Annotated in this window: 97 protein-coding genes and 1 tRNA gene (2 of these 98 cut by a window edge); 43 read left to right on the plus strand and 55 right to left on the minus strand. The window is 66.2% G+C overall.

The genetic code is table 11. From position 1 onward, the window contains the following. The 12 genes from SOM26_RS02060 to dapA form a co-directional block, all read right to left on the minus strand. Positions 1 to 655: the 5' portion of a class I SAM-dependent RNA methyltransferase gene (locus SOM26_RS02060; protein WP_320451059.1), read on the minus strand. It extends 542 nt beyond the left edge of the window; only the first 655 of its 1,197 coding nucleotides appear in the window; the start codon lies at positions 653 to 655; the stop codon falls past the left edge of the window. Between the two features lie 4 nt (positions 656 to 659). After that, positions 660 to 2,042, minus strand: a complete 1,383-nt coding sequence (locus tag SOM26_RS02065; protein WP_320451060.1) for an NAD(P)H-hydrate dehydratase — start codon at positions 2,040 to 2,042, stop codon at positions 660 to 662. Beyond that, complete coding sequence (locus SOM26_RS02070; RefSeq protein WP_320451061.1) at positions 2,039 to 2,425, minus strand: hypothetical protein; 387 nt, start codon at positions 2,423 to 2,425, stop codon at positions 2,039 to 2,041. The genes SOM26_RS02065 and SOM26_RS02070 overlap by 4 nt, the downstream gene beginning before the upstream one ends. Continuing rightward, positions 2,412 to 4,133 (minus strand): dihydroxy-acid dehydratase, encoded by a 1,722-nt coding sequence (ilvD, locus tag SOM26_RS02075; protein WP_320451062.1) that lies wholly within the window; start codon positions 4,131 to 4,133, stop codon positions 2,412 to 2,414. The genes SOM26_RS02070 and ilvD overlap by 14 nt, the downstream gene beginning before the upstream one ends. Positions 4,134 to 4,292: 159 nt before the next feature. Beyond that, positions 4,293 to 4,643, minus strand: coding sequence for a response regulator (locus SOM26_RS02080; RefSeq protein ID WP_320451275.1), 351 nt, complete (start codon positions 4,641 to 4,643; stop codon positions 4,293 to 4,295). A 43-nt stretch (positions 4,644 to 4,686) separates the two neighbouring features. Continuing rightward, positions 4,687 to 7,104, minus strand: a complete 2,418-nt coding sequence (locus SOM26_RS02085; protein ID WP_320451063.1) for a hybrid sensor histidine kinase/response regulator — start codon at positions 7,102 to 7,104, stop codon at positions 4,687 to 4,689. Positions 7,105 to 7,179: 75 nt separating this feature from the next. Then, complete coding sequence (locus tag SOM26_RS02090) at positions 7,180 to 9,207, minus strand: M13 family metallopeptidase (RefSeq protein WP_414712004.1); 2,028 nt, start codon at positions 9,205 to 9,207, stop codon at positions 7,180 to 7,182. A gap of 61 nt (positions 9,208 to 9,268) precedes the next feature. Continuing rightward, positions 9,269 to 11,326, minus strand: a complete 2,058-nt coding sequence (locus tag SOM26_RS02095) for a M13 family metallopeptidase (protein WP_320451065.1) — start codon at positions 11,324 to 11,326, stop codon at positions 9,269 to 9,271. Positions 11,327 to 11,421: 95 nt separating this feature from the next. Further along, the gene (locus SOM26_RS02100; protein WP_414712005.1) at positions 11,422 to 11,997 is read right to left on the minus strand and encodes a DUF2062 domain-containing protein; all 576 of its coding nucleotides are present in this window, start codon (positions 11,995 to 11,997) and stop codon (positions 11,422 to 11,424) included. Further along, positions 11,997 to 12,476, minus strand: a complete 480-nt coding sequence (gene smpB, locus SOM26_RS02105) for an SsrA-binding protein SmpB (protein WP_320451276.1) — start codon at positions 12,474 to 12,476, stop codon at positions 11,997 to 11,999. The genes SOM26_RS02100 and smpB overlap by 1 nt, the downstream gene beginning before the upstream one ends. A gap of 78 nt (positions 12,477 to 12,554) precedes the next feature. After that, positions 12,555 to 12,866, minus strand: a complete 312-nt coding sequence (locus SOM26_RS02110; RefSeq protein WP_320451067.1) for a 5'-nucleotidase — start codon at positions 12,864 to 12,866, stop codon at positions 12,555 to 12,557. An 80-nt stretch (positions 12,867 to 12,946) separates the two neighbouring features. Then, the gene (gene dapA / locus SOM26_RS02115) at positions 12,947 to 13,846 is read right to left on the minus strand and encodes a 4-hydroxy-tetrahydrodipicolinate synthase (RefSeq protein WP_320451068.1); all 900 of its coding nucleotides are present in this window, start codon (positions 13,844 to 13,846) and stop codon (positions 12,947 to 12,949) included. 80 nt (positions 13,847 to 13,926) lie between these two features. Between dapA and SOM26_RS02120 the strand changes: the two genes are divergently transcribed. From SOM26_RS02120 to SOM26_RS02135, 4 genes are all read left to right on the plus strand, one after another. Beyond that, complete coding sequence (locus tag SOM26_RS02120; protein ID WP_320451069.1) at positions 13,927 to 15,936, plus strand: lytic transglycosylase domain-containing protein; 2,010 nt, start codon at positions 13,927 to 13,929, stop codon at positions 15,934 to 15,936. A gap of 30 nt (positions 15,937 to 15,966) precedes the next feature. Continuing rightward, positions 15,967 to 16,449 carry a transcription elongation factor GreB gene (greB, locus tag SOM26_RS02125; protein ID WP_320451070.1) on the plus strand — a complete coding sequence of 161 codons (483 nt, stop codon included), beginning with the start codon at positions 15,967 to 15,969 and terminating at the stop codon, positions 16,447 to 16,449. A 112-nt stretch (positions 16,450 to 16,561) separates the two neighbouring features. Next, positions 16,562 to 16,942 (plus strand): DoxX family protein, encoded by a 381-nt coding sequence (locus SOM26_RS02130; RefSeq protein WP_320451071.1) that lies wholly within the window; start codon positions 16,562 to 16,564, stop codon positions 16,940 to 16,942. 26 nt (positions 16,943 to 16,968) lie between these two features. Further along, positions 16,969 to 17,745, plus strand: coding sequence for an NYN domain-containing protein (locus SOM26_RS02135; RefSeq protein WP_320451072.1), 777 nt, complete (start codon positions 16,969 to 16,971; stop codon positions 17,743 to 17,745). A 24-nt stretch (positions 17,746 to 17,769) separates the two neighbouring features. Here SOM26_RS02135 and SOM26_RS02140 read toward each other — a convergent pair whose 3' ends face one another. Both SOM26_RS02140 and ettA read right to left on the minus strand, forming a co-directional pair. After that, positions 17,770 to 18,954, minus strand: coding sequence for a sensor histidine kinase (locus SOM26_RS02140; protein ID WP_320451073.1), 1,185 nt, complete (start codon positions 18,952 to 18,954; stop codon positions 17,770 to 17,772). A gap of 147 nt (positions 18,955 to 19,101) precedes the next feature. Beyond that, positions 19,102 to 20,781 (minus strand): energy-dependent translational throttle protein EttA, encoded by a 1,680-nt coding sequence (gene ettA, locus SOM26_RS02145; RefSeq protein WP_320451074.1) that lies wholly within the window; start codon positions 20,779 to 20,781, stop codon positions 19,102 to 19,104. Positions 20,782 to 20,888: 107 nt separating this feature from the next. Between ettA and SOM26_RS02150 the strand changes: the two genes are divergently transcribed. The 4 genes from SOM26_RS02150 (at position 20,889) to bfr (ending at position 23,564) form a co-directional block, all read left to right on the plus strand. Next, on the plus strand, positions 20,889 to 22,286 hold the full coding sequence (locus tag SOM26_RS02150; RefSeq protein WP_320451075.1) for a M20/M25/M40 family metallo-hydrolase: 1,398 nt from the start codon (positions 20,889 to 20,891) through the stop codon (positions 22,284 to 22,286). 191 nt (positions 22,287 to 22,477) lie between these two features. After that, complete coding sequence (locus SOM26_RS02155; protein WP_320451076.1) at positions 22,478 to 22,744, plus strand: hypothetical protein; 267 nt, start codon at positions 22,478 to 22,480, stop codon at positions 22,742 to 22,744. 136 nt (positions 22,745 to 22,880) lie between these two features. Next, positions 22,881 to 22,956: transfer RNA gene (locus SOM26_RS02160), tRNA-Ile, on the plus strand. 86 nt (positions 22,957 to 23,042) lie between these two features. Next, a complete protein-coding gene (gene bfr, locus SOM26_RS02165; protein ID WP_320451077.1) occupies positions 23,043 to 23,564 on the plus strand; it encodes a bacterioferritin in 522 nt (173 codons plus the stop codon). A gap of 191 nt (positions 23,565 to 23,755) precedes the next feature. On the opposite strand, the gene der is transcribed toward bfr, so the two are convergent. From der to SOM26_RS02190, 5 genes are all read right to left on the minus strand, one after another. After that, positions 23,756 to 25,129: a ribosome biogenesis GTPase Der gene (gene der / locus SOM26_RS02170; protein ID WP_320451078.1), complete on the minus strand. Its 1,374-nt coding sequence runs from the start codon at positions 25,127 to 25,129 to the stop codon at positions 23,756 to 23,758. A gap of 97 nt (positions 25,130 to 25,226) precedes the next feature. Next, a complete protein-coding gene (locus SOM26_RS02175) occupies positions 25,227 to 26,549 on the minus strand; it encodes a BamB-related PQQ repeat family beta-propellar protein (protein ID WP_320451079.1) in 1,323 nt (440 codons plus the stop codon). Then, entirely contained in the window at positions 26,546 to 27,214 is a 669-nt protein-coding gene (locus tag SOM26_RS02180) for a tetratricopeptide repeat protein (protein ID WP_320451080.1), read from the minus strand. The genes SOM26_RS02175 and SOM26_RS02180 overlap by 4 nt, the downstream gene beginning before the upstream one ends. A gap of 117 nt (positions 27,215 to 27,331) precedes the next feature. Then, on the minus strand, positions 27,332 to 28,198 hold the full coding sequence (panB, locus tag SOM26_RS02185; RefSeq protein WP_320451081.1) for a 3-methyl-2-oxobutanoate hydroxymethyltransferase: 867 nt from the start codon (positions 28,196 to 28,198) through the stop codon (positions 27,332 to 27,334). A gap of 50 nt (positions 28,199 to 28,248) precedes the next feature. Then, positions 28,249 to 28,593, minus strand: a complete 345-nt coding sequence (locus tag SOM26_RS02190) for an ArsC family reductase (protein ID WP_320451082.1) — start codon at positions 28,591 to 28,593, stop codon at positions 28,249 to 28,251. Positions 28,594 to 28,832: 239 nt separating this feature from the next. Between SOM26_RS02190 and SOM26_RS02195 the strand changes: the two genes are divergently transcribed. Both SOM26_RS02195 and SOM26_RS02200 read left to right on the plus strand, forming a co-directional pair. Then, positions 28,833 to 30,887 (plus strand): NAD(+) synthase, encoded by a 2,055-nt coding sequence (locus SOM26_RS02195; protein ID WP_320451083.1) that lies wholly within the window; start codon positions 28,833 to 28,835, stop codon positions 30,885 to 30,887. Between the two features lie 108 nt (positions 30,888 to 30,995). Then, positions 30,996 to 31,640, plus strand: coding sequence for a GntR family transcriptional regulator (locus tag SOM26_RS02200; protein WP_320451084.1), 645 nt, complete (start codon positions 30,996 to 30,998; stop codon positions 31,638 to 31,640). A gap of 71 nt (positions 31,641 to 31,711) precedes the next feature. Here the strand turns inward: SOM26_RS02200 and SOM26_RS02205 are convergent, their stop codons facing one another. Both SOM26_RS02205 and SOM26_RS02210 read right to left on the minus strand, forming a co-directional pair. Continuing rightward, a complete protein-coding gene (locus SOM26_RS02205; RefSeq protein WP_320451085.1) occupies positions 31,712 to 32,716 on the minus strand; it encodes a zinc-dependent alcohol dehydrogenase family protein in 1,005 nt (334 codons plus the stop codon). A gap of 64 nt (positions 32,717 to 32,780) precedes the next feature. Then, the gene (locus SOM26_RS02210) at positions 32,781 to 34,031 is read right to left on the minus strand and encodes a chymotrypsin family serine protease (RefSeq protein ID WP_320451086.1); all 1,251 of its coding nucleotides are present in this window, start codon (positions 34,029 to 34,031) and stop codon (positions 32,781 to 32,783) included. Between the two features lie 68 nt (positions 34,032 to 34,099). Between SOM26_RS02210 and SOM26_RS02215 the strand changes: the two genes are divergently transcribed. Next, positions 34,100 to 34,330: a hypothetical protein gene (locus SOM26_RS02215; RefSeq protein WP_320451087.1), complete on the plus strand. Its 231-nt coding sequence runs from the start codon at positions 34,100 to 34,102 to the stop codon at positions 34,328 to 34,330. Positions 34,331 to 34,441: 111 nt separating this feature from the next. Here SOM26_RS02215 and SOM26_RS02220 read toward each other — a convergent pair whose 3' ends face one another. The 9 genes from SOM26_RS02220 to SOM26_RS02260 all read right to left on the minus strand — a co-directional run bounded on the left by SOM26_RS02220 (position 34,442) and on the right by SOM26_RS02260 (position 44,751). Beyond that, positions 34,442 to 35,038 (minus strand): alpha/beta hydrolase, encoded by a 597-nt coding sequence (locus tag SOM26_RS02220; RefSeq protein WP_320451088.1) that lies wholly within the window; start codon positions 35,036 to 35,038, stop codon positions 34,442 to 34,444. Between the two features lie 79 nt (positions 35,039 to 35,117). Beyond that, the gene (locus SOM26_RS02225; protein ID WP_320451089.1) at positions 35,118 to 35,537 is read right to left on the minus strand and encodes a hypothetical protein; all 420 of its coding nucleotides are present in this window, start codon (positions 35,535 to 35,537) and stop codon (positions 35,118 to 35,120) included. A gap of 198 nt (positions 35,538 to 35,735) precedes the next feature. Next, a complete protein-coding gene (locus tag SOM26_RS02230; protein ID WP_320451090.1) occupies positions 35,736 to 36,344 on the minus strand; it encodes a TetR/AcrR family transcriptional regulator in 609 nt (202 codons plus the stop codon). Between the two features lie 77 nt (positions 36,345 to 36,421). Continuing rightward, positions 36,422 to 37,825 (minus strand): amino acid permease, encoded by a 1,404-nt coding sequence (locus SOM26_RS02235; protein ID WP_320451091.1) that lies wholly within the window; start codon positions 37,823 to 37,825, stop codon positions 36,422 to 36,424. Between the two features lie 39 nt (positions 37,826 to 37,864). After that, a complete protein-coding gene (locus tag SOM26_RS02240; RefSeq protein ID WP_320451092.1) occupies positions 37,865 to 38,575 on the minus strand; it encodes a GntR family transcriptional regulator in 711 nt (236 codons plus the stop codon). Then, complete coding sequence (locus tag SOM26_RS02245) at positions 38,575 to 39,489, minus strand: dihydrodipicolinate synthase family protein (protein WP_320451093.1); 915 nt, start codon at positions 39,487 to 39,489, stop codon at positions 38,575 to 38,577. Before SOM26_RS02245 ends, SOM26_RS02240 begins: the two co-directional genes overlap by 1 nt. 71 nt (positions 39,490 to 39,560) lie before the next feature. Then, positions 39,561 to 41,354, minus strand: a complete 1,794-nt coding sequence (locus SOM26_RS02250; RefSeq protein ID WP_320451094.1) for a DUF885 domain-containing protein — start codon at positions 41,352 to 41,354, stop codon at positions 39,561 to 39,563. Between the two features lie 14 nt (positions 41,355 to 41,368). Further along, complete coding sequence (locus SOM26_RS02255) at positions 41,369 to 42,379, minus strand: Ldh family oxidoreductase (RefSeq protein ID WP_320451095.1); 1,011 nt, start codon at positions 42,377 to 42,379, stop codon at positions 41,369 to 41,371. Next, entirely contained in the window at positions 42,376 to 44,751 is a 2,376-nt protein-coding gene (locus tag SOM26_RS02260) for a beta-L-arabinofuranosidase domain-containing protein (protein WP_320451096.1), read from the minus strand. Before SOM26_RS02260 ends, SOM26_RS02255 begins: the two co-directional genes overlap by 4 nt. Positions 44,752 to 44,853: 102 nt before the next feature. On the opposite strand from SOM26_RS02260, the gene SOM26_RS02265 reads away from it, so the two are divergent. Next, complete coding sequence (locus SOM26_RS02265) at positions 44,854 to 47,601, plus strand: DUF5695 domain-containing protein (RefSeq protein ID WP_320451097.1); 2,748 nt, start codon at positions 44,854 to 44,856, stop codon at positions 47,599 to 47,601. On the opposite strand, the gene SOM26_RS02270 is transcribed toward SOM26_RS02265, so the two are convergent. Beyond that, on the minus strand, positions 47,547 to 48,017 hold the full coding sequence (locus SOM26_RS02270; RefSeq protein WP_320451098.1) for a (deoxy)nucleoside triphosphate pyrophosphohydrolase: 471 nt from the start codon (positions 48,015 to 48,017) through the stop codon (positions 47,547 to 47,549). The genes SOM26_RS02265 and SOM26_RS02270 overlap by 55 nt on opposite strands. Positions 48,018 to 48,057: 40 nt before the next feature. On the opposite strand from SOM26_RS02270, the gene SOM26_RS02275 reads away from it, so the two are divergent. From SOM26_RS02275 to SOM26_RS02285, 3 genes are all read left to right on the plus strand, one after another. Beyond that, positions 48,058 to 48,243, plus strand: coding sequence for a Flp family type IVb pilin (locus tag SOM26_RS02275; RefSeq protein ID WP_320451099.1), 186 nt, complete (start codon positions 48,058 to 48,060; stop codon positions 48,241 to 48,243). Positions 48,244 to 48,372: 129 nt separating this feature from the next. Then, a complete protein-coding gene (locus SOM26_RS02280; RefSeq protein ID WP_320451100.1) occupies positions 48,373 to 48,546 on the plus strand; it encodes a Flp family type IVb pilin in 174 nt (57 codons plus the stop codon). 179 nt (positions 48,547 to 48,725) lie between these two features. Then, entirely contained in the window at positions 48,726 to 48,899 is a 174-nt protein-coding gene (locus SOM26_RS02285; protein WP_320451101.1) for a Flp family type IVb pilin, read from the plus strand. 66 nt (positions 48,900 to 48,965) lie between these two features. Here the strand turns inward: SOM26_RS02285 and SOM26_RS02290 are convergent, their stop codons facing one another. The 4 genes from SOM26_RS02290 to SOM26_RS02305 are packed head-to-tail and all read right to left on the minus strand — an operon-like array spanning position 48,966 to position 52,780. Then, entirely contained in the window at positions 48,966 to 49,916 is a 951-nt protein-coding gene (locus tag SOM26_RS02290) for an acetyl-CoA carboxylase carboxyltransferase subunit alpha (protein ID WP_320451102.1), read from the minus strand. A gap of 11 nt (positions 49,917 to 49,927) precedes the next feature. Beyond that, positions 49,928 to 50,827: a tyrosine-type recombinase/integrase gene (locus SOM26_RS02295; RefSeq protein WP_320451103.1), complete on the minus strand. Its 900-nt coding sequence runs from the start codon at positions 50,825 to 50,827 to the stop codon at positions 49,928 to 49,930. Further along, a complete protein-coding gene (locus tag SOM26_RS02300) occupies positions 50,824 to 52,662 on the minus strand; it encodes a hypothetical protein (protein WP_320451104.1) in 1,839 nt (612 codons plus the stop codon). The genes SOM26_RS02295 and SOM26_RS02300 overlap by 4 nt, the downstream gene beginning before the upstream one ends. Beyond that, the gene (locus tag SOM26_RS02305) at positions 52,646 to 52,780 is read right to left on the minus strand and encodes a hypothetical protein (protein ID WP_320451105.1); all 135 of its coding nucleotides are present in this window, start codon (positions 52,778 to 52,780) and stop codon (positions 52,646 to 52,648) included. Before SOM26_RS02305 ends, SOM26_RS02300 begins: the two co-directional genes overlap by 17 nt. A gap of 81 nt (positions 52,781 to 52,861) precedes the next feature. On the opposite strand from SOM26_RS02305, the gene SOM26_RS02310 reads away from it, so the two are divergent. The 3 genes from SOM26_RS02310 to SOM26_RS02320 are packed head-to-tail and all read left to right on the plus strand — an operon-like array spanning position 52,862 to position 54,641. Further along, the gene (locus tag SOM26_RS02310) at positions 52,862 to 53,404 is read left to right on the plus strand and encodes a shikimate kinase (protein ID WP_320451106.1); all 543 of its coding nucleotides are present in this window, start codon (positions 52,862 to 52,864) and stop codon (positions 53,402 to 53,404) included. Continuing rightward, positions 53,401 to 54,501, plus strand: a complete 1,101-nt coding sequence (gene aroB / locus SOM26_RS02315; RefSeq protein WP_320451107.1) for a 3-dehydroquinate synthase — start codon at positions 53,401 to 53,403, stop codon at positions 54,499 to 54,501. The genes SOM26_RS02310 and aroB overlap by 4 nt, the downstream gene beginning before the upstream one ends. Next, complete coding sequence (locus tag SOM26_RS02320; RefSeq protein ID WP_320451108.1) at positions 54,501 to 54,641, plus strand: DUF2256 domain-containing protein; 141 nt, start codon at positions 54,501 to 54,503, stop codon at positions 54,639 to 54,641. The genes aroB and SOM26_RS02320 overlap by 1 nt, the downstream gene beginning before the upstream one ends. Positions 54,642 to 54,701: 60 nt before the next feature. On the opposite strand, the gene SOM26_RS02325 is transcribed toward SOM26_RS02320, so the two are convergent. Continuing rightward, positions 54,702 to 56,072 (minus strand): cryptochrome/photolyase family protein, encoded by a 1,371-nt coding sequence (locus tag SOM26_RS02325; RefSeq protein WP_320451109.1) that lies wholly within the window; start codon positions 56,070 to 56,072, stop codon positions 54,702 to 54,704. A 7-nt stretch (positions 56,073 to 56,079) separates the two neighbouring features. Further along, positions 56,080 to 57,003, minus strand: a complete 924-nt coding sequence (locus SOM26_RS02330; RefSeq protein ID WP_320451110.1) for a histone deacetylase family protein — start codon at positions 57,001 to 57,003, stop codon at positions 56,080 to 56,082. A 19-nt stretch (positions 57,004 to 57,022) separates the two neighbouring features. On the opposite strand from SOM26_RS02330, the gene SOM26_RS02335 reads away from it, so the two are divergent. The 11 genes from SOM26_RS02335 to SOM26_RS02385 are packed head-to-tail and all read left to right on the plus strand — an operon-like array spanning position 57,023 to position 67,583. Beyond that, positions 57,023 to 57,997: an alpha/beta hydrolase gene (locus SOM26_RS02335; RefSeq protein WP_320451111.1), complete on the plus strand. Its 975-nt coding sequence runs from the start codon at positions 57,023 to 57,025 to the stop codon at positions 57,995 to 57,997. A gap of 2 nt (positions 57,998 to 57,999) precedes the next feature. Continuing rightward, on the plus strand, positions 58,000 to 58,515 hold the full coding sequence (locus SOM26_RS02340; RefSeq protein ID WP_320451277.1) for an RNA pyrophosphohydrolase: 516 nt from the start codon (positions 58,000 to 58,002) through the stop codon (positions 58,513 to 58,515). Between the two features lie 11 nt (positions 58,516 to 58,526). Further along, entirely contained in the window at positions 58,527 to 59,438 is a 912-nt protein-coding gene (locus SOM26_RS02345) for a DUF481 domain-containing protein (protein ID WP_320451112.1), read from the plus strand. A gap of 50 nt (positions 59,439 to 59,488) precedes the next feature. Continuing rightward, the gene (locus tag SOM26_RS02350; protein WP_320451113.1) at positions 59,489 to 60,691 is read left to right on the plus strand and encodes a hydrolase; all 1,203 of its coding nucleotides are present in this window, start codon (positions 59,489 to 59,491) and stop codon (positions 60,689 to 60,691) included. Continuing rightward, a complete protein-coding gene (gene astA, locus SOM26_RS02355) occupies positions 60,688 to 61,707 on the plus strand; it encodes an arginine N-succinyltransferase (RefSeq protein ID WP_320451114.1) in 1,020 nt (339 codons plus the stop codon). The genes SOM26_RS02350 and astA overlap by 4 nt, the downstream gene beginning before the upstream one ends. Before the next feature lie 5 nt (positions 61,708 to 61,712). Further along, positions 61,713 to 62,966, plus strand: a complete 1,254-nt coding sequence (locus SOM26_RS02360) for an N-succinylarginine dihydrolase (protein WP_320451115.1) — start codon at positions 61,713 to 61,715, stop codon at positions 62,964 to 62,966. 38 nt (positions 62,967 to 63,004) lie between these two features. Then, on the plus strand, positions 63,005 to 63,223 hold the full coding sequence (locus SOM26_RS02365; RefSeq protein WP_320451116.1) for a hypothetical protein: 219 nt from the start codon (positions 63,005 to 63,007) through the stop codon (positions 63,221 to 63,223). Between the two features lie 49 nt (positions 63,224 to 63,272). Further along, positions 63,273 to 64,172 carry a sulfate adenylyltransferase subunit CysD gene (gene cysD, locus SOM26_RS02370; protein WP_320451117.1) on the plus strand — a complete coding sequence of 300 codons (900 nt, stop codon included), beginning with the start codon at positions 63,273 to 63,275 and terminating at the stop codon, positions 64,170 to 64,172. A 1-nt stretch (position 64,173) separates the two neighbouring features. Beyond that, complete coding sequence (gene cysN / locus SOM26_RS02375; protein WP_320451118.1) at positions 64,174 to 66,087, plus strand: sulfate adenylyltransferase subunit CysN; 1,914 nt, start codon at positions 64,174 to 64,176, stop codon at positions 66,085 to 66,087. After that, the gene (locus SOM26_RS02380) at positions 66,084 to 66,815 is read left to right on the plus strand and encodes a 3'(2'),5'-bisphosphate nucleotidase CysQ (protein WP_320451119.1); all 732 of its coding nucleotides are present in this window, start codon (positions 66,084 to 66,086) and stop codon (positions 66,813 to 66,815) included. The genes cysN and SOM26_RS02380 overlap by 4 nt, the downstream gene beginning before the upstream one ends. Before the next feature lie 57 nt (positions 66,816 to 66,872). Continuing rightward, on the plus strand, positions 66,873 to 67,583 hold the full coding sequence (locus SOM26_RS02385; protein WP_320451120.1) for a ZIP family metal transporter: 711 nt from the start codon (positions 66,873 to 66,875) through the stop codon (positions 67,581 to 67,583). A gap of 52 nt (positions 67,584 to 67,635) precedes the next feature. On the opposite strand, the gene SOM26_RS02390 is transcribed toward SOM26_RS02385, so the two are convergent. The 4 genes from SOM26_RS02390 to SOM26_RS02405 all read right to left on the minus strand — a co-directional run bounded on the left by SOM26_RS02390 (position 67,636) and on the right by SOM26_RS02405 (position 71,028). Next, entirely contained in the window at positions 67,636 to 68,418 is a 783-nt protein-coding gene (locus SOM26_RS02390) for an SDR family NAD(P)-dependent oxidoreductase (protein WP_320451121.1), read from the minus strand. Between the two features lie 11 nt (positions 68,419 to 68,429). Beyond that, positions 68,430 to 69,605, minus strand: a complete 1,176-nt coding sequence (locus SOM26_RS02395) for a zinc-dependent alcohol dehydrogenase (protein ID WP_320451122.1) — start codon at positions 69,603 to 69,605, stop codon at positions 68,430 to 68,432. Next, positions 69,602 to 70,192, minus strand: a complete 591-nt coding sequence (locus SOM26_RS02400) for an SRPBCC family protein (RefSeq protein ID WP_320451123.1) — start codon at positions 70,190 to 70,192, stop codon at positions 69,602 to 69,604. The genes SOM26_RS02395 and SOM26_RS02400 overlap by 4 nt, the downstream gene beginning before the upstream one ends. Before the next feature lie 116 nt (positions 70,193 to 70,308). Further along, positions 70,309 to 71,028, minus strand: coding sequence for a Crp/Fnr family transcriptional regulator (locus tag SOM26_RS02405; RefSeq protein WP_320451124.1), 720 nt, complete (start codon positions 71,026 to 71,028; stop codon positions 70,309 to 70,311). A 502-nt stretch (positions 71,029 to 71,530) separates the two neighbouring features. On the opposite strand from SOM26_RS02405, the gene SOM26_RS02410 reads away from it, so the two are divergent. Further along, positions 71,531 to 72,721 carry an amino acid aminotransferase gene (locus SOM26_RS02410; RefSeq protein WP_320451125.1) on the plus strand — a complete coding sequence of 397 codons (1,191 nt, stop codon included), beginning with the start codon at positions 71,531 to 71,533 and terminating at the stop codon, positions 72,719 to 72,721. 133 nt (positions 72,722 to 72,854) lie between these two features. On the opposite strand, the gene xylA is transcribed toward SOM26_RS02410, so the two are convergent. From xylA to SOM26_RS02425, 3 genes are read right to left on the minus strand one after another with little or no spacing between them, the layout of a single operon-like run. Then, complete coding sequence (xylA, locus tag SOM26_RS02415; protein WP_320451126.1) at positions 72,855 to 74,177, minus strand: xylose isomerase; 1,323 nt, start codon at positions 74,175 to 74,177, stop codon at positions 72,855 to 72,857. Next, positions 74,178 to 75,626 (minus strand): xylulokinase, encoded by a 1,449-nt coding sequence (xylB, locus tag SOM26_RS02420; protein WP_320451127.1) that lies wholly within the window; start codon positions 75,624 to 75,626, stop codon positions 74,178 to 74,180. 8 nt (positions 75,627 to 75,634) lie between these two features. Next, positions 75,635 to 76,777, minus strand: a complete 1,143-nt coding sequence (locus SOM26_RS02425) for a glycoside hydrolase family 43 protein (protein ID WP_320451128.1) — start codon at positions 76,775 to 76,777, stop codon at positions 75,635 to 75,637. Between the two features lie 304 nt (positions 76,778 to 77,081). Between SOM26_RS02425 and SOM26_RS02430 the strand changes: the two genes are divergently transcribed. The 6 genes from SOM26_RS02430 to SOM26_RS02455 all read left to right on the plus strand — a co-directional run bounded on the left by SOM26_RS02430 (position 77,082) and on the right by SOM26_RS02455 (position 86,930). Next, the gene (locus SOM26_RS02430) at positions 77,082 to 78,152 is read left to right on the plus strand and encodes an alpha/beta hydrolase (RefSeq protein ID WP_320451129.1); all 1,071 of its coding nucleotides are present in this window, start codon (positions 77,082 to 77,084) and stop codon (positions 78,150 to 78,152) included. Beyond that, positions 78,152 to 80,488 (plus strand): glycoside hydrolase family 95 protein, encoded by a 2,337-nt coding sequence (locus SOM26_RS02435; protein ID WP_320451130.1) that lies wholly within the window; start codon positions 78,152 to 78,154, stop codon positions 80,486 to 80,488. The genes SOM26_RS02430 and SOM26_RS02435 overlap by 1 nt, the downstream gene beginning before the upstream one ends. Positions 80,489 to 80,584: 96 nt before the next feature. Continuing rightward, positions 80,585 to 82,495 carry an NPCBM/NEW2 domain-containing protein gene (locus tag SOM26_RS02440; RefSeq protein WP_320451131.1) on the plus strand — a complete coding sequence of 637 codons (1,911 nt, stop codon included), beginning with the start codon at positions 80,585 to 80,587 and terminating at the stop codon, positions 82,493 to 82,495. A gap of 81 nt (positions 82,496 to 82,576) precedes the next feature. Then, a complete protein-coding gene (locus SOM26_RS02445) occupies positions 82,577 to 83,713 on the plus strand; it encodes an endo-1,4-beta-xylanase (protein WP_320451132.1) in 1,137 nt (378 codons plus the stop codon). Beyond that, positions 83,710 to 85,377, plus strand: a complete 1,668-nt coding sequence (locus SOM26_RS02450; protein ID WP_320451133.1) for a glycoside hydrolase family 43 protein — start codon at positions 83,710 to 83,712, stop codon at positions 85,375 to 85,377. Before SOM26_RS02445 ends, SOM26_RS02450 begins: the two co-directional genes overlap by 4 nt. Then, entirely contained in the window at positions 85,374 to 86,930 is a 1,557-nt protein-coding gene (locus SOM26_RS02455) for a glycoside hydrolase family 43 protein (protein WP_320451134.1), read from the plus strand. The genes SOM26_RS02450 and SOM26_RS02455 overlap by 4 nt, the downstream gene beginning before the upstream one ends. Positions 86,931 to 86,941: 11 nt before the next feature. Here the strand turns inward: SOM26_RS02455 and SOM26_RS02460 are convergent, their stop codons facing one another. Both SOM26_RS02460 and SOM26_RS02465 read right to left on the minus strand, forming a co-directional pair. Beyond that, a complete protein-coding gene (locus SOM26_RS02460) occupies positions 86,942 to 88,486 on the minus strand; it encodes a tryptophan halogenase family protein (protein ID WP_320451135.1) in 1,545 nt (514 codons plus the stop codon). Between the two features lie 68 nt (positions 88,487 to 88,554). Further along, positions 88,555 to 91,578 carry a TonB-dependent receptor gene (locus SOM26_RS02465; protein ID WP_320451136.1) on the minus strand — a complete coding sequence of 1,008 codons (3,024 nt, stop codon included), beginning with the start codon at positions 91,576 to 91,578 and terminating at the stop codon, positions 88,555 to 88,557. A 234-nt stretch (positions 91,579 to 91,812) separates the two neighbouring features. On the opposite strand from SOM26_RS02465, the gene SOM26_RS02470 reads away from it, so the two are divergent. Both SOM26_RS02470 and SOM26_RS02475 read left to right on the plus strand, forming a co-directional pair. Continuing rightward, positions 91,813 to 92,502, plus strand: a complete 690-nt coding sequence (locus SOM26_RS02470) for a SapC family protein (RefSeq protein ID WP_320451137.1) — start codon at positions 91,813 to 91,815, stop codon at positions 92,500 to 92,502. Next, a complete protein-coding gene (locus tag SOM26_RS02475; RefSeq protein WP_320451138.1) occupies positions 92,499 to 93,503 on the plus strand; it encodes a cupin-like domain-containing protein in 1,005 nt (334 codons plus the stop codon). The genes SOM26_RS02470 and SOM26_RS02475 overlap by 4 nt, the downstream gene beginning before the upstream one ends. Here the strand turns inward: SOM26_RS02475 and SOM26_RS02480 are convergent. Then, positions 93,500 to 95,965 carry a glycosyl hydrolase 115 family protein gene (locus SOM26_RS02480; protein WP_320451139.1) on the minus strand — a complete coding sequence of 822 codons (2,466 nt, stop codon included), beginning with the start codon at positions 95,963 to 95,965 and terminating at the stop codon, positions 93,500 to 93,502. The two genes, SOM26_RS02475 and SOM26_RS02480, sit on opposite strands and share 4 nt — an antisense overlap. Before the next feature lie 116 nt (positions 95,966 to 96,081). Here SOM26_RS02480 and SOM26_RS02485 point away from each other — a divergent pair, with 116 nt between their 5' ends. After that, entirely contained in the window at positions 96,082 to 97,320 is a 1,239-nt protein-coding gene (locus tag SOM26_RS02485) for an SGNH/GDSL hydrolase family protein (protein ID WP_320451140.1), read from the plus strand. Position 97,321: 1 nt separating this feature from the next. Here SOM26_RS02485 and SOM26_RS02490 read toward each other — a convergent pair whose 3' ends face one another. The 4 genes from SOM26_RS02490 to SOM26_RS02505 all read right to left on the minus strand — a co-directional run bounded on the left by SOM26_RS02490 (position 97,322) and on the right by SOM26_RS02505 (position 104,437). Beyond that, complete coding sequence (locus SOM26_RS02490; protein ID WP_320451141.1) at positions 97,322 to 99,721, minus strand: TonB-dependent receptor; 2,400 nt, start codon at positions 99,719 to 99,721, stop codon at positions 97,322 to 97,324. Further along, positions 99,718 to 100,656, minus strand: coding sequence for a FecR family protein (locus SOM26_RS02495; protein ID WP_320451142.1), 939 nt, complete (start codon positions 100,654 to 100,656; stop codon positions 99,718 to 99,720). The genes SOM26_RS02490 and SOM26_RS02495 overlap by 4 nt, the downstream gene beginning before the upstream one ends. Beyond that, positions 100,653 to 101,147 carry an RNA polymerase sigma factor gene (locus SOM26_RS02500; protein WP_320451143.1) on the minus strand — a complete coding sequence of 165 codons (495 nt, stop codon included), beginning with the start codon at positions 101,145 to 101,147 and terminating at the stop codon, positions 100,653 to 100,655. The genes SOM26_RS02495 and SOM26_RS02500 overlap by 4 nt, the downstream gene beginning before the upstream one ends. 140 nt (positions 101,148 to 101,287) lie before the next feature. Then, positions 101,288 to 104,437: an autotransporter outer membrane beta-barrel domain-containing protein gene (locus tag SOM26_RS02505; protein WP_320451144.1), complete on the minus strand. Its 3,150-nt coding sequence runs from the start codon at positions 104,435 to 104,437 to the stop codon at positions 101,288 to 101,290. A gap of 276 nt (positions 104,438 to 104,713) precedes the next feature. Here SOM26_RS02505 and mgtE point away from each other — a divergent pair, with 276 nt between their 5' ends. Then, the gene (gene mgtE, locus SOM26_RS02510; RefSeq protein WP_320451145.1) at positions 104,714 to 106,072 is read left to right on the plus strand and encodes a magnesium transporter; all 1,359 of its coding nucleotides are present in this window, start codon (positions 104,714 to 104,716) and stop codon (positions 106,070 to 106,072) included. A gap of 6 nt (positions 106,073 to 106,078) precedes the next feature. Here mgtE and SOM26_RS02515 read toward each other — a convergent pair whose 3' ends face one another. Together SOM26_RS02515 and SOM26_RS02520 are read right to left on the minus strand one after the other, a co-directional pair. After that, on the minus strand, positions 106,079 to 106,936 hold the full coding sequence (locus SOM26_RS02515) for a glycoside hydrolase family 16 protein (protein ID WP_320451146.1): 858 nt from the start codon (positions 106,934 to 106,936) through the stop codon (positions 106,079 to 106,081). Between the two features lie 76 nt (positions 106,937 to 107,012). Continuing rightward, a complete protein-coding gene (locus tag SOM26_RS02520; RefSeq protein WP_320451147.1) occupies positions 107,013 to 107,816 on the minus strand; it encodes an SDR family NAD(P)-dependent oxidoreductase in 804 nt (267 codons plus the stop codon). Between the two features lie 152 nt (positions 107,817 to 107,968). Here SOM26_RS02520 and SOM26_RS02525 point away from each other — a divergent pair, with 152 nt between their 5' ends. The 3 genes from SOM26_RS02525 (at position 107,969) to SOM26_RS02535 (ending at position 113,521) form a co-directional block, all read left to right on the plus strand. After that, on the plus strand, positions 107,969 to 111,148 hold the full coding sequence (locus SOM26_RS02525; protein WP_320451148.1) for a TRCF domain-containing protein: 3,180 nt from the start codon (positions 107,969 to 107,971) through the stop codon (positions 111,146 to 111,148). A gap of 61 nt (positions 111,149 to 111,209) precedes the next feature. Then, positions 111,210 to 112,292 carry an L-glyceraldehyde 3-phosphate reductase gene (gene mgrA, locus SOM26_RS02530; RefSeq protein ID WP_320451149.1) on the plus strand — a complete coding sequence of 361 codons (1,083 nt, stop codon included), beginning with the start codon at positions 111,210 to 111,212 and terminating at the stop codon, positions 112,290 to 112,292. Between the two features lie 113 nt (positions 112,293 to 112,405). Next, the gene (locus SOM26_RS02535) at positions 112,406 to 113,521 is read left to right on the plus strand and encodes a glycoside hydrolase family 43 protein (protein ID WP_320451150.1); all 1,116 of its coding nucleotides are present in this window, start codon (positions 112,406 to 112,408) and stop codon (positions 113,519 to 113,521) included. Positions 113,522 to 113,583: 62 nt separating this feature from the next. Here SOM26_RS02535 and SOM26_RS02540 read toward each other — a convergent pair whose 3' ends face one another. Continuing rightward, complete coding sequence (locus SOM26_RS02540) at positions 113,584 to 114,447, minus strand: hypothetical protein (RefSeq protein WP_320451151.1); 864 nt, start codon at positions 114,445 to 114,447, stop codon at positions 113,584 to 113,586. Positions 114,448 to 114,510: 63 nt separating this feature from the next. Beyond that, positions 114,511 to 115,343, minus strand: partial view of a S8 family serine peptidase gene (locus SOM26_RS02545; protein WP_320451152.1) — the 3' portion only. The gene runs 445 nt beyond the window's last position; 833 of the gene's 1,278 nt are visible here — the last part of the coding sequence; the start codon falls outside the window, past its right edge — the gene reads right to left on this strand; its stop codon occupies positions 114,511 to 114,513.

Raw genomic sequence — 115,343 nt, forward strand, 5'->3', positions numbered from 1 at the left:
TGACGGTGACAGGCTCCGGCTCCCACCGGGTTTCGGCGCCCAGCCCGTCGTCGACCGAGAAACGGGCCACGCCATAACGCTGGCAAAAACCGATGATCGCCTCGGCCGCATCCAGCCCGTCGGGCGACAGGCCGGTGATGAGGATATCCGCGCCCTGATCCGCCAGCGTCAGATGGACGTCGCCGCGCCGCTTGAACCCCAGTCGCTGGAGAAGGATGCGCAGCGGTGCGACGAGAGCGAAGAGCGCGGGATCGAGGATATGGCATTCGGCCATGTCGACGATCGCATGGCTCTTTTCCTCGGAGAAGCCGATCAGGACCCGGCCACCCTTGAACTCGGCATGGAGCGTCGCCCGGCGGCGGCTGTGCGACGGTGAGACATGCGTCGGGCGTAGCGGCGCGGACAGCCCCTGCGCGTCGAGCGCGGACGCGACCCGGTCGGTCACGAACCCGGCATAGCTTTCATCGTCCAGATGCTGGAGCTGGCAACCGCCACAGCGTGGAAAATGGCCGCATGGAGGCGATTGGTGATGTGGGCCGGGCGTCAGAGTGCCGTCGGCCGACAGGGTGTCGCCGGGGGCGGCAAGGGCGGCGTGGCGGCCGTTCGCGGTCACGCCGTCGCCTCGGGCGGCAACGCGGATGATGGTATCGCTCATGCGGTCAGCCTCTGACGGCGGAAAGGGCATCTGCCAAGTCGTCCGCGATGAAAGCCTTGCCACACAGCCTTGCCGCCTGGCCATGAAGCCACACCCCTGCCTCGGCCGCCGCCATTGGATCGAGCCCCGCCGCCAGCATCGCTCCGATCGCGCCCGCCAATACGTCGCCCGTGCCGGCGGTAGATAGCCAAGGGCTGGCCGGCGGGCACAGGATCGCCCTGCCACCGGGCTCGGCGATCACGGTGTCTGCACCCTTATGGACGACGATCGCCCCGCTCCGGCGCGCGGCGTCGCGTGTAGCGGTCAGCTTGCCGGCGGTCATGTCGCCGAACAGATGGGAAAATTCGCCGCCATGGGGTGTAAGGATCTTCGGTCCGTCGTGATGGGCGAGTGCGTCGAGATTTACCAGGCGGAGCGCATCGCCGTCGATCACCAATGGCCGCCCGCTGTCCATTGCCGCGCGCAGCCGTTCCCCGGCATACTCGTCGCGTCCCAAACCGGGCCCGATTACGACCACGCCAATGCGCGCATCGTCCAGTGCCTCGGGTGTAAAGCTCCGGCGGACGATGGCATGAGGGTGGGCTGTGGCCACGCCGGTATCGGCGGCGAGATGCAGCACATAACCCGCCCCAGCCCGTGCGGCGGCGATCGCGGCGAGTTCGGATGCACCCGACATGCTGCCCGCGATGATCGCCACCATGCCCCGGCTATACTTGTGCGACCCGGCGCCCGGCTCCGGTAAGGCGGGTGAAGTCGTGACGCGTGCGGTGCCACCGACCGGTACGCCGATATCGAGCACGCGAACCGTGCCCATATGCGACGCGGCAGGCTGCAGGAGATGCGCAGGCTTCACCGCTCCCAGTGCGAGCGTGACGTTGAAGCACGGTATGTCGCTCAACACCTGCCCGCTATCGGTGGCGACACCGCTCGGCAGGTCGACCGCGATCCTGAGTTCGGCCTTGTCCGCCAGTCGCCGGAGATGGTGAGCCGTCATCTCCTCCAGCCCCCGCGACAGACCGGTCCCGAACAACGCATCGACCAGCACCTGCGCGCTTGGTACCCTTGCCAGCGACTCGATCGGCCCTTGCCACCGTGCGGCCGCCTGACGGCATCCATCGCTTTGGGGTTCGCTCGCCGCAGCGACCCGCACAGCCTTGCCCCGTTCGGCCAGGATCGCAGCGGCGATATAGCCATCGCCGCCATTATTGCCCGGTCCGCACAGGATCAGCACCTCACGAGTGGCAGCGAGCCGGAAGATGGCCTCCGCAATCGCCCGGCCCGCCCGATCCATCAGCGCTGCCTCGGTCGTACCGTCCGCCATCGCGGCCTGCTCGGCTGCGCGCATTTCGTCGGCTGTCAGGATGGGGCGGCCTTCGCTCGGGATCATGGCGTTTCGATGGTCGCGGGCAGGCGATACCGATGGTCACCGACCTGGATCTCGATCTGGCGATCGCCCGCGACGCTGACCTGTGCGGGCAATGCCCCGTCCGCCGTTGCAACGCCGCGCCCGTCCCGGGTCACCTGCAAGCGGCGGAACCCGCCATCGGGATGGCGCACCGTCAGAATCGTGCCGCTCGCCGAGGCCGACTGTTCGACGGTGCAGTCACGTGAGAAACTCTGAGCACCCGCCAGCGCGCATTCGATAGCGAGGCCGGGGGCCTGCGGTGCCGACGGCGTATTGGCCGCCGCCGTCTCCCGGTCGCCCTGCCCGCCCGAACAGCCAGCCAGCACCATGGCGCTGGCCAGCCAGCGGAAATCAGATGTCCGCATAGACATGGCGCTCGCTCTTGGCGCCGGGGTGCGTGACCGCGCCTTGATGCGCGGGGCCGACATTCTGGGCATAGCGCCACAACACGCCGGACTGATAATCGTTCATGCGCGGGGTCCAGCGGGCGCGACGCTCGTCCAGGACTGCGGGTTCGATCAGCAGGTCGACCGTTCCCGCCTCCGCGTCGATGCGGATGGTATCGCCATTCTCGACCAGCGCGATCGGACCGCCATCGGCCGCTTCGGGACCGACATGGCCGATGCAGAAGCCACGCGTGCCGCCCGAAAAGCGGCCATCGGTGATGAGGGCGACCTTCTCGCCCAGGCCCTGGCCGTATAGAGCCGCGGTGGTCGACAGCATTTCGCGCATGCCGGGGCCACCCTTTGGCCCTTCATAGCGGATGACGACGACGGTGCCCTCGGTGATCGCGCGCGCCTCGACCGCCGCGAAGGCCTCTTCCTCGCAGTCGAAGACCTGGGCGACACCCTCGAACTGAAGGCGCTTCATCCCCGCGACCTTCACGATCGCACCCTCGGGCGCCAGCGTGCCGCGCAGGCCCACGACGCCACCGGTCGGCGTGATCGGGGTCTTCACGTCATAGATGACCTTCTGGTCGGGGTTCCAGGTGACCTCGTCGATATTCTCGGCCAGCGTCTTGCCGGTGACGGTGATGCAGTCGCCATGCAAGAAGCCGCCCGCCAGCAGCGTCTTCATCAGCATATAGACGCCACCCGCTTCATACATGTCCTTGGCGACATAACGGCCGCCCGGCTTCAGGTCGGCGATGTACGGGGTGGTCTTGAAGATCTCGGCCACGTCGAACAGGTCGAAATCGATGCCCGCCTCATTCGCCATGGCAGGCAGGTGAAGCCCGGCATTGGTGGAACCGCCGGTTGCCGCCACGACGCGTGCCGCATTCTCAAAGGCTTCGCGGGTGCAGATGTCACGCGGACGCAGGTTGCGTGCGATCAGTTCCATCACCTGCTCGCCCGCCGCCTCGGCAATGCCGTGACGGTCGAGGGAGGGGGCGGGCATCATGTTGCTGTTCGGCAGCGACAGGCCGATCGCCTCTCCGACACAGGCCATGGTGTTGGCGGTGAACTGGCCACCGCACGCGCCGTGGCCGGGACATGCGACCTTTTCCAACGCGATCAGGTCGTGGAGCGGGCAGTTGCCTGCCGCATGCTGGCCCACCGCCTCGAACACGTCGACCACGGTCACGTCGCGGTCCTGATGACGGCCGGGCAGGATCGAGCCGCCATAGACGAAGATCGACGGCACGTTCAGTCGCAACATCGACATCATCATGCCGGGCAGCGACTTGTCGCACCCCGCAAAGCCGACAAGTGCGTCATAGCAGTGGCCGCGCACCGAGAGCTCGACCGAATCGGCGATGACCTCGCGGCTGACCAGCGAGGACTTCATGCCCTGATGGCCCATCGCGATACCGTCGGTCACGGTGATGGTGTTGAACCGGCGCGGCATGCCGCCGCCGCGAATGACGCCCGCCTGCGCGGCATCGGCCTGTGCATCCAGCGTGGTGTTGCAGGGTGCCGAATTGTTACCCGCACTCGCCAGCGCGACGAACGGCTTGGCGATATCCTCTTCCTGGATACCCATGGCATAATAATAGCTGCGATGGGGCGCGCGCTCCGGGCCGACGGAAACGTGGCGGGACGGCAGGCGAGACTTGTCGAATGGGCGTGTCATGGCGCAGCCCTATGTCGCCAGACCGACCTTTGACGCAAGCAAATTTCGCAGCCCGTGCATCAGAACGTGGAATCAGGCCCTTGGCATTCGCCCGACTGCCCGACAGTGCCTCCCCGCCGTTGCCTGGAAGACACCCCCTTGGCGATGGGGGTTGCCCGGTCAGAGCGAACCGAGAGCCTTGGCCACGCCGTCCATCGTGAAGGGCTTTTGCAGGCGTGGGCGATCGCGGAAACGTTCATCGACCGCGTCGTCGGCGCCGCCGGTGGCGAAGACGAACGGCACGCCGCGCTCCGCGAGCGCTTCGGCGATCGGCGTGCTCTTCTGCCCCCCGCGAAGGTTGACATCGAGGATCGCGGCGTCGATGCCGCCTTCGGCCACGCGGGCCAGCGCGTCATCGACGCTGTCCACGGTACCCGCGACCTGTTTGTCGAGGACATCCAGGAAATCCTCGAGCATCATGGCGATCAGGGGTTCGTCCTCGACGATGAGGATCTGCACGGGCTGTGTCATCGGCACTGCCATATCATGCTTTACGCCATCCGCCAGCCGCTTGTTACGTTCGGCGATCCGGCCCGGCATCCTGTGACAATGCGGCCAACGTCGCCTCGGCCAGCTGCTGCACCGAAAACGGCTTGGGCAGGAAACCGACATTGGGCAGAGTGATCGACTTGCGCAGCTGTTCCTCGGCATAGCCCGACATGAACAGGACCGCGAGGTCGGGATAGCGTTTGCGGACGTGGCCGACCATCGTGGGGCCATCCATGGTCGGCATCACCACGTCCGAGATCAGCAGGTCGGGCTTGCCATGTTTGTCGAGCATCTCGAGCGCCGCTTCGCCATTCTCGGCAGCCAATACGGTATAGCCCTGGCGCGACAGGGCCCGTTCGGCGACCGCGCGAACCATGTCCTCGTCCTCGACCAGCAGGATGGTGCCGGTCCCCCAATGGGTGGCGGCACGAGCGGCGGGCTTGACCTCGCTGGTCTTCGCGGCGGGCAGCACCGGCGCGGCGTGGACGGGCAGATAGATCGAGAATTTCGCCCCGCCGCCAGGCGGCGAATCGGCGAAGATATAGCCACCCGACTGTTTGATGATGCCATAGACGGTCGAAAGGCCAAGCCCCGTCCCCTTGCCCAGCTCCTTGGTGGTAAAGAACGGCTCGAAGATCTTGCCCAGTATCTCAGGCGGGATACCGGTGCCGTTGTCGCTCATGATCAGCGCGGTATAGTCGGCGGCGGGCAGGATGTCGTTGTTCAGCGCGCGGGCATCGGCCATGGATATGGCCCGCGTCTGGATGGTCAGGATGCCGCCGCCCGCCGGTTCGTTCTCCAGAATGGCGTCGCGCGCATTGACCGCGAGGTTGACGACGACCTGTTCCAGCTGCCCCGGATCGGCGCGGACGGGCCCCAGATTGCGGCCATGGCTGACGTCCAGCCTGACCCGTTCCCCCAGCAGGCGCTTGAGCAGGTTCGAAACCTCGGACACGACATCGGGCAGTTGCAGGATCTGCGGGCGCAGCGTCTGCTGGCGCGAGAAGGCGAGCAGCTGGCGGGTCAGGCTGGCCGCGCGGTTGGAGTTGGTGCGGATCTGCTGGATATCGTCATAGTCGCTGTCGCCGGGCGAGTGGCGCATCAGCATCAGGTCGCAATGGCCGATGATCGCGGTCAGGATGTTGTTGAAGTCGTGCGCGACGCCGCCCGCCAGCTGGCCGACCGCCTGCATCTTGGTCGCCTGCGCAACCTCGCGCTTCAGGCGGCTTTCCTCCGAATTGTCCTTCAGGCTGAGCAGCACCGCCGCCTCGCCCAGCCCCCGCGCTCCGGCGATGGTCAGGGCGACGGGTTCCTCGGGATGATCCTTCAGGCGCACCGCCATATCGGCCGAATGGGTCGCGCCCCCGGCGAAACGGCGAATCGCGTCGGCGACGGCGGCCTTGTCCTCGCGCACGACCAGATCGCCCGGATAAAGCGGCGGCGTTCCACCGGTGACGCCTGCGGCGCGCATGAAGGCGGAATTCATCTGGAGGAACCGCCCATCGCGATCGACCAGCGCGATGCCGAAAGGCATGAGCGACACCAGGCCGCGCACATGGCTGCCCGCATTGGCGCCAGCGGCCGCGACGAGCGGCTCGTCTTCGTCGAGAAGCACGACCAGCATCGGCGTGCCTTCCCCTTCGACAAAGGGGATCTGAAGGATGCGCAGCGGCCGGCCTTCGCCCTTGCCCAGTTCGGCAGCGAAACGGACCTGGCCGGAGGTATCGTGCGCCAGAAAGGTCGCGAAATCGCGCCCGACGATCGACAGCATCTCGCCGCCCATCGCGCGGGCGCACAGCACGCGATTGGCCGCCCGTACCCGGCCATCGGGAGCGATCAGCGCCGCCATGACCCCGGCGGTGCCCAGCCGGTCACCATGGATGCCGCCGATCAGCCGCTCCACCGTCTCGGCCAGATCCTGTTCATCGGCCACGGCGAAGCGCCAGACCAGCAGATCGGCCTCGTCCCCGGCGCGCGTGACCAGCACCGACAGCTCGGTCCCCATCACCGCGATCCGGTCGGCGCGGCCCAGCCCCTCACGCCAGGCCGTCCGGCCCGCCTGTGCCAGCGCTTCGACGCTGGGTGCATCGAGCGGCACACCGGGTGGTGTCGGCATCATGGGAAAGAGCGAGGCATAGGCGTCATTGGCACAGACCAGCCGCCCGGCCCGGTCGGTCACCGCGATCGCGTCGTGACTGGCATCCGCCACGACACGGGCAAAGTCCCAGTCGATACTGCGCCGCGCCTGTTCGACCTTCGGCGTCAATAGTCGCCAGGCCAGGATCATCCCGAACGCCAGCAGCGCCGCCGCCAGAAAGCCCGCCGCGACGATCCAACTGCGCACGGCCACGAACAGCAACGCCGCCGCCGCCAAGCCGCTTGCGACCGAGACCAGGGCCGCGACGCGGACAGGATGGAATTTTTCGAAAGCCGCGATCGCCATGATGAACTCTTCATCCGGCGACCCGTCATGGGTCAAGCGCGATCCTGCGCCGTACCCATGACGGGTTCATGGGTATCACCAGATACGGACGCGCTGCTCAGGCGTCAGATACAGCTTGTCGGTCGGCTTGGGATTGTAGGCCGCATACCAGGGATCGAGATTGCGCACGACCCAGGCGCGCTGCTGCGACGGCGAATGCGGATCGGTCAGCAGGCGGTTGCGCAGGTTCGCTTCGCGGTAATTGCGACGCCATACCTGCGCCCAGCCCAGATAGAAGCGCTGGTCGCCGCTGAAGCCGTCGATCACGGGGGCCGCCTTGCCGCCCAGCGACGTATGATAGGCATCATAGGCGACCGACAGGCCCGCCAGATCGGCGACATTCTCGCCCAGGGTCAGGCCGCCCTTCACATGAAGGCCGGGCAGCGGTTCATAGGCGTCATATTGCTTGACCAGGGCGCCGGTACGAGCCTTGAAAGCCGCCACATCCGCGTCCGTCCACCAGTTGGTCAACTGGCCCTTGGCATCGAACTTCGACCCCTGATCGTCGAAATGGTGGCTGAGTTCGTGGCCGATCACCGCGCCGATGCCGCCGTAGTTGACCGCCGGGTCCGCCTTCGGATCGAAGAAGGGCGGTTGCAGGATGGCCGCCGGGAACACGATCTCGACCATGCCGAAATTGGCATAGGCGTTCACCGTCATTGGGGTCATGCCCCATTCCCAGCGCTGGATCGGCTTGCCGAGATGGCCGATATTCTCCTGATGCCGCCACTGGGCCGCGCGCAGGGCATTACCGAACGCATCGCCGCTGACGATCTTCAGCCCCGAATAATCCTTCCAGCGGTCAGGATAACCGATCTTGGGCGTGAAGGCCGCCAGCTTGGCATGCGCCTTCACCTTGGTCTCGGGCGCCATCCAGTCGAGCTGGTCGATCCGCTTGCCCATGGCGGCCAGGACGTTCTTGACCAGCGCGTCCGCTGCCAGCTTCGTCGCGGGCGGGAAGTAGCGCGCGACATAGACCTTGCTGACCTCGTCCGACAGCGCGCCGCTGGTGAAGTCGACCGCACGCTTCCAGCGTTCCTGCTGCTGCGGCGTGCCCGACAGGACGGTGCCGTAAAAGGCGAACTGCTCACGATCGAACTGGGCGGGCAGGACATCGGCGAATTCGTCGAGCGAGCGGACCAGCAGCTGGTCCTTCAGCACCGCCACCGGGGTCGCCTGGATCAGCGCGGCGATGCCCGTGATCGCGCTCGGCTGCCCGACGATCAGTGTGTCGACCGGCGTGCCGACCCCCTTGAGGTACGTCGCAAAGTCGAAACCGGGCGCGGCCTTGGTCAGGTCGGCGACGGTCATCTTGTTATAGGTCTTTTCCCGGTCGCGGCTTTCGATCCGGGTCCAGTGGACCTTGGCGATCTCGGTCTCGAAAGCGACGATCGCCTGCGCCCGCGCGGCGGCATCCGGCTCGCCCGCCATCGTCAGCAGCTTGGCCAGATGCGCCTGATAGGCGGTCCGCGCCGCCACCAGCTTGGCATCATCGCTGAGATAATAATCGCGATCGGGCATGCCGAGGCCCGACTGGCGCAGGCTGACCGTATAGAGCTCGGGCTGGCGTGAGTCCTGACCGACGCCGGACCCGAAGGGAACACCGACGCCGTTCCGATCCGCCTCGGCCAGCAGGGCGGCATAGCCCGCCTTGTCGCCCAGGCCCTTGATCCGCTTCAGCCACGGCTGGATCGGTGCCAGCCCCTTGGCCTCGATCCCGGCGGTGTCGAGATAGGTCGCATAGGCGGTCCCGATCTTGCTCCCCTGCCCCTTGGCCTGCTCCAGGATCGTGTGCGTCCGCTCGCGCGACAGGTCGGCGAGCACATCGAACGCGCCATAGCTGGCCTTGTCGGCGGGGATCGCGGTCGACCGCGCCCATTCGCCATTGGCAAAGGCATAGAAATCGTCACCGGGGCGGACCGACTTGTCCATCCCCTTCTCGTCAAAGCCGAACCGTCCATAGGTCGGGCCGCTGGCGGCGGCCGGGCGGTCCTGGGCATTGAGCGCAACAGCACCGCCGATCGCGGTCGCGCCGAGCAGCGCGGCGAAGGCCAAGCTCTTCATCATCGTCTCCCAAAATAAAAAAAGGCTCCCCGGTCGTCGCCGGGGAGCCATGATCACGCGATTACCAGATGCGGACACGCTGTTGCGGCGTCAGCGCCATCTTGTCGGTCGGCTTCACGCCGAACGCGGCATACCAGGGATCGAGATTGCGAACGGTCAGCACGCGCTCATGCCCGGGCGAATGCGGATCGGACAGCAGCGTCTGGCGCAGCGCGGGTTCGCGCCACTTGGTCCGCCACACCTGCGCCCAGCCATAATAGAAACGCTGGTCGCCCGTCGTCCCGTCGATGATCGGCGCAGGCTTGCCACCCAGCGACTTGTGATAGGCGTCGAGCGCCACGGTGAGGCCCGCCAGATCGGCGATGTTCTCGCCCAGGGTCAGTTCGCCCTGCACATGCTGGCCGGGCAGCGGTTCATAGCCGTCATACTGCTTCACGAGCGCGTCGGTGAAGGTCTTGAAGCGCGCCACGTCCTGCGGCGTCCACCAGTCGGTCAGCTTGCCGGTCGCGTCGTACTTGCGGCCCTGATCGTCGAAATGGTGGCTGATCTCATGCCCGATGACCGCGCCGATGCCGCCGTAATTGACCGCCGGATCGGCCTTCGGATCGAAGAAGGGCGGCTGGAGGATCGCTGCCGGGAACACGATCTCGTTCATCGGCGGGTTGGCATAGGCGTTGATCGTCATCGGCGTCATGAACCATTCGCCACGATCGATCGGCTGGCCCAGCTTGTTGAGGTCGCGCTGGAATTCGAAGGCGTTGGCGCGCGCGACATTGCCGACAAGGTCACCGCGCTGGATCGCCAGCGCGGAATAATCCTTCCATTTGTCGGGATAGCCGATCTTGGGCGTGAAGGCGGCCAGCTTAGCCAGCGCCTTCTGCTTGGTCTCCGGCGCCATCCACTCCAGGTTGCGCAGGCGGTCGCCCATGGCCGAGATCAGGTTCTTGACCAGTGCGTCGGCGGCGGCCTTCGATTCCGGCGGGAAATATTTGGCGACGTACTGCTTGCCGACTTCCTCGCCCAGGCCGTTGGAGACGAGGCCAACGCCGCGCTTCCACCGCGCCTGCTGCTCGGGCGTGCCGGACAGGGTGGTGCCGTAGAAGGCGAAGTTGGTCTTGTCGAAATCGCTCGACAGGTACCCCGCATAGCTGCGCAGTACCTTCAGCATCGCATAGTCCTGAAGGACGTTCAGCGGCGTTTCGTTGTAGAGCTTGGCCTCGCCGGTGATCGCGCTGGGCTGCGCGACCAGATAGGCCGGACGGCCCGCGACGCCCAGCGTCTGCATATATTGCGCCCAGGGGAAACCGGGAGCCTCGGCAGTAAAGTCGGCCGCCATCCACTTGTTATAGGTCTTGTCCGCGTCGCGGCTTTCGATGCGGGTCCAGTGGACGTTCGCCAGCGCCTTTTCGAAGTTGAAGACCGCCGCGGCACGCGCTTCGGCATTCTGCTCGCCCGCCAGGGTCAGCATACGCGCCAGATACGCCTGATAGGCGGTGCGGATCGTCGCCAGCTTGGCGTCGTCCTTCAGATAATAGTCGCGGTCGGGCAGGCCCAGGCCACTCTGACCGAAGTTCGCGATATAGGTGTCGGGGGCCTTGTCGTCCTGGCCGATATAGACGCCGAACGGGGCGCCTACGCCCTGGCGCTGCAACTTGGCCATTTCGACCGCCAGCGCGGTGCGATCCTTCGTAGCGCGCAGCTGTTCGAGCCATGGCTTGACCGGGCCGACGCCCTTCGCGTTCACCGCGGCCTCGTCCATGAAGCTGGCGTAGAAGTCACCGGCCTTGTTGCCGGGCTGCTTCGTGGCAGCGTCCAGGATCGTGCAGGTCTGCTCCAGCGAGCGGTCCTGCAGGACGTGGAACATGCCATAGGACGAGCGATCCGCCGGGATCGTCGTCGCCTTGTACCAGGTGCCGTTCGAGTAATCGAAGAAGTCGTCACCCGGCTTCACCGCGGTATCGCGCCCGGCCATGTCGAAGCCGAAATCGCCGATCTCGGGTCCGTTCTTGGCATTGGGCTCGACCGGACCGACAGCGGCCTTGTCGACGGGGTTCTTGGTTTGAGCAGCGACGGGGGAAATGGCGGTCGAGAGTAGAGCAGCGAGCAGCAGACAGCGCATCTGAATTCCCAAAAAGGATTGTGATGGCACTGTTGTAGCGAGACGATACGCCTAGTCAAACCGTTAGAACCACGCGGTGAACAGCGATACCGCTATCAGATCGCTGGGCTTTTCCGTCGGTTGCGCCACTTTCGCGCGATCCACAGCCGCCACCCCAGCGCGGAGGCGGCATAGCCGATCACGGCGCATCCGCCGGTCAGGACGCACAGCCCCAGACCAAAGGCGGGCCCCTTTTCCCATAGCCAGTGAAACGCGCTGAATGCCCATTGCAGCCAGCCGGTCGCCGCCTCGGCCACCGGCTGGGTGTTGATCGGCGTCTCGCTGCGCAGCAGGAACGCGCCGATCCGATAGGCGATGACCCACAGGATCGGCGTGGTCAGCGGATTGGTGATGAAGGTCGTCAGCGCGGCGACAGGCACGTTGGCGCGGAACGGCAGAGCGAAAACCGCCGCGATCGCGATCTGCGCAACCGGAAAAAAGAACCCTGCCACCACCCCCAAGGCAACGCCGCGCGGCACCGACCGCCGGGTGAAGCGCCACAGCTCGGGCGCCAGGACACGGTGGGCGACCGGCCGGAGCAGCCGGTTGTTCTCCATCGAATCGCGGGTCGGCATGTTGCGGCGGACCCAGGCCATGGAACGGCCCCACATGGTCGGCACGGCCGTGGCCATCAACCGCGATCGCGCAGGATGCGGCCCTGCTCGCGCTTCCAGTCTCGCTCCTTGATCGTATCGCGCTTGTCGTGCGCCTTCTTGCCCTTCGCCAAAGCCAGCTCCACCTTCGCGCGGCCGCGCGAGTTGAAATAGATCATCAGCGGCACCAGGGTCATGCCCTCGCGCGCCACCGCACCGTGGAGCTTGTTTATTTCGCGCTCATGAAGGAGCAATTTACGGGGCCGCTTCGCCTCGTGGTTGAAGCGGTTGCCGTGGCTGAATTCGGGCACGTTCGAATTGACCAGCCACACCTCCTCGCCCCGCACCTCGGCATAGGATTCCGCGATCGATCCCTCGCCGAAACGAAGCGATTTCACCTCGGTCCCGGTCAGGGCGATACCGGCCTCATAGGTGGTTTCGATGGCATAGTCGAAGCGAGCGCGCCGGTTCTCGGCGACGATCTTCTTCTTGTCGAAGGTTTGGGGTTTCGGGCGCATGGACGGGTCGATGTAGGCGCTGAATGCCGCCATGAAAAGCCGCTGTTCGGCCTTTGTCTGGTTTCGGGAACGGGACGGTCATGGCTTGCGACGACCGCCCAGGGGAATTTTGAGCCGGATCATCGCGCGATTGCTGGGAAAGCCGCCGACGCCAGCCTGTTCGGTTTCGGCCGACAATGTGCCGACGCCGGGAATGTCGGTCCGTGCCCGCGGCAGGGTGAAGGGGCGCGAATAGTCCGGGACCGTGCCGATCCGGTCGGCATCGGCCGATCGTCCGCAGACGACCACGTCATCGCCGGTATCGTCCGCCGGGCAGCGGCGGGCCGTGGGGGGCCGTCTCGGCACCGGCAATACGGGCCCCGCCACCGCACCGGCCTGCAAAGCCAGCATCACCACCGTCCACATCCGCCGTTCTCCCTGCGTTGCCCGACATGGTCGATGCTGACGCAGGAATGCGGCCGAAACGCGGCCTAGATCAGCCCCGCATGCGCCAGCGCCGCGTCGACCTGCGCGCGGGCGGCCTCGGACGGCCAGGTCATGGGCAGGCGTACGCCCCGCGGGAAATGCGGCATGATCCGGCTGAGCGCATATTTCACCGGCCCCGGCGAGGCATCGGCGAACATCGCCTCATGCAGCGGGAACAGCCGGTCGTGCAGCTCCAGCGCCCGCACCTGGTCCCCGGCGGCGCAGGCCGCCTGGAAATCGGCGGACAGACGCGGCGCGACATTGGCCGTCACCGAGATGCAGCCGACCCCGCCCATCGCGTTGAAGGCAAGCGCCAGATCGTCATTGCCCGACAGCTGGCAGAAGTCCGGGCCCAGTCCCTTGCGATGGTGCGACACACGGGCCAGCACGCCGCTGGCATCCTTCACGCCCACGAATATCTCGGGCGCATTCTGGACCACACGAACCAGCGTAGCCGGCTGGATATCCGTCACCGTCCGGCCGGGCACATTATAGAGGACGATGGGCAGCGGCGCGTTCTTCGCCAGCTCAGCGAAGTGGAGCGCGATGCCCTCCTGGCTGGGCCGGTTATAATAAGGCGGCACCATCAGCGCGGCATCTGCGCCCGCTTCCTGCGCGGCCTTCAGGTTCTCGATGGCGACGATCGTATCGTTCGATCCGGCCCCCGCGATCACCGGCACGCGACCGCGCGCCTGGTCGACGCAGACGCGTACGACATGGAAATGCTCGTCCTTCGGCATGGTCGCGGCTTCGCCGGTGGTGCCGCAGGCGACCAGCGCCGTCGAACCCTCGGCAATCTGCCATTCCACGAAATCGCGGAATTTCGCCTCGTCGAACGCTCCGCCGACATGACCGCCCTGATCGTCGAACGGCGTCACAAGCGCCGGAATGGACCCTGAAAACATGAGAGGAAATGCGCTCCTGCTGCGCCGAGTGGGACAATTTGTTCAGGACATGTACGGGTAGAGTCCCTATTCTGTCCACCATGATGGCATTGACGAAGGCGGGGGCGCTCCTCGCAACATTGGCGGGATCGATGATCGCACCGGGCGGGCAGGACCAGCTCGAACGGTATCGCACGCAGATGGCGAATATGAGCCCGAACCAGGCGTCGCAGGCCATGCCCGCGCCCGCCGATGGGGCGATTGCGGCCGCGCTTGCCCAGTGGCGGGCATTGCAACAGACCGATGCGCTGCCCTTCGACAGCTATGCTGGGTTCCTGATGGCGCATCCCGGCTGGCCGGGCGAGGCGGGCAATCGTCGCGCCGCCGAGAAGCAGGCGGCGAACTTCACCGCCGCGCCGTCCAGCATCGTCGCCTATTTCCGTCGCTTCCCGCCCCAGTCGGCAGCGGGCGGTGTCGCCTATGCCCGTGCCCTGCTGGCAACGGGCGCCCCGGCGGAAGCGGCGCAGGCGGCGCGGACGGCATGGCGGCGCGGCACCCTGTCACCGACCGACGAGGCGTTGGTGATGACGACCTTCGCCTCCGCGCTCAGCCCGGAGGATCATGACGCACGCATGGACGCGCTGCTCTGGTCGGGGCAGACGAGCGCCGCCGCCCGCCAGCTGGGCTATACCAGCGCTGCACGGCGGCCGGTCTTCGCAGCCCGCCTCGCCTTTCGCACCAAGTCCGCCGATGCCGCCAGCCTGTCCGCCTCCACCGCCGAACTCTATGCGAATGATGCGGGTTACGTGGCGGACCGGGCCAGCTGGCTGCGCGATACCGGCGACAGCCTGACCGCACGATCCTGGCTGGCTCGCACCCGACAGCTCACGGTCCGTCCGGGCAATGTCGAGAAATTCTACGAGGCGCTGCTCGTCAACGCGCGCGCGGCGGCGGCGGATGGCCAGCTTCAAACCGCCTATGACATCGCGCGGCAGGTCGACGATGCCTATCCCGTCGGCACCGATGTCTCGACCAAGCCTTATGGCGAGCGGGACGATTATACGAGCCTGGTCTGGCTCGGTGGGCAGACCGCGATGAAGCTGGCGCGCCCCGCCGATGCGATGACGCTGTTCGACCGCTATGGCCGGGGCAGCCAGTCGCCGCAGACGCGGGCCAAGGGCTTTTACTGGGCCGGGCGCGCGGCGGAAGCGGCGGGACGATCGACCGATGCCGCCGCGTTCTACAACCGCGCGGCGCAATATCGCGATCAATTCTATGGCCAGCTCGCGCTCGAGCGGACCGGTCGCCCCCTGGTCGCGCCGCCCGCGATCGCCGCGACGAACGTACCGCCTGCCATCCGCGCCGCCTTCGACACGCGCGAGACGGTTCGCGCCGCCCGGTTCCTGGGCCAGATCGGGCAGTGGCAGGATCAAAGCGCCTTCGTCCGCCAGATCGCGACGGATGCGGAGACCGAAACCGATCATCTGCTCGCCGCCGACCTGTCCCGCGCCATCAACCGACCCGATCTGGCGGTGATGGTCGGGCGCAGCGCGATGCAGAACGGGCTGACCGACTATTCCGCCGCCGGTTTTCCGACGATCACGGTGCCGCCCGGCTATGAGCAAAGCTGGACGATCATCCACGCCATCGCCCGCCAGGAGAGCCAGTTCGACCGAGCCGCCGTCAGCCATGCGGGTGCGCGCGGCCTGATGCAGCTGATGCCCGCCACGGCCGCCGAACAATCGGGCAAGATCGGCCTGTCCTACTCGCCCGCCGCGCTGACCACCGACCCCAATCTGTCGATCCAGCTCGGTGCCAGCTATTTCGAACGGGTCCGCAGCAATTTCAGCAGCTATCCGCTGGCGATCGCGGCCTATAATGCAGGCGGCGGCAATGTGAACAAATGGCTGCGCGCCAATGGCGATCCCCGCACCGGCACGGTCGACATCGTCGACTGGATCGAGGCGATCCCCTATTCCGAAACCCGCAACTATGTGCAGCGTGTGCTGGAAAATGCCGTCGTCTACGACCTGATGAACCCGGCGCGTGCCACCAGCCGGGGCCCGACGCCGCTCAGCTGGTATCTGGGCAAGTCCTCCCGTCCCGGTTGAAGATTACTCGTCGTGCGATAGAGCGGGGTGATGGACCGTCCCAACCACATCACCCCCACCGGCTATGCGGCGCTTCGCCAGGAATATGAGGCGCTGTTCGCCGTGGAGCGCCCGAAGCTGGTTGACACCATCGCCTGGGCGGCGGGCAATGGCGACCGGTCGGAGAATGGCGACTATATCTATGGTCGCAAGCGGCTGCGCGAAATCGATCGTCGGCTGGGCTGGCTCTCCAAGCGGATGAAGGCGGCCAAGGTCATCGACCCCGCCCGGCAGGAAGACCGGAGCAAGGTCTGGTTCGGGGCGACCGTCACCATCGCCGACGAAGATGACAACCAGCGCGTCCTGACCCTGGTCGGCGATGACGAAGCCGATGCGGGCCAAGGCCGTGTCGGATGGAATGCGCCGCTGGCCCGCGCACTCCGCGGCGCGGCCATCGGGGATTTGCGACGCGTCGTCCTGCCCGCAGGTGAGCGGGAATATGAAGTCATGGCCATCATCTATCCCGACCAGTAACGGTACGGGCAACCAATCGTTTCGGAACCGATCCTTGTCAGAGATCAAGGATTGGCGATGATGGCCGCTAGAGGCCGCGATCGGCGTGGCCCGTTGCGAAAGCTGATCGACCATGCCCATTCCCGCTCGCTGGTCCGCCCCGCTCCTGTCACTGTTCCGCGCCGTCTTCGGCCTGCTATTCCTGTCACACGGCGTTTCGAAATTCTTCGCGCTGCCGCCCTTCCCCATGCCGCTCAATCCGTTGCTGACGGCAGCAGGCGTGATGGAATTGGTCGGAGGCGCGCTCCTGCTGGCGGGCCTGTTCACCCGGCCGGTCGCCTTCATCCTGTCGGGCCAGATGGCGGTTGCCTATTTCATGGCACACGCGCCGCAGGGTTTCCTGCCGCTTGCCAATGGCGGTGAAGCCGCGATCTTGTACTGTTTCGCCTTCCTGTATCTGGCCGCTGCGGGTGGCGGGTCGATCGGCGTCGATGCAATGCGACGTGGAAGCTGACCGCCCGCTTTGCTAGACGGGCAAGCATGAACGCCCTGACCCGCAACATCGCGCTGCTCATCGACGCCGACAACGCCCAGTCGGCCGCCATCGACCCCGTGCTCACGGTGCTGGCTGAACTCGGCACCGTCAATGTCCGTCGCGCCTATGGCAACTGGTCCAAACCCGGCCTGAAAGGCTGGCGCGACGTCATGGTCAAGCATGGCATCGAGCCGCAGCAGCAGTTCGACCTGACCAAGGGCAAGAACGCCACCGACATGAAGATGACCATCGACGCGATGGACCTTCTTTTCCGAGGACGGATCGACGGCTTCGGCATCATGTCGTCGGACAGCGACTTCATGCCGCTGGCGACGCGTATCCGCCAGGACGGCTCACCCGTCTATGGCTTCGGCAACAGCCGGACGCCCGAGGCCTTCAAGCAGGCGTGCAGCCGCTTCATCGACGTCGGCGCACTGATCGGCGAAGCGGCACGGCCAGCAAGCACGAAGCCGGCCGCGGCGGATGTGCCACTTGCCGAATCGCTGCCGCCGTCGATCGATCAGGGAAAGCGGACGGCGGGCACACCCCGGCCGATCGACGAGGAACTGCTCAAGCTGCTGGTCGACGCCTATAATTCGGTCAAGCGCGACGAACGCGGCTTTGCCAGCCTGTCGTCGATGGGCCAGCTGGCGGGCAACCGGTCGAGCTTCGACACGCGCAATTACGGGTTCAAGCGTCTGGCCGACCTGATCGAGGCGGTGCCCAATTTCCAGACCGAACGACGCGAGGACGGCCGGACCTTCGTGAAGCGGATGCGCTAATCCTTCCCGTAGCGGGAAGGATATTCAATCCCTCGGATCCGGCATGGTCAGGGTTGCGACCGTGCCCGGTTCGGCATTCTCGAACCGGATTTCACCCCGCACCTGTCGCGCCAGGCTGGTGATCATTCGCATACCCAGGCTGCGACGCGAAGCCGCCTTGATGTCGAAATCGACCGGCAGGCCCTGCCCCTTGTCGCGCACCGACAGGATGATTTGGCCGTCGCGGGCGTGAAGCGAGACGTCGATCACGCCGCCCTCCTCGCCATAGGCATATTTGATCGCGTTGGTCAGTAACTCGGTCAGCATCAAACCGATCGGGATGGCGATGTCGGCGTTCATCTCGATTGCCTCGATGTGGCAGCGGACCTCATGATCCTTGGCCTGCTGCGCCAGTTCCTCGGCGATGCCACAAGCCAGATCGTCGAGCGCGACCATGCCCACGCGCTCGCTACGCCACAGCCGATCATGGGTCTGCGCAATGGCGGCGATTCGCGCCTGTGCGTCGTTCAGCATCCGGAGGACGCGGGGGTCGTCATCCTCCTGCTTTTGCAAGTTGAGCATGGCGGACACCAAAGCAAGGCTGTTCTTGACGCGGTGGCTCGCCTCTCGGGTCAGGAGTTGCTGATGCTCCACCGCCTCGGCCAGACGACGTTCCGCCTCCTGCCGTTCGATCGCAACGCCGATCAGGTTTGCGAAGCCCTGCATGAAGGCGAGGTCGGCTTCCTCGAACCGCCCCTCGTCAGGGCTGTCGACCTCCAGCACGCCGTAACGCTGGCCGGACGCCTCGACCAGGACGTTGATCGCCCGGCGGATCTTGTGATCGGCCATGAATTGGGGCGTACGGAACCGTTCTTCCTGGTCGAGATGATTCGAGATGACGCCCTGACCCGTCTGGAGCGCAAAGCCCGCCGGTGAGCCCAGATCGGTCCGCATCTCGGTCGATCCGACGACCCCTTCGCCCCAACCGACCCCGGTACGGACCAGCAGCGTGTCGCGATCGGCTCTGTACTCCAGGAACTTGCAGAAAGAGGATCGCATGCCTTCCGCACACAACTCCGTCGCACGCTGCAGCATCGGGTCGAGATCGCGGGCACGCAGCGCTTCGATTCCGAAGGCGGCGAGGACCGATTGCTGGCGGAGCCGATAATGCAACTGCCCTGCGCTGGCGATTTCCCGATCGTCGCCCTGCGCCTGCTCCACTACCGCCATTCCCAACCGCGCCCTTTTTTCTCTATCGTTATAACGGTCCAGATGGGGATTGGCCGCATCGGTGTAAAGCGCCGCCGCGCCCGGATACGCAAACGCCCTCCCCGATCGCTCAGGAAGGGCGTCGCGCGAACCCGAAGGATCGTTCGATCAGCGGGTCAGCTTCTTATAGGCCAGGCGCGTCGGACGATCGGCGGCGTCGCCCATGCGGCGGCGCTTGTCTTCTTCATACGACTCGTAATTGCCCTCGAACCATTCGACATGGCTGTCGCCCTCGAACGCCAGGATGTGGGTGCAGAGGCGATCGAGGAAGAAGCGATCGTGGCTGATGACCACGGCGCAGCCCGCAAACGTCTCCAGCGCCTCTTCCAGCGCGCGCAGCGTTTCCACGTCGAGGTCGTTGGTCGGTTCGTCGAGCAGCAGGACGTTGCCGCCCTCCTTCAGCATCTTGGCCATATGGACGCGGTTACGCTCACCGCCCGACAGCTGGCCGACCTTCTTCTGCTGGTCGGGCCCGCGGAAGTTGAACGCACCGACATAGGCACGCGTGCCCAGTTCCTGCTTGCCGAAGCGGAAGACCTCGAGCTCGTCGGAGATTTCCTGCCAGACATTCTTGTTCGGATCGAGGTCGTCGCGGCTCTGGTCGACATAGCCGAGCTTGACGGTCGAACCGATCTCGATCGTGCCCGCATCGGGCTGTTCCTGGCCGGTGATCAGCTTGAACAGCGTCGACTTGCCCGCGCCGTTCGGCCCGATCACGCCGACGATGCCACCGGGCGGCAGCATGAAGTCGAGATTGTCGAACAGCAGCTTGTCGCCATAGGACTTGGTCAGGCCCTTGGCCTCGATCACCTTGCCGCCCAGGCGCTCGGGGATCTGGATCAGGATCTGCGCCTTGCCCGCGACGCGATTCTCCTGCTTGGCCATCAGCTCGTCGAACGCACGGATACGCGCCTTGGACTTGGTCTGGCGGGCCTTGGGCGTCTGGCGCATCCAGGCCAGCTCGTCGGCGATCGCCTTCTGCTTGCCCGCCTCGTCGCGTTCTTCCTGCTCCAGGCGCTTGGCCTTCTTTTCCAGATAGCCGGAATAGTTGGACTCGTACGTGTAATAGCGGCCGCGATCGAGCTCGAGCACCCAGTTCACGACATTGTCCAAGAAGTAACGATCGTGGGTGACGAGGATGACGTTACCCGCATATTCCTTCAGGTAATTTTCCAGCCACGACACGCTTTCGGCGTCGAGGTGGTTGGTCGGTTCGTCGAGCAGCAGCACGTCGGGCTTTTCGAGCAGCAGCTTGCACAGCGCCACGCGGCGCTTCTCACCACCGGACAGCTTCGACACATCGGCATCGCCCGGCGGGCAGCGCAGCGCTTCCATCGCCTGTTCCAGCTGGCTGTCGAGCGACCAGCCATCGACCGCGTCAATCTTGGCCTGGAGCTCGCCCATCTCTTCCATCAGGGCGTCGAAATCGGTGTCGTCCTTCGGATCGCCCATCTCCGCCGAGATGGCGTTGAAGCGATCGACCAGATCGGCGACCGGGCGCACGCCGTCCTTGACGTTGCCCATCACGTCCTTCGTCGGATCGAGCTGCGGCTCCTGCGCGAGGTAGCCGACGCGGACCCCCTCGGCGGCCCAGGCTTCGCCCGTGAAGTCGGTGTCCATACCCGCCATCACCTTCATCAGCGTGGACTTGCCCGCACCGTTCGGGCCGATGATCGCGATCTTGGCGGTCGGCAGGAATTGAAGATGGATGTTGTTCAGGACAGGCTTGTTGGCGCCGGGGAAGGTCTTGGTCAGACCCTTCATCACATAGGTATATTGGACGGCCATGGCGGCGCGAGGCTCCGTGCTTTGTGCGACTGTAGGATGTTTGCCCGTCCATGTAGTGGTTGCGCGGGCGGTTGGCAAACGAGACCGGCTGCGTAACACTCCGCGCCATGAAGCGCTTACTTTTCGCGGCCCTTGCCGCCTCCGCCCTGTCCTCCCCCGCCCTGGCACAACGCACCCCGCCGCCGCCCCCTGCATCGATAGCGCCCGAGGTCGAGCGCCTGCGCGACGCCGCGCTGAACGACGATGTCGCATGGAACATCGTCGAGGGGCTGACGACCGAGGTCGGCCAGCGACTGGCGGGCACCGAGGCCGAGGCTCGCGCCCGGCAATGGGCGGTCGCCAAGCTGACCGCGCTCGGTTTCAAGAACGTCCGGATCGAACCCTATCAAATGCCCGTATGGGAACGCGGGGCCGAGACGGCCGAGATCGTCGCGCCCTTTCCCCAGAAACTGACCCTGGCCGCCCTGGGCAACTCCGGCGCCACACCTGCCGCCGGGCTGACCGCCGAGGTGGCGGTCTTTCCGAGCATGGCCGCGTTCCAGGCGGCACCGGACGACGAGATTAAGGGCCGGATCGTCTATATCGGCAATGCGATGCCCCGGACGCAGGACGGCTCAGGCTACGGTGCCTATGGCACCGCGCGCTTCACCGGCCCGGCACTGGCGGCGAAGCGCGGCGCGGTCGCCATCGTCATCCGCTCGATCGGCACCGACCATCACCGCTTCCCGCATACCGGCACCACCAATTTTCCCGAAGGCGTGAAACCGATCCCGGCCGCGGCGCTATCAGTCCCCGATGCCGAGCAGCTGGAGCGAATCGCGGCACGTGGCCGCCCCGTCCGTATGAAGCTGGTCCTGACGCCGCGCATGGTCGGCACCCGCGAATCGGGCAATGTCATCGCCGAGGTGCCCGGCAGCGATCCTTCGGCGGGTATCGTCCTTGTCGGCGGTCATCTCGACAGCTGGGACCTGGGCACCGGCGCGATCGACGATGCCAGCGGGGTGGCGATCACGGCGGCGGCGGCCAAGCGGATCCTGGACGCGGGCACGCCGCGCCGGACCATTCGCGTCGTCTGGTTCGGGGCCGAGGAAGTCGGCGGCATGGGCGGCGCGGCCTATGCCAAGGCCCATGCAGGCGAACGCCATGCCACGGCATCCGAAAGCGATTTCGGCGCGGATCGCATCTGGCGTTTCGAAGTGAACCTGCCGACCGGTGCAAAGCCGGTCGCGGATCGTCTGCAGACCGCGCTGGCGCCCTTGGGCATCACGCGGGGCAGCGGCCTGGGCGGCGACGGCACAGACATCGGCCCGACGCTGAAGCTTGGCACGGCCGCGATCGACCTGAATCAGTCGGGCTGGGATTATTTCGATACCCATCACACGCCCGATGACGTACTCGACCGCGTGGACCCCGCCGCACTGCGTCAGAATGTCGCCGCCTGGACCGCGATGCTGGCGGTCGTCGCCAACGCGCCCGAGTCGATCGGCCCCGTGACGCCACGCTGAGCCGGGTCCGTCGGTAACGTTTTCGTAACGACAACGCCTTGAAAAAGCCCGATAGCCGCCATCGGTTCGTCGCGAACCTTGCCGCGAAGTGAATTTTGCGGATTGACCGCGATGAACCGCGCGTTATTTGAGCCGCTTCGCGACGGCAATCGGGTCGGCCGCGATGATTGCTTATGCTTGGGAGCATTCGAATGAAGAAGATTGCCTTTATTCTCGCTGCCGCCGGCCTGATGTCCGTGGCCGCCTGCACGAAGTCGCCGGAAGCGGCCGCTGTTGAGAACAACGCGGACATGATGGCTGACAACATGGAAATGCAGGCCGACAACCTCGACGCGGTTGCCGACAACACCTCGAACACCGCCGCTGCTGCCGTGCTCGAGAACGCCGCCGACAACATGAACGCTGCCGCCGACAACGTCCGTGACGCTGCCGACGCCAAGGCGGACAACATGCAGTAATGCCGCCCCGGACCCTCGGGTCCGGAGCGCCGACTGTTATGTCGGAAAAGGGCGCCTTCCTTTGCGGAGGCGCCCTTTTTCTTTGACTTTTCCCGTTGCGAACGGCGCGCGCGTCACGCTACGGACATCTTCGGTGGGGCCTGTAGCTCAACGGTTAGAGCTGGCCGCTCATAACGGCTAGGTTGCGGGTTCGAGTCCTGCCGGGCCCACCAATGCCCTTATTGTTCACGCATAAAAATCGGTTGCCGTCCGGTCCGTCGCCCAACTAGGGTGCGCCAAAATCACAAAGGACGGACACATGGCGGTTAAGGGCGATCCGAAGGTTATCGAATTTCTGAACGAGGCGCTCAAGAACGAGCTGACCGCGATCAACCAGTATTTCTTGCATTACCGGCTGCTCGACCATTGGGGCGTCTACAAGCTCGCCCAGTTCGAGTATAAGGAATCGATCGACGAGATGCGCCACGCCGACTGGCTGGCCGAGCGTATCCTTTTCCTGGACGGTCTGCCCAACTTTCAGCTGCTTGGCCGCCTGCGCATCGGCGAGACGGTCGAGGAGGTCCTGAAGGGCGACCTGGCGATCGAGGTCGAGGCCGTTGCCCAGCTCAAGGAAGCCATCGCCTATTGCGAAGAAGTTCGCGACTATGTCAGCCGCGACCTGTTCCAGCGTATCCTGGCGAGCGAGGAAGAGCATGTCGACACGCTCGAGCGCCAGTTCGAGATGATCGCGCGCATGGGCATCCAGAACTATGTCCAGCTGAACGCCATGGCGGAAGACGACACACCGAAGTCGGGTGCCGCGCCGCATCTGCACGGGTAATGGTGACGGGGCGGGTCCGACGACCCGCCCCGCTTTTTTTTCTGACCAAAGCCATCCCGGTTCGTCCCGCCTGAGCGAAGGCGATGGCCAAGCGAGCCCTTCCACCACTAGCGTGGCTGGAATGCCCCTTCGCCTTCCCTCAGACGGGATGAAGGATGCGCAAATAGCGGGCGGGGCTTTCGCCCCTGCCCTCAATCCTGTTTGGCGAACGGGTTCTTGGGCGCGCGCAGCGTAAGCCGTACCGGAACCGCACCGAAGCCCAGCTCGCGCCGCATCGAATTGACCAGATAGCGTTCATAGCTGGCCGGCAACTGATCCACCCGCGTGCCGAAGATCACGAAGCTCGGCGGGCGCGACTTGACCTGGGTGACGTAGCGCAACTTGATCCGCTTGCCGCCGGGGGCTGGCGGCGGATTGGCGTCGACGGCGCGCTCGAACCAGCGGTTGAGTTCACCGGTCGGCACACGCTTCGACCAGGCGGCGCGGGTTTCGAACGCCGCTTCGATCAGCGTATCGAGCCCCTTGCCGGTTGCGCCCGACACCGTGAGCAGCGGCACGCCCTTCACCTGGCTGAGCCCGTCCTCCAGCGCCTTGCGAACGCCGTTGAACAGCGACGAGGGGCTTTCGGCGACGTCCCACTTGTTCAGCGCGATCAGCAGTGCGCGACCTTCTTCGAGCACACGGTCGGCGATGCGCAGATCCTGCGACTCCAAACCCAGCGTCGCGTCGAGCAACAACACCACGACCTCGGCAAAGTCGACCGCGCGCAGCGCATCGGCGACGGACAGCTTTTCCAGCTTGTCCTGCACCTTGGCCCTCTTGCGCATACCCGCCGTGTCGATCAGGCGGACCTGGCGGACTTCGCCATCGCGGTCATGCCACTCCCAGTCGATCGCGATCGAATCGCGCGTGATCCCGGCCTCTGGCCCGGTGATCAGACGGTCCTGGCCAAGAAAGCGGTTGATCAGCGTCGACTTGCCCGCATTGGGGCGCCCCACGATCGCCAGCTTCAGTGGGGCATAGGGATTTTCAAGGTCGACATCTTCTTCCTCCTCCTCGACCTCACGGTCGATATAGGGAAGCAGCCCCTCGAACAGATCGCCAATGCCTTCGCCATGTTCGGCCGAAAGCTGGACCGGATCGCCGAAGCCCAAGGCCAAAGCCTCCAGGATGCCCTGTTCGGCCGCACGGCCCTCCGCCTTGTTGGCGGCGAGCACGATCGGAGTGTCCGAGCTGCGCAACCAGCGGGCGATTTCCTCGTCCAGCGGCATGATACCCGCGCGCGCGTCGACCAGGAACAGCGCGACATCGGCCTCACCGACCGCCGCCTCGGTCTGGCGGCGCATACGGCCGGGGAGCGTATCGGGGTCTTCGTCCTCGTAACCGGCCGTGTCGATCACGCGGAAGTCCAGGCCGAGAAGATGCGCGTCGCCTTCGCGCCGGTCGCGGGTCACGCCGGGGCGGTCATCGACCAGCGCCAGCTTCTTTCCAACAAGACGATTGAACAGCGTCGACTTGCCGACATTGGGACGTCCGACGATCGCGACGATAGGGAGATTAGCCATCGCATGCCGTTAGCGAAAGGCGAGCCTTTCGTCACGCGTATAGCGGTATGAAATACGCCGCCCCGTGGAACAAATGTCCCACGGGGCGGTCGCGAACTCACTTATAGGCGCTGATACGCCCCTTTTGATCCAGGACGTACAGCGTCCCGTTCGCCACGATCGGCGGCAGGGCGAAAGGCGTCTTGCCCTCGACCGTCGCCTGCACCGATCCGTCGCCCGGATTGGCATAGACGATCTGCCCCTCGGAATTGGTCAGGATCAGGCGGTTGCCTGCCAGGATCGGACCGAACCAGGTGATCGCGCCGTTCTTCTTCTTTTCGTTGTGGAAACGCTGAAGCTGCACGATCCAGCGCGCCTTGCCGCTCGATCGGGCCAGCGCCACCAGACGCGCATCGTCGGTGACCAGGAAAATCCACTCGCCTGCGATCCACGGGGTCGAGATGCCTGCGAAATTCTGTTCCCACAACCGCTGGCCGGTCGACAGTTCCAGGGCCACCATGCGACCACCCTGGCCCAGCGCATAGACGCGGCCCTGGTCGATCACCGGTGCGGCATCGATATCCGACAGGGTCGACACCGAGGTCGAGATGCTGGTCCGCGACAGGGCATCCTGCCACAGCATACGGCCATTCTCGTAGCGATAGGCGTTCAGCTCACCGCTCGAGAAACCGGCGACGACCGTGCCCTGGCTGGCGGCGGGTGCTGCAACGCCGAACACGCCCTGCGTCTCCAGCGTGCCCTGCCCGGCCCAGACGACCTTACCGTCGGCCTGGTTGATCGCGTAGAACTGGTTGTCCTGGGTCAGGACATAGACATTGCCGTTGGCAACCGTCGGCGAACCGCGCAGCGGGCCGCTCGGCTTGGCGCGCCACAGGATCTTGCCGTCGGCCGCACTGGCCGCGATCACATCGCCCAGGCCGTCGGTGGCATAGACGGTCCCGCTGTCATAGCTCGCCCCGCCGCCGAAGCGGGCCAGACGATTGTCGTCCCCCTCGGTGACCGGCGTCGACCACAGCTTCGCGCCGGTGTCGGCGTTCAACGCTACCAGGTCGCCCTCGGCATCGACGACGAACAGCTTGCCCTCGGCCACGACCGGTGCGGCGCCCAGCGGATCGCGCGCCGAACCGCCGTTGATCGTGGCATCCCAGACCCGGCGAGGCTGCTCGGCTAGGGCCAACTGGCCCATCGACTTGGCCGCATTGCCGCCTGGCTGCGCCCATTCAGGGTTCGTCTCGGGCGCGGGCAGCGTCACCTGCACGTCGGCGATGGTCTTGTCGGCCTCGACACCGGTTTCGGACACCAGGATCGGCACGCGGTTGCCCACGGTCGGCGTCTTCTTGGGGGCGGACTTGAACACCCCGCAGGCGCCCAGCGCCATCAGCGCGGCGAGCGCCGCGGAGGTGCGGAAATTCTTCGTCATTGGGTCTTGGTGTCCTCGCTCTGGCCGACCGCGTCGACCCCCAATACACCGGCCATCTGAACAGCACGTTGCCGCAGCGTATCGGGCACATCCTTGTCGCTGGCAATCTGCCCGAACAGGCGGCCCGCCTGGTCACGCTTGTTCATCCGCAGATAGGCGACGGCGACCATCTCGCCAGCGCTGCCGAAATAGGCGTTGCCGGGAACCGCCATGCCACCGAGGCGCGCCACGACCGCCTCGGGCTTCAGCGTGTCATATTCGGCCATGGTCTGGCGGACCAGCGCCAGGTCGCGGAACGGCTTGGCCAGCGAGGTGTCGTTGGCGATCGCCGCGAACCGCGCCGAGGCACCCTTCATGTCATCCTTTTGCAGCAGGATGTCGGCCTGAGTGAACTCGGCCAGCGCCCGGTACGCATCGACATTCGACCCGGCCAGCGTTTTCAGCTTTTCGCCCGCCGCCTTCGCGTCGTTCTGAGCCAGCGCGTCATAGGCGGCCTGCAACTGCTCGCCATCCGCGGCAGCCGCCTGATGCTGGCGATGCTGCCAGTACAGATAGCCACCGAATGCCGCGAGGACGACGACGAGGATGCCTCCGATAATCAAGCCCCAGCGGGTCCAGAAGGTCGTCAGCCTCTCGCGACGCAGTTCGTCGTCGACCTCGCTCATGAAGGCATGGCTGGATTGGGGCGTTAGGGCCAAGACGGGCTCCGCTATTCTGGATCAAGGCAACAATGAAGCCGCGACCTTTAGCGAGGAGCGGGCCCGGTGGGAAGCGGCCTTGATTTATCCCGCATCGCGCGGGGCATAGATCTGCTCGGGCCCCGGAAAACGGCGGGCGCGGACATCCTCGGCATAGGCGCGCGCGGCATCGCCGATGCGCTCGCCCATGGTTTCATAACGGCGAACGAAGCGCGCGGTGCGGTCGAACAGCCCCAGCATGTCCTCCCCGACCAGAACCTGGCCGTCGCATTCGGCGGAAGCGCCGATGCCGATCGTCGGACAGGCCAGCGTGCGGGTGATCTCGATCGCGATCGGCTCGACCACGCCTTCGATCACCACCGAAAACGCCCCCGCATCGGCCACGGCGACGGCATCGGCAACGATCTTGGCGGCTTCCTCCGGCGTTCGGCCGCGCGCGCCATAGCCGCCAAGCACGTTGACCGCCTGCGGCGTCAGGCCGACATGCCCCATGACGGGAATGCCACGCTCGACCAGGAAGCGAACCGTCGGCGCCATCGCAACGCCGCCCTCCAGCTTGACCGCGGCGGCGCCGGTTTCCTTGAGCAGCCCGGCCGCGTTTTCGAATGCCTTTTCCGGGCTCGCTTCATAACTGCCGAAGGGCAGGTCGATGACGACGACCGCATGATAGCTGCCCCGCACGACCGCCGCGCCGTGCGCCGCCATCATCTGGAGCGTGACCGGCACCGTCGACGGCAGGCCATAAATGACCTGGCCCAGGCTGTCGCCGACGAGCAGCATGTCGCAATGCGGGTCGAGCAGCTGCGCCGAACGCACCGTATAGGCGGTCAGCATGACGAGCGGTGTGCCGCCCTTGGCGCGACGGATCGCAGGCACGGTCAGCCGCTTCATCGGCGCGGGCGTGGGATTGGCGCGACTGGTCGCGGTGTCGAGCGTGTAGGTCGTTGACATGAGGCCGCCTTAACCCCGCCAACCGCCGCGCTCCACCCCCCTCAACCGGATCAGAGGATTTCGGCGTATCGCTCCGGCTTGAACCCCACGGTGAGCGCGCCGTCCCGGTCGAGCACCGGCCGCTTGATGAGCGAGGGCTGCGCCCGCATCAGGCGGATCGCCTTGTCGGCGTCGATGTCCTGCCGCTCGGCCTCTTCCAGCTTGCGAAAAGTGGTCCCGGCACGATTGAGCAGCACCTCCCAGCCGAGCTGATCGACCCAGCGGCGGAGCGTGGCCTCGTCGATGCCGTCGGTTTTGTAGTTATGGAAACGATAGGTGACGCCATGCTGGTCGAGCCAAATGCGGGCCTTCTTCATCGTGTCGCAATTGGGAATGCCGTGAAGGGTGATGGTCATAGAGCCTCAGCCAAAGGTGTATCGCTCGCGCTTATCTCAGCGAGGTTTGAATTGCAGCAGGATAGGTTGGGCATGGCCTTCGACTTCGCTCAGGCTGAACGGATGTTTGGGTACGCGGGGTTTTATCCCCACCCCGTTCAGCCTGAGTGAAGTCGAAGGCTAAGGGAAACCCTCGCATCCTATCCCCCAGCAAGTCACACGGGCTGGCGCGCCCCTCCCCACCCCGCTATCCCGGCAGAATGCAGGATCACCCCTTTTACGCGCTTCACACCCATGGCCTGATCCGCGTCGCCGCCGCGACGCCTGCGGCTTCGGTCGGCGATGCCGAGGCCAATGCACTGGCCATGCTGGACCTCGCACGGCGGGCGGATGAGGACGGGGTCGACCTGATCGTCTTTCCCGAATTGTCGTTGACCTCCTATGCGATCGACGACCTTCATCTTCAGGGTGCGATGCACGCGGCGACGCTCGCGGCGCTGGGCGAGATGGTGGATGCCAGCGCGGCGCTGTCGCCGGTCATGCTGGTCGGGGCGGCGCTGCCTCGGAACGGTCGGCTCTACAACTGCGCCATCGTCATCGCGCGGGGGCGGATCCTGGGGGTGGTGCCAAAGACCTTCCTGCCGAATTACCGCGAATATTATGAAAAGCGCTGGTTCTCGAGCGGCGCGGGGCTGACCGGCCTGACCATCGATCTCGACGGGCAGAACGTGCCCTTCGGCACTGACCTGATCTTTGCGGCCGAGGATCTGCCCGGCTTCGTCTTCCATGCCGAAATCTGCGAGGATTATTGGGCGCCCACCCCGCCCTCGACGTTGGGCGCGCTGGCCGGGGCGACGATCTGCTGCAACCTGTCGGCATCGAACATCGTCATCGGCAAGGCACGCGACCGGGCGATGCTGGCCGCGGCCCAGTCCGCGCGTGCCGCCTGCGCCTATGTCTATTCGGCCGCCGGGATCGGCGAGAGCACGACCGACCTGTCTTGGGACGGTCAGGGCCTGATCCACGAACTGGGCGAGACGATCGCCGAGTCCGAGCGCTTCCTGCGCGAGCCGTCGCTGACCACAGCCGATATCGATGTCGAGCGGATCCTGCAGGAACGGCTGCGCTTCGGGACCTTCAACGATGCGGCGGCCGTTGCGGGGCACCCCGAGCAGAGGTTCCGGCGGATCGGCTTCGTCCACGGGGCGGAGGCGGCCGATCACGGTCTTCGCCGCCCGGTCCATCGCTTTCCCTTCGTGCCGGACGATCCGGCGCGCCGCGATGCCGATTGTTACGAGGCCTATAACATCCAGGTCGAGGCGCTGGCCAAGCGGCTGTCCGCAAGCGGTGCCAAGACACTCGTCATTGGCGTATCCGGTGGGCTCGATTCCACCCATGCGTTGATCGTTGCAGCCAAGGCGACCGACCGGCTGGGCTGGTCGCGGAACCGTATCCTGGCCTTCACCATGCCGGGTTTCGCCACCGGCGAGGGGACCAAGGCCCATGCCTGGGCGCTGATGCGCGCGCTGGGCGTATCGGCCGAGGAGATCGACATCCGCCCGGCGGCCCAGCAACTGCTGAAGGACATGAAGCACCCCTTTGCCAGCGGCGAGCCGGTGCACGACGTGACGTTCGAGAATGTCCAGGCGGGCCTGCGCACCGATTATCTGTTCCGCCTCGCCAATCAACGTGGCGGCATCGTGCTGGGCACCGGCGACCTGTCGGAACTGGCGCTGGGCTGGTGCACCTATGGCGTGGGCGACCAGATGAGCCATTATGCCGTCAATGCCGGTGTGCCGAAGACGTTGATCCAGTTCCTCATCCGCTGGTGTATCCGCACCGAACAATATGACGGCGAGACCAATCGCGTCCTCGCCGCGATCCTGGCGCAGGAAATCTCGCCGGAACTGGTGCCCGCCGATGCCAGCGGCGCGATGCAGTCTACCGAGGCGATGATCGGCCCCTATGCGCTCAACGACTTTTTCGCGCATTACGTCATCCGCTATGGGCTGAAGCCGTCGAAGATCGCGTTTCTGGCCTGGCATGCGTGGCACGACGCCCAGGCGGGTGGATGGCCCGACGACCTGCCGAACGATGCACGCGTCGCCTATGATCTGGCGACCATTCGCCATTGGCTGGAACGGTTTCTGACCCGCTTCTTCCAGACCAGTCAGTTCAAGCGTTCGGCCCTGCCCAATGGTCCGAAGGTATCGCCCGGCGGTGCCTTGTCACCGCGCGGCGATTGGCGCGCGCCATCGGATGGGACCGCGACTGCGTGGCTTCGTGAACTGCGCGACAGTGTTCCCTTGGAATAATTCATACCCTTTGCAGGTCGTGGCAAACAGGTCTATGTTACTGACTTATTGCATTCCATTGTCCTAATTTTGCAGGCTTCTCTTGGCCTGTCGGCATGAGAGAGACTAATGAGCCTTGTCGTTCGCACACTGTCCGAACAGATCTTTACGATCATCCGCGAACGCATCATCAGCGGGGATCTTCCCGAAGAACAGCCGATCCGGCAGGACGCCCTGGCCAATGAACTGGGCGTCAGCAAAATTCCGTTGCGCGAGGCGCTGGCGCGCCTGGAACAGGAAGGCCTGCTGACCAGCCAGGCCAATCGCGGCTTCTTCGTGCGCTCGCTGGGCGCGGCGGAAGCCGAGGAAATCTATGAGCTTCGCCTCGCCATCGAACCGGATGCCGCGGCCCGCGCCGCCCGCGTCGCCACGGCCGCTGACCAGGATGCCGCGCGCGAGGCATTGAACGCGCTTGACGTCGCGGCCAGCGATGCGCTTCACGAGGTCGCACATCGCAATCGCGCCTTCCACCTGGCGCTGGTCCGGCCGCTCGGTGCCGCATTGACGTTTCAGTTGATCGAACGGTTGCAAGTGCTGGCCGAGCGTTATGTGGTTCAGCACCTGAAGCCCGCAGGCCGCGAAGACCGGGCGCATGAGGAGCATCATGCGCTGCTCGACGCCTGGCTGGCACGCGACGAGGCGCGGGTGGCGGGCTTCCTGATCGACCATATCAGTGCCACCATCGTCGATCTGCGGGCCCAGCTCGGCCGCTGAGACGCGGGGGAGCGGAAAGCGTCAGACCGTCCCGCTCCCGCCTCCCCGGTGAGAACATGTGGTCGGTCTTGTTACCATTCGACCCCGATCTTGCCGAAATGTCCGCCGCTCTCTTGCAGCCGGAAGGCGTCGGCCAGTTCGGCCAGCGGAAAGCGGCGATCGACCACAGGCCGCCACTGCGCGGTGTCCAGCGCCCGGACGAACTCCATCTGCATCCGGCGGCTGCCGACGATCAGGCCCTGCAGCCGCGCTTGCTTGGCCATCAGGGTGGCGGTCGGCACCTCGCCTGCGCGGCCGGTCAGGACGCCGATCAATCCGATATGGCCACCGATCCGTACCGCGTCGATCGACTGGGCAAGCGTTGCCGGGCCGCCGACCTCGACCACATGGTCGACGCCTTCACCTGCCCAGCGATAGACCTCCTTGCCCCAATCCGGCTGCATCCGATAATTGACGACATGCGCCGCACCCAGGCTGCGGGCCCGCTCAAGCTTTTGGTCCGATGACGAGGTGACGGCGACCTCGGCTCCCATCATGCGCGCGATCTGCAGTGCCCAGATCGACACGCCGCCGGTGCCGAGCACCAGCACCCGGTCACCCGCTTTCAGCCCACCATCGACGACCAGGCTTCGCCATGCGGTCAGCCCCGCCGTGGTGATCGTCGCGGCCTCGACATGGTCATAGCCCTTGGGCGCGCGGGTAAAGGCGGTGGCGGGCGCGACGACGACCTCGCAGCCATAACCGTCGATACCGTCGCCCGGCACACGCTGGAAATCGCCGACCCGTGCCGGGCCCTCCTGCCAATCGGGAAAGAAGCAGGTCACGACCGCGTCCCCGGCGGCGAAATCATCGACGCCCTCGCCCACCGCCTCGACGATCCCGGCGCCGTCGGCCATCGGTATACGCCCATCCTCGGTCGGCATCCGCCCCGACACCACGCCGTAGTCATGATAGTTGAGCGAGGTCGCATGAAGCCGGACCCGGATCATGCCCGGTCCGGGCGCGCCCGGATCGGGCCGCTCGACCATACGCAGCCGGTCGAGCCCGCCGGGCGCATCGAGGATCATCGCTTTCATATCAGGGCCTTCCGCCACGTTGTTCCGTGATCAGGCCAACGCGGTAGGTCGATAATCTGATCCTTCAACCGGTCGCGAGCGTCCACCCATCGGGCAGGAAATCGAGCGACATATAATAATAGAACGCGCAGCTTCCGTCGCCGCGATAGCTGCCGCCCTTGACGATGCCATAGGCGGTCCCGCCCAGAAAGACGGGCCCACCGCTATCGCCGCTGCGACAGGTCGGGCCGCGCACCGCAACCCAGGTCGGGGTACATCCCCCGCCGCACAGATCCCCGGCGGGTGCGAAGTCGGGCATCCAGACCTCGGCACAGCTATAGCCTGTCCGCTCGCCCCGATGACAGACGATGTCCCCCGCCCGAGTGCCGCTGCGCGGACGGAGCCCGACGACACGCCGCGAGATGGTCTTGGCCGTGTCGCTCCAGAAGAGCGGTGCGAGCGGCGTCGAGCTGACATGGACCTGAACGTCCTGATAGCCCCAGCCCCACTGGCCCGCGAAACGCAGCGGCTGCGCCTGCCCATCACGGTCGATCCAGGACAGATCGTCGGGACAATGGGCGGCGGTGACGACGCCACTCTCGACACCGCGACGGACCACGAAACCGCTCGTGCAGGCGTAACGCCGCCCATCGGCGGGATCGACGCCCACCAGGCGTGTGCCGCCCCGCAGATCGGCCAGGTCCCTGTCGGGTGCCTCCAGTGTCGCGATGCGGACCGGAACACCGGCCAGCCGCGCGATACGGTCGCGCATGGCATCGGCCGGCTCGACTTCCAGATCGGCGCGCGACACCATCACCACCAGCGCGCCGATGCGCGGATCGATACCCATGCCGGGCGGCCGTAAGAGACTGGCGCGTATCTCGGTCTGGTGCAGCGCGAGCGCGACGATCAACTGGGCATGGGTCGCAAAGGCCCCGGTGCGAAACCGCACGAGCACCGGCTGCCCCGCGACCATCACGGTCCGATCGGCCACGGGGGCATCACCGGTCAGCAGCAGATCGACATGGAACGGGGCATGGCCAACCGACAGTCCCGCTAGGCGGTCAGCAAACTCCAACTGGAGTGCGTCGGTCAGCGCGACCGAGGCCTGTTGCACCGTCAGCGCCCGAAAGGCGGCATCCGGCGACTGGCCGGAAGCGGCGGCATATTGCGTCGCATCGATCATGAGGGCGGCGCGCTCGTCGATCGCTTCGCCCGTCTGCGGCACCTGCGCCTGTGCCGTCCGGCACGTGACCAGGGCCAGGATCGCGACCACCACGCTACGCCACAAAGCCCAGCTATCGCGCTCCCAAGATTTCTCGTGCTTATATCCCATCAATTTGGTCTGTATTAAATCCTGCAAGCCGAATAGGCCCATACACGACTGCCAAGGGGATCGAACCAATGACGCGACGCCACAGCCTGCCGATGATTCTGACGATCCCAGTGCTGGCGCTGGCCGCCTGTTCGCCCCAGGGTTCGGCGAACGTCACGGCGACGGACAACGGCAATGTCGCCACGCTTGGCGGCGATGGACTGGCGAATGACGATTTCGGCCCGGCCGACAATGCCGCGCTTTCGAACGATGTGCTGTCGGAGAATGAAACCGCCGCCAATGGTGCGGCTGGCCCGTAGTTTCTCTCTCGGTGGCGGGGCCGTTTGCCCCCTCGCCGCTCCTGCCTCGCCAATGGAAGCTCCCTGCGGCGGATGACTGGCCCGGCGGATCGCACTCCGTCGGGCCGTTTTTTATGAACGATCGGCGACGCCCAGCGTACGCAGGACACGCAGGTCCTGTTCGACGACACCCGCCGACAGCCGTTCGATCAGCCGTTGCGCCTGCCGCCACATGCCTGTCGGAACCGGAGCGGCGACCGGCGCCTCCAGCAGGCGTCCGCCGCAAAGCTGCGCCAATGCCGACCCGCGCATCGATGGATCCGCGACCAGTGAGGGAAAGGGCAAGGCGATATCGGGCGAAGCAAAGAGCTGCCCCCCCTGCCGGTCGAGCGCGCCGGGCGCGGGCGGCTGGAAGAAGACCGCGCCCGCCACTTTCGAGACATAATGGCTGGGCGACAGGCGTGCCCACCAGATGCTGGCGAGGCATGCGGCCCCTTCGGCGACCAGCAGCACGGCCTTGTCGGCCTGCGCCACCGCATGGTCCAGCCGGGTTGCCCATATGTCACGCGCCTCGCGCGAATGGTCGTCTAGGGCCAGTTGCACATCGCCCCGCCGCGGCCACGCAAACAGGTTTTCCCACGGCATGGCGCGGTCGGCCTTATCACCCGGCGTGGCCATGGACAGGGTGATGATCGAGAATGGGTCGTTCAGACGCAGTTCGGCCGCCATGATCTGCTCCGTCGCTGATCCTGCCCCCAAGGTACGCTAGGTACCGCAAAGGGCAAGGGGGCGTCGGCGCGGTGCAGCCTCACTCCGCCGCGACACCGCGCGCTGCCCGCCGCGAATCACTGAGAGCGACCGCGATGCTGTCGACCATCAATTCATACTGGTCGGCCGAATAGCCCGAGGCCAGGAATGCCCGCACCTCATGCGAAGGCACGCTATAGCCATTGTGCCAGCTGAGCACGGCCATCCGGCGCAATGCCTCCAGCGAGGGATCGGCCAAGCGCGGATTGCGGGTTTCGCCGAAGATGTTGCTGATCGCGCGGGTCAGGCGGCTCGGCTCGCGCAGGCTCGAAACCCGGTCGCGGCGGGCAAGCGCCACGACCTGCCATTCGAGTGCCGACAGACGCGCGTCGGGACGAACGGCCGCAGCACCCTGCTGCGCCAGCACCGCATCACGCGCGATCCGCGCCGCGCCGATTTCCTGAAAAGCGACATAGGCCATGATGAAACCCCTCTTCCGTCGCGCGACATCCCGCCCCGACAGACCATCGCCCGTCGAAGTCGACGGCCCCACGCCGTCGGTACTGCTGTCTCGCCTTTATACTTGCAGGAAGGCACTTGCCTTCGATACCGGTTGGTATATTAATGCTGCGTACAGCCGTCAAGCATTTTATACCGGGTGGTATGTAAATATTCGCCGTCAGCGTGACGGCCAGAGTACCAGCCCGGTGACGATCAGACTTTCGAGCTGTTCGCGCGAAACGCCCGATCCGGCCTGCACGGCCATTCCCTGCAACAAGGCATAAAGAAGGTTGGCGAGCCCGTTCGGGTCGACATCGTCACGCAGATCGCCCTCGTCGACCGCGCGCTGGAACCGGGCAACGATCGCCGCCTGCGACGATGCCCGCCGCGACACGACCTCCGCCTTGATCGACTCCGCCTCCGAGCCGCAGGCGACCGAATGGATTACGCCCAGGCAACCCTGCGGCTCGCACTGGCTGGTCATCGCCTCCAATGCGCCGCGCAGCAGATGTTCGGCGACGCCACGTGCGGTCGGCTGGTCGAGCGCGTCGCGGATATAGGCCAGCTTCTCGGCCTCGTAGAGGTCGAGCGCCTTGTGGAACAGCGCTTCCTTGTTGCCGAAGGCGGCATAGAGGCTGGGCTTGGTGATACCCATCGCCTCGGTCAGGTCGGTCATCGACGCGCCTTCATACCCCTTGCTCCAGAATACGCGGAGCGCGGAGGCCAGCGCCTGTTCGGTGCAGAATTCGCGCGGACGCCCTTTGCACGCGGGCAGGATATTTTTCATAACGCTCGGTATAGAACTAATCGTATCGATTGGAAAGCCCTCCCCCCTGGACGTCGCGTCCGGGGGCGAGAAACCGATCAGCGCGCCGCCATTACGCTGCGACGCCGTCCGTACGCGAAGTAGAAGGCCAGCCCCGCGATGTTCCAGATCACGAAGCGGATGATGGTCGAGCCGGGCAGGCTGAAGAGGAGATACAGGCAGCCGAGGATCGCCAGCGTGCCGACGATATAGGGCTGCGGACACCGGAAAAGCCGCTTGGCATCGGGGGCCTTGCGACGCAGCACCATCAGACAGGCGCCGACCGCGATGAAGGCGAGGAGCGTACCGGCATTGGCCAGCTCCGCAATCTCATCCAGGCGGAAGATGCCCGCGACCAACGCGATCGATACGCCGGTGACCAGCGTGATGCGGGTCGGCGCGCCGCTCCGCTTGCTGACCACCGCCAGCGACTGCGGCAGCAGCCCGTCGCGCGCCATGGTGAAGAAGATGCGGCTCTGCCCGTACATCATGACCAGGATGACCGAGGGCAGTGCGATGACGGCAGCCAGCGCGATCAGGTGCGCAGCGGTCGGCTGGCCCAGCGACCGCAGGACCAGCGCCAGCGGCTCGGGCGAGTTCGCCAGCTGCTGGAACGGCAGCGAGCCGATCGCGGCGACCGCGACCGCCATATAGATCAGCGTGCAGACCAGCATCGATCCGACGATGCCGATGGTCAGGTCGCGCCCCGGATTCTTGGCTTCCTCGGCCGAGGTCGCAACCGCGTCGAAGCCATAAAAGGCGAAGAACACGATCGCGGCGGCCGCCATCACGCCGCGCTTGGCGCCGTCGACTTCATGCGCGGCAAAACCGTACGGCATGAACGGGTGGAGATTGTCGGCATTGAAGGCCGGTGCGGCAAAGGCGACGAAGACGCCCAGCGCGACGAGCTTCACGATGACGAGGATGATGTTCAGCGTCGCGCTCTCGCGCGTGCCCGCGATCAGCATGCCCATGACCGACAAGGCGACGAGGACGGCCGGCAGGTTGATGATGCCGCCGCCATGCGGGCCCGACAACAGTTCGGGCGGCAGGTGCACGCCCGCCGCCTGGATCCAGCCGACCAGATAGCCCGACCAGCCCACCGCGACGGTCGAGCAGGCCAGCGAATATTCCAGGATCAGGCTCCAGCCGACGACCCAGGCCAGCGTTTCGCCCAGCGCGGTATAGCTGAAGGTATAGGCACTGCCCGCTGCCGGGATCAGCGTGGCGAGCTCGGCATAGGCGAGTGCGGCACAGGCGCAGACCGCCCCGGCGATCGCAAAGGCCAGGATGACGGCGGGCCCTGCCCGCTCCGCCCCGACGCCGGTCAGCGTGTAAATGCCGGTGCCGACGATCGCGCCGACACCCAGCGCGATCAGATGCGGCCAGCTCAGCGTCTTGGCGAGCGCCTGTCCCTCGGCATGGCGGGTGGCGCCGCCCAGCGGTTTGAATGGTCCGAACATGATGGTGAATAATCCCCCCGCCCCATGGGCTTATGCTTTTCAATCGACGGGCACGATCCCGCCTTTCAGGTCGGCCAGCGTGGACCGGATATGCGCGTCAAGCAATGCCTGAAGCCGCACCGCATCACCCGCTAGAAAGGCATCGAGCTGTTCGCGGTGCTCCAGATGCGCCCGCGCATCGCGTCCCGCAGGCTGGAGATGCGCGACGACATAGCGCTCGGCGAGCAGCGCCAGCTGCCGGATGATCTGGATGGTCAGCGGTTGCCGGATCGGGCGCACCATCGCCATGTGGAATTGCCGGTTGCAGATGGCGACCCGCGCCAGGTCGTCGCTGGCAGCCCGATCAAGCGCCTCGAATGCGGCAATCAGGCTGGCACGGTCGGCATCGTCGGCCATCCCGACGGCACGGGCCGCCGCCGCAGGCTCCAGCTTCAGGCGAAGGCTGTAGATATCCTCGGCCTCGGCCGCCGACAATGGCGCGATCCGGTATCCCCGATTGGCCACGCCCAGGAGCAGCCCCTCCTGCTCCAGCCGGGCCATGGCCTCGCGAAGCGGAATCTTGCTGACGCCCAGTTCGGCGGCCAGCGCATCCTGGCGGATCGTACGATCGGCGGGGATCATTCCCGCGATGATGCGTTCGCGAACGATCGCGAAGATCCGGTCCGCCAGGGTCTGCACGACGATCGCGCCCCCGCCCAGGGCCCGCCCCTCATCAGGCGCAAACCCATCGGACGAGAGCGCCGTCGCCATCAGGCGGCCTTGGCCTGGCCGAGCGTCGGGCGGGTCGCGGCGGCCTTTTCGACCATCGCAATCACCTCGGCACGACGCGCGCCCTCCAGGACGTAGCGCGGCGGCAGGACGCGCTCCGAACCACGGCCCATGACCTGCTCGGCCAGCTTGATCGACTGGACCAGGTCATGCTCGGCATCGAGGTGAAGGAGCGGCATGAACCAGCGATAGATTTCCATCGCCTTGGCATGATCGCCACGCTCGAAAGCGGCGACCAGCTCGACCGACTCCTTCGGGAAGGCATTGGTCAGGCCCGAAACCCAACCTTGCGCACCGAGGTAAAGCCCCTCGAGCGCGACGTCGTCGAGGCCCGCGAACAGGACGTAGCGATCGCCGAACGCATTGCGGAAATCGGTGAAGCGGCGGGTATCGGGTGCCGACTCCTTGACCGCCACGATGTTCTTCACGTCGATCAGCGCTTCCAGGACCGTCTGGTCGATGACCGTGCGATAGGCGGGCGGGTTGTTGTAGAGCATGATCGGCAGGCCGACCTGATCCGCCACGCCCTTGAAGTGGTTCACTAGCTCATGCGCCTTGGGCACATAGACCATCGGCGGCAGCAGCATAAGGCCGTCGGCACCGGCCTTTTCGGCGGCCTGGGCGTAACGGACCGCACGGCGGGTGTCATATTCCGAGCAGCCGGTGATGACCGGCACGCGCCCCGCCACCGCCTCGACGATCGCGGTCAGGACCGTGACCTTCTCGTCATAATCGAGCGAGTTGTTCTCGCCGACCGTGCCGAGTGCGATCACGCCGGTTACGCCGTCATTGACCAGATCGTCAACGACACGCTGCGTATCGGCGAGGTCGATCGACAGATCCTCCCGAACCTGGGTCGTCACTGCGGGGAATACGCCACGCCAGCCGATGCTCACTATCTGTCTTCCTGCTATTGTTTTAGATATCGTATACTGTTGCTATCGCATTCAGCGCGATCGGTCAATCATCATTCCTCGTCGGGATAAGGCCCCTTGCCACCCTCTGCGATGAAGCGATCCGTCCGCCGGTCGATGACCGGCAGCGGCACATAGCCGAGTTGCAGCATCGCATCGTGCCAAGCGCGGATGTTGAACTTCGGACCCAAGGCCTTCTCGGCCTTTGCGCGCGCCCGCTGAAAGGCAAGCTGGCCCATATAATAGGACAGGGCCTGGCCCGGCCATGCAATATAGCGATCGACCTCGGTCTCGATCTCGTGGTCCGACAGAGCGGTGTTGTCGTGCAGATATGCCTGCGCCCGCTCGCGGCTCCACCCCATGGCGTGGATGCCGGTATCGACGACCAGTCGGGCCGCACGCCACGCCTGATAGGACAGCATGCCGAACCGATCATAAGGTGTCTTGTAAAAGCCCATATCCTCGCCCAGCGCCTCGCAATACAGCGCCCAGCCCTCGCCATAGGCCGACAGATAGCTGTCGCGCCGATAACGCGGCAGGTCCTTATTCTCTGCCGCCAGTGGCATCTGGAAGGCATGGCCCGGCGCGCTTTCATGCAGGGTCAGCGCGGGCAGCGCGTAGAGCGAGCGCGATGGCAGGTCATAGGTATTGACCAGGTAAATGCCCGTGCCACCGCGCCCGGCAGTGTAGAAGGGCGCCAAATCGGCGGGCACCGGCTTGATCGCGAACCGGCTGCGCGGCAGGCGCCCGAACCACTGCGAGGCGATGCCGTCGAAGCTCTTGGCGAACCAGGCCGCGCGGTCGAGCAGTTCCTGCGGCGTCTTGGCATAGAATTGCGGATCGGTGCGCAGGAACGTCAGGAAGGCCGGGAAGTCGCCCTGGAACTTCACCTCCTTCATCACCCCGTCCATGCGGGCGCGGATCCGCTGCATCTCGGAAAGGCCGATGGCGTGGACCTGCTCCGGGCTCATGTCGGCGGTGACATATTCGCGGATCTTCGAACGATAATAGGCCTTGCCGTCGGGCAGGTCATAGGCCGCCGTGCTGACCTGCGCGCGCGGCATGTAATCGGTGCGAAGAAACGCGAGCAGCCGTGCATGGGCCGGGAGCACGTTGTCACGGATCGCGGCCTTGGCCTCCGCCCGGAGTGCGGCGGCCGTCGCCGGAGCCATGGTGGCGGGCATCTTGCGGAACGGTTCGTAGAAAGGCTGGTCCTCACCGGTCCCGGCATCAACCACCTGCGCCACGCCGATATCGCGCCCTTTCAGCGTGATACGCGGCACGGTGAAACCCCGGTCGAGGCCCGCACGCATGTTGGCGATCTGCTGGTCATAGTAACGCGGCATCTGGCGCAGCATTGCCAGATAGTCGCGATACTGGCGTTCGGTGGTGAAGCTGCCCCGCGCCCAACTGGCCAGATTGCCCCAGAAACTGGTGTCGGCGGTCAGCGGCTTTTCATATTCCCGGAAGCGCTGTGCCGCGAGCAGCGCGTCGATCTGGCCGCGATAGACCATATAGTCGATCTGGGTATTGGCCGAGAGCCGGGTGGGATCGATGGCGTCCAGCGCCTTGGCGGTCGCCTCCCAACGCGCCAGTCGTTCCGCCTGGGCCGCAGGGCCGACATCGGGCAACTGACGCGATCCGGCGCTGCCGCTATCCTCGTCTGCGGCGCTCTGGCTGATGCGCCATTTATACTCCGCTTCGGCAAGGGCCCGGAAACGGGCGTCGGCGGACTGAGAGGTCGCGCGCGCCGCCTGGGCCCGCGCAGCAACCCTCGCGTCCACGATAGTGGCGGGAGCAATGACCAAGGCCACACCGGCCAAAAGCCGCCCGATCGATCGCGTCATATTCGTCCCCTTGCTCAACCGTTCAACGCCATCACATCGCGGTACAGATCGGGCGCGATCGTGACCCCTTCGACCAGCGAAACCGCACGCGCGGCATAACGCCGGGCGGACGGCAACCTGGCCCCCTGCCCCGTGATCGCCCCGAACATCGCCTCCGCGCGTTCTTGGTGCTCTGGCAGCAGGTCGCCGAGGAAGCCCTTGGGATCGATCGCGATGATCAGTTCGCCGCCCAATGGCGAACCGCCCCGCCCCGCATCCCACGCGATCGACTCGCGGCTTGTCATGTCCCCGATCAGCGGCCCGGCGAGCAGTTCGACCATCGCGGCAAGCGCCGATCCCTTATGCCCGCCAAAGGTCCGCATGGCCCCTGACAGCACCTCGGCCGGGTCGGTGGTCGCATGACCCTCGGCGTCGACGCCCCAGTCCTCCGGCACGGCCTTGCCCGCGCGCCGGTGCAACTCGATCTCGCCGCGCGCGACCATGCTAGTGGCAAAATCGAAGACGAAGGGCGGCCCGTCGGGGCGCGGCCAGCCAAAGGCGATGGGATTGGTGCCGAATACCGGCTGTGCCCCGCCCGACGGAGCGACCCAGGCATGGCTGGGCGTAAAGGCCAGCGCGACCAGTCCGGCCTCGGCCAGTTCCTCGACCTCGGGCCATAGCGCAGCGAAGTGGACGACATTGTTGAGCGCCAGCGCCGCAATCCCGTTGGCGCGGGCCTTCTCGATCAGCATCGGCTTCCCCGTCTGGAACGCCAGCTGGGCAAAGCCGCCGCCACCATCGACCCGGACCAGCGCGCGGGCGGGTTCGGACAGGACCGGCTCGGCATCGGGCACGACCACGCCCTTGTTGATGCTGGAGACCGCAACGAGCAGCCGATAGATGCCATGCGATGCGCAACCGTCGCGCTCACCCGCCACCATCGTCTCGGCCACCGCCTCGGCATGCGGCACGGCCAGCCCCGCGCCGATCAGCTTGGCGCGGGCGAGATTCCGGAGTTCGTTGAGCGAGAGATGCACGCCGCTCATGCGACCGGGTCCTTCTTCGCAGTAAACAGGCGCATGCCGAAGATCGGCCCGGCGGTGCTGCGATCATGCGGCACCACCCGGATACGCACGGATTTCTTGCCCTTCATCAACGGCTCGGGCAGCGCATATTCGACGGTGAAGAACTTGCCCGGCTTATCATTTTCAAGATGTTGCGTCGCAATCTTTACATTGTCGACCAATATGTCGAAGTCGCGTGCCCGCTCCTCGCCCCAATAGGTGGCCTGGAGGATCAGCGGACCGGGTCGCACCGCCATGGTGAATTCGAAATAGCCGCCCGACCGCGCATCGCGCCCCTGCTTGCCCAGATAGGATACCGGATAGGAAATGTCCGAGGTCAGTGCGTGATCGCGCTCGGGCTGCATTTCGCCCAGATACATGACATCGACCGATCGCGCCGCGATGTCGCGGGCCTTCGCCTGCTCGGCCAGATAGCTGACCTCCTCCGCTTTCCACCCCGCCTCGGTGAAACGCTTGAAATAGACGGCGCTACGTCGTTCATATTGAGCGAAAAAGGGCACGAACCCAAGCCCCTTCGGCCGGAAGGCATCGCCGACCGCGTAGCGGATCGCGCCCCCCTGCATCGGAGTGAATGCCGCGACCGGGTTCGCCCCGACCATCGCCGGATCGGGCGCGTCCCATGGCGTGGCGGCAGGGCCGAGATCGGCGGCCATCACCATCGGTCCGCGCAGGACGGCCACGACCGTATCATCCCCCGGTGCCGCTTCGGTCCGCAAGTCGAGCGGCAGGCGGATGACGAGCGTATCGCCCGCCTTCCACCGCCGGTCGACCACGGCATAACCACGCTCCATTACCGGCGCGATCGCCTGGCCATTGACCTCGACCACCGCGTTTCCGTTCGCCCAGCCCGGCACGCGCAACGCCACCGGGAAGCGTCCCGGCCGCGCGAGATGCGCGAACGTTACCGTGCTCGCCCCGTCCATCGGATAGGCGGTGTCGAGCGTGACCAGCGCGCCGCGCTTTTCCCACCGCGCCTCCGACGGGATGTACAGATTGACGAACAGGGTTTCGCCGCCCTGCCAGAAGATGGACTCGCCATGCTTGGCATGCGCCTCCATCCCCGAGCCGACGCAGCACCAGAACGCGTCGTCCTGCGGCGTGGAAAAGCTGCGCGCCGCGCCCGACATCAACGGCGTCATATAGGTGAAGCCGCCATTCTCGGGATGCTGCGCCGCCATCACATGGTTCAGATGGGCGCGTTCATAATAGTCGAACAGTCGCCCGTCCGGCTTCCACCCGTAAAGATGCCGGGTCAGCTTCATCATGTTATAGGTGTTGCAATGCTCGCACGTCTGGTCGGTGACGTGGCGGGCGATGGTATCGGGTGCGGAGAAATACTCGCGGTCGGCATTGCCGCCGATGACATAGCTGTGATGGCCGGTCACCGTTTCCCAGAAAAAGGCCGCCCCCTTCGCCGGTTCCGGCTTGCCGGTGATCTCGTGCAGACGCGCCAGGCCAATCAGCTTGGGCACCTGCGTATTGGCATGGAAATTCGCCAGCTTGTCCTCGCCCGCGACCAGCGGATCGAGCACCTTGCGGTCATAGATACGCTCCGCCAGCGTCAGCCACTGGCGATCGCCGGTCCGCTGATACAACTCGGCAAAACTCTCGTTCAGGCCGCCATATTCGCAGCCCAGCACGGTCTGCATCTGCGCATCGTCCAACGCGGCGAACACGCGCGCGAAGTAACCGCCCAGCCGAACCGCCACGTCCAGCGCCTGCGCATTGCCCCAACCGCCATGAATGTCGAGCAGCCCGGCAAACAGCTTGTGCACCGTATAGAGCGGCGACCAGGACCCGTTGAGGTCGAAGCCCCCCGACTTGATCTTGCCCGCCATGATCTCGGGAAAGATTTCCTCCCCGTCGACCACCTTGCCATCGGCGCGCTTGCGCCCCAGCGCACCGACATAGCCGGTGCCGCGCTTGGCCTGGGCCTCCGCCAATTCGCCGACGATATAGTCGGCGCGGCGACGCATTTCGGTATCGCCGGTCTGCTGCCACGTCAGCACCAGCGCCGACATATAGTGGCCCAGCGTATGCCCGGCGATCGTATCGCTTTCCCAGCCGCCATAGATCGGCGCCTTGGCCTCCAACCCGGCATAGACCCGGAAATTGTGGAGAAGCCGATCAGCACTCAGACGATAGAGGTAGCGCCGGTTCGTCTCGACCGCGGTCGCATAGATGGACGGGCGCAGGCGAATGGCCGAGAGCGGCAGCGGCTCGGCCTTGTCGGGCAGCGTCGACGAGCCCGCTGCGATCGCCTTGGGCGCGACGCCCACCATGGCCAGACCGGCCGCTCCCCGCATCCATTCGCGTCTGTTGGTGCGCACCATCTTGCCCTCCTGCTAATACTGTATACTAATATCGACCGACCGGGAGGGGGTCAATCGCAATGCGGGTGCGACCTGACGGCCCGTCAAAAGGGGGTTCTTGCGATGCGTTACCGATTGATCCACCTGCTGCCGCTATCGGTCGCCATGCTGCCGATGATGGCTGGTGCCCATGGACCGGCTGACGCGGGAAAGACCAAAGTGCCTCCTGCCGCCACAGGTCGCGCCGCCTCCGATATGCAGGTCGGCGCATTCCGCCTGCGGCTCGACCCCACCAGCCAGACAGCGCGCAGCCTGTCGCCGGTCGCGACGCCGGGCTTCGATTTCCTGCCCGTGGGCCGTGCCAAGGAGCGGGCGGGCAATGGTTACAACCATCTTGGCGATATTCACGTCCGGCTGCGCACCGGAGCGGGCGCATGGCGCGACTATTCCTCGTCGCGGGATCGGCGGCCGGTTCGCGCGCTGTCCGCGCGCGGTTCCGTCCTGGCCTCCGCCGACATCACTGCGTCGATGGGATCGGGCCTGCCGCTGCGGATCGTTCGGGAATGGGTGAACGACCGGGGAGCGCCGGTCCTCCGCTTTACCCTGACCAACACCTCGTCCCAACCCGTCGAGATTGGCGGCCTGGGCATCCCGATGGTGTTCGACAACATCATCACCGACCGCACGCTGGAACAGGCCCATGCGCAGGCGAGCTTTGCCGATCCCTATATCGGCCGCGATGCGGGTTATGTGCAGGTCACGCGACTGAACGGCGCGGGCCCCGCCCTGCTGGTCCTGCCGGAACGCGCGACCCCGCTGGAGGCCTATGTCCCCATCCCGACCCTGCGCGAGACCAAGGGTCAGGGTGTAATCGTCGAGGCCAGCCCGCGTGCGCAGACGTCGGAAGGCTTTTACGACTGGATGGTCGCCAGTGAGGCCTATGCCCAGACCGATTGGGCGAAGGCGGGCAAGCCGTGGAATGACCCGACCAGCTTCACCCTGGCGCCGGGCGAGCACCGCACGATCGGGCTGCGGCTGGTCACCGCGCCCAGCATTCGCGCGATCGAGCCGACGCTCATGGCGCAAAAGCGGCCGGTCGTCGTCGGCGTGCCCGGCTATGTCGTGCCGACCGACCTCGATGCCACGCTGTTCGTCCATGCTCCCACGGCGATCACCGGCATCGCCAGCTATCCGGCGGGGGCGCTGGACGTATCGCGGCAGCCGGGCCGGCCGGGCTGGAGCCGATTGTCGGTACGCGGCAGGCAGTGGGGCCGTGCCCGCCTGACGCTGTCCTATGCCGACGGCAGCGTCCAGACGGTCCAGTATTTCATCACCAAGCCGCTCGAGCGAACGATGGCGGATCTGGGGCGCTTCTCGACGACCAATCAGTGGTTCGAGGGCAAGGGCGATCCCTTCGGTCGGTCACCCGCGATCCTGACCTATGACCGGGAAGCAGGACAAGTCGTCACCGCCGACCCGCGCGTCTGGATTTCGGGCATGAGCGACGAAGGGGGCGCGGGCAGCTGGGTCGCGGCGGTCATGAAACAGCTCGACAATCCGGATGCGCAGGAAATCGCCCGGATCGAGCAGCTGGTCGACAAGACCATCGTCGGCCGCCTGCAGGTGGCCGAAGGGCCCCATGCGGGCGGGGTGAAGAAGAGCCTGTTCTATTACGACCCGGCCGCCTTCCCCAATCTGTATCAGCCCGCCAAGGACTGGCAGAGCTGGACCTCCTGGAAAAAGGATCAGGCCGACGATCTGGGGCGTGCCTATAACTACCCGCATGTCGCGGCGGGACATTGGGTTCTGTATCGGGTCGCGCGCAATCATCCCGGTATGACGAAGATCCACGCCTGGGACTGGTATCTGGATCACGCCTACCAGACGATCATCGCGATGATGCGCGACGCACCGCATTATGCGCAGTTCGGCCTGATGGAGGGGGATGTCTTCATCGATATCCTGACCGACCTGAAGCGCGAGGGCTGGACCGCCAAGGCCGCCGAGATCGAGCGGCTGATGAAGGGCCGTGCGGATCACTGGCGCACCCTGAAATATCCGTTCGGCAGCGAGATGGCGTGGGACTCGACCGGCCAGGCGGAGGTCTATGCCTGGATGCGCTATTTCGGATACGGCCCGCAGGCGGACGTCACGCGCGAGGTCATACTCGGCTATGATCCGTCGATCCCGCATTGGGGGTATAACGGCAATGCCCGGCGCTATTGGGATTTCCTGTACGGCGGCAAATATCCCCGACTGGAGCGGCAGATCCATCATTACGGATCGACCCTGAACGCCATTCCACTGTTCGATGCCTTCCGTCGCAAGCCCAGCGACATGCACTTGCTGCGGGTCGCCTATGGTGGGCTTCTCGGGGGAATTACCAATATCGACCAGCAGGGCGCGTCGTCCGCCGCCTTCCACAGCTGGCCCGACAAGATGGAGTGGGACCCGTATAGCGGCGACTATGGCATGGGCTTTTTCGGTCACGCCTATGCCGCCGCGACCTATGTGGTGAACGATCCGGCGCTCGGCTGGCTCAGCTATGGCGGCAATGTGTCACAAGCCGGAGGGCGCATTCGCGTGGTCCCGCGCGATGGGGCCCGGTCACGCCTGTTCATCGCTCCGGCGGGCCTGTGGCTGACGCTGGAGGCGGGCAAGATCGCCGGCGTCGATTATGATCCGGCCAGCGTTACGGTGCGTGTCACGCTCGACCCGGCGACCACCGGCACCTCGAACGCGCGACTGTTCGTGGAGACGACCACGCCGAACGGCCGGGCCTATCGCCCCGACCGGGGCATGCCGGAGCGCGGCGGTTACACCGTCCCCCTGTCGGACGTGCCGACCGAGCTTGTGCTGTCCGCCAGATAGGCGCGCAACTGGCGGACGAGCGGCCCGTCGGCGGGCGGCATGGGCCATGCGCTCATCGCCGCCGGTTCGCACCAGGTCAGCCCGTCCGCCTCCAGCGCGACCGGCACGCCCCGCCACGCCCGAACGACGTAGAGCAGCAGGAGCAGATGGCGCCCCGGCAGGACTTCGGTCGCGAACCCGGCTGGCTCCAGCGCCTCTCGATCGACCGTGATCGCCAACTCCTCGTGCAGCTCACGCACCAGCGCTTCCTCCGGACTCTCACCGGGTTCAAGCTTGCCGCCGGGAAACTCCCATAGTCCCGCCAATGCCTTGCCAGCCGGACGCTGCTGCAAGAGGACACGGCCATGTTCGTCGACCAGCGCCGCCGCGACGACGGGAAACAGCTTTGCGATGGCGGAGTCCGACTGATCGACCATTTGTTAACCCTTTTTCGATTATGTCGTTTGCGTCATGAAAATGCCGAAGGCCATCCGCGACCTGCGACATGTCTGCGCCGATACGCGTGGTGCGTCGGCTGTGGAATATGGCCTGATCCTAGTTGCGGTCATGCTGACCATATTCGTCGGCCTGTCCGCGGTCAGTGGCGGCCTTCAAAATCTGATGACCACCATCGCCGATCATCTCCAGCGGGCAACCGGCTAGGTTTTTCTCCAGCGAACCTAAAACTTTAAGCCTTCGTCAACCAGTGCAGCGGCATACCAGCCCGAAGCTGATCCGGCGCTCCGGCTCAGCCGGGTGATCGACCACGCATTGCAATCAACGGAGACCGGAATGAAGACGCTTCGCAAGATGGTGAAGGACAACAAGGGCGCGACGGCGATCGAATATGGCCTGATCGCTGCCCTGATTGCGGTCGCCGCGATTGGTGCGATGTCCAGCCTCGGCACGCAGTTGAACACTTCCTTCACCAACATCAAGACCAAGCTCGCAAACCCCACTGGCTAATCAGATACGTAACAGGTGGCGAATGATCGCCACCTGTTCGCCTGTAGCCAGATTTGCGACGCGACTGCCGCAAGGCGTCCGTAATCTACCCTTTAGCCGGATGCCGTAACTGCGCCCACGCTGTTGCATGTTCGCAGCCCCGCTACACCATGGGATCCGGCTATCGTCTGGAGACTGGCATGAAGATGATCTGCACGACGCTAAGAAACCGCAAAGGCGCTACGGCGATCGAATATGGCCTAATCGCAGCTCTGATTGCGGTCGCCGCTATCACCGCCATGAGCGGGTTGGGCACGCAGCTCAACACTACGTTCACCAATATTACCAACAAGCTCGCAAACCCAACCGGCTAATTGTGCTGGCAGTTGAGCAATCCGTCGGGGCTGTTGGCCAAATTCGCCAACAGCCCCGACTGTTTACTACAGGCGGCCCATCGCCAAGAACTTGGCGGCACGACCGCGCTTCAGTTCGTCACGGCCGAGGCCGCTCAGGTCACTCAGCGCCTTCTCGACGGCGTCGCCCAGATTGGCGATGGCACCCGCGTGATCGCGATGCGCGCCACCGACCGGCTCGGGAACGATCGTGTCGATCACGCCGAAGCTCTTCAGATCCTGCGCCGTGACCCGCATCGCCTCGGCCGCTTCGGCCGCCTTGTCGGCGGTCCGCCACAGGATCGAGGCGCAGCCCTCCGGCGAGATCACCGAATAGACCGCGTGCTCGAACATCAGGACGCGGTTACCGGCCGCCAGCGCCACCGCGCCGCCCGAGCCGCCCTCGCCGACGATCGCCGAGACGACCGGTACGCCCGCCGCCAGACAGGCTTCGGTCGAACGCGCAATGGCTTCGGCCTGACCGCGCTCTTCGGCCTGGATGCCCGGAAACGCGCCGGAGGTGTCGACCAGCGTCACGATGGGCAGGCCGAAGCGATCGGCCAGCTCGACCAAGCGAATCGCCTTGCGATAGCCCTCGGGCTTGCCCATGCCGAAATTGTGCCGCAGGCGGCTGGCGGTATCCTCGCCCTTTTCATGGCCCAGCACCATGACGCGCTGGCCACGGAACTGCGCGAAGCCGCCCATGATAGCCTGGTCGTCACCGAACGCTCGGTCGCCCGCCAGCGGCACGAACTCTTCGAACAGCCCGGCCACATAATGCTTGAAATGCGGGCGTTGCGGATGGCGCGCAACCTGCGTCTTCTGCCATGGGGTCAGCCGGGCGAAGGTGTCGCGCAGCAGCTTGTCCGACTTGGCCTGCAGCTTGGCGATCTCCGCGCCGATATCCACCGTCCCTTCGGCGGTGGTGTCGCGCAGTTCGTCGATCCGGCTCTGGAGCTCGGCGATCGGTTTCTCGAAATCGAGGAAGGTCGTTGACATGGGCCTAGCGCCTAAGGGCGCTTTGTCCGAAAATCAACGAGCGGGTGGCGGGCATTGACGAGTTCGACCAGCTTTGCCGCCTCGACATGGGTGTAGATCTCGGTCGTGGCGATATCGGCATGGCCCAGCATCGCCTGCACGGCGCGCAGATCGGCGCCGCCGCCCAGCAGGTGCGTGGCAAAGGCATGGCGCAGGACATGCGGGCTGACCCGGTCCGGCGGAATGCCCGCCTCCGCCGCCAGCGCCTTGACCAGCTGATACAGGCGGATGCGGGTCAGATGCTTCTTGCCGCCGGGAAACAGCCATGCCGCCTCCACCGGCACGCAGACGCGCCACGCCGCGACCGCCGCACGCGCCCGGTCGGAGATGGGGACCATCCGCTCGACGCCACCCTTGCCCTTCAGGATCAGGAAAGGCCGGTCGGGATGCACCGCGCCGCGCGGGAGGGCGACGAGTTCGCTTGCACGCAGGCCCGAGCCGTAGAGAAGCTCGACAAGGGCCGCCAGGCGAAGGTCGTAAGCGCTCGGATGCGCCGCACCGGTCCGCTCGGCGATGGCCGCGAACAGCCGGTCGATATCGGCATGGCTCAAGATCTTGGGCAGACCCCGTCGCTGCCCCGGTCGCGGCAGGACCGACGAGGGGTCGTCGCCGCGCAAGCCTTCTTCGTGCAGAAAGCTATAGAAGCGGCGCAGCGCGGCCGATTTTCGAGCCACCGTCGAATGGGCCAAACGGCTCCAGCCATCGGCCAGTCCACGCAGCGCCGATTCGTCCGCCGCCACCAGCGCGCCCATCGCCTCGCCCGCCAGCCGCAGGTCGGAGCGATAGGCGGCGAGCGTATTGCCCGCCGCGCCCGCTTCGGCCGCCATCATCTCCAGGAAACGATCGAGCAGCGCAGCGTCGTCGGACGTCATGCGCGCGCGATCGCCTCCGCCGCGATCATCCGTGCCTCCGCATCCAGCCCGACGGAACGAAGCGCTCCCACGATGCGGTAGAGCGCCTGGGGTGGTACGCCGTGCCAATCGCTGGTCTGCATCCCGATCGCGCAGAGCAGCACGACCATGCCGGGCCGCTCCACCGCCACCGCCTCGTCAAGGGCGTCGGTCCAGGCATTGCGCTGGCCCACGCGCACGTCGAGTGCCTCGGCGCCCTTCTCGACATCGCCACGCGACAGGCGACCCAGGCCCGCCAGCCCGGCAAAGAACATGCGCTGCCGATACGCATCGCCGCCGCCATAGCCGCTGACCTGGTCATAGCCGACCTCGCCCTGACGATCCGGATCGCTGAGCGTGATCATCGCCCAGCCGTCGCTGCCGCTCTTGACGCTCTCACGCCAGCTGGCGGCGTTGCGATCGAGCCCGGCGGAGAGCATCGATGCGATCAGGCGATCGGTATCGTCGCCCGCCACGACGGGCAGCCGCGCCGCCGCCCGGGCGGTCAGGATCAGCCGGGCATAGGGCGTGCGCGCGGCATCGCCCCACAATGACCGGATCGCCGTCAGCCGCTGCCCCTCGTCATTCGCGGCGTAGGCGTTGCGCAGATCATTGCCGATCCGGGCCTGTTCGCGACTGGCCTGATCATCATCGGCCAGCGCCGCGTAGAAATCGACCAGCGCGACGTTGGACAGGACGCCCATCGCCGCCGCCTGATCGACGACGGTCGCGCGCTCGGTCATGGCGACGGCTGGCGAGGTCGCCAGCCAACCGCGCACCTGCGGCCCGACATAGGCCAGGTAATCCGGCGGCACCGTCACACCGGTCGCGGTCGCCAGGCCGAAGCGCCAGGTCGTCAGGCGATCGGCATCGCCCCATTCGATCGTCACCGCACGGCGGCCGCCGGCGCGGGCCCCGATCAGCTTGTCGGCGAGCTTCACGTCGAAGGCATCGGCGACCTGCTGGCGGCGAACCTGCTGCACCAGCGCCGCGCCGCGTGCACCCTCGCCCGACAGCACCGCGCACCAGCCCTGCGCCAGGCGATACCCGCCAAGCCCGGTCACACCGGCACCCCGGTCGGCCAGCGGGCAGAGCCCGGCCGGGTCGCTGCTGGCAAGCAGGGCGTTGATCGCGACCTGATAGAGCTTGGGCGTATAATTGGCCGTATCGACCGACTGCACCACGGCGCGCGCAACCTGCGCCTCACCCATGCGAAGCAGCAGCCACGCCCGTTCTGCGGCAAAGTCCGCGCCGTTCACGCCGCGCGGCGTGGTCAGGCGGGCGGCCAGTGTCCGGCGCAACAGGATCGAGGTCCAGCGCGACGGCAATGGCGCGGACAGCCGGCGCATCAAGGCCTCGGCGACACGTCCGTCCGCCCCGGCAAAGGCGTCCTCGTCCAGCGCACCCTCGCGCGGCCCCGCCGGGCCGACCAGCGACAGCGAACGGCGAGCGGAGGCAGGCAGCTCATACTCGGCCATCTCGCGCGCGCTCATCGTCGGGGTGGGCGACGGCGTGACGGTGGGCGACGGTGTCGGCGTGGACAGCGATTCGATCAGCGCGCCGACCGGATCCGCGCGCGCCGGGGTCGGCACGGACGCAGGCGTGGCGGTGGTGCCGGGTGCCGCACGCACCGGCGTCGCGCCGCTGCGTGGCGTCCCGCGCGGGCTGGGCTGCGCGGCGGGCTGTCCGAAACCGGGGGGCAGCAGCGATTCGGGGCGATCCTGAGCCGCGGCGATGGCCGCGGCCCCGACCATCAGGAGCGCGACGGCCCTGGGCAGGTGGCGAAAGGCGCCGCCCCGCTTATTGCAGGTTGCCAAGCGAGACCGCCTTTTCGACCTGGGTGGTCGGCCGTTCGGTCGCCCGGCCCGAGAGCAGGAACAGGCCCCCGACGATGATGACGAGAAGGACGATGAGCGTGACGACCATACGGGACATGAAACGCAAAACCTTATAATGGACCCGTGAAAGCCCGGCCGGTGTTGCCGGGCGCGCGCCCGCTGTATAGCGCAGAGCGCAATGTTGCAAAGCCACAACCCTGTAGATGCAAGCTGGAACGGGTCACCCATCGTGCTCGTCGGCCTGATGGGCGTGGGCAAGTCGACCGTCGGCCGCCGCCTGGCGAATCGGTTGCGCGTGCCCTTCGTCGATGCCGACCATGCGATCGAGCAAGCCGCCGGCATGAGCGTATCGGAAATCTTCGAACAATTCGGCGAACCCTATTTCCGCGACGGCGAACGCCGGGTAATCGCACGGCTGGTCGATGGCCGTCCCAAGGTGATCGCGACCGGCGGCGGTGCGTTCGTCAATGACGAAACACGCGCGCTGATCTTGGAACAGGCCACCGCCATCTGGCTGAACGCCAGCCCGGAAGTCCTGGCCGAGCGGGTCCGGCGGCGCGACACCCGCCCGCTCCTGCGCGGCAAGGACCCGCTGAAGGTGCTGCGCGAGCTGTCCGCGGTCCGCAACCCGATCTACGCGCTCGCCCCGATCCATATCTCCAGCAAGCGCGGGCCGCACGAGGCCACCGTCAACGCCATCCTGAAAGCCATCGGACGATGAAGACCGTCACCGTGTCGCTCGGCGACCGCAGCTACCCCATCCATATCGAGGCCGGGCTGCTGCCCCGCGCCGCCGAATATCTCGCGCCACTGTCACGCGGACGGCGCATGGCGATCGTGACGGACGAGAATGTCCGCCCGCATCTGACCGTGCTCCAGGCCGCGCTCGACGCGGCGGGCGTCGCCAGCGAGGCGATCATCCTGCCGCCCGGCGAAAAGACCAAGAGCTGGGCGATGCTGGAGCATGTCTGCGACCGACTGCTCGAACTGGGTATCGAGCGCGCGGATCACGTCGTCGCACTGGGCGGCGGGGTGATCGGCGATCTGGTCGGCTTCGCCTGTTCGATCGTCAAGCGCGGCTGCCGGTTCGTCCAGATCCCGACGACCTTGCTGTCACAAGTCGATTCGTCGGTCGGCGGCAAGACGGCGATCAACACCTCGGCGGGCAAGAACCTGATCGGCGCCTTTCATCAGCCTGCCATGGTACTGATCGACCCGAACGTGCTCGACACCCTGCCCGCGCGACAGGTGCGCGCGGGTTATGCCGAGGTCGTGAAGTACGGCCTGATCGACGACTTCGCCTTTTTCGAATGGTGCGAGGCGAATGCACCTGCGCTGCTGGCGGGCGACGCCGATGCGCGTGTCCACGCCATCGCCCATTCGGTCGCGGCCAAGGCGCGGATCGTTGCCGCCGACGAGCATGAGACCAACGGCATCCGCGCGCTGCTCAATCTGGGCCACACCTTCGGTCACGCGCTGGAGGCGGAGGCGGGCTTTTCCGAACGATTGCTTCACGGAGAGGGGGTCGCAGCGGGCTGTGCGCTGGCATTCCGCTATTCGGTGCGCAAGGGCATTTGCGAGCGGCAGGATGCCGAGCGGGTCGCCGCCCATCTCCGCGCCGTCGGCCTGCCCGACGGCCTCGCCGCCGCCGGGATCGATGCGCCCTCCGCGACGTTGGTCGAGCATATGAAGCACGACAAGAAGATGGCGGCGGGCACCCTGCCCTTCCTGCTCGCGCGTGGGATCGGGCAGACCTATCTCGACAAGACGGTGGACCTGACCGACGTGGCCGCCTTCCTCGACGCCGAGCCGCGCTGATGCCGAACGGCGTCGCCAAGCAGAACCTGCCGAGCAAGACATGCCCGGCCTGCGGGCGCCCGTTCACCTGGCGCAAGAAATGGGCGCGGGACTGGGATCAGGTGATTTATTGCTCGGATGCCTGCCGAAAGAAGCGGTAGCGGTTTCCTTTCGTGTTCGACCTCGCTCACACTGAGTGAAGTCGAACGCCACGCTGCGGACTATCCCCGCGTCTTTTTCGCCGCCGCCAATGCCCGCTCGCGGCCCTCGCGATGGCCGATGATCTTGGCTGGATAGCTTTTCGGCCGACATCCGGCCTCGTCGGGATCGTGGATCGCCGCGTCGGACACATGCTTCAGTTCGGGCACCCACTCGCGAATATAGTCCCCCGCCTCGAACTTTTCCGACTGGCTGAGCGGCGCCATGATCCGCCCGAACATGTTGGAATCGATCCCGGTCCCCGCGACCCATTGCCAGTTGACCGCATTATTCCCGTAGTCGGCGTCGATCAGGCAGTCCCAGAACCAGCGTTCCCCCTCTCGCCAGTCGATCAGCAGGTGCTTGATCAGGAAGGACGCGGTGATCATCCGCACCCGGTTATGCATCCAGCCCGTCGCCCAGAGCTGTCGCATCCCGGCGTCGACGATCGGATAGCCGGTGCGTCCGGTCTGCCATGCCTTCAAATCGGCCTTCGCTTCCGCACCAGTCCGCCATGGCAGGGCGTCGAACGCCTCGCGGCCGTTGCGATCGGCATAATCGGGCAAGGCCATCACGACGCCATCGGTAAAGTCCCGCCACGCCAGTTCCTTGCGAAACGTCTCGGTATCGCCGCGCCGGTTCAGCGAATGCCAGACGGCTCGGACCGAGACTTCCCCGAAATGGAGGTGCGGCGACAGGCGCGAGCTGCCCTCCTCGGACGGCATGTTGCGCGCGGTGTCATAGGCAGCGGCCTTGTCGCCGAAATCGTCCATCCGCTCACGCGCGCTCGCCTCACCCGGAACCCAGTCCGCGTCGAAGCCCTTCGACCAATCGGGCTTGGCCGGCAACAGTGACCAGTCGGACAGCTTCTCGCCCTTTGGCCAATGGGCGGGGGCGGTCAGCCCCTTCGGCGGATCGAGCGGATGTTCGGGGGGAAGATGTTCCTGCAACCCCTTCCAGAACGCCGAATAGATGCGGAAAGGCTTGCCGCTGCCCGTCGTCACCAGTTCGGGACGGGCCAGATGGTTGCCGTCCTGCAGGCAGAGGGCATCGCCCAGTTCTTCTTCGGCGGCCCGCCACCAGGGTTCGTAGTGACGGATCGCATGGATCGTCGTCGCGCCCGTCTCCTCCATCAACTTACGGAGGGTCACGACAGCCGAACCACGCCGCAGGATCAGGCGACTGCCGAGATCCTTCAGGTCCTTGCCCAGCGACGTCAGGCTGTGATGCAGCCACCAACGCTGAGCCGCGCCCATGCGCCAGTCGCCGGGTGTCTCGTCATCCAGAATATAGACCGGGATGACCGGTCCCTCGTTCGCGGCAGCCACAAGTGCGGGTTGATCGTGAAGGCGAAGATCCTGGCGGAACCACAGGATCGTAGGGGATGCGGTCATCCAGCCGTTACGCTTCGATCCCCGCCAGGTTCCGATGGGACAGCCTTTCACCCAAGGTCAGGATCGCATCGACATGCCGCCGGGCGATCGCCATCACATCGTCGCCATACCCCCCGCCCACCGTACTGGCGAGCGGCAGGCCCCGCGCCAGTGCCATGTCGGCGATCATGTTCTCCCGCGCGATCAGCCCGGCCTGCGTCAAGGAGAGCCGCCCGAGCCGATCGTCGACAAAGGGATCGACCCCGGCCTGATACAGGATGATGTCGGGGCGATGTTCGTCGAGGAACGGCGTCAGCGTCGCGGACAGTTCGGCGAGATAGCCGTCATCGTCGACACCGTCCGGCAGCGCGACGTCCAGTGTCGAGCGTGCCTTGCGTGCGGGGAAGTTCTTCTCGGCATGGATCGAATAGGTGACGATATCAGGCCGCCCGGCGGTCAGCGCCGCCGTGCCGTCGCCCTGGTGCACGTCGCAATCGACGATCGCCACACGGGCCACCGTGCCGTCCTCGACCAGGCGCACCGCCGTCACCGCCAGGTCGTTGAACACGCAATAGCCCGCGCCGGTATTGGCCAGGGCATGATGGCTGCCCCCGGCGGTATTCGCGGCAAAGCCGTGCCGCAGCGCCAGCATCGCCGCCGTCCATGTCCCGCCCGGCACCGCCTGAGCCCGGAACGCCACCTGTTCGGTAATGGGGAAGCCGGTCCGGCGTGTCTTGTCCGGCGGCACCCGCGCCTCCAGAACCTCGGCGACGTAATCTGGGTCGTGCACCGCCTCCAGCCAGTCGCGGGGGATCAGATCCGGCTCAGTCCATGCCACCGCATCACCCTGTGCGCGCAACAGGTCGCGGATCGCGCCGTTCTTGCCCCAGCGATAGGTGGACCGCGCAGGCGCGTCGGTGACATAGGCTGGGTGATGGACGATATGGATCATCGCCCCTAGGTAGGAAGCCATGACCGCCGATAGGAGGGCTCCCGCCCCACTGACCGAACTGCGCGCCGATGTCGCCCGCTTCCTGGGCTATTACAATCGCCTGCCCGGCCCGCCCCAGCAGGATCTGGAGCCCGAGGCCGCCCGCCAGATGATGCGCGCCGCGCGCGACCTGGCCGATCCGCCGATCGGGCTGCTGAGGCTCGACCAGTGCTTCACGATCGCGGGTCCGGCGGGCCCGATCCCCGCCCGCCGCTTCGATCCTCGCGAAAGCCGGAGCCCCGGGCCGGTCGTCCTCTTCCTGCACGGCGGCGGTTTCGTGCTGGGCGATATCGATACCCACGCACCGTTGGCCGCCGAGATCGCACGCACGCTCGACTTGCCGGTCGTATCGATCGATTACCGGCTGGCGCCCGAGCATCCCTGGCCCGCCGCGCCCGATGATTGCGAAACGGCCGCGCGCTGGCTGGCGGCACAACCGGATACGACCGGCCTGATCCTCGCCGGGGACAGCGCCGGGGGTACGCTTGCCGCCGTCACCGCCATGGCCCTGCGCGATCGGCCCGCCGACGCGCCGGTCATCGCCCAGGGGCTGCTATATCCAGCCACGGACATGGCGCGGGCGCATCCGTCGCTGCGCGATTTTGCCGAGGGGCATTTCCTCACTCGCGCGATGCTCGACTGGTTCGTCGCCTGTTATGCCGCCGACCTCAGCGACATACGTGCCGCACCGATGCGCGGCGAACTGGCCGGGATGCCGCCCGCCGTCATGACGACCGCCGAGTGCGATCCGATCCGCGACCAGGGCCGCGCCTATGCCGCCGCACTGGCGCGTGCGGGCGTGCCCGTGACGTTTCGGGAGGCCAAGGGGACGATCCACGGCTTTGCCACCCTGCGCAAAGCGATCCCTTCCGGCATTGCCGATCTTTCCGCTTTCCTGCTTGCGTTGAAGGCCGTGATCGTCGAGGCGGAGGGCGTCAGCCCGATGGGACAATGATGATGACCGAACTTCCCTATCGCCCCTGCGCGGGCGTCATCCTGATGAACCGCGACGGCCGCGTCTTTGTCGGCCAGCGCATCGATTCGACTCTGGAGGCGTGGCAGTTGCCGCAGGGCGGGATCGACCCCGGCGAGGACGCCGACACCGCCGCCCTTCGCGAGTTGTTCGAGGAAACCGGGGTCACTGCCGACAAGGTCGAACTGATCGCCCGTGCCCCGCGCGCGCTGACCTACGACTTGCCCGAGGACATGATCGGCAAGGTCTGGAAGGGCAAGTGGCGCGGCCAGCGGCAGGACTGGTTCCTCTATCGCTTCCTGGGCGAGGATGCCGACATCCGCATCGACACCGAACACCCGGAGTTCCGCGCCTGGCGCTGGGCCGAGCCTGCGACGCTGCCCGCGATGATCGTGCCGTTCAAGAAGGCGCTGTACGAGGAACTGCTGGTCGTCTTCGCCGGCCATTTCGCCGCACACGGCAGCGATCAGGCAGTTTCCTCCGATCCTGCAAAGGTTTAAGGCTGCACCTCATGTCGAAGCGGCTGCTCCTGATCCCCATGGCGCTGGGTCTGCTCGCCAATGCCGAGCCGAACGACCCCGATCCCGCGCTGATCCCGCCCCAGATTCGCGCGATGCTGGAGGCCGCGATCGCGAGCGGTAACGAGAACGACATCACGACCGTCGTGCGCTATGCCCGCAACGCCGTGCCCGAGGCCGCCGATGCGATCGATGCGATGGCCGATGTCTGGCGTGACGAAAAGACCGCGAGCCGCAGCCGGACGATCCGCGAGGCGACCTTTTTCGACCTGTGGCATGGCCGCGTCGAGCTGGGCGGTTTCGCCTCCACCGGCAACAGCCAGAATATCGGCCTGACCGGCATCGTCGACCTGACCCGCGAGGGGCTCCAATGGCGCCACAAGTTGCGATTTCAGGGCGATTATCAGGAAAGCTTCAACGTCACGAGCCGCGAGCATTACGTTGCGTCCTACGAACCCAACTTCAAGCTGAGCGCCAACAACTATGTGTACGGCGCCGCGCAATATGAAAGCGATCGGTTCCTCGGCTATTTCAACCGTGTCTCGGCCTCGGCGGGTGCCGGTTACAGCGCCATCCGCAAGCCGCGCATGACGCTGGACGTCGAACTCGGCCCGGCCTTCCGGCACACCGAGTTCACCGACAACCGGATCGAGAGTGCGCTGGCGGCGCGCGGCAACCTGAACTTCGTCTGGAAACTGACCCCGGCGATCTCGGTCAACCAGAGCGCGTCGGCCTATCTCCAGCGGTTCAACAGCACGGTCAGCACCAATTCGGCGCTGAACGCCAAGGTGTTCGGTCCGCTTGCGGCTTCGCTGTCCTACAATGTCCAATATGAAAGCGAACCGCCGATCGGCCGCCGCACGACGGACACGATCACGCGCGCCTCGGTGGTGTACAGCTTCTAATTTCGGGGGCGGGGTTCACCTTTGCCGCTTCCATGGCCTAGGCTATCGTCATGGAGAGACTGAACACGATCGAGCGCGACGCCGTGGCGTCCGCTGCCGCCTATCCCATGCTGTCGCTGGTCGAGGACTGGGCCGCGATCAATAGCGGCACCCGTAACCTCGCCGGGCTGTCGACCATGGCCGACCGGCTGGCCGACACGTTCGGTCGTCTGCCCGGCACGCCGATGCTGGTCGAGCCCGAGCGGGTCGAGCGGATCGGCGCGGATGGTCGCCCCGCCGCCCTGCCCCATGGTCGCCACCTGCGCCTGTCGGTCCGCCCCGACGCTCCGGTCCAGATGCTGTTCACCGGGCATATGGACACGGTCTACCCGGTCGATCACCCCTTTCAGACGCTGACCCGGCTTGACGAAAACCGGCTGGGCGGACCGGGTGTCGCGGACATGAAGGGGGGGCTGGCCGTGCTGCTCGCCGCGCTGACGGCGGTGGAGGCCAGTCCGCTGGCGGAACGGCTCGGTTATGACGTGCTGATCAATTCGGATGAAGAGACGGGATCGGCCTCCTCGGCCGCGCTGATCGCGCAGTGCGCGACCGGCAAGGTGGCTGCGCTGACCTATGAGCCTGCTTTGCCGGACGGGACGCTGGCAGGTGCACGGGGCGGGACCGGCAATTTCACCATCGTCGTGCGCGGGCGCAGCGCCCATGCGGGCCGCAACCCGGAGGAGGGGCGCAACGCCATCGTGGCGGCCGCCCGGATCACGCTGGAGCTGTCGCAGCTCGCCGCCGACGACATTACCGTCAATCCGGCGCGGATCGACGGCGGAGGCCCCAACAATGTCGTGCCCGATCTGGCGATGCTGCATGTCAATTTCCGCCCCCGGGCGCTCGCCGCGATCGATCGCACCGGCTCCGCGATGAAGGCCATCGCCGAGCGCATTGCCGCCGAGCACGACGTGGCCGTGGAGGTGCACGGCAGCTTCAACCGCCCACCCAAGCCCATAGACGACGGCGCGGCCCGCCTGTTCGAGACGGTGAAAAGCGCCGGTGCCGATCTGGGCCTGACCATCGGCTGGCGTGCGACCGGCGGCGTGTGCGACGGAAACAACATCGCGGCGGCGGGCGTGCCCGTCGTCGACACGATGGGCGTGCGCGGCGGTGCGATCCATTCTCCGGACGAATATATGCTGATCGACAGCCTGCCCGAACGCGCGGGCTTGTCGGCGCTCACCATCCTGCGCATCATCGGTGCCGCATGAGCAGTTTTTGCATCCGCCCCGCGGTCGATAGCGACCTTCGCCATTTGTATGAAATGGCCAAGCTGACCGGCGGCGGCTTCACCAACCTGCCCCCCGACCGCAGCGCGCTAACCGCCAAGCTGGCACGCAGCCATGAGGCCTTTGCCGGGGACGGCGACGGTCAGGTGAAGGATGAATTGTTCGTCCTGATGCTGGAGGACCGGTCGAACGGCGATGTTCGCGGCACCTGCCAGATCTTCACCCATGTCGGGCAGAAACATCCCTTCTACAGCTATCGCATCGGCACCCTGACCCAGCATAGCCGCGAGCTGGAGCGGACGTTCCGGGCCGAAATGCTGTCGCTCGCCACCGATCTCGAGGGGGCGAGCGAGGTCGGCGGGCTGTTCCTCCACCCTGGCGAACGCGCCGGGGGACTCGGCTTGCTGCTCGCCCGCAGCCGCTATCTGTTCATGCGCGCCAATCGTCCGCGCTTTGCCGACCGCGTGCTGGCCGAGTTGCGCGGGGTGATCGATGAGGCGGGGGGATCGCCCTTCTGGGACGGGTTGGCCGGGCGGTTCTTCGGGATGAATTTCCAGGAGGCCGACCAGTTCAACGCCATCCATGGTCACCAGTTCATCGCCGACCTGATGCCCAAGCACCCCATCTATACCGCGATGCTGACCGACACCGCGCGCGCCGCCATCGGCCTGCCCCACCCGTCGGGCCGCGCCGCGATGCGGATGCTGGAGAATGAAGGCTTCGCGTTCGAGCATTATATCGACATCTTCGACGGCGGCCCGACGATGACCGCGCGCACCGATCAGGTCCGCACGATCCGCGACGCGCGCGAAAGCGTGATCGTCGATATCGACGCCTTGCCCGGCCGCGAGGCGTTGGTCGCGGCAGGGCGGCTGACCGATTTTCGCTGCGCGCTGGCGGACATCCGTGATGGAGACGGGGGGATCATCCTGTCCGAGGAAACCGCCCGCACGCTCGACCTGGTCGTCGGCGACACTGTCCTTCACATCGATCGGTGAGCGTCATGCTGAGAGAGATCAACTTCGACGGCATCATCGGGCCGAGCCATAACTATGCGGGCCTCAGCCACGGCAATCTCGCCGCCACCCGCAATGCGGGCAAGACCTCGCACCCCAGGGCCGCCGCGCTTCAGGGGATCGCGAAGATGCGCGCGAACCTCGATCTGGGGCTGGTGCAGGGCATCCTGCTGCCGCATGCCCGGCCGAGTCACCACTGGCTGAAGCAGTTGGCGACCGATTACGAAAATGCCTCGCCCGTCCTTCAGGCGCAGAGCCTGTCGGCCTCGGCGATGTGGGCGGCCAATGCCGCGACCGTCTCGCCCGCGCCGGATACGCGCGACGGACGGTGCCACCTGACCGTCGCCAACCTGCTGACCATGCCGCATCGCAGCCATGAATGGTCCGCGACGCTGGCGCAGCTGCGGCTGATCTTCGCCGACCCGGCCTTCATCGTCCATCCCCCGGTCCCGGCGCCTTTTGGCGACGAGGGTGCGGCCAATCACATGCGCCTGTGCAGCGGCCACGACCATCCCGGCGTCGAGGTCTTCGTCTATGGCGAGGGCGGCGGCCCCTTCCCCGCCCGCCAGCATCGCGAAGCCTGCGAAGTCGTCGCGCGCAGCCACCATCTGTCGCCCGACCAGGTGCTGTTCGTCCGCCAGTCGGACGCGGCGATCGCGGCGGGGGCCTTTCACAACGATGTCGTCGCCGTCGCCAACGAGCGCGTACTGTTCGCGCATGAACAGGCCTTTGCCGACCGTGACCGCTTCCACGCCGACTTGCGCAGCCTGATGCCTGATGTCGAGATCGTCGAGGTTCCCGCCGATCGCGTCAGCCTGGAGGATGCGATCGCCTCCTATCTGTTCAACGCACAGCTGGTGACGCCACCGAACGGCGAACCCACTCTGATCCTGCCGCAGGAGGCGCGCGATAATGGCCCGGTCTGGTCCTGGCTTCAGGATCATGTCGCGGGCAACGGTCCGATCCAGCGGCTGGAGGTGGTGAACGTCCGCGAATCGATGGCCAATGGCGGCGGCCCCGCCTGCCTGCGTCTGCGCGTCGTTGCCGCCCCCGCCACCATCGACCAGCGTTTTCTGGTCGATCATGCCCGGCTCGACCGGATCGCCGCCGTGGTCGAGGCGCACTGGCCCGAGGCGATCGACCCGACGGAAATCGGTGATCCCGCACTGATCGCGCGGATCGAGTCGGCCCGAACCGCGCTCCTCAGCGAGCTCGACTGTCTCATATTGGCAAGAACTTGACCCTTGGCGACGGGGCGATCCGGTGGTGTAACGGCACCATGTGGTCCCGCCTCGTCGCCCTGTTCACGATCAAGACCAAGTTCGAGGCGTTCCTCGTCATCTATGGCCTCGGCCTGGGTGCGGTCGAGCGTGGGATGCATTATCTGACCGCTTATCCGGGGTTTGCTGGCAAGATCCTGTTCGCCGCTTGCCCCATTGCAGTCTTCATGGCGGGCGGTCGCATATTGGACTCGCTGGAGCGGGACTATCGCGATTGACAGGATAAGTTGGTCGCACGGTTCGCTGGCGACATTATCTGACAATCCGATGACTGGCCTTACCCACCTGCAACGCCTCGAAGCCGAGAGCATCCATATCCTTCGCGAAGTCGTCGCCGAGACCGAGCGTCCGGTGATGCTCTATTCGGTCGGCAAGGACTCGGCCGTGATGCTGCATCTGGCCAAGAAGGCGTTCTTCCCGGCGCGCCCACCCTTCCCGCTGCTGCATGTCGACACGACCTGGAAGTTCCGCGCGATGTACGAGCTGCGGAACCGTGCGGCCGAGGAAGCGGGCATGGAGTTGATCGTGCACCGCAACCCGGAGGCCGAGGCAATGGGCATCAATCCCTTCGACCATGGCAGCCGCCACACCGATATGTGGAAGACCGAAGGGTTGAAGCAGGCGCTGACCGCGGGCGGATACGACGCGGCGTTCGGCGGCGCGCGCCGCGACGAGGAAAAGAGCCGTGCCAAGGAACGTGTCTTCTCCTTCCGCTCCGCCACGCATGGCTGGGACCCCAAGGCGCAGCGCCCCGAGCTGTGGAACCTCTACAACAGCCGCATCCACAAGGGGGAGAGCATCCGCGTCTTCCCGCTATCCAACTGGACCGAGCTGGATATCTGGCAGTACATCCTTCAGGAAGGCATCGAGATCGTGCCGCTCTATTTCGCCGCGCTGCGCCCGACGGTGGAGCGCGACGGGATGCTGTTGATGGTCGATGACGACCGTTTCCGCCTGAAGCCGGGCGAGGTGCCGTTCGACCGCTCGATCCGCTTCCGCACCCTTGGCTGCTATCCGCTTACCGGCGCGGTCGAGAGCGAGGCAGCCACCCTGTCCGACGTCATCCAGGAAATGCTGCTGACCACCACGTCCGAGCGGCAGGGGCGCGCGATCGATCACGATCAGGCGGCCAGCATGGAGAAGAAGAAGCGCGAGGGGTATTTTTGAGATGACCGCCTATCAACCCGATGCCCTGATCGCCGCCGATATCGACGCCTATCTCGCCACGCACGCTGCCAAGTCGATGCTGCGGTTCATCACCTGCGGCTCGGTCGATGACGGCAAGTCGACGCTGATCGGTCGGCTGCTCTACGATTCGAAGACCATCTTCGAGGATCAGCTGAGCCAGTTGGAGGCGGACAGCCGCCGGGTCGGCACGCAAGGCCAGAATATCGACTTCGCGCTGCTCGTCGATGGGCTCGCCGCCGAGCGTGAGCAGGGCATCACCATCGATGTCGCGTACCGCTTTTTCGCGACGGAGAAGCGCAAGTTCATCGTCGCCGACACGCCGGGTCACGAACAATATACCCGCAACATGGTAACGGGCGCCTCGACCGCAGACCTGGCGGTGATCCTGATCGACGCACGCAAGGGCGTGCTGACCCAGACGCGGCGGCACAGCTATCTGGCGCATCTGGTCGGGATCAAGGAAATCGTGCTGGCGGTCAACAAGATGGACCTTGTCGGGCATGACCAGTCGGTCTTCGACGCCATCGTCGCCGACTATGCCGCCTTCTCGAAGAGCATCGGGATCGAGCGCTTCACCGCCATCCCGCTGTCGGGCCTGACCGGCGCAAACGTCACCACGCCTTCGCCCGACATGCCCTGGTATGATGGCCCGCCGCTGCTCCCGCATCTGGAGACGGTGGCGATCGACGGCGACCGGGCGGTCGCGGCGTCGTTTCGTATGCCGGTGCAATGGGTCAACCGGCCCGACCTGGACTTTCGGGGCTTTGCGGGCCTGATCGCCAGCGGCCGCGTGGCGGTCGGTGATCGGGTACGGATCGCGCCGTCGGGCCGCACCACCAGCATCGCGCGGATCGTCACCTATGATGGTGATCGGGCGCAGGCCATTGCTGGCGAGGCCGTCACGCTGGTCCTGGCCGAGGAAGTCGATTGCTCACGCGGCGACGTCATCGCCGCGGCCGAAGATCCGCCCGAGATCGCCGACCAGTTCGTCGCCACCATCGTCTGGATGGCGGACGCGCCGCTGGTGCCGGGACGCAGCTATTCACTGAAGCTGGGCACGCAGTTGGTAAGCGCCACGGTCCAGCCGCCGCGCCACGTCGTGGACGTGAACAGCCAGGAGCAGCGCCCGGCGGACACGCTGGCGCTCAACGATATCGGTTTCGCCGAAGTCTATGCCGACCGACCCATCGTGTTCGAACCCTATGCAAAGGGCAGCGCGCTCGGCGGCTTCATCCTGATCGACCGCGCGACCAACGCGACCGTGGCGGCGGGCATGATCGACCATGTCTTGCGTCGCGCGCAGAACGTCCATTGGCAGTCGGCAGTCATCACGCGCGAAGCCCATGCCCGCCAAAAGGGTCAGGCGCCCAAGGTGCTGTGGTTCACCGGCCTGTCGGGCTCGGGCAAGTCGACCATCGCCAATCTGGTCGAGCAGAAGTTGCACAGCATGGGACGGCACAGCTTCCTGCTGGACGGCGACAATATCCGCCACGGCCTGAACCGCGATCTCGATTTCTCGGAAGCGGGCCGGATCGAAAATATCCGCCGGGTGGGTGAGGTCGCCAAGCTGATGGCGGATGCAGGCCTGATCGTCCTGACCGCCTTCATCTCGCCCTTCAAGGCCGAGCGCGACATGGTTCGTGCGCTGCTGGCCAAGGGGGAGTTTGTCGAGATCTTCATCGACACGCCGCTGGCGGTTGCCGAGGACCGCGACGTGAAAGGCCTGTACGCCAAGGCGCGAAGCGGCGAGATTGCCGAGTTCACCGGCATCTCCAGCCCCTATGAAGCGCCCGAACGCCCCGAAATCCGCGTCGATACGACGAAGGAGACGGCGGAACAGGCGGCATCGCGTATCGTCGAGCATGTGCTGGGCATCTGGAGCTACGACCTGTGACCGATGCCGAACTCGCGCGGTCGGTCGCCGTCGAGGCGGGCGAGTTGCTCAAAGCCATTCGTCTGTCGAGCGGGCTGGAGGGCGCCGCACTGGGCGCGCTGGGAGATCGGGACGCGAATACGCTGATCCTCGACCGGCTGCGTACCGCACGGCCCGACGACTTCATCCTGTCGGAGGAGTCGGTCGATGATCGTGCCCGCTGCGCCGCCAGCCGCGTCTGGATCGTCGATCCGCTCGACGGCACGCGCGAATATGCCAGCGGGTCGAGCGAATGGGCGGTGCACATCGGCCTGGCGATCGATGGCCGTCCGGCGCTGGGGGCTGTGGCGGTACCCGATCGTGATCAGGTATTCGCGACCGACGACCTGCCGCCCAAGCACCCGCCCTGCCCGGCGGGTCTGCGCGTCGTCGTCAGCCGCAGCCGCGCCCCCGATATTGCGCGCTGCGTCGGCGACCGGCTGGGCGCGATCATGATGCCGATGGGATCGGCGGGCGCCAAGGCGATGGCCGTGGTCGAGGGGCGCGCCGACGTCTATCTGCATGACGGCGGCCAATATGAATGGGACAACTGCGCGCCGGCCGCAGTCGCGCTGGCCGCCGGTCTTCATGCTTCACGCATCGATGGCAGCCCGCTCGTCTATAATTGTCACGACCCGCTCCTGCCGGACCTGCTCATCTGTCGCCGCGAAGTCGCGGATATCATATTGAAAGCCATCGCACGAGGCTGAACGCGGTTGCGCAAATGTGACCTTGTAACGTCTCATTCCCTCGTCCATGGGTCGCCGATGATGCTCATCCCCCTTGCCTTCGGACTGGCGGCCATGGTCGCGACGCTGGCGGGCGGACTGCTGGCATTGCGATTGCGTCACCGGATCGGGTTGGTGCTGGGCGTGACTGCCGGGATCGTGATCGGTGTCGCGCTGTTCGACCTGATCCCGGAGGCGTGGGATCTGGCGGGCGATCGCTGGCCGGTGCGTCAGCTCATGACGTTCACCGCCTTCGGACTGGCGGGCTATATGATGCTGGACCGGCTGCTCGCCAAAGTGCCGCGTGCGGCCGCGGCCTCATGGCGCGGCGATCTCGGCCCGGCGATGTTGTGTCTGCACAGCCTGATGGACGGGCTGGGCATCGGCCTCGCCTTTCAGATCGACACGGCGGCGGGTTGGATGATCGCACTGGCCGTGCTGACCCATGACGTTGCCGACGGCGTCAATACCGTCTCGCTAAGTCTCGCTGCCCGATCGGAGGCCGCCGCACGGCGCTGGCTGGTATTGAACGGGGTCGCGCCCATGTTGGGTGTGGTCATCGGATTGGGCATCACGATCCCCGCCACGATGCTGGCGCCGTTGATGGCCCTCTTCGCCGGTATCTTCCTGTATATCGGTGCCTGCGAACTGGTGCCGCGCAGCCAGACGCTCGAGCCGCGCTTGAGGACCGGGATGGCGACCATCGCAGGTATCCTGCTGATGCTTGCCGTCACCCATTTCGCCCATTGACGAGGAACACCGACCGACCGCAGCCAGCCTCGCGGCGTCCCCGCCAAATGGTTTAGCCGTCGGCCGATCCCGGCTCGGCAATCCGGCGATGCGCGGCGGCGAGGACCGACTGAGGCACCACGCCTGCGCCCGCGACCTGCGCCTTATTGAGCAGGCCGGGGGTGATGTGACCGGTCCCCGCCAGCATCGCATCCCATCCGGCACGTGCGACCTCGGCGGGATCATCCTTCTTTGCCGCACCGACACGCGTATCGAGCATATCGGCACGCGCGAAGAATTCGGTATCGGTGGCCCCCGGCATCAGCGTGGTCAGGGTGACGCCCTCGTTATCCTTCAACTCGTTGCGAAGCGCCTCGGTGAAGTTGTCGATAAAGGCCTTGGTCGCATTATAGATCGCGTTGAACGGCCCGGGGATGAAACCGACGATCGAGCCGGTGACCAGGACCTTCCCCTCACCTTGCCGCACCATGTCGGACAACACCCGTTGCAACAGATACACGGTGCCGGTCACGTTGGTGTCGATCGAGCGACGCCAGGCATCGACGGACTGATCGAGGAACGCGCCGCCCTTGCTGTTGCCCGCATTGGCGCAAACCACGTCGAAGCGCCGCCCACCGGCCGCCGCGAGCAGCATGTCGACACCCTCCAGCGTCGACAGATCCGCCTCCACCGCCCGAACCTGCGCGCCACCTGCAGACAGCTTGCTCGCGGCGGTATGGATCGCAGGCTCGTCGGCGACGATCAGGACGTCATAGCCGTCCTTGCCCGCACAATCCGCCAGGTGATAGCCGATGCCGGTCGAAGCGCCCGTCACGATCGCGAATTTCTCTGCCATGGCGTGGCTCCTTACTGACCGGGCTTCAGCACGATCTTGGTGACTTCGTTCTGCTGGTCGTGGAACATTTTGTACCCCTCCGGCGCCTGTTCCAACGGCATCCGGTGCGAGATCAGGAAGGTCGTATCGATCTTGCCCTCCATGATCGCGGCGAGCAGGCCCGGCAGGTAATGCTGGACATGCGTCTGGCCGGTCTTGAGCGTCAGGCCTTTCTGCATCAGGGCGCCCAGCGGAAACTTGTCGACGAAGCCGCCATAGACGGCGGGCATCGACACCCGGCCGCCCTTGCGACAGGCCAGGATCGCCTGGCGGATCGCGTGGGTCCGGTCGGTGCCCAGGAAGGTCGACGCCTTGATCTGGTCGACCACATTGTCGACGAACATCCCGTGCGCTTCCAGCCCCACCGAATCGATCACCGCATCGGGGCCGATCCCGCCGGTCATCTGCATCAGCGCGTCATAGGTGGCGGTCTGTCCGAAATTGATCGTCTCCGCGCCGAACTTGCGCGCCAATTCCAGTCGATGCGGGAAATGGTCGATCGCGATGACCCGTTCGGCCCCCATCAGAAAGGCCGATTGGACGGCGAACAGCCCGACCGGGCCGCAACCCCAGACCGCGACCGTATCGCCGGGCTCGATCTGGGCATTTTCCGCTGCCATCCAGCCGGTGGGCAGGATATCCGAAAGGAACAGCACCTTCTCGTCGTCGACACCGTCGGGAATGACGATCGGGCCGCTATCGCTGAATGGGACGCGGACATATTCCGCCTGACCGCCAGCATAGCCGCCGGTCATGTGGCTGTAGCCGAAAAGGGCCGACATCGGATGGCCGTAAAGCTCGCGCGCGATATCCTGATTGTCGGCTGGATTGCCGTTCTCGCAACCGGAATATTGATGCTTGCCGCAATGATAGCAGGAGCCGCAGGCGATGGTGAACGGCACCACGACCTTTTGCCCCTTCTTCAAGGTCGAAGCCGACCCCGTCTCGACCACTTCGCCCATGAATTCATGGCCGAGAATGTCGCCCGACTGCATCGTCGGGATATAGCCGTCATATAGATGAAGGTCGGAGCCGCAGATCGCGGTCGCCGTCACCTTGATGATCGCGTCGCGCGGATTGACGATGCCGGGGTCTTCGACATTGTCGATGCGGACGTCATGCTTGCCATGCCAGGTCAGCGCCTTCATGCGTCCTGCTCCTCACGCTGTTTGGGGTTCATCGCGTTGGTGGCGACCTCTCCGGTTTCCATCAGCTGCTTGAAGCGGGCGAGGTCGCGGCGGACCTGGATATTGGGTTCGCGCTGGAACAGCTTGGCGACCAGCTTGCCGATCACCCCGGCGGGCGGATCGTAAAGGATCGTGGCGGTGACGACGGTGCCACGCGCCCCGGCATCCCGGAAGGTCACACGCCCCGAATTGGCAACGTCGGCCCCCTCCTCGGAAGCCCAGGCGACCATCTCGCCCTCGCGGTCGTCGGTGACCACCGCATCCCATTCCACCGTCGTGCCGCCGGGCGCCTTCACGACCCAGTGCGACCGGCGATTATCGAGAATGTCGATCCGTTCGACATTCTCCATCACGTCGGCCAGATTCGGGAAATGCCGCCACCAGGCATAGAGATCTGAGGCCGGACGATTGATCGTCACCGCCCAACCGGTCAGGCTGTTGCCGCGATCTTCGATCGCTTCCGTGGTGATGGCGCGGGTGGCCCCGGCGGCGTCCTTCGACGTCGACAATGGCGCGTCGTCATAGGGTCTGTCGGCGATGTCCGGCACAAGCCTCTCTCCTCAATCCTTGCTCAGACAGCGTCGGGCGAGGCGGCTTGTTCCTTACATTTCCACGTTTTTACAATATCTTGATACACATTAGTGATAAGCCGCAGAATAGCGGCTCAGTCGTTCGTGACGCGGATCGGCACACGTCCGATCTTGCGGGACAGTGCCTTGGGATCGGGAATGGTCACCGAACGCGAAGACCAGTGAAGGTCGCCCGCGCGTCGCGCCGCCTGCAGCATCCGGTTCACATGGACCGCCGTCAGCCCCAGCGCATCGGCCAGTGTCTCCTGGGTGATCGGCAGCTCGAAACTGCGCCCATGGACCGACTCGCTGCTTGCCAGCCGCTCGTGAAGTTCGAGCATCAGGTCGCTGATCCGCTCCAGGGCGTTCATCCGTCCAAGCCTGGCGATCTGTGCGAGCAGATAGGCTTCATCGAGCGCCGCAGCGATCGCATAGGCCTGGTCGAGGCTTGGGCACACGCCCCATCCGGGCGGAACGCAAGTCGCTACATCGGTCAGGGTCACGATGCTGCTCGTGGCGACCGCGCGCGGGTGGTGGTAAAGCCCGATCAGGTCGCCCGGCAGCAGGAAATTCAGGAACTGCCGCCGTCCATCGAGCAAAATCCGAACCCGCGCTGCCCAGCCCGACAGGATCAATAGGGGGCTGCCAATTTCCCGCCCCTCCACGGTCAGATCCCGACGCGGTCGCAGAAGCTGGGGCTGGCGCATCGCCTCCCTCAGGGCTGCTACGGCTGGTGGTTCCAGCGGTGCGATACGGGACAGGCGGCTGAGTGCCGGAAAGATCGTCGGCAACGTACGGCTTGCGACAATACTCATCGCGGCGTTCCGGCCGACCGGCCGCTCGCTGGACATATCCGGAAGGTTTGCGGCCCAACCCGCAATGTCGGCCTCGGCGCGTTTCCAAATGCCTGCATCGCCAGGAATCCTCATCAGGCCGCCGACCAATTGCGGCCGTGCAATAGGGGCGATGACGCAAGGCACGTCATCGGGAACGTCGGAGTGGGCTCCAGGCCGGACCGACCAGAGGTCGAAGTTCGCGCCCATCCGCCACCACCGACAGGACGATCGGTATCGATACCGCTGCCCCCTGTTCCGTTCCTCATGTGTATGGACAAGTGCCTCTTGCGCACCATAATACACATCAATATCGCGCGTTTTTCGTTATTTGGCCGTGATATCTTTCAGGCCCTCTCGATTGCCGGGATCGGCCTGCGCCGATGGTGATCGCGATGCCCGCTTGGCGGTGGGACATGGGACATTCCCTTTCGCGATCGAGCCCCTATGGTGCGCGCGAATCTGGACATGAGGCTATCTTCCGATGCGTTTCGCGACCCTGACCCGCCAACCCGATGATCCCTTGCTGCGGATCATCGGGCAGCATGCCGCCGACCCCCGCCCCGGCAAGATCGACCTGGGCGTCGGCGTCTTTCGCGACGAGGAAGGCCGCACCCCCGTCATGACCGCCGTCAAGGCGGCAGAGGCGCGGTTGCTCGCCGACCAGGCGAGCAAATCCTATCTCGGCCCGGAAGGCGATATCGGCTTCGTCCGTGCTCTTGCCACCCTCGTCATCGGTGATGCGGTGGCGGCCGACCGCGTCGTCGGGTTGCAGACCCCCGGCGGCACCGGTGCGCTTCGCCTGGCGGCCGAGGTTCTCGCACGTGCGGGCGTCGCCCGCATCTGGATCGGCAGCCCCAGCTGGGCCAACCATGCGCCGCTGTTCCGGCTGGCCGGGGTCGAACCCGCGATGATCCCGTGCTTCGACCTCACCAGCCAGACCTTCGACCTGGACGGCTTCCTGGCCGGACTGGGCGAGGCGGCGGCGGGAGATGCCGTCCTGCTCCATGGCTGTTGCCACAATCCCATCGGCATCGATCCCGACGCGGCGGGCTGGGCGACCATCGCCCGGCATGTCGCCGAGCGGGCGCTGTTGCCGGTGGTCGATCTCGCCTATCAGGGGCTGGGCGACGGCTTCGAGGTCGATGCGGACGGGGCGCGCACGATCCTGTCGGCCGTGCCGGAGTGCCTGCTCGCCTATTCGTGCGACAAGAATTTCGGGCTCTATCGCGAGCGTACCGGTGCGCTCTTCGCGGTGTCGCCCGACGCCGATACGGGCGCGGTGGTGCTGTCCAACCTGTTGTCGCTGGCTCGCGCAAACTGGTCGATGCCGCCCGATCACGGTGCGGCGATCGTCCGGATCATCCTGGAGGACGAAGGCCTGACCGCCGAGTGGCGCGACGAGCTGGAAACCATGCGCCAGCGTCTGGCAGGGCTGCGCGCCGCACTGGCGGACGGCGGCCGGATCGGCACGATCGACCTGGGCGCCGTGGCGCATGGCAAGGGCATGTTCGCCACCCTGCCGCTATCGCCCGCACAGGTGGAATGGCTGCGCGACCGTCATGCGATCTACATGGCCGGGTCGGGGCGGATCAACATCGCCGGGTTCAACATGGCGGCGATCGCGACCTTCCATGATGCCCTGCGCGATATGGTGGCGAACGGCGTGGTCTGATTTCACACCCTCCCGCCGTTCGTATCGGACGGCGGGGGATCGTGGCCTTCGACGACCATAAAGAAGGGGCGCGCCCGGATCACCGGACGCGCCCCTTCTTGCAGGTGAAGCGGGCCCGAAGACCCGCCGCGGCTTACCTGGCCGAATGCACGATGCGGTTGACCAGATTCTCGATCCGCTCCTGGCGGCCCGAACGCGGCTTCGGGTCGACGGCGTTCTGCTCGGCAAGGTCGGCGATCCCGGCGAGGTCGAGCCCACCGATCCGCTGGCCGAACGCACCGTCCCAACCGGCATAACGCTCGGACTTGATCGCATCCAGGCGGCCGTCCTCGATCAGAGCGGCAGCGTTCAGCAGGCCCTTGGCCACCACGTCGATCCCGCCGACATGGCCATGGAACAGGTCGACCGCGTCCATCGACTGGCGACGCACCTTGGCGTCGAAGTTGAAGCCGCCGGTGGTGAAGCCGCCCGCGCGGATGATCTCCAGCACCGCCAGCGTCAGTTCCTCGACCGAGTTGGGGAATTGATCGGTATCCCAGCCATTCTGGTGGTCGCCGCGATTGGCGTCGATCGATCCGAAGATGCCCAGCGCACCCGCCGTCGCGATCTCATGTTCGAAGGTATGACCGGCCAGCGTGGCGTGGTTCGCCTCGATATTGACCTTCACTTCGTTCTCGAGGCCGTAAGCCTTCAGGAAACCGTACACGGTGGCCGTGTCGAAGTCATACTGGTGCTTGGTCGGCTCGTGCGGCTTCGGCTCGATCAGGATGGTGCCGTTGAAGCCGATCTTGTGCTTATGCTCGACGACGAGGCTCAGGAAGCGGCCGAGATTGTCCAGCTCGCGCTTCATATTGGTGTTGAGCAGCGTCTCGTAACCCTCGCGGCCACCCCACAAAACATAGTTGGCGCCGCCCAGGCGATGCGTCGCTTCCAGCGCGTCGCGGACCTGCATCGCGCCGAAGGCATAGACTTCCGGATCGGGGTTGGTCGCGCCACCGGCGGCGAAGCGCGGATGGCTGAACAGGTTGGCCGTGCCCCAGAGCAGCTTGCGGCCCGACGAGGCCTGCAGCTTCTCGAGGTGGTCGACCGCCTCGGCGAAGTAACGGCGATGCTCGGCGACACCCTGCGCATCAGCCATCACGTCGACATCGTGGAAGCAGTAATAGGGCACGTCGAGCTTCGAGAAGAAGTCGAACGCCACTTCACGCTTCTGCGCGGCGGCCGCGCTGTCGTTCGCGCCGGCATGCCACGGGCGGTTGAAGGTGCCGCCGCCGAACACGTCCGAGCCCGGCCAGCAGAAGGTGTGCCAGAAGCAGGCGGCAAAGCGCAGATGCTCCTCCATCGTCTTGCCCAGCACGACGCGGTTCTTGTCGTAGAAGCGGTAGGCGAGTTCGTTCTCGCTGTCCGGACCCTCGTAACGGATCGTCGGGATGTCGGCGAAAAAGTCGGTAGCCATTTAACGGTTCCTCGGAGTGATGCGGGAATAGCTGTCGCGGAAGCGCGCGATCTTGGGGGCGAAGCGCTCGGCAAGTGCGGGGTCGGGGGCGATGGTATGGCTGACCGGTGGGGGCGCACAGACCTCCTCCGGCGAACCGCCATCGACCGCGAGCTGGGCCAGGCGCGCGGCACCGAGTGCCGGGCCGACTTCGCCACCCTTCAGATAGACGAGCTCGACGTTCAGCGCGGTGGCCAGCGTCTGCCCCCAATAGGACGAGCGCGCGCCGCCGCCGATGACCGACAGTTGCGACAGCTCGGTCCCCGCGTCGCGCAGTACCGACAGGCCGTCGGCCAGCGCAAAGGCCACGCCCTCCAGCACCGCCTGCGCCAGCCGCTCGGGCGTGGTGTCATGGTCGAGGCCCAGAAAGCCCCCTCGCACCTCGGCATCGTTGTGCGGGGTCCGCTCGCCCGAGAGATAGGGCAGGAAGATTTCCGGGCCGCTTGCAGGTCCCACGCTCTCGGCACGCGCGAACAGCTCGGCCGCGCCGGGCGTGCCGGTCAGCCGGGCGACCCAGTCGATGCAGGCAGCGGCCGACAGATGTACCGACATCTGGTGCCAGACATCCGGCAGGCAGTGGCAGAAGGCATGAACCGCACCCGCCGGATTGGGGCGGAATTCCTTGGTCGCGGCGAAGATCACGCCCGACGTGCCCAGCGACAGAAGGGCGTCACCGTCCTTGACCACACCCACGCCGGCGGCTCCGGCGGCATTGTCGCCGCCGCCACCCGCGACCGGCACCTGGTCGATACCCCAGGCTTCGGCCACGTCGGCGCGCAGACGACCGGTCTGCGCCGTACCCTCGACCGCCTGCGGCATCTGCCCGCGGGTCAGTCCGGTCGCGGCCAAGATCTCGTCGCTCCATTCGCGGCGCTCGACATCCAACCAGAGCGTGCCCGCCGCATCCGACACGTCGGACGCCTTCTCACCGGTCATGCGCAGCCGGACATAATCCTTGGGCAACAGGACGGTGCGGATCTTCTCGAACGTCTCGGGTTCGTGATGCGCGACCCAGAGCAGCTTCGGGGCGGTGAAGCCGGGCATCGCCAGATTGCCCGCGATCCGGTGGAGATCGGGGGCCTTGGCCTCCAGCTCCGCGCACTCGGCATGGCTGCGGCCGTCATTCCACAAGATACCGGGGCGCAGCACCTGATCGTCCGCGCCCAGCAACGCCGCGCCGTGCATCTGCCCGGCCAGCCCGATGCCGCGCACCGCCCGGCGCACCGCCGGGTCGATCACGCGGACCGCCGCCGTCGTCGCCTGCCACCAAGCCTCGGGGTCCTGTTCGGACCAGAGCGGGTGGGGACGCTGCACGGTCAGCGCCGCCGTCCCCTGCCCCACGACCGCGCCATGTTCGTCCAGCACGACGGCCTTCACGCCCGACGTGCCGATATCAATCCCTAGGAACATCGTCGTCCTTACTTCACGAACGGGTCGATGGTCGGGATCGTCCCGTCCGGGTTGAACCTCAACTCGGTCATCTTGACGTTACGCAGGTGGTTCTTATCCGACAATTGGGTGTCGGCGTAGAAAAGCCACCACTTGCCCTTCCACTCGACGATCGAGTGATGGCTGGTCCAGCCCTGCACCGGTTTCAGGATATGACCCTTGTACGTGAACGGACCATAGGGGCTGGTCCCGATCGCATAGTTCAGGAAATGCGTGTCGCCGGTCGAATAGGTGTAATAATATTTGCCGTCGCGCTTGAAGACCCAGGACGCCTCGAAAAAGCGCTTGTCATGGTCGCCGCCCAGCACCGGCTTGCCCTTTTCGTCGAGGATCACGACGTCGCGCGGGGTTTCCGCGAAGGTCTTCATGTCCGGGTTCATCCGGGCGATCTTGCCCGAGATGGCAGGCTGGTCGTCCTGCTTCAGGTCGGTGTCGCTGCCGTTCGGATCGTATTTGCCGTCCTTCCAGCGCTGAAGCTGCCCGCCCCAGATGCCGCCGAAATACATATACGCCGTGCCGTCCGTGTCCTGATAAACGGCCGGGTCCATCGAGAAGCTGCCGGGGATCGCCTCGGGCTCGGCCTTGAAGGGGCCCATCGGGTTCTTCGAGGTGGCGACGCCGATACGGAACGCGCCCAGGCCGTTCTTGTCCTTGGTCTTATCCCGCGCCGGGAAATAGAGATAATAGGTGCCGTCCTTATAGGCGGCATCGGGCGCCCACATCTGCTGCGAAGCCCAAGGCACGTCCTTCACGTCCAGCGCGACGGGGCCGATCATGACCTTGCCGCCCGGCTCGTCCATGCGCAGCACGCGGTAATCGCGCATGGCGTATTGGTTGCCCAGATCGTCGTTCGGCGTGTCGGTCGGCACGTCGTGGCTGGGGTAGATATACATCTTGCCGTCGCCCCAGACATGCGCGGACGGATCGGCGGTGAAGATCTCGCGCACCAGCGGCTGCGACAGATAATGACGCCCATCGGGCGAGGTCGGGTTGGCATCGTTCGACGCGGTCGTCGTGTTTTCCTGAACCGCGTTGCCGTTTTGTGCCGACGTCCCGCAGGCCGCCGTGCCCAGAGCCAGCGCAACCACGCTGGTCATCATCAAGCGCTTCATCGCTTTTCCTCTCCCAATCCCCATCTTCGGGGCTTTGGCAGCACGATAGCGCTATCAGTGGGGCCGATGCAAGGTAGGTTCGGCGTTTTGCGCTGGGACAGGTTGTGGCGTGGCCTTCGACTTTGCTCAGGCGGGACGGAGGGAGGGATAATGCCCGTTGCACCAAATGCCGTTAAGCCCGAGCGAAGTCGACGGCCAAGGCAAATGCGCCCGCCACCACGCTTGACACGGGCACCCCGCACATTGTTGGTAACGATATCCGGCGCGACAGACCGGTTTATGTTCAGGACAGAGGAAGACCCCCATGGCCCTTAGCTTCTCGCAAACCCGATGGCTGCTGGCGGCCGGTCTTGCCTTCGCGCCGATCGCTGGCGTGCCCGCCCAGATGACGACCCAGTCGCCTGCGGTCGTGCCGGGCGCCAAGCCGGTCACGGTCGAGCGGATCAAGGTCCATTCGTCCGCGATCGAGGGCAATCTCGAGGGCAACAGCGCCGACCGCGACGTCATCGTCGTCCTGCCGCCCGATTATGCCAGGAACCGGACACGCCGCTATCCGGTGGTCTATGCGCTGCACGGCTATTCGATCGGTGCGGACCAGTGGACGAAGGAAATCCACGTCCCCGCCTCGGTCGAGGGCGCCTTTGCGCGGGGGGTGCCGCCGATGATCCTGGTCTTTCCCGACAGCAAGACGATGCACAACGGGTCGATGTATTCCTCGTCGCAGACGGTCGGCGATTTCGAGCGGTTCATCAGCCATGACCTGATCGCCGCGATCGACGCACGCTATCGCACTATCCCGCGCCGTGAAGCCCGTGGCCTGGCGGGTCATTCGATGGGCGGTTACGGCACGACCCGGATCGGGATGAAACATGCCGACATGTACGGCGCGATCTATATGATGAGCCCATGCTGCCTGTCGCCGCGCATGATGGCGCGGCCCGAGGGGACCGACGAGAAGCTGCTGACCAGCCTCGCCTCGCCAGCCGACTCCGCCAAGCTGAACTGGGGTCAGCGCGCGATGCTCGCGGCCTCCGCCGCCTGGTCGCCCAATCCGAAGAACCCGCCGCTCTATCTCGACCTGCCGGTCAAGGACGGCAAGATGCGGGACGACATCACCGCCAAATGGCTGGCCAACACGCCGCTGGCGTTCGTCGACCAATATGTGACGCCGCTGCGCACCTACCGCGCCATCGCGCTCGACGTCGGTTCGCAGGACGGGTTGAAGGGCGACGCGCAGGCGCTGCATGACGCCTTCGATCGGTATGGCATCGCGCACACCTTCGAAATCTATGACGGCGACCATGTCAACCGGATCGGGGTGCGCTTCCAGGACAAGGTACTGCCCTTTTTCGGACGAGCGCTGGTGAACCGATAATGCGTGCGTCGCGACGCGGCCTGCTTCACGGCCTGGCGGTGGGCGCGGTCGCGGGAACGCTTCCCCGCCACGCTTCGGCGGCACGAGTGACCGCCCCCGATCCCGCGCATGTGCTGTGGTATCGCCAGGCCGCCAAGGCCTGGACCGAGGCGCTGCCGGTCGGCAACGGGCGGCTGGGCGCGATGGTCTTCGGCGGCATCGCGCGCGAGCGATTGCAGCTGAACGAGGATAGCCTGTGGGCGGGCGGCCCTTACGATCCGGTCAACCCCGCCGCCCGCCAGTCCCTGCCCGAAGTGCGCCGCCTGATCGCGGCGGGCCAGTTGAAGGAGGCCCAGGCGCTGGCCGATCATGCGCTGATCGGTACGCCGCGCACCCAGATGCCCTATCAGCCGGTCGGCGATCTGATCCTCAGTTGGCCCGGCCTTTCGGAGGATGCCAGCGACTATCACCGCGAGCTGGACCTGGCCACCGCAATCGCGACGACCCGCTTCATGGTGGGTGGCGTGGCGCATCGCCGCACCGTCATTGCGTCGCCCATCGACGGCGTCCTGATTCTCCGGATCGAGGCGGATCGCCCGTTCGATCTCGATATCACCATGACCTCTCCGCAACAAGGCATCGCGGTGACGGCATCGGGGTCGCTGCTGACGCTTGCCGGACGCAATGCGGATCACGCCGGGGTGAAGGCGGCGCTTCGTTTCTCCGCACAAGTCCGCGCGCAGGCGACGGGTGGCCGCATCATCGCTACGGACGATCGCCTGTCTGTCCGGGGCGCACGCGGCGTCACGCTGTTCGTCGCCATGGCGACCAGCTATCGCCGGTTCGACGATCTGAACGCCGATCCGCTGGCGCTGACCAGCGCGACGCTCGCCGGGGCGGTGGCGAAGGGTCGCACCCGGATCGCCGCCGATGCGTTGGCCGATCATCGTCGTCTCTACACCCCGGTCGCACTCGATCTCGGCACCAGCGAACAAGGCCGGCGGCCGACCGACGAGCGGGTCCGCGCCGATCGGGCGAGCGACGACCCGGCGCTCGCCACGCTCTATTTCAACTATGGCCGGTATCTGCTGATCGCCGCGTCACGCGCCGGGGGGCAGGCCGCCAATCTGCAAGGGCTGTGGAACGAGAGTGTGAACCCGCCCTGGGGATCGAAATACACGGTCAATATCAATACCGAGATGAACTACTGGCCTGCCCAGGTGACGGGTCTGGGCGAGTGCGTCGCGCCGCTGGTGCAGATGATCCGTGAACTCAGCGTCAGCGGCGAGCGGACGGCGCGCGCGATGTACGGCGCGCGGGGTTGGGCCTGTCACCACAATACCGATTTGTGGCGAGCGACCGCGCCGATCGACGGTGCGCCATGGGGCATGTGGCCGACCGGGGGTGCGTGGCTGTGCACGCATCTTTGGGAGCATTACGACTATAGTCGCGACCGGGCCTTTCTCGCCTCGGTCTATCCGCTGATGCGCGGGGCGGTGCTATTCTTCGTCGATACGTTGCAGAGCGACCCCAGGACCGGCCAGCTCGTGACCAGCCCCTCGGTCTCGCCCGAGAACGAACATTCGCCTGGGGTCTCGATCTGTGCGGGCCCCGCGATGGACCAGCAGATCCTGCGCGACCTATTCGACCAGGTCGCGCGTGCCGCTAGCATCCTGGACACCGATGCCGATCTCGTCGCCCAACTGAACGCCACCCGCGCCCGACTGGCCCCGGACCGGATCGGCAAGGATGGCCAGTTGCAGGAATGGCAGGAGGATTGGGACGCCCGCGCACCGGACCCGCACCATCGCCACGTCTCGCACCTGTACGCGCTGTTTCCCAGCGACCAGATCACGCCGGATGGGACGCCCGCACTGGCGCAGGCGGCGCGCAAGTCGCTGGAGGTTCGTGGCGATCAGTCGACCGGCTGGGCGACGGCATGGCGCTCGAACCTGTGGGCCCGACTGCACGATGGCGAGCATGCCCACCGGATCATCGCCTATCTGCTCGGGCCGCAGCGCACCTACCCCAATCTGTTCGACTCGCATCCGCCATTTCAGATCGACGGTAATTTCGGCGGGACGCGGGCGATCGCGGAGATGTTGGTGCAGGCGCGGGGGGACGAAATCCGGCTGCTGCCCGCGCTGCCCCGCGCGTGGCCGAGTGGATCGGTGCGGGGTCTGCGCGGCCCCGGACGGATGGTAATCGACATGGCGTGGCGCGATGGTCGGCTGGTTTCCGCCACGCTGACCGCTGGCCTGGCGGGTACGCGCACCGTCCGCCTGGGCACGACATCACGACAGGTGACGGTCGCGCCGGGACGACCAGTCCGATTGAACGGCCCGGTGCTCGCCTGATCAGCGCTAATTTCTGGCGTCTTTTCAATTCCAAGCGATGGACAGTTCGCATTTACTCCGACAAGATCGAACAAACACCATAATCGGGAGGATGACATGCGACCCATCATCGCCAAGGCGCTCGCGAGCGCTGTTGCCATGGCTTGGCTGTGTCCCGGTTCCGCCATGGCGGCCGACAAGGTCGACCCGCTGGCCCCGACCGGCCGATGGAGCGCCAATCAGGACGGTCAGGCCGCGCTACCGCCGATGGGCTGGAACAGCTGGAACGCCTTCAACAGCGATGTCGACGAGGAAAAGGTCATGGCCTCGGCCAGGCTGATCGTCGACAAGGGCCTGGCCGAGGCGGGCTATCGCTACATCAATATCGACGACGGCTGGTGGCTGCGCCGTCGCCAGCCCGATGGGCGGATGGTGATCCGCGCCGACAAATTCCCGTCCGCCGCTACAGGCCCGAACCAGCAGACCAGCTTTCGTCCGCTGACCGACCGGCTTCACGCCATGGGGTTCAAGGCGGGGATCTATTCCGACATCGGGCGCAACAGCTGCGGCCAGGTCTATACACCCAATTTCGCCAACCAGCCCGAGGGCACGATCGCCGAGCGCGAAGTCGGGCTGTACGGCCATATCGATCAGGATATCGCGCTGTATTTCCGCGAATGGGGCTTTGATTACATCAAGGTCGATGGCTGCGGCATTCGTGGGCTGGGCAAGGACAGCGACCATGTCCGCAAGGGCGATTACCGCGCGTTGACGCCGCTGATCGATATGAATTCGCTGGCGCGCACCGATATCCCGGCAGTGCGGGCGCTTTACGATCAGGTCGCGACCGCCTTGAAGCGCGAGAACCCGGACGGCGACTATCTGTTCTCGCTATGCCTGTGGGGTTCGTCGGACGTGCGTAGCTGGGGCAAGCAGATCGGCAATGTCTCGCGGACCAGCGACGACATCACCGCGCACTGGTCGCGGATGCTGACCAACCTGGATACCAGCGCGACCCGCGCGCTCTATGCCCATCCACATACGTGGAACGACCCCGACATGCTGTTCGTCGGCTCGGGCGAATTCGACGCGAACCACATGATCGAGGCACGCTCGCACTTCGCCATGTGGGCGATGATGAATGCGCCGCTGCTGATCGGCTTCGACCTGCGCAAGGCCAATGCCGAGCAGATCGCGCTGTTGGGCAACCGCGCGATCATCGCGCTGAACCAGGACGCGGGCGCGAACCAGGCGGTGCCCGCCTATCTCTCTGACGACGTCCAAATCTTCGTGAAGAGCCTGGCCAATGGCGACAAGGCGGTGGCGATCCTGAACCGCACCGCCGCCCCCGTTCAACCCGTGTTGACCGCCGATCACCTGAAGCTGCGCGGCGATGTCGCCATGACCGACCTGTGGACTGGGGCGAAGAGCCGTTTTGCGGGCGAGACCAAGCTGACGCTCGCACCGCATCAGACGCTGATCTACCGCGTGACCGGAGCGCACCGGCTGGCGAACGGCCATTACCTGTCCGAAGCGCCCGGCGACGTGAACCCTGCCGAGGACGGCATTCGCACGCCCGAGGGCGATCCGACCATCCATCATGAACTCAGCCCCTGGGGTGGCAGCAAGGGGCCGGGCGACTTCCCGCAATATGCCGGTTGGGGCGGTGCGCAAGCGGATCGCACGCCCTTCGGACGGCCGCTGCGGCTTGGTGGCAAGGTGTATGATACCGGCATCGGCGTGCTCGCCAATTCGCGGCTGGAGGTGCGCAATCGCGGCCAGTCGCGCTTCGACGCCATGGTCGGCATCGACGACTCCGCCACCGCGCACGGGCAGCGTGTCGTGTTCGAGGTCTATGGTGATGGCCGGCTCCTCGCCCGCTCGCGCGCAGTGGCGCTGAACGAAGCGCCCGTCACGATCGATGCCGATATTCGCGGCCGCAAGTTGATCGAGCTGGTCGCCCGCGCCGATAGCGCTCCCGATGCCGCCCTGCCCGTGGTCTGGGCCGACGCTCGCCTGACCGGCTGACCTATGTTTGGACGGACTTTCATGGCCTTGCCGTTTGCGCTGCGCCATGCAACTGTCCGCACATATAATAAGGAGAGGGTGATGGAACCCACATGGCAAGGGCCGTTGCTGACCCGTCGTCAGCAACTGGCCGGGATCGCAGGCGGCCTCTCGATGGGAGCGCTCCCTAGCGCGCTTTGGGCGGCCGATGGCGTGGAATCCTTGCGTGATCTGGCGGCGCAGAAGGGCATCCTGTTCGGCTCCGCGATCAATGCGGGCCGGGGTTCGCCGATCAACGATCCGGCCTATCGCGCGATCGTCGCGCGCGAGTGCGGCGTGATCGTCCCCGAAAACGAGATGAAGGTCTATGTGCTCGGCAATGATCCGGCACGGCTGAACTTCGGCCCCGCCGACCGGATCGCGGGCTTTGCGCGCGACAGCCGGATGAAGCTGCGCGGGCACACGCTGCTCTGGAATTACGGCAAATATATCTCTCCGGCGCTGGCCGAGACGGTGACGAAGACCGGCGCCGAGAAATGGCTGCGCAGCTATATCGCCGCCGTCGCCGGGCATTTCGGCGACCAGATCTATAGCTGGGACGTGGTCAACGAGACGATCGATCCCAAGACCGGCGAGGTCCGGGGCACGGTGTTCGACAAGGCGCTCGGCTTCGACGTGTTCAAGATCGCCTATGGCGCGGCACGCGAACACGCCCCCAAGGCCCAGCGCGTCTACAACGACTATATGTCGTGGGAGGTCGGCAACGAGACCCACCGCGCGGGCGTGCTCCGCCTGCTGGAGCGATTCCGCAAGGAAAACGTGCCCGTCGATGCGCTCGGCATCCAGAGCCATCTCGGCAACGACGGCAGCCATTCAAAGGTACAGCGCGCCGAGTGGAAACGCTTCCTCGATAGCGTCACGGCAATGGGCTATCGCCTGCTCATCACCGAGTTCGACATCAACGATCGCGAGATGCCCAAGGACGTGGCGCAACGCGATGCCCAGGTCGCCTCGGTCGCCAAAAGCTATCTCGACATGATGCTGTCCTATCCGCAGCTCGACCAGTTCCTGTGCTGGGGGCTGTGGGACAAGCATAGCTGGCTCAACGGCTTCGCCCCGCGTGCCGATGGCCTGCCGCAGCGTCCCCTGCCCTATGACGACGCGCTCAAGCCCAAGCCGCTTCGCGCCGCCATCGCCGATGCACTGCGCGCCGCACCCGTTCGAAAGGGTATCGCATGATCCGCCTGCCGATGGCCACGCTGGCCCTGTCGCTCGGCATGGCGGGTGCCGCGTCGGCCCAGACGGCGAGCTTCGACCGCTTCACCTATCAGGGCCGTTCGATCGAACAGGCCAAGCCCAAGGCGGGCGAGTATCTCAACCCGATCATCGCGGGCTATTATCCCGACCCCTCGGTGACGCGGTTGGGCAAGGACTATTACCTCGTCAACTCGTCCTTCGCCCATTTCCCCGGACTGCCGATCTTCCATTCGACCGATCTCGTCAACTGGACCCAGATCGGCAATGCGATCGACCGGCCGGGACAGCTGGATTTCACCGGGCGTTCGGTGTCGGAGGCGGTGTTCGCCCCCGACATCAGCTATCACGACGGCATCTTCTACATCGTCAACACCTGCGTCCAGTGCCGGGGCAATTTCGTCATCACCGCGAAGAACCCGGCGGGTCCTTGGTCCGACCCGATATGGCTGCCGTTCGAGGGGATCGACCCGTCCATCTATTGGGAGGGCGACCGCGCCTATATCGTCAACAACCGCGCACCCGACGAAACACCGCGCTATGACGGCCACCGCGCCATCTGGGTCCAGGAATATGACTGGCGGGCGGGCAGGATGGTCGGCGAGAGCACGCAACTGGTCAATGGCGGCGTCGACCTGTCGAAGAAGCCCGTCTGGATTGAGGGGCCGCACATCTTCAAGAAGGATGGCTGGTATTACCTGACCGCCGCGGAGGGCGGGACCAGCGTCAACCACTCGCAGGTGGTGTTGCGCTCCAAGGAGCTGCGCGGGCCCTATAGTCCCTATGCCGACAACCCGATCCTGACCCAGCGCGACCTTGATCCCAAGCGCCCCCATCCGATCAGCGCGGCGGGGCATGCCGAACTGGTCCAGACGCAGAATGGCGACTGGTGGGCGACCTTCCTGGCGACTCGGCCCTATGCCGATGATTACTACAATATCGGGCGCGAGACGTTCCTGCTGCCGGTGACGTGGAAGGACGGCTGGCCGGTCATCTTGGACAAGGGCAAGACCGTGCCCTGGACGCACAAGGCCCCGAACCTGCCCACCTCGCCTGCCCCGAAGCTGCCGACGAGCGGTGACTTCGGCTATACGGACGAGTTCGACGGCAACAGGCTGGCGATGCAGTGGATCGGCGTACGGACGCCCAAGGTGCCGTTCTATACGGTCGCGGGTGGATCGCTGAAGATGCAAGGCGGCGATGCGCTGGGCAACCGGCAGGGCGTGCCGGGCTTTGTCGGGCGGCGCCAGCAGCACTCGATCGCGGACGTGTCGACGACACTGCACTTCACCCCCGCCAAGGACGGCGCCCGCGCCGGTCTGGTCGCGATGCAGAACGACTATGCCTATCTGTTCTTCGGGCTGACCCGTATCAACGGCCAGCCGCGTATCGCGCTCTACAAGCGAGAGGGCAAGAATACGCGGGATGAAACCGCGTCCGAGACGCTGGTCGCCTCCGCGCCCTTCGCATCCCGGGGGCCCGTGACGCTGACCATCCATGCCAATGGCGGGACGATGGCCTTCGACTATGAAAGCGGCGGCAAGCGCGCGACGTTGACGAGCGATTTCGACACCCGCTTCCTCAGCACGGCGCGGGCGGGCGGTTTCGTCGGCACGGTCATGGGCCCCTATGTGTACACGCCGCGATGATCCGGCGTCCGCTTTCGCTCATGCTGCTGGCGGCGGTCCCTGCCCTGGCGGGGGCCCAGGCCTGGCAGTCGGATCGCGGTGACGGCACCTATGCCAATCCGCCGCTTTACGCCGATTATCCGGATCCCGACATCATCCGGGTGGGGCGGGATTTCTATTTCATCACGACGACCTTCGCCAATGTGCCCGGCCTGACGATCATGACGTCCCGCGATCTGGTGAACTGGCGCTTCGTGGGGCACGTCATCGACCGGCTGGAAGGCCTGCCGCAATATGACCTGAAGGACGGCGGCGCGTATCGGAAGGGCATTTTCGCGCCCAGCCTGCGCTACCGCGACGGCGTCTTCTATATCGCCGTCACGCCGGTGGGCGAGAAGACACGCATCTATCGATCGCGCGACATTCGTGGTCCCTGGGCGATGAACCGGATCGGCGAAGCCGCCTTCGATCCGGGCCTGTTCTTCGACACCGATGGCAGCGCCTATATCATGACCTCCGTCGGGTCGGACGGCACCAACACGCTGCTCAGCCTGGACCGCGACCTTCGCACCGTCACCGACAAGCGCGTCGTCTATTACAACAAGGGCGCGGAGGGCTCGAAGCTCGTCAAGCGGGGCGCCTATTACTACATGTTCAACGCCATCCCCCGGCGGCTGGGCATGACCGTGTCGCGTGCCAAGAGCCTGTCCGGCCCATGGGAGACGCGTGACCAGATCGACGACAAGACCGGCGGACACCAAGGCGCGATCGTCGATCTGCCCGACGGCACCGATTACGGCTTCGTCATGGTCGATGCGGGCGCGGTCGGCCGGATGACCAATATCAGCCCCGTCTTCTGGAAGGACGGCTGGCCGGTCTGGGGCACGCCGCAAGCGCCGGGCCGCGTACCCGCCACCGCGACCAAGCCGATCCGGGGTCAGCCGGTCAGCGTGCTACCCACCTCGGACGATTTCTCGCGCCCCAGCCTTGGCCTGCAATGGCAGTGGAACCACAATCCCGTCGCCAGCGGCTGGTCGCTGATCGAGCGACCCGGCTATCTGCGGCTTCGCGCAGGCCAGGCGCCCGCGCTCTGGAGCGCGCGCAACACGCTGCTGCAAAAGGGGCAAGGTCCGTTCAGCCGGGGCGTGGTGGCGATCGACGTGTCGCATATCCGGGCGGGCGACCGGTGCGGTTTCGGCACCTTCGGCAAATATAGCGGTCATATCGCGGTCGGCCGGAGTGGTGACGGGCGGCTGACCCTGACCATGCGCGTGATCGAGGATGTCGCGGCGGACAAGGGCACGACACAGAAGACCGATGTGCGGGTCGATGCGCGGCCGGTGGCGGGACAGCGCCTGTTCCTGCGGGCCGACATGGACTTCAAGACCGACCGGGCGAGCGTGGCGTACAGCCTCGATGGCCGCGACTGGCAGACGCTGGGCGGGGATTTCCCATTGGCCTTCGACTGGCGGACGGGAACGTTCCAGGGACAGCAATATGCGCTGTTTTGCTACAATCCCGGTGGCAAGGGCGGGTGGATGGACGTGGACGGCTTCACGCTGTCGGGGCGGTAATTGCCCGGCCCTCAGATCGTCGGCAAACCCCGCTCCACGATCTTGCGGATCAGGTCGCGATGTTTGGGCAGGCCCGCCAGCAACCGCCCGGTCTGCACGTCATTCTCCCGCCGCGCCCGCTCGGCGGCGATCGCCTCGGCGATCAGGCTGCCGGGCGCGATGTCGGTGCGCTGGCCCATGCCGTACAGGACATACTGGTAACTGGCGGAGGGGAAAACCTCCTCCACCCGGTCGAACTCGTCGTGCATCCACGGCGCTTGGTAACGCCACAACTCCATCAGCTCCTGCAACCGGTCCGGCATCGTCTCTGGCCGACAATTATCCCGCCAGAAGTCGCTGTCCGTCCGCTGGGTCAGCGCATAGTGCAGCTTCAGGAAATCGACGATCCGCCCCCAGCGGTACAGGGTCGTCTCGTTGAACCGCTTGGCGACCGTGTCCATCACCTCACGACAGGCGGGCATCTGCTCGGCGATCAGCTTGGCCGACAATTCGATCAGCACGATGGCCGACGCCTCCAGCGGTTCCAGGAAACCGGCGGCAAGGCCAACGCCGACACAGTTGCGCTCCCAGAAACGCGTGCGGTGTCCGGCCCGGATCTTCAGCTCACGGAGGGGCAGGTCGCGCCCCGCCTCGCCCAGATAAGCGCGCAGCTCGCGCTCGGCTTCGTCGTGGTCGATATGACTGCTGGAAAACACATGGCCGACCCCGCGCCGGGTCGGCAGGCCGATGTCCCAGATCCAGCCCGAGGATTGCGCGGTCGAAATGGTGTGCGAGGCGATCGGTGCCTCGGGATCGTTATAGGGTACCTGGATCGCCAGCGCGGTGTCGCAGAACAACACGTCGTTCAGCGGCTTGAACGGCACGCCCATCGCCTCCCCAAGCAGAAGCGAGCGAAAGCCGGTGCAGTCAACGAACAGGTCGCCCGTCACCTCGCCCGCCTGTACCGTCCGAACGGCCCGGATGTCGCCGCCCTCGGTCAGCAGCACCCCCTCGACATTGGCGAGCACATGGCGAACGCCCAGTTGCTCGCAGCAATGGCGGCGCAGGAAGTCGGCGAATTTCCCGGCATCGAGGTGATAGGCGTAATTGGCGATCGCCTCATATTCCGGCGTCGCGATGGTCTTGGGCGCAAGCCCCGCGTCGCAAATCCGCCCCTGCGGCGTGACCGCGTCGCAAAAACTGACCTCGCCCTCCCCCGTCAGCCAGTGCGGCGCGAGGTTCACCTGTCCGAAATTCTGCGGCAGCATCAGCGGGTGATAATAGCCGTCATCGGCCACGCCGGTGGTCCAGCGGTTGAAGCGCGCACCCTGTTTGAACGAAGCGTCGCACTCACGAAAGAACGCCGTCTCCGACACGCCCATCTTGCGCAGCGTCGTCCGCAGCGTCGGCCATGTCCCCTCGCCCACCCCGATGATCGGAACGTTCGGAGATTCGACCAGAGTGACGGTGAAGCCATGCGGCCGCCGCCCCTGATGCCGGGCAGCGATGACGCCTGCGGTAAGCCAACCGGCCGTACCGCCCCCGACGATCACGATATTCTGAACGGGTCGAACCATGGATCAGTAGGTCCAAGAAGCGGTGGGGATGTCAAGCCGCGGCCTGACATCCCCACCCCCGGCCATCGTCAGAAACGATAGCGCGCACCGAGCGTGAAGCGCCGGCCATAGTCGAACACGTCGAGCAGCTGGTTCTTGAACCGGCCATGCGTGCTCTGCTTGTTGTTGTTGACGTTCAGGATTTCGCCGAAGATCGAGAAGTCCTTCGTGACGTCATAACTGCTGGTCAGATCGATCTGGAAGCTTTGGTTCACGAAGGTCGGCTCGGCACCATACGCCCCGGTATTCTGATTCTGGCCGAAGCCCGCCAGATACTCGTCCCGCCAGTTGAGCGCCGTGCGGAACTGGAAGCCGTTCTTGTCGTAGAAGCCGACGAAGTTCGCCGAATTCGCCAGCCCCGTCACCGCGAAACCTGTCTGCGAGATATTGGTCGCGTCATAGGGCTTGTTGGTGTCGACCAGCGTCGCGTTCGCCTGGAAGCCGAAGCCGCTGTCGCCGAACACCTGCTGCCAGGCGATCTCGACGCCGCGCACCGTCGCGTTCGGTCCGTTGATCTGGGCCGAGATGGCAAAGCTTGCGGGCTGGCCGGTGGTCGGGTCGATCACGCCGTTCACCGTCTGCCGCGCGACACCGCCGACGATGAAGTTGCTGACATTCTTCAGGAAGAAGTCGACCGCCAGATACGAGTTGCGCTGATAGTACCATTCGGCCGCGATATCGAAATTGTCCGCCAGATAGGGCTGGAGATTGGGGTTGCCGCCGCTGCCCGACAGCGCGCCGACGCGCTGGCCGATGCCGACGTTCAGCACCGGGTTCAGCAGGTTGAGGCCGGGACGGGTCAGCGTCCGCGATGCGTCGAAACGCAACTGCAGATTGTCTGTCACCTCCAACCGCGCATCGACCGATGGCAGGACATAGGTGTAGCTGTTGCTGCGCGACACGGGCTGCGTACCCGAGAAACCTATCGTCAGCAGCGTCGGGTCGGTCGTGCTGCGGGTGATCGAGATCGGCTGGCGGCCCTGCCCGATCGAGCGCAGGCGCGTATTCTCCGTCCGGACACCGAAGGCGACGTGCAACGGCATTGCGCCAATGCGACCTTCCATCGCCGAACTCAGGAAGAAGGACAGCGTCTTTTCGTTGACCGTCAGGATGCTGGCCGGGTCGACCGCTTCGCTGAACTGGCCTCGGAAACCCAGCAGACCGTTCGACGTATCGTTAGCCGCAGGATAGTTGAAGCCTGGAATATTCTGGGCATAGGGATTGCCGAGCCCCGACAGATAGGCCTGATAGGCCTGCGGGCTGTAGATCAGGACCGATGGCGGCAGGCCGCCGCTGAACCCGGAGATGAAGTTGTTGAGGCTGATCGAGCCCTGATAGAGGTTCGACGGCAACGGCGACACGCCGCCGCCCTGACCCGAAGGGGCGCCGTAACCCGAATAGGCCTGCCAGAAATTGTTGGTGAAGGTGCTGCGGTTCAATAGTTGGAAATTGTCCTCGACATACTGGCCGCCCAACTTCAGCGTGATATTGTCTTCCTTCCACGTCGCCACGCCGCGGAATTGCTTGAGTTCGTCGGTGTTCTGCTGGGTCTGATTGACCGTGACGTGCGAACCGATGAAGCTGGGATCGGCCCAGTTCGCGGCGTTTCCGGCCGGACCGAAATTGCTGATCGTCGGGAAGGCCTTGTTGCTGTCGCCCGTGATGTTGAAGCCGAGGTTGGTGCCCAGGCGGCCGCCATAGCCGATATCGCCATTCTGGCTGCCGATGACATTGCCGGGGTTCAGCCAGCTCTTGGCATAGGCACCGTCCGCCTCGACCGTCAGCTTCTCAGTCACGTCCCACTTCACGTTCAGGCCGGTCTGGTTGGTCTGAAGGATCTGGCGGTTATGCGCCGAGGTGAAGTCGGTGGGCGAGCCCGCCTGGGTAAAGCTGACTGCGGTGCCGTTGGCATCCTGCTTGACGTTGCGCAACGACTCCTGGCTGAACCAAACGCCAAAGCCATAGACGTCGGTGTTCAGCGTCTGACGCGAGAAGTTGTTGTCCAGCGTGACCATCAGGGCGTCGGACGGATGCCATTGCAACGCGATACGGCCATCGACGCGCTCGTCCTGCACGCGCTGCTGTTCCGCGCCGTACTGCTGCGGGAACCAGCCGGTCAGGCTGCGGACCTGGGTGGGGTCGGTGGTGCTGCTGCCCGGATTGCAGACGGTGGCAGTGCTGCCCTGCAACTGACACGGGGCAAAGCCGTTGCCCGGCCAACCCGACACGAAGACGCGGTTGGTATCGGTATCACGCCGGGTGTAGATGAAGCTCGACAGGATACCGATCGTATCATCGGCGAAGGTATCGCTAACCAGCGCGCCGAGCGTTGGCACCACACGACCCGCGCGATCCTGCATCGAGCCCGAGGCGCTGACCGCCGCGCGGAAGCCGGGATGGTCGAACGGCTTGGGGAACTGGATGTCCACCGTCGCACCGATCGAGCTGGACGCCAGCGAGACGTCCGGCGTCTTCAGAACGCTGATCCCGCCGATGAAATCCGAGCCGACGGTGCTGAAGTCGATCTGGCGACCGCCCGTTGCGGTCGAGATGCGGCGGCCATCATACAGGGTGGTGTTGAAGTCGCCACCAAAGCCACGAACGGTGATGCCGGTCGGCTCGCCGCGCGCACCAGACCGCTGGATCGAAACGCCGGGCAGACGCTGAAGCGAGGCGGCGACGTTGGAATCTGGAAATTTACCAATGTCTTCGGCGGAAATCGCATCGACCACGCCGGTCGCGGTGCGTTTGATGTCAAGGTTGCGCTGGAGCGAACTGCGCAGGCCGGTGACGATGATCTCGCCTTCGGTCACGCTGCCGTCCGGGGCCGGGCTGTTGTTCTGGGCGCTCGGCGCGGTCGCCTGATCCTGCGGCGTTCCGGCTTCCTGAGCGGAGGTCGAGTTGGCTTGGACGGGCACGTCCGGGCGGATGGCACCGGTCTGTGCAAAGGCGGTACCCGGCGCGACCATCGCCAGCGCCATCAACGGTGAAACCCCGGCCATCAGGCCACGGCGCGAAACAAGTGCCGCCACGAACGCAGTGCGTGCCACCATTTTCCCCTCTCCTACATTTTGCCCCTGGCCGATCGGTTTTGATTCACCGTACCGAACATTCGATATGCTCATGTTAGCGGTATAACAAGCCCGCGACAAGTCGTTTGTGCCGCGCTACTCATCCGCCTTGACGACGGGCGGACAGGCACGGACAAGGAACCGATGCCGCCGCCCGCCCCGCCGGATATCTGCACCGGTCGGGGTCATGGAATGGATGCGAGAGGACCGACGATCATGGCCGACATGGAATTGCTCGACAGCGCACGACACGGGGCCCTGCGCGTGTCCGCCGCGCCCGACGCGACACGCCATTTCGTGCAGCTGGTCGCGGGTGAGTTCCTGGCCGCCGCGCTGCATTATCCGATCCTGTTCGCCCGCCATCCCGAGACGGGAGACCTGTATCCCGGCGCGCTGATGGGATTGGTGCCGGAGGAAAACCTCTGCCTGGGGCCCCAACGCACCCTGACCGGCTATCGCCCCGCCGATCTGGAGCGGCAGGCCTTCTACGTCTCGGGCGAGAATATTGCGATCGATCCGCGCCATCCGGCGCTCGGCCAGCCCGATGGTGCCGCCCTGTTCGAGGGGGACGGCGGCGCGGCCCCTGCGCTGCGGCGTATCCAGAATGCATTGCGGACGCTCCATACCGGCCTGCCGGAGACCGACGGCTTCATCGCACGGTTGATGGCCAACAAGCTGGTCGAGCCGATCGAGCTGAGCTTTCAGTTCGACAATGGCGAGAGCCTGCGCCTGGACTCGCTCTACACCATCAGCCTGGATGCGCTGCACGCCCTGTCCGATGCGGCGGCGCTGACGCTGTTCCGCAACGGCGATCTGCAACTCATCTATGCGGTCGCGGCCTCGGTACGGCATATCCCGTATCTGGCGGCGCGGCGGAACGACCGGTTGAGCGGGCTGGTCCAGTGAGCGGCGGGGCCGTCGAGATCGATCGCGCGCTGCTGGTCGACTCTGACGCCTTTCGACAATGGGTGGTCGAACCTTGCCGCCCGGTGGTGATCCGGGGGGCCGTCGCCGACTGGCCACTCGCCCGCGCCGCGTCCGGGGACAACGGGCTGCGGACCTATCTGGCTCAGTTCGACGCGGGGCGGCAGGTCGATGCCTTTGTCGGCGATGCCGCGATCGCGGGCCGATATAGCTATACGGACGATCTGGCGGGCTTCAATTTCCGTCGCGAGGCCATGCCCTTCGCCGAGGCAATCGGGCGCATCACGACCCCGCGCGACACCGGTGAGACGCTTTATGTCGGCTCGCTGCCTATCCCGATCGTCCTGCCGGGGCTGGCCGAGGCGAACCCGCTCGCCTTCACGCCGCCCGGCGTCGCGCCGCGCATCTGGATCGGCCATGGATCGACCGTCGCCTGTCATTACGACATGATGGACAATCTTGCCTGTGTGGTGGCAGGCGAGCGCCGCTTTACCCTGCATCCGCCCGATGCCATTGGCGACCTCTATGTCGGCCCGATCGACCATACGATGGCGGGCCAGCCCGTTGCCCTGGCCGCAGAGGCCGCGCCCGGCGATCCGCGCTATCCCCGGTTCGAACAGGCACGGGACCGGGCCATCACCGTCGATCTGACGCCGGGCGACGCGCTCTACATGCCCAAGTTATGGTGGCACCGGGTCGAGGCGCGCGGCGCCTGCAACATCCTGGTCAATTACTGGTGGGACGCTTTTCCGGTGGCGCCCGATCCGCCCTTTGCCACGATGCTGCTCGCCATGAGCGCGATCGCGGCACGGCCGGAGGCGGAGCGGGCCGCGTGGCGCGCCTGGTTCGACCATTATGTCTTTCGGCCCGATGGCCATCCGCTCGCCCATCTGCCCGAAGCGCGCCACGGTATCCTGGGTGACAGCTCGGAAAACGCCAAGTTCGTCCGGGCCCATGCCATGCGGCTGCTGCGCGGCGGCTAACCCGCGCGGAGCGCCAAGCCCTCGACCACCACCTCGGGATCGACCAGCCACAGGGTCACACGGTGCTGGCCCGCCACCAGCGACGGCAGCGACGTGGTGGCAACACGCCGGTTATCGATCACCGACCGTTCCCAACGGGCCTCGTTCTCACCTTCCATCAGGTTCAGGATGACCGGCGCACCGTTATCGATCGACACCGCGATCCGGTGCCGTGCTCCGCCCCGAACGTCCAGGCCGGGCGCGGCGATGACGTCGAGCTTGGCCACGCCGCCACCCTTCCAGGTGACGTCATACACGATGCGCGGCGTATCGCCGCCCGGCCGTTCGATCGCGGGCGCAGTGGTCGGCGTCGCGACCATCGCGGCCCCTTCGGCGGTAAAGTCCGCCACGCGTTGCCATTTGATGCCACGCCCACCGACGGCGCGTCCGGCATCGGCGGGGATCAGAGCCGGTCGCGACCCGCTTGGGGCGGGTAGCGACAATGGCCGTTCCCTGGTGGCCAGCGCAGGCATGATGTCTCGGTCGGGCTGTTGCCAGCCGGTATAGCCGATATGCGTCTGGGCCATCATGCTGGTCCACTTGCCGCCCGCCGTCCGCTCCTCATAGCGTCGCCGGATGATCGCATCCTGCGCGAAATAGCGCCGCGCATCATCGGCCGCACGTGCGGCGTCGGCATAGCGCCCCGCATCGACCATCGCCCTATTGGTCGCCACCGCCAGATACATGCGATGCAGATTGGCCGTCGCCTCGATCCGGTGGAGGACCAGCTCGTAATAGGCGTCGCGCCGGTCGGCGGGGACCAGGCGCTCGAGCCGACGGGCGTCGTTGTCGAGCGCGTTCCACTGACCGGCAACGCGGTTCCATTCGCCGTTCTGGAAGTCATAGCTGGTTGCGTCGAGCAACTCGGGCTTGCGGCGACTGGCGAGCTGGCCATAGCGGGCGATCAGTGCGCCGATCGCGGGGCCCTGGCCCGCGCCGAACTGCTGCGTGGCCCAGCGCACCGGATAGGCCTGCATCGCCGACAAATCCATCCGCGCCGGGTTCCAGGCCATGTCGAGGAAGAAGCTGGTCGGATATTCCATCGGCTTCAGGTCGCCGACATTGACGATCCACAGCCGGTCCGCGCCATAATCCGATGCCATGCGCATCTGTTGCCAGATACGCGGGACGGCATTGGTGTCGAGCCACTTATAGTTGCGCGGCCCCCCGACATAATCGAAATGATAATAGACGCCCGCCCCACCGGCCCGCCTGGAGCCGGGCGGCGGCAGGCGGCGGATATTGCCCCAATTGTCGTCGGCGAACAGCAGGGTGACGTCGTCGGGAACGCGCATCCCCTTGTCGTAATAATCCTGCACTTCCTTATAGAGCGCCCAGACCTGCGGCGTCTCGGCCGCCGGGCGTTTCGTCACGTCGGTGATGATCCGTCGCTGGTCGCGCACGATCCCCTGGAGCAGTTCGATCGCGGTGCCCTCGGTCATCGGTTCGTCGCCGTCGCCGCGCATCCCGATCGTCACCGGGTCCTCCGCCTTGCCGCGCCGCTCGATCCCCTTGCGCCAAAAGGCCTGAAGAGCCGGTGCGTTCTTCGTATAGTCCCACGGGCCTTTGCCCTCTCGCTTCCAGTCGGCCTGCGCGCGCTGCATCGGCTCGTGGTGCGAGGTGCCGAGCAGCACCCCCATCTCCTGCGCCAGCGGGGCCGAAGCCGGATCATCCTCCCACAGCGACTTGCCCCACATGGCGGGCCACAGGAAATTGGCCTTGGATCGAAGCAGCAGGTTGAAGACCTTTTCATAGGCCAGGTGATTGACCCCACCGAACTTCGCCCGCGCCCAACCGCCGAAGCCCGGCTCTTCGTCGTTGATGAAGATGCCGCGATATTTCACGACCGGATGATCGGCGACCCGACCCGCCGTCAGATAGAGTGTCGGATGACGTTGCGCCGGCACATCGGCCCACCAGGTCCATGGGCTGACGCCTGCCTTGGCACTGATGTCGTACAGGCCAAAGATCGTGCCGCGCCGGTCCGCACCGACGATCACCAGCGCACGACCGACACCGGGTAGCGGGTTGTCGACGACCTGCTCGACATAACCCTCCCACTGTCCCGGCAGCCCATGGACGTCGAGCTTGCCCGCCTTGACCAGTGCGTCGATCACCGGGCTGTGACCCAATGTCCCGGCGATGATCGACACATTCCCACTGGCGGTGTCGATCAGACGAACCTCGCCGCCGCCGACCGCCTTCAGATCGGCGACCAGATCGGCTGCGGCGCGACGGACGCCGGGTTCGTCGTTCGGATCGACGAGCACGCCACCTGCGCGTCCGGGCGTCAGCAGCGCCAACGCACCCGGGCTCGCCCGTTCGCACGGGGCCACCGGTCCGGCGCAGTCCGACTGCGCGGCCGAGGCCACACCCGGCACGAATGCCAGCCACGCAGCGGACCATAGCAGGTGACGCATCATCTCTCTCCTTGCCCGCGCACTCGACGCGATCGGGGCCTTCTCGTTTGCCTTGGATCGCGTTATCGCTACCATAAGGCTAGGCCGCAAGCGCCGAGTGACGGATGGAAAGGATGAGGATGAAGGCACATCGCTTGGCCGCGCACGCCACCGGGCTGCTGGCGCTGTCACTGCTGGCGGCGATACCGGCACAGGCGCAGGGCGGTCGCTGGACCCCCGCCTGGGGCGCGTCGCAGATGCGCGTGGATGGTGCCAATGCCGACAAGCTGGCCAAGGCGGGTCCCGCCACGATCCGCCAGTTCGTCCGCCTGACCGCCACGGGCAAGACGATCCGCCTTCGCGTGTCGAACCTGACGGGTACGACCCCGCTGCGGATCGGCGCGGCCAGCATCGGCCTGGCGACGACCGGCCAATCGAGCGTCGCTGCACCGGTGCCGGTCCGCTTCGATGGCCAGGCCGAGGTGATCGTGCCGCCGGGCGCCGACCTGTATTCCGATCCGGCCGCCCTGCCCGTCCAGGCCGGAGCCGATGTGGCGGTCAGCCTGTTCTTTCCCGACGCCGTCACCGCCCCGACCGGCCATGCCGCCGCACGCGGGACCACCTTCCTGATCGCGGGCGATGCCACGCGCCGCACCACCGTGGCCGATGCGCAAGGTATCGGCGGGTGGTGGAGCCTGTCGGATGTCGAAGTGCAGGATGCGGTTCAGCGTCGGACGATCGTGACGATCGGCGACTCGATCACCGACGGCTATGGCATTGCAGACAACAGCAATGCACGCTGGCCGGACGTATTGGCCCGCCGTCTGGCCGCCGTACCGACGACGCGTGGGTTCTCGGTCGTCAATGCGGGCATTGGCGGCAACCGGGTGCTGCTCGATGGGCTGGGCCCCAATCTGATGGCCCGGTTCGACCGGGATGTGATCGCCCGCCCGGGCGTCAGCCACGCCGTCCTGCTGGAGGGGGTCAACGATCTGGGCGTGCTGACCCGCGAACATCCGGTAGATGCCGCCGCGCATCAGGCGATCGTTCGCCAGATCACCGGTGCCTATCGCCAACTGGCCGAGCGTGCGCACGCGCATGGCATTCGCCTGATCGTCGGCACCATCACACCGTTTCAGGGCAGCGACTATTACCATCCGGGCCCGGAGACCGAAGCGGATCGCCAGGCGATCAACCGCTTCATCCGTACGTCCGACCTTTTCGACGGGATGATCGACTTCGATCAGGTGGTTCGCGATCCCGCAAGGCCCGATCATCTGCGCCCCGCCTACGACTCCGGCGACCACCTCCATCCGAGCATGGCCGGATACCGGGCGATGGCAGAGGCGGTGCCGCTGTCCCTCTTCACCCGGCCCTGAGCTAGAAAGCCGCGTCCAGCCCGATGCGCAGGGTTCTCGGGCGGAGCGGCGTCACCTGATCGCGTCCGGTGGTGAACGGTGTCCCGAGCGCAAAGCGGTTGCCGCGTGTATCGGCCAGGTTGGTGATCCCCGCCGTTACTCCGAACGCCTCGAAGCCCAGGCGCGCGGTCAGTCCGCTGTCAAGATAATTCCCCTGCAACTCGCCCAGCATCGGCCCGACCCCCAGCCTGGACGCGCCGACATAGCGCAGCCAGCCATCGACCCGCAGGTCGCGTCCCCCCGCTATCGTGCCGTGATAGACGATGCCCGTCCGCCCCGTGATCCGGGCGATGTTGGGGATCTGGCTCAACCGCGCGAGGATCATGGCGCGATCGGCGGCCTGCCCGTCCATCAGGGCAAAGGCCCGCGCATTCGACGGCTCGTCGATATGACTGTCGTTATAGGAGACCGCCGCTTCGATCCGCAGCCCGCGGGCGATGCGGGCGCCGGCCAGCGCTTCGAGGGTCCAGAGCTGGCCATCACCGATATTGGCGGTGCTGGGCAGGCCCGTCGCGTCGATGAAATCCGCCTGGATGTCACGCCACGATGTATGCGCCAGCGTCAGCGATGCATCGAATCGCTCCCGGCCTAGCCGCCCGGTACGCAGGCCTGCCTCGATGGTCGAAACCCGGTCATTGCGGAAACGGCGGACCAATGGCCCTTCGATGGTCAGCCCGCCGGGACGGAAACCCTGCTGATAGCGCAGGAACAGCTGCGCCCCCGGCGTCAGGTCGATCAGTGCGGAGGCGGAGGGCAAGAGGATCGTCTGCGCGCGCCGGGCCGTCACCTCGCGCAACCGCGCCAGCGCCTGGAAGGACAGCGCGGCGGGCAGGTCCTCGCCCGCGCCGTCCAGCACCGATCGGGTGACGCGCAAGCCCCCCGTGGTCAACAGGCCGGGCAGCAGCCGCAGGCTCGCCTCGCCGTATAGCGTCGCCTCCTCGACGGTGTTGACGACGCCGGTGCGCGGCACCAACTGCCCCGGCTCGCCGAACAGCCGGGTCAGGCGCGTGCGATTGTGGACATAGCTGAATCCCGCCAGCCACCCCGATCCGTCGGGCGCCGAATGCCAGGCGCGTGTCTCGTTCGCCTGCATCCGCGTCGCATTGGCTTGCGCGAACAACTGGACCGGACCACCCGGCGGGGTCGCATCATACCGCTCCATCAGGTCGTGCGCGGTGACGCCGCTGCTCGAACGAAAGCGGACCTGCCCCAGCCGTCCTGACACGATCAGCTGCGCCTGCCCGAAATCGGCGGAGAAACCTTCGGTGACGGGGGCCGAGCGGGTGAGCGGCGGGCCGTCGCGATCCGCATATTGGCTGTCCGCGCCACGAATCCGCTGGCCGATACCGATCGCCTCGATGCTCCAGCCGCCGCCAAGCTCGGCCTTCACGGCCGCGCGACCACCGGCAATTCGCGTCCGGTTGACGTCGGTGCGGCCGAGCAACGGCTTGTCGATGTAACCCCCCTCGCTTGCCGTATCGGCGACCAGTCGTACCGCCAGCCGGTCGGCCACGATGGGCAGGTTGAGCACCGCCTGCGCATCGCCGCCCGGTGCTCCGCCGGTCGTCGCGGACCCACCCAGGCTGACCGATCCCCCGGTGCGGGTCGGGTCGGGCGCGTTGGGCACCAGCCGGATGAGCCCGCCCAACGACCCCGCGCCGTATAGCGTACCCTGCGGCCCCTCCAGCACCTCGACCGCCGCCAGGTCGGCCAGCCGCAGATCGGGATCGGGCGCGTTGTAGCTGAGCCGCAGGTCCCCGAAATACTGGCCGACGGTCGCCTGGGTCGGCCCGGTGAAGCTGGAGTCGGCGATACCCCGGATGAAAAGCTTGTTGCGCCCGGCCCCCAGATAGGTCGAGGCGATCACCGTCATCCGGTCGGCCAGCTTCGATGTTCCACCAGCGCCGCCCAGTTCCAGTTCAGCCCCCGCCACCTGCACCACCTGCCCGGCGAAATGATCTCGGGTCGTGTCGCGCTTGCTGGCCGTCACCACGATATCGCCACCGGAGACGTGAGGCGGCAGCGATACGGGCGGGCGGCGCGCGATACGGGGCGCGTGCGTGCGCAGGCGCGGGGTCAGCCGCCACGCGCCGCGGCCCAGTGGCTCGACCCGCGCCCCGCTACCCCGCGCGATCACCGACAGCGCCTGCTCCACAGACAATCGGCCGCGCAAGGGCGGCACCGGACGGCTCCACAGCCCGGCATCGGGCACGGAGATGTTGGCCCGCAACGCACGCCCCAGCGCCATGACCTGCGTCCCCACGGTCCCGGCGGGCAGGTCGACCGGCACACGCTCGTCCGCCAGCGCGGGTGCACTGGCGAACGCGGCTATCCCGACGATCCCGCCCCCCGCCAATCTCACCCGCGCGGTTCCAGCGTCCAACCAGCGGCATCGCGCCGCACCCGCACCTCCATCAGCGGCCCCAGCAGCGCCGGATCGCGGCGGACGGCCTGAAGGTCGATCACCCCGCGAAACGGCCGGGCCGCAATGGCCGGAGCGACCGACACCGGCTCTCGCAGGAAGCGACTCAGGTCTTCGGCCACTTCGCTGAGCGGCGCACCGTCAAAGGCCAGCCGCCCGTCACGCCAGCCGCCGACATCACCCGGATCGACCGCCGCGCGTATCAGTCGATCCTTCTCGACCGTCACGCCCTGCCCGGCGTCGAGGCGCAACGCTGCACCCTTCGGATCGACCATGACGGCCCCCTCGGCCACCGCCACGCGCGTTTGCCGCGCGCCCATCCGCACATCGAACACGGTGCCCAGATCGACCAGGGCGACGTCGCCCGCCCGCACCGCGAAGGGATGCCGGTCGTCATGCATCACCCGGAACAGCGCCTCGCCCCGCTCCAGCACCGCCCGGCGGGGATCAGCGTGATCCAGCGCGATACGGCTGCCCCCCGCCAGCGTGATGACGCTGCCATCGGACAGCGGCACGTCGCGCGTCTCCGCAGCGGCCGTCTCGACGGCATAGGGTCGTGCCCGGTCCTGCCACGCCTGCAACCCGATCGCGCCGACCAGCGCAGCGGCCGCCGCCCCACCGATCCAGCGGAGCGCACCGCGCCGACGCTCGACCGGCTGCGGCTCGGCGAGCAGATCGGGATGCGCGGCCAGCGCTTCCTCCGCGTCCAGCAACGTCGCCGCCATCCGGTCATAGCGCTCGACATGCGACGGATCGGCTTCCAGCCAGACGGTAAAGGCATCCCAGTCGGCATGCGCCGGGTCCGCCATGCGCAGCGCCCAGTCGAGTGCCTCGACATCGACGCCGGGGGCGGGAGAATATCGGTCCTGGCTCATCCGATCTGATCCTTGAGCGCGGCGATGGCCTGGGCAGCCAGGCGGAGGTCGCTTTCGACGGTGCTGATGCTGATCCCCCATTCCTCGGCGATGCGCTTTTGCGGGACGCCCTCGATCCGCACTCGCCGAAAGATGGTGGCAGGCCGTTCGCCCAGTGCCGCCAGCGTCGTGGCGATCCGCTCGGCGGTCTGGCGCGCGACGAGGGCGCGTTCGGCCGCCGGTGGCTCAGGGCCGCCTTGCTCCTCCACCCAGTCCTGTTCGCGCCGTTCGGCCTGACGGCGCGAACGATAACGGTCGACCATCAACATGTCGGCCGCGCGGTAGAGATAGGCCAGCGGATTGGCGATCGGCCCGTCCATTCGTCCCGCCAGCTTGACCCACAGGTCTTGAACCAAATCCTCGGCCGCATCGCCCGCACCACGCACCGCGAGGAAGCGGACGAGCTTTTCGCGATTGGCGAGGAAAACGGCCTCAATCCCGGTGGGCGACATGGATGGAACCGGCGAAAATGGGAGGGACTGGCGTGGCTTAGCCGAACCGGATCCCTGTGAAAAGGAGCCCCACCGGGACGCGTGGTGGGGCTCCGATCGACCGCGTGCGCTACAGGGGGGATGCACGCGGGCGAACTCGCCTAAAAGGCGAACTGAAGGGCCGCGCGCGCCGACAGCGCGACGTTGCCGAGACGTTGTTCGGCATTGACCTCGCCGCTCAGGCGGATCTCACTGGTGCCGGTGATCGCCCGGACCCTGCCGACCCAACCTCCGTCGCGGGCCTCGGGGTCGAGGATGAAGGGGGTGCCGTCACCGAACCGCGCGATCGTGCGGCCCAGCGTCCCCGCGACCCGTTCGCGTCGTCCGCCCTCGATTTCCAGGCGGCTCCACTGGGCGTAGCGATTGTCGCCGCCGAAGTTGATGCCCGCCGCCACGCTGGCGGTCAGCGCCAGTTCGTCGCTGGTCCGCTTGGCGACGGTCAGGTCGTAACCGGTGCCGCCGCCCACTTCGCGATAACCGTCCTCGTTCAACCGATAATAGTCGACGGCCAGGATCGGGCGCACGTTGAACTGACCGACCCAATGCTCCCAGGAGACCGAGCCCGAACCCGAATAGAGCATGCCGTTCCAATCGGCGGTCGCGCGGCGCTGTACCGCCTCGGTGCCGACCACGCCGTTGAACTGGCGCTGCGCATCGAAGGACAGGAACGCCGCCGAACCCCGCGCCTGCGCCGCCAGCGCACCCCAGCGGGCGCGCCAGAAACCGGCCAGCTCATACTGGCTGTGGTTCACGCGGTTGACCGCCGATCCCTCATTGTCGCGTCCGCTCATATAGGACAGCGACACGCCGAAATTGCCCGCCCGGGTCTTGTTCTCGATACCGCCACTGAGGCCCCAGCCGCGTACGTCGTAACTACGGGTCGAACGCGTGCCCTTGGAAGCATCCCAGCCCAGCGGGCTGAGCCAATAGCCCCATTTGCCCTCTTCGCTGAACTCACCCGCCGGTTCGCGTAGTTGTGCCGCGGCCGCGCGCGAGGCCAGGGTCACGCCCTCGAACAAGCTGCCAGTGTAGTTGGGCAGCATCTGCTCGACCGCTCCCCGGAACGCAGCACCGTCATAAAGTCCACGGATCGCGTCGGACAGCTTGGCGTCGCTGCCGATCGCGGCGTCGATCGCGTCAAAGGCGCTGACCCCGGCATTGCTCAGGCCCAGTTCGGTCTTGGCCTTGCGAGTGACCTCGACCGCAATCTCATTGGCCTGCGCCGTGACGATCGCGCCCTTGTAGAGGAAGGGCATGGCGGACGCGGCGAGCGTCAGATTGCCAGCCCCGGTCAATGTCCCCGAGCGCAGGACGACATAGCGGCCGGTCACGTCCGTACCACCCGAAACGCGAAGCGCCAGTTGGCTGTTCGCGCCGATCGTGGTCGCACCGCCGACCTGGATCAGGTTGCCGGTCGGGTTCGCCTTGTCGAGTGCGACGCTCAGTATCGACTGGTCGCCCAGGCTGAGCGAGGCGATGTTCGTCACGCCATTGGCGGCGAAGGTGCCGCCGCCGCTCGCGACCGTGACCGCGACATGCGCGGCGTTGGTCAGGCGTCCGGCAAAGATGCCCTTCCCCGTGATCGCCACCAGGTCCTGGCCGCGCCCGGAAAAATCCGCCACGCCGTCGAAGCGCGCCGTATCGGCGATGGTCAGCGTGTCCGCCCCGGTGCCGAAGGTCGCGGTGCCCGCATAGGTGCCCGTCCCACTCATCTCCAGCCGGTTGTTGCCGGTCCCGAAGGTCACGTCACCACTGACCGCGCCTGCACCGACCTGAAGCCGGTCGTCGCCGCTGCCGAAGCGGATGGCGCCGGTGATCGTCGGCGCGGTCGCCCCGGCGGCGGGTGCGATCTGGCGGATGATCGCGCCGGCGCTATTGGCGGACAGGTCGATCGCGGTGCTGCGCGAACTGTCGGCACCAGCGCCTGCGATCGCGCCGGCATTTTCGACCAGGGTCAGGCCGCCGGTACGATCTAGGATCGCCGTCGCGCTGGCCCCCGTCGCGGTGGCGCGGATCGCGCCCGTATTGCGGATGGTCGGCACCGATGCGCCGGTGTCGATCAGCACGGCAGTGGTCAGTGCGGTGGGCGCGCCGCTGCCTGTGGCGGTGACCGAGCCCCCGACCGTCAGGCCGGGCGTGGACGCACCCGCGCCGAAGCGGATCGCGGTGGCCTCTGCTCCGGTCGCGGTCGCCTGCACCGTCCCGCCGACCGACACGCCCTGCGCGATCTGCACCGTTCCGCCCAGTCCGCCGATCGACAGCGCCGTCGCGCGTACCCCGCTATAGACGCCGATGCCCGTTACCCGGCCGTTGACGACCAGACCGGCCGCAGGCGTGGCCCCACCCGTCGCACCGATCAGGACGGCGCGGCTGGCCGAGCCGATCTGCATCGCGGGGGCCGCGCCATTCGAGATCAGGTCCGCCGCCTTGCCGGTCGTATTGCCCAGGGTGATGCCACCCGCGACGTTTCCGCCCACGACCAGTGCCGAACCGCCCTGAAGCAAGTCGTCGGGGTCGAGCTTCGAGACGTTGGCAGGCGGCGTGGTGTAGCGATAACCGGTCGAACCGATGCCGCCCTCGACGATCAATGCGCCGCCGATGTCGCCGTCGACCCGTGCGCCGACCGCGCCCTCACCCACCGCGACGATGGTGCCGCCGAGCGTCACATTGCCCGTCACGGCGCCGGTCCGCACGCCGACCGAGCGATCGCCCAGCATGTTGATCTTGCCCGACTGGGTGAGGTTGCCGGTCAGCGGGCCGTTCAGGAATATTCCTGCCGAGTCGTTGCCCTTGATCGTGATCTCGCCACTATTGGCGATGTTGCCGGTGAACCCGCCCGCCGTGCGGATACCGGTCCGCCGCGCGCCCTGCGCAAAGGGGCCGTCCAGATCGCCGTCCTTGTCGATGTCGGTCGGCGTATAGGTCTCGTCCAGGATGATCTTGCCGCTATTGGCGATGTCCCCGGTCACGCCCGCCGCCGCGCCAATCCCGATCGCGTCGTTCGCATCGGTCGTCTGGATGGTTCCAGCATTGGCCAGCTTGTTGTTGCTGTCGATCGTGACGGCCGTGCCGCTGCCGCTCGTCACGACGCTGCCTGCCGCCACGATGCTGATATCGGCGGCGGCCCCGTTGTTGATGGTGGCGGTGCGGACGGGCGTCGTCCGCTTGGTGTCGATCACGGTCTGGGCCGAGGCGGCCGTCCCCGCCGCCAGCGCGAGCGTGGCGGTCGAGGCGAAGAGCAGGCGATGCACGGATAAGGTCCCCTTGATATACCTTTGCCCCCCAGACGGAGCCGCGACGCCAAACCCTTGGTGGCCGGATTAAAATTTTGTCAGGTATGCGTGCGGGTGTTGACGATTGCAGCGCGCGGGATCAGAGGGCGGCGCAGGCGTGGGAGCCCCCGCGCCGTTCCAGAAAGCGAGAACATGTCCAGCGACAGTTCCAGTAGCGCCGCACGCCTCGGGCTCGTCCGCTAGTTTCGCAACTGGCTTTCGTCCGCCCCGGGTCGTGCGGACGAAAGGTTTCAAATGGTCAACGATCTGATTGCCGGTGTCACTGCCGGTTTCCGTTCCTCCCGGCGCGGCGTGTCCATCGCCGATCTTGTCGATACGCTCCAGTCGCTGCCCGTCGAGGAAGCGGCCGATGCCCTGTCGCAAATGCCCGACGCGCGTGCCGTGGCGGTGCTCGACAGTCCCGAACTGCGCTCGGCATCCGAGATACTGGTCCGGCTGACATCGGCACGGGCCGTCGCGCTCGTCTCGCAAATGTCCGAGGATCGCGCGGCCGACGTGCTGGGCGACATGGACGAGGAAGACGCCGCCGCGATCCGCGCCGCGCTGCCCGCCCCCGTCCGCGCCTCGATCGACACCCTGCTGCGCTGGCCACCCGACAGCGCGGGCGGCATGATGACGACCGAATATGTCGCCACCCCCGCCGACGCGACCGTCGCCGAGGTGCTGGCGCATATCCGCACCGTCGAGCGCAGCCGCGAAACCGTCTATTCGGTATTCCTGCTCGAGCCGCAGGGGCGGCTGGTCGCCACCGTCTCGCTACGCCAGTTGATCGCCGCCGAGCCGGAATCGCCCGCCTTCGATCTGGCGCGCGGCCATGATCCGATCACCGTCGCCCCGACCACCGACCGCGAGGAGGTGGCGCACCTGATCCGCCGCCACGACCTGCTCGCACTGCCGGTCGTCGACGAACAGGGTCGCCCGATGGGCATCGTGACGGTCGACGACGTGCTTGACGCGCTGGTCGCCGCGCATACCGAGGATACGCAGAAGTTCGGCGGGGTCGAGGCGTTGGACGATCCGTATCTGGAAACCGGCTTCCTCGCGATGATCCGCAAGCGCGCCGGATGGCTGAGCATCCTGTTCTTCTCCGAGATGCTGACCGCCAGCGCGATGCAGCATTTCGAGTCCGAACTGGAGCGCGCGGTCGTCCTCACCCTGTTCATCCCGCTCATCATGAGCTCGGGCGGCAATAGCGGCAGCCAGGCGACCTCGCTGATCATCCGCGCGCTGGCGCTGGGCCAGGTGCGGCTGCGCGACTGGTGGCGGGTAGCACTTCGTGAGCTGCCCGCCGGGCTGACGCTGGGCGCGATCCTGGGCATTCTGGGCATGGCGCGGATCACGCTTTGGCAGAATTTCGGGTTCTACGATTACGGACCCCATTGGATGCTGGTCGCGACCACGGTCGGCACGGGCCTTGTCGGCATCGTCACCTTCGGCTCGCTGGCCGGGTCGATGCTGCCCTTCCTGCTGCAACGACTGGGTTTCGATCCCGCGAGCGCCTCGGCACCGTTCGTCGCGACGCTGGTCGATGTGACGGGGCTGGTCATCTACTTCAGCATCGCGCTGGCGATTCTGTCGGGGACCTTGCTGTAATCGGGTTCAGCGCTTCCAATAGCGGACGTAATCGACCTTCATCACCTGCGGCAGGGCCGCGTCGTCGACACCCTTCTGCCCGCCCCAGTCGCCGCCGACCGCCAGGTTCAGGATCAGCGAATAGGGGCGGGTGAAGGGCCAGGCCGCCGCCCCGCCCGGCTGGTCGTTCTTCACCCGCATATAGGCACGGCCATCGACGCCGATGGTGATCGTGTCGGGCGTCCAATCCAGTTGATAACGATGATAGGTCGAGCACGCGCCCGCCACGCGAACCTCCGCGCCGCGCTGGGTCTTCAGCCGGTGGTTGAAGGCCGCCGAATGGACGGTCGCATGGATGACGTCGGGGTTCCAGCCGACCATTTCCATGATGTCGATCTCACCGCCGTCGGGCCAGCGTGATCCGTCCGTCGGGAGCAGCCAGATGGCAGGCCACATGCCCCGCCCGCAGGGTAGCTGCGCGCGAACCTCGTAGAAACCATAGCCGAGCGGCTGACGCGAGACGAGCTTCGCGGAGGTGTAGCGTTGCCCGCCCCAATCGGTCGCGTCACTCAGGCTTTCGACGCGGGCCTCGATGACCAGTGCCCCCTGTTCGACCCGCGTATTGGACCGCTCCGGCCCGGCATAATATTGCAGCTCGTGATTGGGCCAGCCCTGCTTGTTCTGACCGGTATCCCAGCGCCAGCGACGCGCATCGATCGAGCGGGAGAATTCGTCGCCGAAACTCGGCCTAGCAGACGGCGTGACCATCGCCCCGTCATAGGCATAGTTGGTGGCACCAAGGGACGGCGCCGCAACTTGCTGCGCCGTAGCAGTACTCGTCGCGAGCGCGGCCACTGCCGCCAGCCACCAACCCGAACAGCGCATCCGCATTCCCCTCACATCTTATGAGGATAGCGTAGCGCCCGCCGCCAGCGAACGCCACGCCGTAAGCGGCTAGGTATCAGCCCGCGATCGTGAACACCGAGCCGGAATCTACCCGGATGCCCGCACCGTTGATGAAGCTGGCACGCTCGGACACCAGGAAGGCGACGGCCGCGGCCACTTCCTCGGGACGGCCACGTCGTTTCAGCGCCATGCCGGGGCGTTCTTCGTCGAGGAAACTGTCGATCGCCTCCTCGACGCTGACGCCCTTTTCCTCGGCGCGCTTCTCCATCATCTTGTCGGTCATCGGCGTCGCAATGAAGGCAGGCGACACCGTGTTCACCAGGACATTGTCGGGGCCGTACGCCTTGGACAGACCCTTTGCCAGGCTGAGGATCCCGGCCTTCGCGGCACAATAGGGCAGCTCGTCGATATAAGGCTGCACCGCATCCTCCGACGCGAACAGGACCACGCGGCCCCAGCCCTTCCTGCGCATCGCCGGGATCGCCTCGCGGCACATGCGGACCGCGCCCATCAGGTCGATGTCGAGTGTCTCCTGCCAGCCCTTGTCATCGATCTCCAGGAAGTCGCCGGTCGCGCCCGTCACCCCGGCCGCATTGACGTAGATGTCTGGTTCGCCCAGCCGCTCGCGGACCTCGGCCCAAAGCGCGGTGACATCATCCGTCCTGGTCACATCGCCGGTCACCGCGATCAGCTGGCCAAGCGATTTCAGCTCCTCGACCGCCTCGTCCAGCGTGCCGCCGGGCTTGTCGGTCAGGGCGACCTTCACCCCCGCCTCGAGCAGCAGCCGCGCGGTTTCCTTGCCCATTCCCGAGTCCGCGCCGCTGATCAGCGCGATACGCCCCTTGATACCTAGGTCCATCGTCTCTCTCCTCGAAATCCCGGTCTTCAAGAAACTGCGCGACATAGAGTTCCGTTTTGGGGGACGGATAAGTCTTTGACCGCACGGGGAACAGCGGCACGCTCCGCCCGTTCGCCTTGTCCCTGTTCCACCGGAGTGATCGTCCGTTGCGCATGTTGTCCGAGGTCGAAATCGCCACGCTGTCGCCGTCGGAGGACGCGCCCCACGTCAAGCTGGGCATCGCCGAACTGGCGGCCGGGGCAGCGGAGGTGCTGGAGCACAACGACATCATCCTGGCGGTCACCGACGAAACCCGCGCCCTCGCCACGGTTCGCATGTTGGAGGCCATGGCGGGGGATGCGACGATCCTGTTCTGTCCCGGATCGGACGCGTTGCCCGGTGACCATGCCCCCGCCTCGCCTGCCAATGTCGGGCAGCGGGTATCGGCGCTCCACCGCCTGCGCGCCGCCTTGCGGGACAAAAAGCGCGGCCGGATCGCCCTCGTCACCTCGGGCGAGGCCCTGGCGCGCGCCCTGCCCTCGCCCGAGACGTTCGCGGCCGAGCCGCCGTGCGTCGCAACGGGCGATGCCTGTGACCTGGCCGAACTATATGCCATGCTGCTCGACCTGGGATATATCGCCGACGAACGCGTCGACGAGCCCGGCGAAGTCGCGACGCGTGGCCAGGTGCTGGACGTGTTTCCGGCGGATGCCGAGCAGCCCTTGCGGATCGAGGTGGCGGAGGGGCGCATCACCGCCATCCGCTCCTACGACCCGGCCGACCAGCGCAGTACCGGGGAGATCGAACGGCGCGAACTGGGCCGGGTTTCCGAGCCGTCGCTGGGCTCCAAGGCGACGAGCCTGCTCGACCATCTGCCCGAGGCCTGCGTCGTCATCGAACCGGCGGCCGACGAACGCCGCCGACGCCTGTTGCTGCTGAGCGCCGACGTTGCGCAGCGCGGATCAAAGCGCGCGGCGCGCGACATGATCGGCGACAGCGCCTGGAAAAATGCCCTGAAGGACCGGCAGACGGCCGAGATCGTCCGGGCGGACACACCGCCGCCGCGCTTCGTCGAGCAGCCGCGTGCCTTGCGCGACTTCGCCGTGGCCGCGCGCGCTGCAATGAAGGGAGGGCAGTCTGTCGTCCTGATCGGCAGCGAACGGGACCTGCGCTTCCTGGGGCGGCGGGTCGACAACGTTCTCCGCACGACTGCGCGGCGGGTCAGCCATTGGCGCGAGGCGGCGGCGGCCGAGCCCGCCAGCCTGCTGACCCTGATCGCTCCCGCCGAACGCGGGTTCGTCCGCGACGGCGTGATGGCGGTCAGTGCCGCCGATCTGCTGGGCAGTCGCGCCGACCGGGAAGACGGCGCGGCGCGCTCCGTCGACCTGTCGCTGATGCAGACCGCGGAGATCAGGGTCGGCGACACCGTCATCCACGAGGATCACGGCATCGCCACCGTCATCGGGCTGGAGCCGGTGGATGCCGGTGACGGGGTTTCGGGCGACGCGATCAAGCTGGAATATGCCAAGTCCGCCACCCGTCTGGTGCCCGTCGCCGATGCCGACCGGCTATGGCGTTATGGCGGCGAGGACGATGCGGTACGACTGGACACGCTCGACGGCCGGACCTGGCAGGATCGGCGGCGCGGGGTCGACGAGGCGATCGCGGACACCGCGCGCCAGCTGACCGCGCTGGCCGCCGAACGCGCCGATCACCACGCCCCCGTCCTCGACCCCCCGGTCGCCGATTATGAGCGGTTCGCCGCCGGGTTTGCGTTCACCGAAACCCCCGACCAGTTGACCGCGATCGAGGCGGTGCGTGCCGACCTGGCCTCCGGGCGGCCGATGGACCGGCTGGTGGTGGGCGATGTCGGCTTCGGCAAGACCGAGATTGCCCTGCGCGCCGCCGCCGTCGCCGCGCTGGCCGGGCGGCAGGTGGTCCTCGCCGCCCCCACCACCGTGCTGGCCCGCCAGCATCTGGAGAGTTTCACCGCGCGCTTTGCCGAGAGCGGCATCGCCGTGGCGGGCCTGTCACGCCTCTCCACCCCTGCCGAGAAGCGGAAGGTCAAGGCGGGGCTGGCCGATGGCAGCATCCGGGTGGTCATCGGCACCGGCGCGGTGGCCGCCAAGGGCGTCGCGTACAAGGATCTGGCCCTCGTCATCGTCGACGAGGAGCAACGCTTCGGCGCGGCAGACAAGGCACGGCTGCAGGCGCTGTCGAACGCCCATGTCCTTACCATGACCGCCACCCCCATCCCGCGAACCTTGCAGTCCGCGCTGGTCGGCCTGCGCCAGCTATCGGTCATCGCGACGCCCCCTGCCCGCCGCCAGCCGATCCGCACCGCCGTATCGACCTTCTCGCCCGAGACACTGCGTGCGGCATTGCTGCGCGAACGGTCGCGTGGTGGCCAGAGCTTCGTCGTGGTGCCGCGCATCGCCGACATGGCGCCGCTCGCCGAGCAGCTGGGCCGGATCGTGCCCGAGCTGGAAGTGATGCAGGCGCATGGCAAGCTGCCCGCCGCCGCGATAGACGATGTCATGGTCCGCTTTGGTCGGGGCGACGGCGACGTGCTGCTGGCGACGAACATCATCGAGGCCGGGCTGGACGTGCCCCGTGCCAACACCATGGCGATCGTCCATGCCGACCGCTTCGGCCTGTCGCAGCTTCACCAGTTGCGTGGGCGCGTCGGGCGTGGGCACCGTCGTGGCCAGGTGCTGCTCTTCGCCAAGGGTGAGGATGCGATCGCGCCACGCACTTTGAAACGGCTTCGCACCCTGGAAGCGTTCGACCGGCTGGGCGCGGGCTTCGCGATCAGCGCGCGCGACCTAGACATGCGCGGCGCAGGCGATCTGCTCGGCGATACCCAGGCCGGGCATATGCGACTGATCGGGGTCGAGCTCTACCAGCAGTTGCTGGAGGACGCGCTGCGCACCGCTCGGGGCGAGACGGTCGAGCGCTGGACTCCCGAACTGAATCTTGGGATCGAAGGGTGCCTCTCCTCCGAATGGCTGCCCGACGAAGACCTCCGCCTGTCGCTCTACGCTCGGCTGGGGCGGCTGCGCGACGATGCCATGCTCGACGCCTTCGAGGAGGAGATGGAGGACCGGTTCGGGCCCCTGCCGCCCGAAGCGGAGACGTTGCTCGCGCTGGCCCGGCTGCGACAGCGGATGCGCGCCCTGGGGATCGCGCGGATCGATGCGGGGCCCGCCGCGATCGCCATGACTCCGCATGGCCGCGATGCAGACCTGAGCGGTATCGACGGGCTGGAGGAAAAGGATGGGCGCTATCTGCTCAAGGAACGGCACGACGACCCGACCGAACGGCTCGAACGCCTGATGACGCTGTTGGACTGATGGGTGTTGGCGCGGCCCTGCGCCGCCCCTAGAACGCCGCCGAGACGAGAGGAAACCTGTTATGCCCTTCCCTACGCCCTACGCCGCCGATCCGGCCCGCTATGACGGGCGCATGCCCTATCGCCGGACGGGGCGCAGCGGCCTTAAGCTGCCCGCGATCAGCCTGGGGCTGTGGCAGAATTTCGGTGGGACCGACGTGTTCGAAACCGGCCGTGCCGTGCTCCGCCGCGCCTTCGATCGCGGCGTCACCCATTTCGATCTCGCGAACAATTACGGCCCGCCCTACGGATCGGCGGAGGAAAATTTCGGGCGTGTGCTGGCTAGCGACCTCGCCGCGCACCGGGACGAATTGATCCTGTCGACCAAGGCCGGCTGGGACATGTGGCCCGGTCCCTACGGCGATATCGGATCGTCGAAGAAATACCTCATCGCCAGTTGCGACCAGAGCCTGAAGCGGATGGGTGTCGATTATGTCGATATCTTCTATTCGCACCGCGTCGATCCGACGACGCCGCTGGAAGAGACGATGGGCGCGCTGGTCCAACTGCACCGACAGGGCAAGGCGCTCTATGTCGGCATTTCATCCTATGACGCCGGGCTCACCCGCCGCGCCGCCGCAATCCTGGCGGAGGAAAAGGTGCCGCTGTTCATCCACCAGCCAAGCTACTCGATCCTCAATCGCTGGATCGAGCGCGATCTGCTGGCGACGCTGGAGGATCTGGGCACCGGCTGCATCGCCTTTTCGCCATTGGCGCAAGGGATGCTGACCGGCAAATATCTGAACGGCGTGCCGGACGATGCCCGCGCCAATCGCAGCGGCTCGCTCTCGACGTCGCTGCTGACCGAGCAGAATCTGGCGGCGATCCGGCGGCTGAACGACATTGCCTCGGCACGCGGGCAGACGCTGGCCCAAATGGCGATAGCCTGGGTCCTGCGCGATCCCAGGGTGACCTCGGCATTGATCGGCGCACGGACCGTCGAGCAGCTGGACGACTCACTCGATGCGGTTGCACGGCTCGATTTCACGGATGACGAACTGGCGGCTATCGATCAGGCGGCGGCGGATGGCGGCATCAATCTGTGGGCGGAATCCTCCGACATTGCAACGCTTCCCGCTGCCCAGGGCATATCTCAACGGCCGTGAGATTTCCCGGTATCAGCGCGAACAGCTTAGACCTTTTGTAACATTATCCGGAAAAACAGGATTGGCATTTGTCCGACAGTTGACTTAGCCTCCCCCAAAAGCAGGAGAGGATCATGAGACTGACGTTGAGGATGGGCAGCGCGCTGGTCGCGCTGTTTGCCGCCACCACGCTGCACGCCAGCGGGCAGGCCCCGGAGGCTGCCCCAAGACGGCTGGAGATCGTCGCCAAGGGGAACCTGCCCCGGCCACCCGCCCCCCGTGACGCGCGCACGGCCTATCTGATGAGCTTCTTCACCGACGAAGATCATTCGCTGCACTTCGCAACCTCGCGGGATGGTTACAGCTTCACCGACGTCAATGGTGGCAAGGCGGTGCTGTCCGGGCGCGACATCGCCGAGCAGAAGGGCATCAGAGACCCCCATATCATGCGCGGGCCGGACGGCGCGTTCTACATGTCGATGACCGACCTCCACATCTTCGCCAAGCGCGAAGGGCTGCGCGACACGGAGTGGGAACGGCCCGATCCGCAATATGGTTGGGGCAACAATCGCAACATGATCTTCATGAAGTCATACGACCTCGTCCACTGGACGATCGCGCGTGTGACGCCGTCCAAGCTTTTCCCGCAATATCGGGACGCGGGCAATATGTGGGCGCCCGAGACGATCTATGATCCCGACCGGCGCAAGCTGATGGTCTATTTCACGACGCGCGACGGCAACGGCCCCAACTATCTGGTCTATTCCTATGCCAACGCCGATTTCACGACGCTGACCGAGACGCCCAAGAAACTGTTCGACTATCCCGATCCCAAGGTGAACGTGATCGACGCGGACATCACCAAGGTCGGCGGCAAATACCACATGTTCTACGTAGCGCATCAGGCACCGGGCAATATCCGCCATTCGGAATCCTCGAAGATCAACCGCGACTGGACCAAAAGCCTGCGCAAGGTCGATCCAGAAACCGCCGCATCGGAGGCTCCCACCCTGTGGCGCCGCCACGGTACGAATACCTATGTCCTGATGTATGATGTCTTCGGTATCTCACCCAACAATATGGGCTTTTCCGAAACGAGCGACTTCGTCACCTATCGCAACATCGGCCGGTTCAACGAACTCGGCTCGCCGATGAAGGCGACGAATTTCGCCCGGCCCAAACATGGAGCCGTCGTCGCCATCAGCCCGGCGGAGGCGACGCGGCTGGAGCAGCATTTCTCGCGCCCCTGAGCCGCACAGGACTATGCGCCCGACTTGTTAGGTCGGGCGCATATCCAATTGATATTTTGGGGTTACCGGGCGGCGTTGCTCACTTCGCCCTGCCCCATGGTCGAGACGAGCACGCTGCCCGATCCCGAGAAGTTGGCGGCGGGCAGATTGGCGACCTTGTCGCCGACCTTGACCAGGACCCGCTCGACGGCACCCTGGGCGTTGGTGCGGACCGACTGAACCGCGCCGATCGCACGGCCCTGGGCATCGGTAACCGCCATGCCGCTGCCCACCGGGAAGGCCCCGCCGCGCGCCGCACCGCTACCTGCCAGCGCCAGGTTCCCCGCGAGCGAGGCGTTGCCGCCACCCGCCGATGCGGCACCATTCGCACCGGCCGCCGCGCTGCCGCCGACCGCCCCCGCCCGATCGGCGACATTGCCGACCGTCCCGCGCGCCCGGTTCGCGACCGCGCCTGCCGTGCTGCGGGTCCGCTCGGCGACGGTGCCGACGGCGTTCACCCCGCGTCCCGCGACGTCACGAACGGCGTCGGTGCCGATCAACTGGGCATCGGCGCTTCCGCCCAGCGATCCCGATGCCGCACCGTTCGCGCCGCCCGACTGACGCGTGGTCCGGGTAGCGCTGTCGACCGCCGTATCGCCCGCTGCGGTACCGGAGGCGCTGACCCGGCCACGGCGCAGGTCGACATTGCGGTCACCCCGCACCGATCCCCGCGCGCTTGCCGCATTGTCGGTCGCCACGCGGCCCTGACGGGTCGCACCGTCGAGCGTACCGGCTGCCGACCCGGTCAGGCCACCGGTCGCGCCACCGAGTTGACCACCCAGTCCGCCGCCCAGGCCTGCCCCGCCAAGCAGTTGTGCCGATGCAGGGGCCGCCAGCATAGCAACGGCCAGGATCGCGGTGCCGGACAGGAAATTCTTCATCGTCATTCTCCTCAACTTCTGGGATGACAACGAAACCAGCCGGGCATTTAATCCCACGACATGCGATTTTTATTCGGAGATCGTGCGACACGCGCCGCAAACCATTCCACGGCCTATGAATTTTTCTGCCCCCCGCAAGTTGGCCTTTCGCGCTTCCTCGTCGATCCTGGCCAGGGCACTGCGGATCTTATCGGGATCCGGCTGCGGATAGATGGCGGCGATCCGCCCCGCGACCAGGGGCGCGGCAAAGGACGTGCCACGCACCGCGAAGCGCCGCCCGCCGACGCCAGCCGCCAGCATGTCCGCCGCAGGCGCGACATAGTCGAGATGATCGGCCCGCCCCGCCTCGATCAGGGGGCGGTTGCGGCGATCCACGCCGCTGACCGCGACGACGCCGGGATAGGACGCGGGATAAGCGGGTGGAGACGCCGGACCATTATTGCCCACCGCCGCCACGATGATCGTGCCCCGCGCACGCGCCGCCGCGACCACGCGAGCCAGCACCGGATTGGACGGCCCGACCAGGCTGATCGTCACCACCGGCACCCGCGCACCGACCAGCCAGCCCAGCGCCCTGGCGATCGCGGTCGCATTGCCGCCCGCCGGATCATCGCCATAGACATCGGCCGAGGCGATGCGTGCACCGGGCAATGCCCCACGGATGCCATGCCCGCCCGCAATCAAGGATGCGACCGCCGTGCCGTGATCATTGGGTCGCGGAGCGCCGCTGGCAAAGCCGCGCGTCATCGCGGCCCCCTCGACACCGCCGTCGATCACCCCGACCATCGTGTCGGATGCCGCCGCCTGGCCCGTGACAGCCATGGAGGCCACTGGACGTCCGCCGCCGCTCGCCAGATATAGTTGATCGGCGCTGACCTCACCCCCCAGCTTGCGAAGCTGAT

It is taken from the genome of Sphingomonas sp. CFBP8993 (genome assembly GCF_034044895.1).
In the GTDB taxonomy this organism is placed as follows: Bacteria; Pseudomonadota; Alphaproteobacteria; order Sphingomonadales; family Sphingomonadaceae; genus Sphingomonas.

Bases quoted from the DNA above. Each gene is read 5' to 3' on its own strand.
- SOM26_RS02065 (WP_320451060.1), bottom strand. From the start codon at position 2,042: ATGATCCCGAGCGAAGGCCGCCCCATCCTGACAGCCGACGAAATGCGC.
- SOM26_RS02070 (WP_320451061.1), bottom strand. From the start codon at position 2,425: ATGCGGACATCTGATTTCCGCTGGCTGGCCAGCGCCATGGTGCTGGCT.
- ilvD (WP_320451062.1), bottom strand. From the start codon at position 4,133: ATGACACGCCCATTCGACAAGTCTCGCCTGCCGTCCCGCCACGTTTCC.
- SOM26_RS02080 (WP_320451275.1), bottom strand. From the start codon at position 4,643: ATGACACAGCCCGTGCAGATCCTCATCGTCGAGGACGAACCCCTGATC.
- SOM26_RS02085 (WP_320451063.1), bottom strand. From the start codon at position 7,104: ATGGCGATCGCGGCTTTCGAAAAATTCCATCCTGTCCGCGTCGCGGCC.
- SOM26_RS02090 (WP_414712004.1), bottom strand. From the start codon at position 9,207: ATGAAGAGCTTGGCCTTCGCCGCGCTGCTCGGCGCGACCGCGATCGGC.
- SOM26_RS02095 (WP_320451065.1), bottom strand. From the start codon at position 11,326: ATGCGCTGTCTGCTGCTCGCTGCTCTACTCTCGACCGCCATTTCCCCC.
- SOM26_RS02100 (WP_414712005.1), bottom strand. From the start codon at position 11,997: ATGGCCACGGCCGTGCCGACCATGTGGGGCCGTTCCATGGCCTGGGTC.
- smpB (WP_320451276.1), bottom strand. From the start codon at position 12,476: ATGCGCCCGAAACCCCAAACCTTCGACAAGAAGAAGATCGTCGCCGAG.
- SOM26_RS02110 (WP_320451067.1), bottom strand. From the start codon at position 12,866: ATGCTGGCTTTGCAGGCCGGTGCGGTGGCGGGGCCCGTATTGCCGGTG.
- dapA (WP_320451068.1), bottom strand. From the start codon at position 13,846: ATGTTTTCAGGGTCCATTCCGGCGCTTGTGACGCCGTTCGACGATCAG.
- SOM26_RS02120 (WP_320451069.1), top strand. From the start codon at position 13,927: ATGATGGCATTGACGAAGGCGGGGGCGCTCCTCGCAACATTGGCGGGA.
- greB (WP_320451070.1), top strand. From the start codon at position 15,967: ATGGACCGTCCCAACCACATCACCCCCACCGGCTATGCGGCGCTTCGC.
- SOM26_RS02130 (WP_320451071.1), top strand. From the start codon at position 16,562: ATGCCCATTCCCGCTCGCTGGTCCGCCCCGCTCCTGTCACTGTTCCGC.
- SOM26_RS02135 (WP_320451072.1), top strand. From the start codon at position 16,969: ATGAACGCCCTGACCCGCAACATCGCGCTGCTCATCGACGCCGACAAC.
- SOM26_RS02140 (WP_320451073.1), bottom strand. From the start codon at position 18,954: ATGGCGGTAGTGGAGCAGGCGCAGGGCGACGATCGGGAAATCGCCAGC.
- ettA (WP_320451074.1), bottom strand. From the start codon at position 20,781: ATGGCCGTCCAATATACCTATGTGATGAAGGGTCTGACCAAGACCTTC.
- SOM26_RS02150 (WP_320451075.1), top strand. From the start codon at position 20,889: ATGAAGCGCTTACTTTTCGCGGCCCTTGCCGCCTCCGCCCTGTCCTCC.
- SOM26_RS02155 (WP_320451076.1), top strand. From the start codon at position 22,478: ATGAAGAAGATTGCCTTTATTCTCGCTGCCGCCGGCCTGATGTCCGTG.
- bfr (WP_320451077.1), top strand. From the start codon at position 23,043: ATGGCGGTTAAGGGCGATCCGAAGGTTATCGAATTTCTGAACGAGGCG.
- der (WP_320451078.1), bottom strand. From the start codon at position 25,129: ATGGCTAATCTCCCTATCGTCGCGATCGTCGGACGTCCCAATGTCGGC.
- SOM26_RS02175 (WP_320451079.1), bottom strand. From the start codon at position 26,549: ATGACGAAGAATTTCCGCACCTCCGCGGCGCTCGCCGCGCTGATGGCG.
- SOM26_RS02180 (WP_320451080.1), bottom strand. From the start codon at position 27,214: ATGAGCGAGGTCGACGACGAACTGCGTCGCGAGAGGCTGACGACCTTC.
- panB (WP_320451081.1), bottom strand. From the start codon at position 28,198: ATGTCAACGACCTACACGCTCGACACCGCGACCAGTCGCGCCAATCCC.
- SOM26_RS02190 (WP_320451082.1), bottom strand. From the start codon at position 28,593: ATGACCATCACCCTTCACGGCATTCCCAATTGCGACACGATGAAGAAG.
- SOM26_RS02195 (WP_320451083.1), top strand. From the start codon at position 28,833: ATGCAGGATCACCCCTTTTACGCGCTTCACACCCATGGCCTGATCCGC.
- SOM26_RS02200 (WP_320451084.1), top strand. From the start codon at position 30,996: ATGAGCCTTGTCGTTCGCACACTGTCCGAACAGATCTTTACGATCATC.
- SOM26_RS02205 (WP_320451085.1), bottom strand. From the start codon at position 32,716: ATGAAAGCGATGATCCTCGATGCGCCCGGCGGGCTCGACCGGCTGCGT.
- SOM26_RS02210 (WP_320451086.1), bottom strand. From the start codon at position 34,031: ATGGGATATAAGCACGAGAAATCTTGGGAGCGCGATAGCTGGGCTTTG.
- SOM26_RS02215 (WP_320451087.1), top strand. From the start codon at position 34,100: ATGACGCGACGCCACAGCCTGCCGATGATTCTGACGATCCCAGTGCTG.
- SOM26_RS02220 (WP_320451088.1), bottom strand. From the start codon at position 35,038: ATGGCGGCCGAACTGCGTCTGAACGACCCATTCTCGATCATCACCCTG.
- SOM26_RS02225 (WP_320451089.1), bottom strand. From the start codon at position 35,537: ATGGCCTATGTCGCTTTTCAGGAAATCGGCGCGGCGCGGATCGCGCGT.
- SOM26_RS02230 (WP_320451090.1), bottom strand. From the start codon at position 36,344: ATGAAAAATATCCTGCCCGCGTGCAAAGGGCGTCCGCGCGAATTCTGC.
- SOM26_RS02235 (WP_320451091.1), bottom strand. From the start codon at position 37,825: ATGTTCGGACCATTCAAACCGCTGGGCGGCGCCACCCGCCATGCCGAG.
- SOM26_RS02240 (WP_320451092.1), bottom strand. From the start codon at position 38,575: ATGGCGACGGCGCTCTCGTCCGATGGGTTTGCGCCTGATGAGGGGCGG.
- SOM26_RS02250 (WP_320451094.1), bottom strand. From the start codon at position 41,354: ATGACGCGATCGATCGGGCGGCTTTTGGCCGGTGTGGCCTTGGTCATT.
- SOM26_RS02255 (WP_320451095.1), bottom strand. From the start codon at position 42,379: ATGAGCGGCGTGCATCTCTCGCTCAACGAACTCCGGAATCTCGCCCGC.
- SOM26_RS02260 (WP_320451096.1), bottom strand. From the start codon at position 44,751: ATGGTGCGCACCAACAGACGCGAATGGATGCGGGGAGCGGCCGGTCTG.
- SOM26_RS02265 (WP_320451097.1), top strand. From the start codon at position 44,854: ATGCGTTACCGATTGATCCACCTGCTGCCGCTATCGGTCGCCATGCTG.
- SOM26_RS02270 (WP_320451098.1), bottom strand. From the start codon at position 48,017: ATGGTCGATCAGTCGGACTCCGCCATCGCAAAGCTGTTTCCCGTCGTC.
- SOM26_RS02275 (WP_320451099.1), top strand. From the start codon at position 48,058: ATGCCGAAGGCCATCCGCGACCTGCGACATGTCTGCGCCGATACGCGT.
- SOM26_RS02280 (WP_320451100.1), top strand. From the start codon at position 48,373: ATGAAGACGCTTCGCAAGATGGTGAAGGACAACAAGGGCGCGACGGCG.
- SOM26_RS02285 (WP_320451101.1), top strand. From the start codon at position 48,726: ATGAAGATGATCTGCACGACGCTAAGAAACCGCAAAGGCGCTACGGCG.
- SOM26_RS02290 (WP_320451102.1), bottom strand. From the start codon at position 49,916: ATGTCAACGACCTTCCTCGATTTCGAGAAACCGATCGCCGAGCTCCAG.
- SOM26_RS02295 (WP_320451103.1), bottom strand. From the start codon at position 50,827: ATGACGTCCGACGACGCTGCGCTGCTCGATCGTTTCCTGGAGATGATG.
- SOM26_RS02305 (WP_320451105.1), bottom strand. From the start codon at position 52,780: ATGTCCCGTATGGTCGTCACGCTCATCGTCCTTCTCGTCATCATCGTC.
- SOM26_RS02310 (WP_320451106.1), top strand. From the start codon at position 52,862: ATGTTGCAAAGCCACAACCCTGTAGATGCAAGCTGGAACGGGTCACCC.
- aroB (WP_320451107.1), top strand. From the start codon at position 53,401: ATGAAGACCGTCACCGTGTCGCTCGGCGACCGCAGCTACCCCATCCAT.
- SOM26_RS02320 (WP_320451108.1), top strand. From the start codon at position 54,501: ATGCCGAACGGCGTCGCCAAGCAGAACCTGCCGAGCAAGACATGCCCG.
- SOM26_RS02325 (WP_320451109.1), bottom strand. From the start codon at position 56,072: ATGACCGCATCCCCTACGATCCTGTGGTTCCGCCAGGATCTTCGCCTT.
- SOM26_RS02330 (WP_320451110.1), bottom strand. From the start codon at position 57,003: ATGATCCATATCGTCCATCACCCAGCCTATGTCACCGACGCGCCTGCG.
- SOM26_RS02335 (WP_320451111.1), top strand. From the start codon at position 57,023: ATGACCGCCGATAGGAGGGCTCCCGCCCCACTGACCGAACTGCGCGCC.
- SOM26_RS02340 (WP_320451277.1), top strand. From the start codon at position 58,000: ATGACCGAACTTCCCTATCGCCCCTGCGCGGGCGTCATCCTGATGAAC.
- SOM26_RS02345 (WP_320451112.1), top strand. From the start codon at position 58,527: ATGTCGAAGCGGCTGCTCCTGATCCCCATGGCGCTGGGTCTGCTCGCC.
- SOM26_RS02350 (WP_320451113.1), top strand. From the start codon at position 59,489: ATGGAGAGACTGAACACGATCGAGCGCGACGCCGTGGCGTCCGCTGCC.
- astA (WP_320451114.1), top strand. From the start codon at position 60,688: ATGAGCAGTTTTTGCATCCGCCCCGCGGTCGATAGCGACCTTCGCCAT.
- SOM26_RS02360 (WP_320451115.1), top strand. From the start codon at position 61,713: ATGCTGAGAGAGATCAACTTCGACGGCATCATCGGGCCGAGCCATAAC.
- SOM26_RS02365 (WP_320451116.1), top strand. From the start codon at position 63,005: ATGTGGTCCCGCCTCGTCGCCCTGTTCACGATCAAGACCAAGTTCGAG.
- cysD (WP_320451117.1), top strand. From the start codon at position 63,273: ATGACTGGCCTTACCCACCTGCAACGCCTCGAAGCCGAGAGCATCCAT.
- cysN (WP_320451118.1), top strand. From the start codon at position 64,174: ATGACCGCCTATCAACCCGATGCCCTGATCGCCGCCGATATCGACGCC.
- SOM26_RS02385 (WP_320451120.1), top strand. From the start codon at position 66,873: ATGATGCTCATCCCCCTTGCCTTCGGACTGGCGGCCATGGTCGCGACG.
- SOM26_RS02390 (WP_320451121.1), bottom strand. From the start codon at position 68,418: ATGGCAGAGAAATTCGCGATCGTGACGGGCGCTTCGACCGGCATCGGC.
- SOM26_RS02395 (WP_320451122.1), bottom strand. From the start codon at position 69,605: ATGAAGGCGCTGACCTGGCATGGCAAGCATGACGTCCGCATCGACAAT.
- SOM26_RS02405 (WP_320451124.1), bottom strand. From the start codon at position 71,028: ATGAGTATTGTCGCAAGCCGTACGTTGCCGACGATCTTTCCGGCACTC.
- SOM26_RS02410 (WP_320451125.1), top strand. From the start codon at position 71,531: ATGCGTTTCGCGACCCTGACCCGCCAACCCGATGATCCCTTGCTGCGG.
- xylA (WP_320451126.1), bottom strand. From the start codon at position 74,177: ATGGCTACCGACTTTTTCGCCGACATCCCGACGATCCGTTACGAGGGT.
- xylB (WP_320451127.1), bottom strand. From the start codon at position 75,626: ATGTTCCTAGGGATTGATATCGGCACGTCGGGCGTGAAGGCCGTCGTG.
- SOM26_RS02425 (WP_320451128.1), bottom strand. From the start codon at position 76,777: ATGAAGCGCTTGATGATGACCAGCGTGGTTGCGCTGGCTCTGGGCACG.
- SOM26_RS02430 (WP_320451129.1), top strand. From the start codon at position 77,082: ATGGCCCTTAGCTTCTCGCAAACCCGATGGCTGCTGGCGGCCGGTCTT.
- SOM26_RS02435 (WP_320451130.1), top strand. From the start codon at position 78,152: ATGCGTGCGTCGCGACGCGGCCTGCTTCACGGCCTGGCGGTGGGCGCG.
- SOM26_RS02440 (WP_320451131.1), top strand. From the start codon at position 80,585: ATGCGACCCATCATCGCCAAGGCGCTCGCGAGCGCTGTTGCCATGGCT.
- SOM26_RS02445 (WP_320451132.1), top strand. From the start codon at position 82,577: ATGGAACCCACATGGCAAGGGCCGTTGCTGACCCGTCGTCAGCAACTG.
- SOM26_RS02450 (WP_320451133.1), top strand. From the start codon at position 83,710: ATGATCCGCCTGCCGATGGCCACGCTGGCCCTGTCGCTCGGCATGGCG.
- SOM26_RS02455 (WP_320451134.1), top strand. From the start codon at position 85,374: ATGATCCGGCGTCCGCTTTCGCTCATGCTGCTGGCGGCGGTCCCTGCC.
- SOM26_RS02460 (WP_320451135.1), bottom strand. From the start codon at position 88,486: ATGGTTCGACCCGTTCAGAATATCGTGATCGTCGGGGGCGGTACGGCC.
- SOM26_RS02465 (WP_320451136.1), bottom strand. From the start codon at position 91,578: ATGGTGGCACGCACTGCGTTCGTGGCGGCACTTGTTTCGCGCCGTGGC.
- SOM26_RS02470 (WP_320451137.1), top strand. From the start codon at position 91,813: ATGGCCGACATGGAATTGCTCGACAGCGCACGACACGGGGCCCTGCGC.
- SOM26_RS02480 (WP_320451139.1), bottom strand. From the start codon at position 95,965: ATGATGCGTCACCTGCTATGGTCCGCTGCGTGGCTGGCATTCGTGCCG.
- SOM26_RS02485 (WP_320451140.1), top strand. From the start codon at position 96,082: ATGAAGGCACATCGCTTGGCCGCGCACGCCACCGGGCTGCTGGCGCTG.
- SOM26_RS02495 (WP_320451142.1), bottom strand. From the start codon at position 100,656: ATGAGCCAGGACCGATATTCTCCCGCCCCCGGCGTCGATGTCGAGGCA.
- SOM26_RS02500 (WP_320451143.1), bottom strand. From the start codon at position 101,147: ATGTCGCCCACCGGGATTGAGGCCGTTTTCCTCGCCAATCGCGAAAAG.
- mgtE (WP_320451145.1), top strand. From the start codon at position 104,714: ATGGTCAACGATCTGATTGCCGGTGTCACTGCCGGTTTCCGTTCCTCC.
- SOM26_RS02515 (WP_320451146.1), bottom strand. From the start codon at position 106,936: ATGCGCTGTTCGGGTTGGTGGCTGGCGGCAGTGGCCGCGCTCGCGACG.
- SOM26_RS02520 (WP_320451147.1), bottom strand. From the start codon at position 107,816: ATGGACCTAGGTATCAAGGGGCGTATCGCGCTGATCAGCGGCGCGGAC.
- SOM26_RS02525 (WP_320451148.1), top strand. From the start codon at position 107,969: ATGTTGTCCGAGGTCGAAATCGCCACGCTGTCGCCGTCGGAGGACGCG.
- mgrA (WP_320451149.1), top strand. From the start codon at position 111,210: ATGCCCTTCCCTACGCCCTACGCCGCCGATCCGGCCCGCTATGACGGG.
- SOM26_RS02535 (WP_320451150.1), top strand. From the start codon at position 112,406: ATGAGACTGACGTTGAGGATGGGCAGCGCGCTGGTCGCGCTGTTTGCC.
- SOM26_RS02540 (WP_320451151.1), bottom strand. From the start codon at position 114,447: ATGACGATGAAGAATTTCCTGTCCGGCACCGCGATCCTGGCCGTTGCT.